This is a genomic window from Stenotrophomonas sp. STEN018, from assembly GCF_056760235.1.
This window is the reverse complement of sequence record NZ_JBRREK010000006.1, coordinates 1-115,343: the sequence shown is the minus strand read 5'-3', so window position 1 is coordinate 115,343 and position 115,343 is coordinate 1. Positions and strand designations below refer to the sequence as shown.

97 protein-coding genes and 4 tRNA genes (1 of these 101 running past the window's edge) are annotated in these 115,343 nt (G+C 62.6%); 41 read left to right on the top strand and 60 right to left on the bottom strand.

The features are described from left to right. The 4 genes from ACVOMB_RS04200 to ACVOMB_RS04185 all read right to left on the bottom strand — a co-directional run. On the bottom strand, window positions 1–2,997 hold the 5' portion of the coding sequence (locus ACVOMB_RS04200; protein ID WP_481530017.1) for an efflux RND transporter permease subunit. It extends 129 nt beyond the left edge of the window; the window shows 2,997 of its 3,126 coding nt (coding positions 1–2,997); its start codon is at window positions 2,995–2,997; its stop codon lies beyond the left edge, outside the window. Next, on the bottom strand, window positions 2,997–4,214 hold the full coding sequence (locus ACVOMB_RS04195; RefSeq protein WP_481530016.1) for an efflux RND transporter periplasmic adaptor subunit: 1,218 nt from the start codon (window positions 4,212–4,214) through the stop codon (window positions 2,997–2,999). The genes ACVOMB_RS04200 and ACVOMB_RS04195 overlap by 1 nt, the downstream gene beginning before the upstream one ends. A 153-nt stretch (window positions 4,215–4,367) precedes the next feature. After that, window positions 4,368–4,832, bottom strand: a complete 465-nt coding sequence (locus ACVOMB_RS04190; RefSeq protein ID WP_481530015.1) for an RcnB family protein — start codon at window positions 4,830–4,832, stop codon at window positions 4,368–4,370. A 760-nt stretch (window positions 4,833–5,592) separates the two neighbouring features. Continuing rightward, entirely contained in the window at window positions 5,593–7,452 is a 1,860-nt protein-coding gene (locus ACVOMB_RS04185; RefSeq protein WP_481530014.1) for a glycoside hydrolase family 9 protein, read from the bottom strand. Window positions 7,453–7,584: 132 nt separating this feature from the next. Here ACVOMB_RS04185 and ACVOMB_RS04180 point away from each other — a divergent pair, with 132 nt between their 5' ends. From ACVOMB_RS04180 to ACVOMB_RS04165, 4 genes are all read left to right on the top strand, one after another. After that, a complete protein-coding gene (locus ACVOMB_RS04180) occupies window positions 7,585–8,835 on the top strand; it encodes an ROK family transcriptional regulator (RefSeq protein ID WP_481530013.1) in 1,251 nt (416 codons plus the stop codon). A 60-nt stretch (window positions 8,836–8,895) separates the two neighbouring features. Then, window positions 8,896–9,843 (top strand): carbohydrate kinase family protein, encoded by a 948-nt coding sequence (locus ACVOMB_RS04175; RefSeq protein WP_481530012.1) that lies wholly within the window; start codon window positions 8,896–8,898, stop codon window positions 9,841–9,843. Window positions 9,844–9,859: 16 nt separating this feature from the next. Then, the gene (locus ACVOMB_RS04170; RefSeq protein WP_481530011.1) at window positions 9,860–11,077 is read left to right on the top strand and encodes an MFS transporter; all 1,218 of its coding nucleotides are present in this window, start codon (window positions 9,860–9,862) and stop codon (window positions 11,075–11,077) included. A gap of 67 nt (window positions 11,078–11,144) precedes the next feature. Continuing rightward, a complete protein-coding gene (locus tag ACVOMB_RS04165) occupies window positions 11,145–13,814 on the top strand; it encodes a TonB-dependent receptor (protein WP_481530010.1) in 2,670 nt (889 codons plus the stop codon). A gap of 212 nt (window positions 13,815–14,026) precedes the next feature. On the opposite strand, the gene ACVOMB_RS04160 is transcribed toward ACVOMB_RS04165, so the two are convergent. From ACVOMB_RS04160 to ACVOMB_RS04135, 6 genes are all read right to left on the bottom strand, one after another. Then, the gene (locus ACVOMB_RS04160; RefSeq protein WP_481530009.1) at window positions 14,027–15,538 is read right to left on the bottom strand and encodes a beta-N-acetylhexosaminidase; all 1,512 of its coding nucleotides are present in this window, start codon (window positions 15,536–15,538) and stop codon (window positions 14,027–14,029) included. Between the two features lie 301 nt (window positions 15,539–15,839). Further along, a complete protein-coding gene (locus tag ACVOMB_RS04155; protein WP_481530008.1) occupies window positions 15,840–17,282 on the bottom strand; it encodes an amidohydrolase in 1,443 nt (480 codons plus the stop codon). 17 nt (window positions 17,283–17,299) lie between these two features. After that, window positions 17,300–19,129: an amidohydrolase family protein gene (locus ACVOMB_RS04150; RefSeq protein WP_481530007.1), complete on the bottom strand. Its 1,830-nt coding sequence runs from the start codon at window positions 19,127–19,129 to the stop codon at window positions 17,300–17,302. Beyond that, window positions 19,126–20,130 carry a FecR family protein gene (locus ACVOMB_RS04145; protein WP_481530006.1) on the bottom strand — a complete coding sequence of 335 codons (1,005 nt, stop codon included), beginning with the start codon at window positions 20,128–20,130 and terminating at the stop codon, window positions 19,126–19,128. The genes ACVOMB_RS04150 and ACVOMB_RS04145 overlap by 4 nt, the downstream gene beginning before the upstream one ends. After that, window positions 20,114–20,701 (bottom strand): RNA polymerase sigma factor, encoded by a 588-nt coding sequence (locus tag ACVOMB_RS04140; protein WP_481530005.1) that lies wholly within the window; start codon window positions 20,699–20,701, stop codon window positions 20,114–20,116. The genes ACVOMB_RS04145 and ACVOMB_RS04140 overlap by 17 nt, the downstream gene beginning before the upstream one ends. Before the next feature lie 52 nt (window positions 20,702–20,753). After that, window positions 20,754–24,107, bottom strand: coding sequence for a TonB-dependent receptor (locus ACVOMB_RS04135; protein WP_481530004.1), 3,354 nt, complete (start codon window positions 24,105–24,107; stop codon window positions 20,754–20,756). 184 nt (window positions 24,108–24,291) lie between these two features. Here ACVOMB_RS04135 and ACVOMB_RS04130 point away from each other — a divergent pair, with 184 nt between their 5' ends. The 4 genes from ACVOMB_RS04130 to dxs all read left to right on the top strand — a co-directional run bounded on the left by ACVOMB_RS04130 (window position 24,292) and on the right by dxs (window position 29,591). After that, window positions 24,292–24,768, top strand: coding sequence for an LEA/WHy family protein (locus ACVOMB_RS04130; RefSeq protein WP_481530003.1), 477 nt, complete (start codon window positions 24,292–24,294; stop codon window positions 24,766–24,768). A gap of 37 nt (window positions 24,769–24,805) precedes the next feature. Beyond that, window positions 24,806–26,596: an acyl-CoA dehydrogenase C-terminal domain-containing protein gene (locus ACVOMB_RS04125; protein WP_481530002.1), complete on the top strand. Its 1,791-nt coding sequence runs from the start codon at window positions 24,806–24,808 to the stop codon at window positions 26,594–26,596. 252 nt (window positions 26,597–26,848) lie between these two features. Next, on the top strand, window positions 26,849–27,514 hold the full coding sequence (locus ACVOMB_RS04120; RefSeq protein WP_481530001.1) for an HNH endonuclease: 666 nt from the start codon (window positions 26,849–26,851) through the stop codon (window positions 27,512–27,514). A 166-nt stretch (window positions 27,515–27,680) separates the two neighbouring features. After that, window positions 27,681–29,591 carry a 1-deoxy-D-xylulose-5-phosphate synthase gene (gene dxs / locus ACVOMB_RS04115; protein ID WP_481530000.1) on the top strand — a complete coding sequence of 637 codons (1,911 nt, stop codon included), beginning with the start codon at window positions 27,681–27,683 and terminating at the stop codon, window positions 29,589–29,591. Window positions 29,592–29,817: 226 nt separating this feature from the next. Here the strand turns inward: dxs and ACVOMB_RS04110 are convergent, their stop codons facing one another. Together ACVOMB_RS04110 and ACVOMB_RS04105 are read right to left on the bottom strand one after the other, a co-directional pair. Then, entirely contained in the window at window positions 29,818–30,837 is a 1,020-nt protein-coding gene (locus ACVOMB_RS04110) for a TraB/GumN family protein (protein WP_481529999.1), read from the bottom strand. A gap of 190 nt (window positions 30,838–31,027) precedes the next feature. Continuing rightward, entirely contained in the window at window positions 31,028–31,879 is an 852-nt protein-coding gene (locus ACVOMB_RS04105; RefSeq protein WP_481529998.1) for an MBL fold metallo-hydrolase, read from the bottom strand. 12 nt (window positions 31,880–31,891) lie between these two features. On the opposite strand from ACVOMB_RS04105, the gene ACVOMB_RS04100 reads away from it, so the two are divergent. After that, window positions 31,892–32,860, top strand: a complete 969-nt coding sequence (locus tag ACVOMB_RS04100) for a GlxA family transcriptional regulator (protein WP_481529997.1) — start codon at window positions 31,892–31,894, stop codon at window positions 32,858–32,860. Window positions 32,861–32,989: 129 nt separating this feature from the next. On the opposite strand, the gene ACVOMB_RS04095 is transcribed toward ACVOMB_RS04100, so the two are convergent. Next, window positions 32,990–33,259, bottom strand: a complete 270-nt coding sequence (locus tag ACVOMB_RS04095; protein WP_481529996.1) for a putative hemolysin — start codon at window positions 33,257–33,259, stop codon at window positions 32,990–32,992. A gap of 295 nt (window positions 33,260–33,554) precedes the next feature. Here ACVOMB_RS04095 and ACVOMB_RS04090 point away from each other — a divergent pair, with 295 nt between their 5' ends. Then, entirely contained in the window at window positions 33,555–33,863 is a 309-nt protein-coding gene (locus tag ACVOMB_RS04090; RefSeq protein ID WP_481529995.1) for a hypothetical protein, read from the top strand. 242 nt (window positions 33,864–34,105) lie between these two features. Continuing rightward, complete coding sequence (locus ACVOMB_RS04085; protein ID WP_481529994.1) at window positions 34,106–34,336, top strand: DUF1653 domain-containing protein; 231 nt, start codon at window positions 34,106–34,108, stop codon at window positions 34,334–34,336. A 462-nt stretch (window positions 34,337–34,798) separates the two neighbouring features. On the opposite strand, the gene ACVOMB_RS04080 is transcribed toward ACVOMB_RS04085, so the two are convergent. The 16 genes from ACVOMB_RS04080 to uvrB form a co-directional block, all read right to left on the bottom strand. Beyond that, window positions 34,799–35,308, bottom strand: a complete 510-nt coding sequence (locus ACVOMB_RS04080) for a hypothetical protein (RefSeq protein WP_481529993.1) — start codon at window positions 35,306–35,308, stop codon at window positions 34,799–34,801. 207 nt (window positions 35,309–35,515) lie between these two features. Beyond that, window positions 35,516–36,064 (bottom strand): DUF805 domain-containing protein, encoded by a 549-nt coding sequence (locus ACVOMB_RS04075; protein ID WP_481529992.1) that lies wholly within the window; start codon window positions 36,062–36,064, stop codon window positions 35,516–35,518. Window positions 36,065–36,462: 398 nt separating this feature from the next. Next, window positions 36,463–36,539, bottom strand: a tRNA-Pro gene (locus ACVOMB_RS04070). Between the two features lie 61 nt (window positions 36,540–36,600). Then, window positions 36,601–36,957 carry a MerR family transcriptional regulator gene (locus tag ACVOMB_RS04065; RefSeq protein WP_303746832.1) on the bottom strand — a complete coding sequence of 119 codons (357 nt, stop codon included), beginning with the start codon at window positions 36,955–36,957 and terminating at the stop codon, window positions 36,601–36,603. After that, a complete protein-coding gene (locus ACVOMB_RS04060) occupies window positions 36,938–37,237 on the bottom strand; it encodes an integration host factor subunit alpha (protein ID WP_054657702.1) in 300 nt (99 codons plus the stop codon). The genes ACVOMB_RS04065 and ACVOMB_RS04060 overlap by 20 nt, the downstream gene beginning before the upstream one ends. A gap of 21 nt (window positions 37,238–37,258) precedes the next feature. Then, entirely contained in the window at window positions 37,259–39,640 is a 2,382-nt protein-coding gene (pheT, locus tag ACVOMB_RS04055; protein ID WP_481529991.1) for a phenylalanine--tRNA ligase subunit beta, read from the bottom strand. 123 nt (window positions 39,641–39,763) lie between these two features. After that, window positions 39,764–40,759, bottom strand: coding sequence for a phenylalanine--tRNA ligase subunit alpha (gene pheS, locus ACVOMB_RS04050; protein ID WP_481529990.1), 996 nt, complete (start codon window positions 40,757–40,759; stop codon window positions 39,764–39,766). A 200-nt stretch (window positions 40,760–40,959) separates the two neighbouring features. Further along, a complete protein-coding gene (rplT, locus tag ACVOMB_RS04045; protein ID WP_054657697.1) occupies window positions 40,960–41,319 on the bottom strand; it encodes a 50S ribosomal protein L20 in 360 nt (119 codons plus the stop codon). 10 nt (window positions 41,320–41,329) lie between these two features. Further along, window positions 41,330–41,527 (bottom strand): 50S ribosomal protein L35, encoded by a 198-nt coding sequence (gene rpmI, locus ACVOMB_RS04040; RefSeq protein ID WP_002811096.1) that lies wholly within the window; start codon window positions 41,525–41,527, stop codon window positions 41,330–41,332. Window positions 41,528–41,814: 287 nt separating this feature from the next. Continuing rightward, window positions 41,815–42,339: a translation initiation factor IF-3 gene (infC, locus tag ACVOMB_RS04035; protein ID WP_313319538.1), complete on the bottom strand. Its 525-nt coding sequence runs from the start codon at window positions 42,337–42,339 to the stop codon at window positions 41,815–41,817. Window positions 42,340–42,407: 68 nt separating this feature from the next. Continuing rightward, window positions 42,408–44,312 (bottom strand): threonine--tRNA ligase, encoded by a 1,905-nt coding sequence (gene thrS / locus ACVOMB_RS04030; protein ID WP_481529989.1) that lies wholly within the window; start codon window positions 44,310–44,312, stop codon window positions 42,408–42,410. 504 nt (window positions 44,313–44,816) lie between these two features. Further along, window positions 44,817–45,968: an agmatine deiminase family protein gene (locus tag ACVOMB_RS04025; RefSeq protein WP_481529988.1), complete on the bottom strand. Its 1,152-nt coding sequence runs from the start codon at window positions 45,966–45,968 to the stop codon at window positions 44,817–44,819. A gap of 9 nt (window positions 45,969–45,977) precedes the next feature. Next, window positions 45,978–46,289 (bottom strand): hypothetical protein, encoded by a 312-nt coding sequence (locus tag ACVOMB_RS04020; protein ID WP_481529987.1) that lies wholly within the window; start codon window positions 46,287–46,289, stop codon window positions 45,978–45,980. Between the two features lie 35 nt (window positions 46,290–46,324). After that, window positions 46,325–46,399: transfer RNA gene (locus ACVOMB_RS04015), tRNA-Val, on the bottom strand. Between the two features lie 115 nt (window positions 46,400–46,514). Further along, window positions 46,515–46,589 (bottom strand) — tRNA-Val (locus tag ACVOMB_RS04010). A 97-nt stretch (window positions 46,590–46,686) separates the two neighbouring features. Continuing rightward, window positions 46,687–48,702, bottom strand: coding sequence for an excinuclease ABC subunit UvrB (uvrB, locus tag ACVOMB_RS04005; protein WP_481529986.1), 2,016 nt, complete (start codon window positions 48,700–48,702; stop codon window positions 46,687–46,689). Between the two features lie 142 nt (window positions 48,703–48,844). Here uvrB and ACVOMB_RS04000 point away from each other — a divergent pair, with 142 nt between their 5' ends. After that, window positions 48,845–49,429 carry a GspH/FimT family pseudopilin gene (locus ACVOMB_RS04000; protein WP_481529985.1) on the top strand — a complete coding sequence of 195 codons (585 nt, stop codon included), beginning with the start codon at window positions 48,845–48,847 and terminating at the stop codon, window positions 49,427–49,429. Window positions 49,430–49,490: 61 nt separating this feature from the next. Then, a tRNA-Asn gene (locus tag ACVOMB_RS03995) sits at window positions 49,491–49,567 on the top strand. 81 nt (window positions 49,568–49,648) lie between these two features. Here ACVOMB_RS03995 and ACVOMB_RS03990 read toward each other — a convergent pair. From ACVOMB_RS03990 to ACVOMB_RS03965, 6 genes are read right to left on the bottom strand one after another with little or no spacing between them, the layout of a single operon-like run. Next, a complete protein-coding gene (locus ACVOMB_RS03990; protein ID WP_481529984.1) occupies window positions 49,649–50,065 on the bottom strand; it encodes a type IV pilin protein in 417 nt (138 codons plus the stop codon). Window positions 50,066–50,078: 13 nt separating this feature from the next. Beyond that, window positions 50,079–53,519 (bottom strand): pilus assembly protein, encoded by a 3,441-nt coding sequence (locus tag ACVOMB_RS03985; protein ID WP_481529983.1) that lies wholly within the window; start codon window positions 53,517–53,519, stop codon window positions 50,079–50,081. A gap of 8 nt (window positions 53,520–53,527) precedes the next feature. Continuing rightward, window positions 53,528–54,064, bottom strand: a complete 537-nt coding sequence (locus ACVOMB_RS03980) for a pilus assembly PilX family protein (RefSeq protein WP_481529982.1) — start codon at window positions 54,062–54,064, stop codon at window positions 53,528–53,530. Beyond that, window positions 54,061–55,050, bottom strand: a complete 990-nt coding sequence (locus ACVOMB_RS03975) for a PilW family protein (RefSeq protein ID WP_481529981.1) — start codon at window positions 55,048–55,050, stop codon at window positions 54,061–54,063. The genes ACVOMB_RS03980 and ACVOMB_RS03975 overlap by 4 nt, the downstream gene beginning before the upstream one ends. Next, on the bottom strand, window positions 55,047–55,550 hold the full coding sequence (gene pilV / locus ACVOMB_RS03970) for a type IV pilus modification protein PilV (protein WP_481529980.1): 504 nt from the start codon (window positions 55,548–55,550) through the stop codon (window positions 55,047–55,049). The genes ACVOMB_RS03975 and pilV overlap by 4 nt, the downstream gene beginning before the upstream one ends. Continuing rightward, the gene (locus tag ACVOMB_RS03965) at window positions 55,547–56,098 is read right to left on the bottom strand and encodes a GspH/FimT family pseudopilin (protein ID WP_481529979.1); all 552 of its coding nucleotides are present in this window, start codon (window positions 56,096–56,098) and stop codon (window positions 55,547–55,549) included. The genes pilV and ACVOMB_RS03965 overlap by 4 nt, the downstream gene beginning before the upstream one ends. 188 nt (window positions 56,099–56,286) lie before the next feature. Between ACVOMB_RS03965 and ACVOMB_RS03960 the strand changes: the two genes are divergently transcribed. Then, complete coding sequence (locus ACVOMB_RS03960) at window positions 56,287–57,237, top strand: sensor histidine kinase (protein WP_481529978.1); 951 nt, start codon at window positions 56,287–56,289, stop codon at window positions 57,235–57,237. On the opposite strand, the gene ppnN is transcribed toward ACVOMB_RS03960, so the two are convergent. The 5 genes from ppnN to grxD form a co-directional block, all read right to left on the bottom strand. Then, window positions 57,238–58,626: a nucleotide 5'-monophosphate nucleosidase PpnN gene (gene ppnN, locus ACVOMB_RS03955; RefSeq protein ID WP_481529977.1), complete on the bottom strand. Its 1,389-nt coding sequence runs from the start codon at window positions 58,624–58,626 to the stop codon at window positions 57,238–57,240. Window positions 58,627–58,738: 112 nt separating this feature from the next. Next, a complete protein-coding gene (locus ACVOMB_RS03950) occupies window positions 58,739–61,969 on the bottom strand; it encodes a TonB-dependent receptor (protein WP_481530033.1) in 3,231 nt (1,076 codons plus the stop codon). 240 nt (window positions 61,970–62,209) lie between these two features. Then, a complete protein-coding gene (locus ACVOMB_RS03945) occupies window positions 62,210–62,803 on the bottom strand; it encodes a YhgN family NAAT transporter (RefSeq protein ID WP_481512480.1) in 594 nt (197 codons plus the stop codon). Then, window positions 62,800–63,543 carry an SDR family NAD(P)-dependent oxidoreductase gene (locus tag ACVOMB_RS03940; protein WP_481529976.1) on the bottom strand — a complete coding sequence of 248 codons (744 nt, stop codon included), beginning with the start codon at window positions 63,541–63,543 and terminating at the stop codon, window positions 62,800–62,802. The genes ACVOMB_RS03945 and ACVOMB_RS03940 overlap by 4 nt, the downstream gene beginning before the upstream one ends. Next, complete coding sequence (gene grxD, locus ACVOMB_RS03935; RefSeq protein WP_481529975.1) at window positions 63,540–63,860, bottom strand: Grx4 family monothiol glutaredoxin; 321 nt, start codon at window positions 63,858–63,860, stop codon at window positions 63,540–63,542. The genes ACVOMB_RS03940 and grxD overlap by 4 nt, the downstream gene beginning before the upstream one ends. Window positions 63,861–63,977: 117 nt before the next feature. Between grxD and ACVOMB_RS03930 the strand changes: the two genes are divergently transcribed. After that, entirely contained in the window at window positions 63,978–64,556 is a 579-nt protein-coding gene (locus tag ACVOMB_RS03930; RefSeq protein WP_481529974.1) for a superoxide dismutase, read from the top strand. A gap of 192 nt (window positions 64,557–64,748) precedes the next feature. Here the strand turns inward: ACVOMB_RS03930 and ACVOMB_RS03925 are convergent, their stop codons facing one another. From ACVOMB_RS03925 to purE, 3 genes are read right to left on the bottom strand one after another with little or no spacing between them, the layout of a single operon-like run. Next, window positions 64,749–65,084, bottom strand: coding sequence for a carboxymuconolactone decarboxylase family protein (locus tag ACVOMB_RS03925; protein ID WP_282267792.1), 336 nt, complete (start codon window positions 65,082–65,084; stop codon window positions 64,749–64,751). A gap of 45 nt (window positions 65,085–65,129) precedes the next feature. Further along, window positions 65,130–66,290 carry a 5-(carboxyamino)imidazole ribonucleotide synthase gene (locus ACVOMB_RS03920; protein ID WP_481529973.1) on the bottom strand — a complete coding sequence of 387 codons (1,161 nt, stop codon included), beginning with the start codon at window positions 66,288–66,290 and terminating at the stop codon, window positions 65,130–65,132. Continuing rightward, window positions 66,287–66,790 (bottom strand): 5-(carboxyamino)imidazole ribonucleotide mutase, encoded by a 504-nt coding sequence (purE, locus tag ACVOMB_RS03915; protein ID WP_057629361.1) that lies wholly within the window; start codon window positions 66,788–66,790, stop codon window positions 66,287–66,289. The genes ACVOMB_RS03920 and purE overlap by 4 nt, the downstream gene beginning before the upstream one ends. 59 nt (window positions 66,791–66,849) lie before the next feature. On the opposite strand from purE, the gene ACVOMB_RS03910 reads away from it, so the two are divergent. The 4 genes from ACVOMB_RS03910 to ACVOMB_RS03895 all read left to right on the top strand — a co-directional run bounded on the left by ACVOMB_RS03910 (window position 66,850) and on the right by ACVOMB_RS03895 (window position 69,437). After that, window positions 66,850–67,119, top strand: a complete 270-nt coding sequence (locus tag ACVOMB_RS03910) for a Trm112 family protein (protein ID WP_481529972.1) — start codon at window positions 66,850–66,852, stop codon at window positions 67,117–67,119. Then, window positions 67,119–67,976, top strand: coding sequence for a carboxylating nicotinate-nucleotide diphosphorylase (gene nadC, locus ACVOMB_RS03905; protein ID WP_481529971.1), 858 nt, complete (start codon window positions 67,119–67,121; stop codon window positions 67,974–67,976). The genes ACVOMB_RS03910 and nadC overlap by 1 nt, the downstream gene beginning before the upstream one ends. A 118-nt stretch (window positions 67,977–68,094) precedes the next feature. Then, window positions 68,095–69,012 carry a DUF2272 domain-containing protein gene (locus ACVOMB_RS03900; protein WP_481530032.1) on the top strand — a complete coding sequence of 306 codons (918 nt, stop codon included), beginning with the start codon at window positions 68,095–68,097 and terminating at the stop codon, window positions 69,010–69,012. A gap of 74 nt (window positions 69,013–69,086) precedes the next feature. Next, a complete protein-coding gene (locus ACVOMB_RS03895) occupies window positions 69,087–69,437 on the top strand; it encodes a DUF3301 domain-containing protein (protein WP_481529970.1) in 351 nt (116 codons plus the stop codon). Window positions 69,438–69,700: 263 nt separating this feature from the next. On the opposite strand, the gene ACVOMB_RS03890 is transcribed toward ACVOMB_RS03895, so the two are convergent. The 6 genes from ACVOMB_RS03890 to ACVOMB_RS03865 form a co-directional block, all read right to left on the bottom strand. Further along, window positions 69,701–70,135, bottom strand: coding sequence for a ClpXP protease specificity-enhancing factor (locus ACVOMB_RS03890; RefSeq protein WP_481529969.1), 435 nt, complete (start codon window positions 70,133–70,135; stop codon window positions 69,701–69,703). A gap of 80 nt (window positions 70,136–70,215) precedes the next feature. Then, window positions 70,216–70,851: a glutathione S-transferase N-terminal domain-containing protein gene (locus ACVOMB_RS03885; RefSeq protein WP_296253894.1), complete on the bottom strand. Its 636-nt coding sequence runs from the start codon at window positions 70,849–70,851 to the stop codon at window positions 70,216–70,218. 143 nt (window positions 70,852–70,994) lie between these two features. After that, window positions 70,995–71,738 carry a cytochrome c1 gene (locus ACVOMB_RS03880; RefSeq protein ID WP_481529968.1) on the bottom strand — a complete coding sequence of 248 codons (744 nt, stop codon included), beginning with the start codon at window positions 71,736–71,738 and terminating at the stop codon, window positions 70,995–70,997. Beyond that, on the bottom strand, window positions 71,731–72,993 hold the full coding sequence (locus ACVOMB_RS03875; protein WP_481529967.1) for a cytochrome b: 1,263 nt from the start codon (window positions 72,991–72,993) through the stop codon (window positions 71,731–71,733). Before ACVOMB_RS03875 ends, ACVOMB_RS03880 begins: the two co-directional genes overlap by 8 nt. Window positions 72,994–72,995: 2 nt before the next feature. Continuing rightward, the gene (petA, locus tag ACVOMB_RS03870) at window positions 72,996–73,616 is read right to left on the bottom strand and encodes a ubiquinol-cytochrome c reductase iron-sulfur subunit (protein WP_481529966.1); all 621 of its coding nucleotides are present in this window, start codon (window positions 73,614–73,616) and stop codon (window positions 72,996–72,998) included. A gap of 178 nt (window positions 73,617–73,794) precedes the next feature. Then, window positions 73,795–74,727, bottom strand: a complete 933-nt coding sequence (locus tag ACVOMB_RS03865) for a lytic transglycosylase domain-containing protein (RefSeq protein ID WP_481529965.1) — start codon at window positions 74,725–74,727, stop codon at window positions 73,795–73,797. A gap of 145 nt (window positions 74,728–74,872) precedes the next feature. Between ACVOMB_RS03865 and miaB the strand changes: the two genes are divergently transcribed. From miaB to ACVOMB_RS03820, 9 genes are all read left to right on the top strand, one after another. Next, the gene (gene miaB, locus ACVOMB_RS03860; protein WP_481529964.1) at window positions 74,873–76,354 is read left to right on the top strand and encodes a tRNA (N6-isopentenyl adenosine(37)-C2)-methylthiotransferase MiaB; all 1,482 of its coding nucleotides are present in this window, start codon (window positions 74,873–74,875) and stop codon (window positions 76,352–76,354) included. Window positions 76,355–76,972: 618 nt separating this feature from the next. Next, entirely contained in the window at window positions 76,973–77,959 is a 987-nt protein-coding gene (locus ACVOMB_RS03855; protein WP_481529963.1) for a PhoH family protein, read from the top strand. Further along, entirely contained in the window at window positions 77,956–78,441 is a 486-nt protein-coding gene (gene ybeY, locus ACVOMB_RS03850; protein ID WP_481529962.1) for an rRNA maturation RNase YbeY, read from the top strand. The genes ACVOMB_RS03855 and ybeY overlap by 4 nt, the downstream gene beginning before the upstream one ends. A 90-nt stretch (window positions 78,442–78,531) precedes the next feature. After that, window positions 78,532–79,224: a hypothetical protein gene (locus ACVOMB_RS03845; RefSeq protein ID WP_481529961.1), complete on the top strand. Its 693-nt coding sequence runs from the start codon at window positions 78,532–78,534 to the stop codon at window positions 79,222–79,224. 55 nt (window positions 79,225–79,279) lie between these two features. Further along, complete coding sequence (locus ACVOMB_RS03840) at window positions 79,280–79,879, top strand: hypothetical protein (protein ID WP_481530031.1); 600 nt, start codon at window positions 79,280–79,282, stop codon at window positions 79,877–79,879. 71 nt (window positions 79,880–79,950) lie between these two features. Beyond that, window positions 79,951–80,829, top strand: a complete 879-nt coding sequence (locus ACVOMB_RS03835) for an HlyC/CorC family transporter (RefSeq protein WP_282272562.1) — start codon at window positions 79,951–79,953, stop codon at window positions 80,827–80,829. Between the two features lie 5 nt (window positions 80,830–80,834). Continuing rightward, window positions 80,835–82,064: a lipoprotein N-acyltransferase Lnb domain-containing protein gene (locus tag ACVOMB_RS03830; protein WP_481530030.1), complete on the top strand. Its 1,230-nt coding sequence runs from the start codon at window positions 80,835–80,837 to the stop codon at window positions 82,062–82,064. 14 nt (window positions 82,065–82,078) lie between these two features. Continuing rightward, entirely contained in the window at window positions 82,079–83,092 is a 1,014-nt protein-coding gene (locus ACVOMB_RS03825; protein ID WP_481529960.1) for a magnesium and cobalt transport protein CorA, read from the top strand. Window positions 83,093–83,122: 30 nt separating this feature from the next. Next, entirely contained in the window at window positions 83,123–84,415 is a 1,293-nt protein-coding gene (locus ACVOMB_RS03820; RefSeq protein WP_481529959.1) for a M24 family metallopeptidase, read from the top strand. 175 nt (window positions 84,416–84,590) lie between these two features. Here ACVOMB_RS03820 and ACVOMB_RS03815 read toward each other — a convergent pair whose 3' ends face one another. From ACVOMB_RS03815 to ACVOMB_RS03785, 7 genes are all read right to left on the bottom strand, one after another. Further along, window positions 84,591–85,958 carry an NAD-dependent succinate-semialdehyde dehydrogenase gene (locus ACVOMB_RS03815; RefSeq protein ID WP_481529958.1) on the bottom strand — a complete coding sequence of 456 codons (1,368 nt, stop codon included), beginning with the start codon at window positions 85,956–85,958 and terminating at the stop codon, window positions 84,591–84,593. 332 nt (window positions 85,959–86,290) lie between these two features. Continuing rightward, a complete protein-coding gene (locus ACVOMB_RS03810; RefSeq protein ID WP_296253173.1) occupies window positions 86,291–87,136 on the bottom strand; it encodes an ABC transporter permease subunit in 846 nt (281 codons plus the stop codon). Next, window positions 87,133–88,059, bottom strand: coding sequence for an ABC transporter permease subunit (locus ACVOMB_RS03805; protein WP_481529957.1), 927 nt, complete (start codon window positions 88,057–88,059; stop codon window positions 87,133–87,135). Before ACVOMB_RS03805 ends, ACVOMB_RS03810 begins: the two co-directional genes overlap by 4 nt. Further along, entirely contained in the window at window positions 88,056–89,186 is a 1,131-nt protein-coding gene (locus tag ACVOMB_RS03800; RefSeq protein ID WP_481529956.1) for an ABC transporter ATP-binding protein, read from the bottom strand. Before ACVOMB_RS03800 ends, ACVOMB_RS03805 begins: the two co-directional genes overlap by 4 nt. 554 nt (window positions 89,187–89,740) lie before the next feature. Beyond that, window positions 89,741–90,865, bottom strand: a complete 1,125-nt coding sequence (locus tag ACVOMB_RS03795; RefSeq protein WP_481529955.1) for a polyamine ABC transporter substrate-binding protein — start codon at window positions 90,863–90,865, stop codon at window positions 89,741–89,743. Window positions 90,866–91,086: 221 nt separating this feature from the next. Further along, complete coding sequence (locus tag ACVOMB_RS03790; RefSeq protein ID WP_481529954.1) at window positions 91,087–92,481, bottom strand: glutamine synthetase family protein; 1,395 nt, start codon at window positions 92,479–92,481, stop codon at window positions 91,087–91,089. Beyond that, window positions 92,478–93,242: a gamma-glutamyl-gamma-aminobutyrate hydrolase family protein gene (locus ACVOMB_RS03785; RefSeq protein ID WP_481529953.1), complete on the bottom strand. Its 765-nt coding sequence runs from the start codon at window positions 93,240–93,242 to the stop codon at window positions 92,478–92,480. Before ACVOMB_RS03785 ends, ACVOMB_RS03790 begins: the two co-directional genes overlap by 4 nt. 168 nt (window positions 93,243–93,410) lie before the next feature. On the opposite strand from ACVOMB_RS03785, the gene ACVOMB_RS03780 reads away from it, so the two are divergent. The 3 genes from ACVOMB_RS03780 to ACVOMB_RS03770 all read left to right on the top strand — a co-directional run bounded on the left by ACVOMB_RS03780 (window position 93,411) and on the right by ACVOMB_RS03770 (window position 96,734). After that, window positions 93,411–94,703, top strand: coding sequence for an NAD(P)/FAD-dependent oxidoreductase (locus ACVOMB_RS03780; RefSeq protein ID WP_481529952.1), 1,293 nt, complete (start codon window positions 93,411–93,413; stop codon window positions 94,701–94,703). Window positions 94,704–94,822: 119 nt separating this feature from the next. Beyond that, window positions 94,823–96,151: a GGDEF domain-containing response regulator gene (locus tag ACVOMB_RS03775; RefSeq protein WP_481529951.1), complete on the top strand. Its 1,329-nt coding sequence runs from the start codon at window positions 94,823–94,825 to the stop codon at window positions 96,149–96,151. A gap of 121 nt (window positions 96,152–96,272) precedes the next feature. Continuing rightward, complete coding sequence (locus ACVOMB_RS03770; RefSeq protein WP_481529950.1) at window positions 96,273–96,734, top strand: bacteriohemerythrin; 462 nt, start codon at window positions 96,273–96,275, stop codon at window positions 96,732–96,734. A 138-nt stretch (window positions 96,735–96,872) separates the two neighbouring features. Here ACVOMB_RS03770 and ACVOMB_RS03765 read toward each other — a convergent pair whose 3' ends face one another. Continuing rightward, on the bottom strand, window positions 96,873–98,168 hold the full coding sequence (locus ACVOMB_RS03765; protein ID WP_481529949.1) for an MFS transporter: 1,296 nt from the start codon (window positions 98,166–98,168) through the stop codon (window positions 96,873–96,875). A 484-nt stretch (window positions 98,169–98,652) separates the two neighbouring features. Here ACVOMB_RS03765 and ACVOMB_RS03760 point away from each other — a divergent pair, with 484 nt between their 5' ends. Next, the gene (locus ACVOMB_RS03760) at window positions 98,653–98,976 is read left to right on the top strand and encodes a hypothetical protein (RefSeq protein WP_481529948.1); all 324 of its coding nucleotides are present in this window, start codon (window positions 98,653–98,655) and stop codon (window positions 98,974–98,976) included. A gap of 133 nt (window positions 98,977–99,109) precedes the next feature. Further along, window positions 99,110–101,077 carry an oleate hydratase gene (locus tag ACVOMB_RS03755; RefSeq protein ID WP_481529947.1) on the top strand — a complete coding sequence of 656 codons (1,968 nt, stop codon included), beginning with the start codon at window positions 99,110–99,112 and terminating at the stop codon, window positions 101,075–101,077. Window positions 101,078–101,247: 170 nt separating this feature from the next. Here ACVOMB_RS03755 and ACVOMB_RS03750 read toward each other — a convergent pair whose 3' ends face one another. Beyond that, entirely contained in the window at window positions 101,248–102,750 is a 1,503-nt protein-coding gene (locus tag ACVOMB_RS03750; protein ID WP_481529946.1) for an aldehyde dehydrogenase, read from the bottom strand. 155 nt (window positions 102,751–102,905) lie between these two features. Here ACVOMB_RS03750 and ACVOMB_RS03745 point away from each other — a divergent pair, with 155 nt between their 5' ends. Genes ACVOMB_RS03745 through ACVOMB_RS03730 form a run of 4 tightly spaced genes read left to right on the top strand, consistent with a single transcriptional unit; the run spans window position 102,906 to window position 106,198 of the window. Then, on the top strand, window positions 102,906–103,787 hold the full coding sequence (locus ACVOMB_RS03745; protein WP_481529945.1) for a ParB N-terminal domain-containing protein: 882 nt from the start codon (window positions 102,906–102,908) through the stop codon (window positions 103,785–103,787). Window positions 103,788–103,838: 51 nt separating this feature from the next. After that, window positions 103,839–104,483 (top strand): DUF5671 domain-containing protein, encoded by a 645-nt coding sequence (locus tag ACVOMB_RS03740; RefSeq protein WP_481529944.1) that lies wholly within the window; start codon window positions 103,839–103,841, stop codon window positions 104,481–104,483. Then, window positions 104,480–104,908: a hypothetical protein gene (locus ACVOMB_RS03735; RefSeq protein ID WP_481529943.1), complete on the top strand. Its 429-nt coding sequence runs from the start codon at window positions 104,480–104,482 to the stop codon at window positions 104,906–104,908. The genes ACVOMB_RS03740 and ACVOMB_RS03735 overlap by 4 nt, the downstream gene beginning before the upstream one ends. 3 nt (window positions 104,909–104,911) lie before the next feature. Then, on the top strand, window positions 104,912–106,198 hold the full coding sequence (locus ACVOMB_RS03730; protein WP_481529942.1) for a DUF445 domain-containing protein: 1,287 nt from the start codon (window positions 104,912–104,914) through the stop codon (window positions 106,196–106,198). A 149-nt stretch (window positions 106,199–106,347) separates the two neighbouring features. On the opposite strand, the gene ACVOMB_RS03725 is transcribed toward ACVOMB_RS03730, so the two are convergent. Next, entirely contained in the window at window positions 106,348–107,649 is a 1,302-nt protein-coding gene (locus ACVOMB_RS03725; RefSeq protein ID WP_481529941.1) for an aminotransferase class V-fold PLP-dependent enzyme, read from the bottom strand. Between the two features lie 2 nt (window positions 107,650–107,651). Then, window positions 107,652–110,039, bottom strand: coding sequence for a TonB-dependent receptor plug domain-containing protein (locus ACVOMB_RS03720; RefSeq protein ID WP_481529940.1), 2,388 nt, complete (start codon window positions 110,037–110,039; stop codon window positions 107,652–107,654). 525 nt (window positions 110,040–110,564) lie between these two features. Here ACVOMB_RS03720 and ACVOMB_RS03715 point away from each other — a divergent pair. From ACVOMB_RS03715 to ACVOMB_RS03700, 4 genes are all read left to right on the top strand, one after another. Continuing rightward, window positions 110,565–112,790, top strand: coding sequence for a TonB-dependent siderophore receptor (locus tag ACVOMB_RS03715; protein ID WP_481529939.1), 2,226 nt, complete (start codon window positions 110,565–110,567; stop codon window positions 112,788–112,790). A gap of 109 nt (window positions 112,791–112,899) precedes the next feature. Continuing rightward, window positions 112,900–113,226, top strand: a complete 327-nt coding sequence (locus tag ACVOMB_RS03710) for a DUF3649 domain-containing protein (protein WP_481529938.1) — start codon at window positions 112,900–112,902, stop codon at window positions 113,224–113,226. Next, window positions 113,223–114,845, top strand: coding sequence for a PepSY-associated TM helix domain-containing protein (locus ACVOMB_RS03705; protein ID WP_481529937.1), 1,623 nt, complete (start codon window positions 113,223–113,225; stop codon window positions 114,843–114,845). The genes ACVOMB_RS03710 and ACVOMB_RS03705 overlap by 4 nt, the downstream gene beginning before the upstream one ends. Then, a complete protein-coding gene (locus ACVOMB_RS03700) occupies window positions 114,842–115,171 on the top strand; it encodes a DUF3325 domain-containing protein (protein WP_481529936.1) in 330 nt (109 codons plus the stop codon). The genes ACVOMB_RS03705 and ACVOMB_RS03700 overlap by 4 nt, the downstream gene beginning before the upstream one ends. The last annotated feature ends 172 nt before the right edge of the window (window positions 115,172–115,343 follow it).

The window sequence follows — 115,343 nt, the reverse complement described above, 5'->3', positions numbered from 1 at the left end:
AATCCCCAGCGGCTGGCGCAGTTCATGACCGATGCCGGCGCCGAAGATCAGCGGCAGCGCGGCAAACAACGCGGCGAAGGTGGTCATCATGATCGGCCGGAAGCGACGCAGGGCCGCCTGGCGGATCGCCGCCTCGGCGTCCAGCCCCTGCCCGCGCATCGCAGAGAGCGCGTAGTCGATCATCATGATCGCGTTCTTCTTGACGATGCCGATCAGCAACACGATGCCGATGATGCCGATCACCCCCAATCCCCAACCACTCAGCCCCAGTGCCAGCAGCGCGCCGACGCCAGCCGAGGGCAGCGTAGACAGGATCGTAAGCGGGTGCACGAAACTCTCGTAGAGCACGCCCAGCACGATGTAGACCACCACCACTGCCGCCAGGATCAACCACAGCTCGCTGCCCAGCGAATCCTGGAACGCTCCGGCGGCGCCGGAGAAGCGGGTACTCAGCGTGTCAGGCAACCCGACCCCACGCTGGGCGACTGCAATCGCATCCATCGCCTGCTCCAGCGATGCTCCCGGCGCCAGATTGAAGCCGATGCTGGCCGCCGGGAACTGCGCTTCATGGGCGATCACCAGCGGCGCGCTGCCGTTGCGGATCGTGGCCATCGCCGACAGCGGCGCGATGGTGTTGCCCGCCGGCACGTACAGCGCCTGCAAACCCTGCGGCCCGCTGAGCAGCGCTGGGCTGGCCTCCAGGATCACCCTGTTCTGGCTGGAGGCGGTGTAGATGGTGGATACGATGCGCTGCCCAAACGCGTCATAGAGCGCATTGTCGACCGCCAGCGCATTGACCCCGAGGCGCGCGGCAGCATCGCGATCGACATCGACGATCACCGCGCTGCCATTGCCCAGACTGCTGGGGGTGACATCCCGCAGTTCGCTGCGTTCGGCCAGTGCCTGCGACAGCCGCTGGCCCCATTGCGCGACCTGATCCTGCTCGGCCCCCTGCAATACCAGTTGGTAGCTGGTGATGCCCGGCTCGGTGTCGATGACCAGATCCTGCACCGGTTGCAGGAACAGGCGCACCCCGGCGATGCCATCGGTGCGCTGCTGCAGCCGCGCCACCACCTCGGCCAGCCCGGAGCGCTGCCCGATCGGCTGCAGATTGATCGATAGACGCCCCTGTTTGAGCGCCGGATTCTGCCCATCCACCCCGATGCTGGAAGACACGCTGGCCACTGCAGGGTCGGCCAGCACCGCATCGACCACCTGCTGCTGCAGCGTACTCATCGCCGCGAAACTGAGATCCTGGGTGGCCAGTGTGGCAGCGGCGATCTGCCCGGTATCCTGCTCCGGAAACAGGTTGCGTGGCACCACGGCGAACAACAGTGCGGTCGCCGCCAGCGTGCCCGCGAACACCAACAATGTGATGCGCACATGCGCCAGCACCCAGTCCAGCCCGCGGGCGTACAACCGGGACAGCTGCTCGAAGCGCTCCACTGTCCAGCGGCTGATCCGCCATGAGCGTTCCTGCGCGGGCGGCACCAGCCAACGCGCGGCGAGCATCGGCACCAGGGTCAAGGCGACCACCGCCGAGAGAAGGATGGTCGCCGCCAGCGATACCGCGAACTCGCGGAACAAGCGACCGACGATATCGCCCATGAACAACAGCGGGATCAACACCGCGATCAGGCTCAGTGTCAGCGAGACGATGGTGAAGCCAATCTCCCCGGCCCCTTTCAATGCCGCCTCGAACGGCGGCACGCCCTCCTCCACGTGCCGGGAAATATTCTCCAGCACCACGATCGCATCATCGACCACAAAGCCGGCCGCAATGGTCAGCGCCATCAGCGTCAGGTTGTTGATCGAAAACCCCATCGCCCAGATCGGTGCAAAAGCCCCCATCAGCGACAGCGGCACTGCAATGGAGGCGACCAAGGTCGCACGCAGCGAGCCCAGGAACATGAAGATCGCCAACGTCACCAGCAGCACCGCCACGATCAGTTCGAAACGCACATCCGCCACTGATGCGCGGATGCCCTCGGTGCGGTCACTGAGCACGGTGACGTGCACATCGGCCGGCAGCTGCGCTTGCAGGCCGGGCAAGGTCTGGCGGATCGCATCGACCGTGGCGATCACGTTGGCGCCGGGTTGACGCTGCACGTCGACGATGATGGCCGGCTCGCGGTTCATCCACGACGCCAGGCGCGTGTTCTCGGTGGCGCTGATCACATTGGCCACATCCCCCAGCCGGACCACCGCACCGTTCTGGTAAGCGATGACCAGCGCGCGGTATTGCTCGGCGCTGTCAAGCTGGTCATTTGCATCGATGGTCCAACTCTTGGTCGGCCCATCGAAACTGCCCTTGGCAGCGTTGACGTTGGCATTGCCGATCGCGGTGCGGATGCTCTCCAGCGTCAACCCGCGCGCGGCCAACGCTGCCAGATTGGCCTGCACCCTGACCGCAGGCCGCTGACCGCTGGACAGCGATACCAGCCCGACCCCGGACACCTGCCCGATGCGGTTGGCGAACTGGCGCTCGATGATCGCCTGCACTTCGCCCAGCGGACGGATCGGTGAGGTCACCGCCAACGACAGCACCGGCGCGTCAGCCGGATTGACCTTGGCGTAGATCGGCGGTGCTGGTAGATCACTGGGCAGCAGCGTGGTCGCTGCATTGATCGCAGCCTGCACCTCCTGCTCGGCCACATCCAGGGCCAGATCAAGGTCGAACTGCAGGGTCACCACCGAAGATCCGGAAGAACTGCTTGAGGTCATCCGGGCCAGGCCCGGCATCTGCCCGAACTGCCGTTCCAATGGCGCCGTCACCGTCAGCGCCATCACCTCCGGGCTTCCGCCTGGATACAGCGTGGTGACCTGGATGGTGGGGTAATCGACCTCGGGCAGTGCCGACAGCGGCAGGTTGAAACAGGCCAGCAGCCCGGCCAGAAACATCGCCAACATCAACAACGTGGTTGCCACCGGACGCAGGATGAAGGGCCGAGATGGCCCCCCCGGCAACCCCGACGGCGGTGTCGGGGAGACCGACATCAGCGGCGCGTCCCGGCGTGCACGGGTGCTGGCTTGGCAGCATGATGGTCGGCCGGGTGGCCGGTGGCGCCAGCCACGCGTACCACCGAGCCGTCCTGCAAGCCATCCGCACCGGCCGAAACGACTGATTCACTGCCCTTCAGACCCGACAGAATGGCAATGTTCTGCCCCAGCGTCGGGCCACTCTCCACCACCTGCAGGCGCACCTTCCCGCCCGTCTGCAGCACGAATACAAAATCACCCGGCACGCCATGGCGCACGGCACTGACCGGCACCACCAGCGCCTGCGACAAGGTGCGCACGACCAGCACCACGTTGACGAACTGGTTGGGCAACAACGCACCGTTGCCGTTGGCAAAGCGCGCCTTGGCCTTGATCGTGCCGGTGCTGGTGTCGATGACATTGTCGATGGCCAGCAATTGACCATCGGCAAGGTGCCGCCCATCCTCCTGCGCCAGCACCTGCACCTGCAATGCGCTGCCCTGTACGTCACCCCGCGCCGCCAGCGAGCTCAACTGCCCTTGCGGGATGGAGAATGCCACATCGACTGGATCATCCTGGGTTACCACGGCGATGCCGGTGGTGTCCTGTGCGGTGACGTAGTTACCGATATCGCTCTGGCGCAAACCGACCTGCCCACTCACCGGGCTGCGGATCGAGGTATACGCCAGGTTGAGTTGCGCGGTATCGATTGCAGCCTGGTCAGCCAACACCGTGCCCTGCAATTGCTTGACCAATGCAGCCTGGGTATCCACCTGCTGGCTGGCGATCGAATCCTCGGCCAGCAGACCGCGATAGCGCTGCAGATCCACCCGCGCCGCGCCGAGCTGGGCGCGATCCCGCGCCAGATCCGCACGCGCTTGGGCCAGCGCCAGCTCGAACGGACGCGGATCGACCTCCGCCAATACCTGCCCTTCGCTAACCCGCTGACCCTCTCGGAAAAATATCCGGCGCAGCACACCGGACTGCTGCGAACGCACCGTCGCGCTGGTCAGCGGCGTGACCGTGCCGATCGCGGTGATGGTCACCGGAACATCCATGCGTGCCACCGGCTGCACACTCACCGAGGCCGTCGGCCGGCCACCCGCACCGCCCGGTCGCTGTGCCATGTAGCGGGCCAGCAATCCGATCAATGCCAGCACCACCACCAGCAGTACCCACTTCCCGACCCGCCGCCAGCGGCCCGAATCGGCCGGCGGCATCACTTCTGCCTGCATCGCGTCCTCCGCATGCCCGCACCCCATCGCAGCGAGCGCCGGCTTGAGTGCCAAGCCGGCGATTCATTTGCCTGATGCTGATCGTGCAACCCGCTGATCGCGGGCCACACGCGGCGCAACTATCCGCCCCCACGGGCGGGCTGGCAGGGCGTGTCAGATGAACCGGTCGTAGACCGTCTGCACGATTTCGCCGTTTGCAGTGCTGATCAAAATCGCATCCGGCCCATAGCGGACCCACTCATAACCGAACGGTGGGGCGTCCAGACCGAACAGCCAGAAGTCGCCCAGTATGTAATCGTCTTCCCAGAACGGGCCCGGCAGGATTTCGCCGTAATGCCAGCGGCGATACTCGTAGCCCTTCGGTGGGTGGTAAGGGCCAATACGTAGCGGCCCCTCGGCGCGGAAATTGTGGCGGTAATCGTCACCGATCTTTGCTGGTCGATCCTCGATGCCGCGTGGCCGCTCCATGCGGGTGTATCCCAACGGCGCACGCATCTGCTCGATACGAGGACCACCTGCGTCCGGCCGGCTCTCGGCGCTGGCGACGGCCCCCAGCAAGGGCGTCGCCAGCAAGGCGGTCCACAGGATGCAACGGGACCACCGGGGTGAATTTTTCATAACTCGTCCTTTCTACGGGAGTGGATGAAGAACCTTTCCCTGGCAAGCGTTGCAAGCAGCGTCAATCAATACGAACCGGCAGACCTGCTTGGGCGCGCCACACATCACCATCGCTCGATACCGCACCCCGCGGCTCCCGCCAGGAGGGAGCCTGCACATGCATTTACGCCTCCCCCCGTTTAGCCTTTGTCAACGTGCGCACCGGGGGTATTGGCCATGCAATCCACGCCCGGAGCGTCAGCGGAGCCCTTGCGAGACAGTCGGGCACGATCACTGACGAATGATCCGCGGCGCGGCAGGGCTGCTCTGTCGCAATGGCCCATGCCTGGAAAATCAGAATGCTGCCCCCTTAGGCGGAACAGAGCCGCCCGGGTGCGAGCCAAGAAGCGCCGCCCGCTCGGTTTCTTTTTGCGGGAGCGGCGTAAGCCGCGAAGCTGACCTTGCAAAAACCGGTGGCACCCGTGCCCTCTGCTGGTCAGCGTGCTTCGCGGCTTACGCCGCTCCCACCACAAAAAAATCCGATGCCAGAGGTCTGGCATCGGATTCTGGATGACTCGAATGCTCAAGTGAACAGCATCACGCTGATGAGCAGGCGTTGGTCCAACAATTTATCGGTAAGGCTATTCCGCTCTTACCGGCACGCTGTGACGGGCAAAGCGCTGGAGCAGCCGATGCTTTGGCAGGGACCCGCATGCCCAAGTCATCAATACGCTCAGTACCCGGAGCCAATACATAACCACTCCCACTGAAAGTTGCCAACTCAGCCTTCGCTAGTCGCCATCACCGCGAACAGCATCCAGGTCGTATGCGGAATCCACTGCTCCACCCAGCGCCACTGCTCCGAGTCCGGGCCAGGTGCAAAGCTGATGCCAGCACCGCGATCACTGCCCGGCGCACCGGTAATGCCGTTGGAGATGCCGCCGACGAACATCTCACCAGCACTCTCCATCACGATCGGCGGGTTCTTCTGGCCGAAGCCGTAGAGCATGGAGATGCCGTAGGGGTTGCGGCCCAGCGTCCAGTCGAGCTGGTCCTGCGCGTAGCGGGCGCGATCGGCAGACACGCCATAACCGGCAACGCCGTGCGCCGCCAGCTTGCGGCTACCGATGACCATCGCCGCACTGAGCGAGGCCAGGCGCGCGCTTTCACCCTGCCACCAATAGCCGGTTTCATTCCGATGCGGGATGAAGAACCCCTCCATTACCTCGCCTGCGGCCTTGCCATCCTGGGTCAGCTGGAAGCGCTGGCGCGCATAACCGTAGGGGTTGGCAACCGACTGGGTGATGGCCAACTCATGCTTCAGCGCCGAGCCGATCGCCTGCAGCGCGCGCTCACGTCGCGCCTGTTCCGGCTCGATGTCGACATAGGCGGACAGGCTGATCACCGGCAAACCTGCCTCGGCGGCGTGATAGTACGGCCGGCTAGCGCCGTCGCTGATGAAGCCACCATCGGCCTGCTGCCGCCCGATCAAGCTGGCGGCACGCATACGTGCATCATCCAGATAGCGCTGCGCACCGGTAGCGTTGTGCAACTCCACCAACGCCATCAGCGCGGTGTAGTCGTCGATGATATTTTCCCTGCCATCGGCACCGTACTGCGGATTGAACTTGCGCAGGTGCGCATACGCGCGCTCCGCGTCGGCAAGATACTGCGCACCATCAAACTCGCCGTGCCGGCCGGACTGCTTGGCCAGCATGGACGCCCGCGCCAGCGCAGCAATGGCCATGCCGCCGCCGGCACGGAATGCAGAGCGGTACAGCGTGGTGTAGGTCCCGGCGATGCCCTCGTAGCCGGTGACCATGCGCTCGGCACCTGGCGTCCCCCACTGGTCGAACACCGTGGTGTAGAAGTAGCCCTCGGCATCGAGGATGCGGTGCAGATAGTCCGCGCCCCAGAACGCCTCGTCCTCGACCTGCGTCTGCAGCCCTTGCGCGGCGAAAAGCCCCTTGCGCGCATGTGCGCCATAGGCCAATACCCAGGCCGCCATCGAGGCCTGCTGCGGATTGAAATAATTTGCATAGCCCAGGTGCGACAGGTACTTACCCTTGTCGCCGCCCGCATCCTGCCAGCCGCCCCAGACATTGACCTTGCGCGAAGTCTGGAAAATACGGATGTTGCGGTCGGCGTCATCGGTGTGGCGGCTGCGCTTGAAATAGCCCAGCAACTGCGCCCCGCTGGTGGCAAAAACGGCGTTGTCACGCACCGGTACCGTTGCCGACTGCGCATACTGCTTACCGATGCGCACATCCACCTGATACTGACCTGCCTGCTCGGCATCGGAGAAGTCGGCACTGAAGTAACGCTTGCCGGGGCTCCATTCGGTGAACGACGGCAAGGCCTGCAACTTGCCACTGCGGACCTGCTTGCCATCGCGCAGCACGGTATAGCTGCCCTCGTCCGCGTCGCCTGCATATTCGACGATGGCGAGCTTCGGCCCGCGCCGCTCCAGCGCCACCTGGTTGACCTGCACCAGCAGCGGTTCGGTTGGCAGACTCACCGATACGGTGGTCTTCGGTTCCGCCGCAAAGGCCGTAGGCGACTGCATCAGGCCAGACAGGGCCAGCGCCAAGGCGGCCACCACGAGAACTCCGGTCTTGCGGGAATGCGGCAAAGCGGTCATCGGCACGGTTCCGGATAGACTAGGCATCGCAAGTTAGCCATGCAGCCACCTGTCGTCAATAAATACTTCACATGGATGTATGAATAATACAGGTATCTCCCCTCCCCTTATGCTCAAGCGGTTTCAACGCCTATGAATATTGGCCGCGGCGCCACCCAGCAATCCAGCGCCCCCTATAACCGCCGCCTCGTGCTGGATTTCATCCGCCAGCAGGGCGCAGCTTCGCGCAAAGACATCCAGGAAAAGGTCTCACTCAGTCCGCAGACGGTGGCCAACATCACCAATGAGCTGGAGTCGATCGGGCTGATCGTCTCGCGCCGGCAGAAGGACCTCAAAACCCGCGGCCAGCCGCCCATCGCCTTCGAGATCAACCCCGACGCCGGCCAGTCGATCGGCATCAGCCTCGAGCCAGGCCGCGCCTCCGGCGCCCTGGTCAACCTGGTGGGCCAGATCGACGCACGCTGCGAGGTGCAGCTGCAGGGGTGCGATCGTACCCAGCTGCTCGCCGGCCTGATGGAGCTGGTGGCCAACCTGCGCAAACAAGCCAGCGCCCGCCTCTGGGGCATCGGCGTCGCCCTGCCCGGCCCACTCGGCGACACCGAACTGAGCTTCGTCGGCCCCACTGCGCTGGAAGGCTGGAAGGACCTGTCCATCCTTGACCAGCTACAGGAAGCCACCGGCCTGCCACTGTTCCACAGCGTCGACAGCGTTGCCGGCGCGCTGGGCGAGACCCTGTACGGGGTTGCCAAGCACCTGGACAACTTCTTCTACCTGCACCTGAGCATGGGCCTGGGCGGCTCACTGATCGTCGGCCGCAACACCTACCGCGGCGCCGACGGCAACGCCACCGAGATCGGCCACGTGCCGGTCGTCCCCGGCGGCACGCCCTGCTATTGCGGCAACCAGGGCTGCCTGGAACGCTACTTGTCACTGCATTCGCTTGCCGAAGCACTGGGCATGGACGACGGCCAGATCCGCACCCCGAACCTGCTCGACCGCTTGGACGACCCCAACGATCTTCCCTTGCAGCACTGGTGCCAGCAGGCTGCCCAGCGCCTGCGCGATGCCATCTGCATGATCGAGAACATGCTCGACCCGCAGACCATCGTCATCGGCGGCTCCGCCCCGCAGAAGCTGGTGCAGCGCCTGGTCAACCTGGCCCAGCCACTGCACCGCTCGGTACGCGGCCGGCCCGCGCCGGAATTGCCGCGGGTAATGATCTCCAAGCACGAAGAAGACTGCTCATTGCTGGGCGCGGCGGTCCTGCCCATCCATGGACTGCTTTCGCCGCGACTTGAAGGCGTGCAGAAGGACGATCAAGTCGAAGTACAGGCAGCCGAACTCCTCGGCCATCGCCTGGCCAATGGAGGGCGTCGGATTTAATTAAACTTCCACTGGATATTTTTATTGACAGTGCCGATTCGGGGTGCCTATAGTCGCCCCATGACGCAAAATCAGCCCCAGTTCAGCATCATTGGCGATGTCAGCGTGGACCTGGTCCTGGGCACGTTGAATCATTGGCCCCGGATCGGCACCGAACAGCTGCTGCCGCGCAGTGAACTGCGCGCCGGTGGCTCGGCAGCCAACTCCGCCTTGGCCGCGCGCCACCTCGGCCTCAGCCCTCGCCTGATCGGCGCCATCGGCGACGATGACCTCGCCCAATGGCTGCTGCTGCAACTGGCTGGCATCCGCGTCGAACTGCAGACCTGCGCCAGCGACACCACCATGTCGGTCGGCTTGCTGCATGCCGATGGCGAACGCACCTTCTTCACCAGTTGCGGGCATCTGCAGCATCTGGGCCCGGCGTTCGTGACGGAACACCTGCCGCCGGCTGCACCCGGCAGCATCGCCCTGTTTACCGCCCCGTTCCTCCTGCCCGGCCTGCGTGACCACTACGCCCTGCTGCTGGCCCAGGCATCTGCCAAGGGCTACCAGGTTGCGATGGATACCGGTTGGCCGCCGGAGGGCTGGACACCGCAGGTGCTGCAGGAAGTCGAAAGCTGGCTGGCCCATTGCGACCACCTGCTGCTCAACGAGCTGGAGCTGATGAGCATCGCCGGCAACCACGATCTGCAGCACGCCGTGCAGCACGTCGCCCGCATGCTCAAGCCCGGTGCCCAGCTGATCGTAAAGCTGGGCGCTGCCGGAGCACTGGGCCATGCCGATGGCCAAACCACCCGTTACGCCGCCGAGCTGACCCCGGACATCTTCGACACCGTGGGGGCGGGCGACAGCTTCAATACCGGCTACCTCGCCGCCTGTTTGAACCGCGCCAACCTGCACGACGCGCTGGCGGCTGGCTGCCGCACTGCTGCTGCAATCCTGCCGCGTTTTCCCCGCAAGAGTATCGCCGCCGGCGAGCTCTCCCATTGCCTGCAGTCGTATCCCTGACCCCGGAGCCACGACCATGAAGCACCGGCCAGTGATCATCAGTTACATCCTCCTGATCTGGTTCGCGATTTCCTTCATTACCAATTTGATCGGGCCGCTGATGCCGATCGCCATCCAGGACTTCAAGCTGAGCCTGACGATGGCCGGCTTCATGCCGTTCTCTTTCTTCCTCGCCTACGGCTTGATCTCGATCCCCGGCGGCATGCTGATCGAAGTGCGCGGCACCCGCTTCACCCTGTTCGCCGCTTTCGCCCTGAACTTCATCGGTGCCCTGGCCATCGCACTGATGCCGGGCTATGTCTCGGTGGTCGCCGGCCTGTTCGTGATCGGCCTTGGCATGGCGTTGTTGCAGGTGGTGATCAACCCGCTGATGCGCACCGCCGCAGGTGAACAACATTTCGCTTTCTTCTCGGTGATGGCGCAGCTGGTATTCGGCCTGGCCTCGTTCCTTAGCCCGCTGGCGTTCCGCCTGTACATGCAGCAACCGGGTGTTGAAGGCCAACCACTGGCCTGGCTGAACTTCTATTGGTACTTCAGTGCCGCCTTCGTGCTGCTGGCCATGCTCAACTACAGGCTGCCGTTACCGGCAGTGGAACTGCAGGACGACGAGCGCGCCGGCAGCCGCGAGGCCTATCGCAGCCTGCTGCGACGCCGCGATGTGCGTCTGTTCTTCCTCGCCATCGTTGCCTATGTCGGCACCGAACAGTCCATCGCCAACTGGATGTCGCAGTTCCTGCACAGCTACCATGGCATGTCGGCCACCGAACAGGGAGCCATCGCGGTCAGCCGCTTCTGGGGCTTGATGTCGTTGGGCTGCCTGACTGGCCTGGGCTTGTTGAAACTGCTGGATTCAAAAGTGGTGCTGGCGATCTTCTCGACGCTGGCCATCGCCTGCTTTGCGCTCGCCCTTTTCGGCCCTGCAGCCATCTCTCTGTTGGCCTTTCCGGCTGCGGGCTTTTTCTTGTCGGTGATGTTCTCGGTGATCTTCTCGCTGGGATTGAACTCGGTCATCCAACACCACGGCGCATTCTCCGGAATTCTGTGCAGCGGCATTCTCGGTGGCGCCATCGTGCCGCTGTTGATTGGCATCGTTGCCGACCACGTTGGCCTGCGCGCGGGCATGTGCCTGGTCTTCATTCCCCTGTTTTACATCCTCAGCGTCAGTGCTTGGGCCAGGCCGTTGGTACGCAACCAAACCCTGTACTCGCAGAAGAAATCCCCCGCCTCGTCCTGAGCAGGGAACCGCACCAGCCATCGCGCGGGCCTGCCGGCCCAAGTCGCCGTACAACCAGGAGCCAACGATGAAGAAGCATCCCAGCGCTGTTCGACCGACCGGCATCGCTGCCGCGGTGGCAGCCGTATTGATCAGCTGTGCAACTGCGCCGGTACTGGCCCAGTCCAGCACCGCCGATGAAGAAAACAAAGCCAAAACCAGCGACGCCCAGACCACACTGCAGACCGTGCGGGTCTCGGCCACACGCGTCGAATCGGACCTGCTGAAAACGCCGGTGACCGTTACCGCCGTCACCCAGGAAGCACTGACCCGCGAAGGCATCCGCGACGTACGCGGCCTGTCCGGCAGCATGCCCAACCTGCAGATCGCCAATGGTCCGGATTCCGGCGTGCAGGTGAGCATCCGCGGCATCGGCGCCAACAACTTCACCGAGATCGGCGACCCCGCCGTGGGCCTGCATGTGGCCGGCCTGTACTCGCCACGCCCGCAGGGTGCGCTGGCGCTGATGTTCGACGTGGACCAGGTCGAAGTGCTGCGTGGCCCACAAGGCACCTTGTTCGGCCGCAACTCCACCGGCGGCAGCATCAACATCATTCCGGCCAAGCCGCGCTTCGATTCCACCTTCGGCAGCACCGAGCTGGAACTGGGCAGCTACAACCTGCGCCAATTCAACCTGATCCAGAACTTCGCGGTCAGCGAGCGCTTCGCCCTGCGCGTGGCTGCAACCAAAGTCCAGCGCGATGGCTGGATCGACCAGCAGCAGGATTTCACCGATGTGAACATTCCCGAGCGCGGTTTCATCGCCGATGGCATCCCCGATGTGGACCAGCGTCGCAACCGTAAGGTCGATCGCAAAGACTATTACTACAACCGCGACGAATGGGCTGCGCGCATCGCTGCACGCTTCGCCATCACCGACGATGTGGAGTGGCTGCTGTCTTACGAGAAGTTCCAGAACTCTGGTGCCGGCCAGGTGGGCATGAAGGACTGCGATGCCGCCGCCGGTACCCGTTTCGCCTGCCAGGGCGGCAAATGGGACGTGAAAATCAACGTGCCGGGCAAAACCGACATGTCGATCGACACCGTGCGCTCCAATCTCAATTGGTTCCTCAGCGATAGCAACAGCATCGAGTACAGTGTGGCCTTCGCCAGCCAGAAGCGCTCGCAGATTTCCGATGACGACGGCGGCTACCACGAGATTCCGTCGCAGGTCACCGCCACCTTGCCAGTGACCGCGGACGGCGACTGGGGTGTGTGGCCAGTACGCGACAATACCTCCATCACCTTGGATTCCAAGTACAAGTCGTTCGTGCACGAACTGCAGTTCAAGCATCAGGGTGAACGCTTGAACCTGGTCTCCGGCCTGTTCTGGATGCGCGAGAAGAACGCCATCAACTACGCACAGGAAATGCTGGTCAACGCGCCCTTCGGTTTCCCGATCAGTCAGTTCTATCACCAGCCCAACCGCCAGATCGACGCCAAGGCAATCTTCTCGCAGGCCGATTGGCACTTCGCCCCCACCTGGACCGCGACGCTGGGCGCACGTTACAGCCGTGACTCCAAGACCGACCGTGGTGGCCAGGTGTACGGCGGCTGGGATGCCACATCAACCGCCTACTACAACGGCAAGTACGATCCGGGCACACCGGGCACGCCCGGCTTCCGTCCTCACAACGGCCGCGATCTGACCGAGCAGATGGGGCCATACGGCGGCATCGATGCGTACAAGCTGTGGGGTCCGCCTGCACAGAACGACCACTCCGACTCCTGGAACAAGTTCACCTACCGCCTCGGTCTGACCAAGGACCTCTCCGACGACGAGATCCTGTTCACCTCGCTGTCCACTGGCTACAAGGCCGGCGGCTTCGGCGACAAGGACGATATCTGCGGCGGCAAGGACTGCCTCGAAGGCCCTGCCGGTCCGCAGTATTCCTTCTTCCCGTACAAGCCGGAGACCATCACCAACCTGGAGATCGGCTACAAGGGGCTGCTGTTGGACAAGCGCCTGAGCCTGTCGGTCACCGCCTTCTACAGCCGCTACAAGGACATGCAGGTCACCGGTGACTTCTACGCTGCCAAGGTCCACGTCAACGAACCCTGCCCCGATTGGGACCCGACCTGCGACGTGATCAAGAAGTGGCAGACGGTGAACGTCGGCACGGTCGACATCCCCGGCCTGGAAGTGGAAGTGGACTACCTGCCCACTCCCAACACCCGCATCGGCGGCTTCTTCTCGTACATCAACAGCAAGATCAAGGACTACCCGACCTTCAGCGACGAGTGGAACTGCGGCGTGCGCGAGGAGTTTGGCGCGGTGCCCTGCCCGGAACCCTACACCGGCCCGGACCCGACCTTGGCCGGCCGCCAGATCTACGACATCACTGGCAACCACCTGCCGATGACGCCGAAGTTCACCGCTGGCGTCAACGTCTCCCATACCTTCAAGTTCGGCAATGGCTATGAGCTGGTGCCATGGTTCAACCTCAAGTGGCAGGACAAGATGTACTTCACCTTGCGCAACATCGACAACCCGCACATCTCCGACGGCCAGAAGGCGTACGCAACTGTTGATGCGAGCTTGAGCCTGCAGTCGCCCTCGTTCTGGCGTGCCGAGCTGTACATACTCAACGCCACCGACAAGATGACCAAGAACTGGGCAGACGATGCCGGCGGTTTCATCCGCGCCTACTGGAACGACCCGCGTACCGTGGGCCTGCGCGTTCGCTTCGATTACTGAGGCCTGCGCGACTCCCTGCCAATCCTCTCTTCAAGCCAGGGGATTGGGAAAGCGCTCGGATTTGGTTGGGCGGGAACATGCACATCCAAACGCCTGCCAATCCAGTGCCGCAAACCACCCGCAAGGGTGGTTTTGCTTTTTCACCCGCCGGCAAGCGGAACCAGATGATCGCATAGGTCAAGCGCAGCTCGCGTAAGCGCTGCGCGGACTCCTCACTCGCGCTTCGCCCACCCAAGATCCGGCTCCGGATGGTAGTGCACGCCCATCGCATCGAGCTGCGGACGCAGCGCGCCCATGCGTTGCACGAAGCCCGCATAGCTACGTTGTCCCGCCGGACTCCAGGCAAGCTCAGCCACTGCCGCCAAACGCGGCCACAGGCGAGCATCCGCCGCCGCATCCGTATGCACGAATTCCGTCCACAACGCTGCCTCGATACCGACCGCCGTCTTGAACGGCGCCGGGTCGAAACTATAGGTGCGCTTCAGCGGCACACCCTCCGCGCGGCACCAATCTGCACCGGGCTGGCCGGCGTAGTTGCCATGGTCGATGTAGACATACGAGCAAGGCGAAAGAATCAGTGGGTGCCCCTTGGCGACCGCAGCATCGATGGCATAGCCGTCATTCCACAGCTGTAGCAAGGCAGTGGGCTTCATCTCTGCAACCGAGCCTTCTTCCCAGATAACAGGAGTGCGCCCCATCTCATCCACCATCGCAGCAGTACGCCCGACAAAATCGGCGTAGAGCGGATGCTTTATCTCGTCACCACCGATGTGGATTTCCTTGGAAGGAAAGATCGCCACCACCTCTTCCAACACATTGCGGACGAAGGGATAGACAACCTCAGGCTTCTCCAGGCAGAACACGCTGAAACCCACCTCCACGCCCGCGTACGTGGACAGGTTTTTGGTATCGGCGCAGGCCAGCTCGTTGTACGAAGCCAGTGCAGCCTGCACATGCCCAGGCATATCAATCTCCGGCACGATGGTGACGCCGCGCGCCTGCGCATAAGCCACCAGGTGCTTCAGCTGCTCCTGCGTGTAGTAACCGGCGCGTCCACCTTCCACCGCGCTGCCGCCGCCGATCTCCACCAGCTTCGGGTAGCGCTTGATCTCGATACGCCAGCCCTGATCGTCAGTCAGGTGCAGGTGCAAGCGGTTCAATTTGAACAGCGCCATGCGGTCGATGTGCTTTTCCAGGTACTCAACCGGCAGGAAGCTCCTGGCCACATCCAATGAGATACCGCGCCAGCGATAGGTCGGCACATCGTTGATCACCACATGCGACAGCCGATAGTCCGCCTGGGCGACCGCCGGCAACAACTGGCGCAGGGTCTGCACCCCGTACAGCAGACCGGTATCGGTCCGTGCACTCAGGCGGATGGCGTCGTCCACTACCAGCCGGTAGCCCTCATCGCCCAATGCAGGGTCATCGACCAGTTGCAGACGGATGGAGGCTGCCGCCGCATCATCGATACCGATGCCTAACGTTGCCAGCAGCTCCTGCACCGCACGGCCCGCATTGGCTGCAGCCGCGTCGTCCTTCAGCGACACCGCGCCGGAAATCCTCAGCTCGCCGGAACCAACTTCCATGGATTGCGGAATGGGCACGACATGCGTCAACGGCGCCTTCGTTTCAACCACCGCAGCAGGACGCTGATCGCATCCGGTACCGACAACGGCAACCAGGCAGAGCAACAGGAATTCAAGCTTGAAGGGTAGCTTCATAGCGACAGGCAATCGGCAGGGACATCCCTGCATCATGCACAGTTCTAGCCGCTGCGGCCATTGGCAGCAACCAGCAGCTGCCAGGCGGATCAACGCCCCGATCAAGGCAGACCCACGCCCAGCATCCTCAACCTCAGAACCACGGTTCGTGCTGGGAACACGAGCGGCGACCCGATGGAGGGGATCGGGCCGCCGCCCGAGGAGCGATGGGCTACCCAGCAACATCACTCCGAACTCAACAGTGCCTATCCGGCGGTGAAGCCCACGTCGAGCTCGCATTTCAGTCCGGCGACAGCGCGCCTCAGTCCTTCGACTTGCGCCGGTAGTCCAACGGCGGTGCATCCCGCTGCAGCAGCGGCACATAGCGGAAGCCTGCGCCGCGGCGCTCGTCGAACTCCTGCTTGGCCTTGGCTACAAATTCCGGCGACTGCAGCAGCTGTACGCCGGCCAAGGCCAGTACCTTGGCTGCGTTCAACGCGCCTTTGGCGCCGATCGACATGCCCGAAGCCGCTACTGCCTGCCAGCTGTGCGCCGGGGTTCCGGGCACCCAGGTGGCTGTGCTGATGCCAACCGTGGGGACGTTCCAGCTGACGTCACCAACGTCGGAGGATGCGCTGCCCGCCAGATCCGCGCGGTACGGTTGCAGCTGCGTAGCCTCCTGCAGGTCCGGACGCTTTTCCAGACTCTCCTGCAGCTTCTTCGCAAACGTCTGCTCGGCCGCGTCGTACTGCACGCCGCCAACCTGCTGCAACGCAGCCTGCATCACCTGCCCCAGCGTGTCGTTAGGCAACAGCGAGTACACACCACCGGTAGGCTCGAATTCGACCTTGGTGCCGGTGCCCATGGCCGCGCCCTCGGCCGCCTTCTGCAGGCGCTCGATAACATCGCGCACCACCGCGGGGTCGGTGTGACGCACGTAGTAGTAGGCTTCGGCTGCATCAGGCACCACGTTGGGTGCGGCGCCACCGTTGCTGATCACGTAGTGGATGCGGGTCCCGTCGGGCACGTGCTCGCGCATCAGGTTGGCCATGTAATTGAAGGCTTCCACACCATCGAGCGCGGAACGGCCGCGCTCGGGGGCGATGGCCGCATGCGCCGCGCGACCGTGGAAACGAAACTTGCCGCTGATGTTGGCCAGGCTGGTGCCTTGTGCAGCGGAGTTCTCGTCGGACGGATGCCAATGCAGCACCACGTCTACGTCGTCGAACAGACCGGCCTTTGCCATGTAAACCTTCCCGGAGCCGCCCTCTTCCGCGGGTGTTCCGTACAGGCGCACCTCGCCCGCCGTGCCGGTCTGCTGCATCCATTGCGCCAGGGCGCGGGCTGCACCCACCGATGCCGCACCAAACAGATTGTGTCCGCAGGCCTGACCGGCATCCTGACCGGCGATGAGGCTGCGCACCGGCTCGGCTGCGTAAGCCATGCCGGGCAGCGCATCCATTTCCGCCAGCAGCGCAATCACTGGACCTTTGTTACCACTACGGAAGCTTGCGACGAAGGCGGTCGGCATGCCAGCGACATTGGCCTGGATGCGGAAGCCCGCTTGCTGCAGCTCCTGCTGCAGCAAGGCCGACGATGCGTGCTCCAGATAACCCAGCTCGGGTTGCTGCCACAGTTGCTTGCCGACCTCGGCCTGGCGCTGCGCATAGGAATCCACGCTACTGATCACATCTGCGGCAAGCGTGGCTCCTGCCAGCGGCAACAGTGCGGCCAACAAAGTGGCGCGCAAATAACGATTCTTCATCCGGCCGCTCTCGTACATCAATAGAAACTGACGTTGTCGATCTCAAACCACAGCTTGCTACCCGGTTCACCGCTGCCGGAGAACACCAGTTGCTGCAGGTCATCGCCCTTCCACACCGCCGCTGGCGCCTTGGCGCGGTACGGCGGCTGGCCTTGCAATGCAGTGAACGGGATCTCCACCGTCTGCCATTGCGCCCCGGCCTGCAACGGTGCAATGAAGCGGCGATTGCCCAGCGCTCGCACCTCCAGTCGCAGTTCTGGTGCGCTGCCGCGCAGCTCCAGCCGAATACCGTGATAGGCGCGCACATCCACCGGCGCTACCGAACCGCGGCTCAACGGCAGGATCGCTGCGGCGAACGCAGAGTCCTTGCTGGACAGCTTGGCTTGGGTCGCAAGTGCGTTGCCGCCGGTCTCGCGCGCGACCACTTCGGTGACCTGCGCGGTACGGTCGTTGCCGCCGTCGGCTTCGTCAACGCGTAGCGTGTCCAGAGCGGTACGGCCATCGGCGCGTTCGAAGTCATCGACCAACGCCTGTACCGGTTGCGCAGGCAAGGCCAGCGCCTTGTTGCCTGCAGGCAGCACCGCCCCCTTGCCCTGCACCTGCCGGCCAGCAACATAGACCTGCTGGGTGTTGCGGACGTCGCCAATGCTCTCCCACGGGCGACCGCGCACCAGCAATAGATCCGCGCGCTTGCCAATCTCGATGCTGCCGCGATCAGTCACGCCCAGCGCTTTGGCGCTGGCCGAAGTTCCTGCCAGCAATGCCTCGCTCGGCGTCAAGCCGGCCTGCACCAGCAGCTCAAGCTCGCGCAGGGTTGAGGTGCCATGCGGCGTACCGGTCATGCCAGCATCGGTACCGACCACCACCGGAATGCCGGCATCGTGCAGCGTTTTGACGTTGCGCAACGCGTTGGCGAAGTTCTGCTCGCGCTGGGCCAACACATCGGGCTTGCCATTGTTGCGGCCACTGCCATCCACACGCTCGGGCAGATACACCGCCAGCGATGGTGCGTAGGCGGTGCCGTGCTCGCGCATCAACGCGATCAACTCGGCATCAACCGCACCGTCCTGCACGCTGTGCGCGATGACGTCCACGCCGGCCCGCGCCGCGGCCTTGCCGCGCTTGACCATCACCGTATGGGTGAAGACCTTGAGGCCGTTCTTGTGGGCTTCGTCGACCAGCGCGGTGAGGGTTTCCTCGTCCATGCTGCTGTTGTCGGCTGCATTGGAATAGCGCCAGCCGTCCGTGAAGGCCTTGATGAAGTCCGGTTTGTAGGCGGCTACCGCGCGCACGCCAGCACGCGCGGCCTCGGGAGAGTTCACCCAGCGCGTGGTGTTCTCGTCACCCCAGTCCGCGCCGTGACCCAGCGGCGTACTCATGCGCGCGGCGAACTTGACGTCGGGTGCGGCAATCGAGGCCAGCCATGCGCGGCGTGGCGCGTAGGCCTCCGGCGGCTCGTGGAAATCGCTGACCGTGGTGACGCCGGCCGCCATGTAGAGGTTCGCTACCTGCGGCAATTCCGAAGGCGTGGCGTTCGGCGTCCAGTGCGTGTGCAGATCGAACAGACCCGGCAGCAACGCCTGGCCACGCGCATTGACCAGGCGTACGCCCTTGGGGGCCGCCAGCTCGGCACCGATGGCGGCGATATGGCCGTCCTCGACCAGCACACTGGCTGCATAAGGTGCGCGACCGGTGCCATCGAACACCATGGCGTCACGGATCAACAAGGCCTTGTCGCCGGCAGTAGCGGCAACGCTGGCCTGCCCAGCCCCCAGTAATGCAGCGGTGAGCGCTGCCAAGGCGAAACCACGCTTGCTGTTGTAGTGCATGTCTTTATCCGGATTCATTGCATGGACCGCGCCGTATGCGGCGCAGCATCTGGGGAGCTCAGCCGCACCCCGTCTCCGCGCTGCTGCACCACCAGGCCCAGGCTCAGCGCAACGCTGTTGGCAAAGCCGCGCGGGTCACTGGCCGAATACAAGCCAACGATGCGACGACTGCCAACCAGCGGGTCGTCGATGACGATGCGGGTATCGCTGTAACGCAGGAACTGCGCCGCTGCAACCGACAAGGTATCGCCGTTGAACGACAACATGCCCTCGCGCCAAGCCAGTTGTTGATTCACATCATCCGTCGGCACTGCCTCGATGCGAATGCCATGGCTGCGATTGGCCAGCGCGCGGTAGTTGGCAACCAGCCGTGTTGGCGCGACTGCGCCCTTGGTATCGGTCACATCGACGATACCTTCGCGCACCAGCACTTCCACCCCGCCACTGCGACGTTCGGTAAGGCTGACCGCAAAGCTGGTGCCGACCGCCGTCACATCGGTCTCTTCGGCGCGCACCACGAACGGGCGCTGCGGGTTCTTGGCCACATCAAACAAGGCCTCGCCCTGCAACAACTGGATATCGCGGCGGGTAGCGCTGAACTGCACGCGCACCTGCGAATCGGAGTCCAGCGTAATCGCCGAGCCGTCCTGCAGCGGCACGCGCAGGATCTCACCCTTGCGGGTGGCGAAGTACTCGCCTCCATCGTCCTGGCGTTGCACGCCGATGGCGAGCACGCCAACCACGGCGGCCAGGCCAACTGCCCAGCGCAGTACGCGCCGCGCCCGTTGTGGCGCGCGGGCGGTAAAGGCGCGATCCATTTCGCCAGCCGACAACGCCTGGGCGCGGTCGGTGCGTGCCAGCACCGCGTGGGCGCGGGCATAAGCGCCGAAGTGGCGCGTATCGGCTTCCAGCCAAGCATCACGTTGCGCACGTTCCTCCACCGTTAATTGCGCGCGGTCCTCGCGCGCCACCCAACTGGCGGCTACATCATCAATACTCGCATCAGCGCCGACGCGCATGCCTTGCTCCTTCCGCGGCGAACCGCTCACTACTCTTCTGCAATACGTCGTCATCACGCTTCATCGAATCCATCAATACCCGGATTCCCTTGCAGATGTGTTTCTCCACGGTGTTCTCGCTGATCTGCATGCGCTCGGCTATCTCGCGCTGCGAGTAGCCTTCCACACGCCGCAGCACGAACGCCTGCCGACACTTGTCCGGCAGGCTCTCGATCAAGGCGCCTATGCGCGCCAGTTCCTGTCTTGATGAGGCCATCCTTTCCGGGCTTACTTCGTCGCCAACGATGGCCACGCGGTCGATTTCGGCCACCGCCTCGATCGACACCACCTGCGCACGCCGCAACTGCTGCAGCACCACCGAGTGAGCGACCGAGTAGACATAGGCCTTGGGCTGCAGGATGTGCGATACGTCCGCCATCCCGGCGAGGATCGCGTAAGTCTCCTGGATCACGTCATCCACGTCCTGGCGCAGCGACAGGCGTCGCCGCAGCCAGTCCCGCAATGCGGGCTCGCAAGGCAATATGTGCTCGGCCAACCAGCCGGCACGCTCCCGCGCAAGCGCCGCGTTCATCGCAGCACCTGCCCGGCTCCCGCCGCGTGGCGGAATGGAACGTTTCTATGCATTAGAACGCCTTGCTTACGTTGACGTACCAGTAACGCGGATTGGCCTGGTAGACACCCGACGGGTAACCGAACACGTCGTCGGAGATCGGCGGGCGCTTGTTGGCGATGTTGTTGGCACCGAATTTGACTGCCACGTTGTTGAGCCAACCTTCGCGCGCAAAATCGTATTTGACGAAGGCATTGGCCAGCGTCTGCGACTTCACCGTCCACGGCGTGCCATCGGCCAAGGTCAAGCCGTTCTCAACGTAGGAACTGGCGTAACGCGCGCTCGCACCGACCGACAGCTGCTGGTAACGCCAGGTCAGCGTGCCGGACCATTTCCATTCCGGGTTGCCGCCATTGCCAATCAGATCGCCGCCGCCGGTGATACGGATCGACGGATCAACCAGCCCAGCGGATTTGGCGTCTTCCAATGCCTGCAATGCCGGCGAGCGCTGGCGGTAGAACTCGATCAAATGGGTACCGGTAACCGAGACGTCAAAGCGGCCGATCGCGGTTTCCGGCGAGTTCCAGCTGAAATTGTAATCCACGCCGCGCAGTGTCTGCGGTTCCAGGTTGACGTATTGATCGGTGACGTAAAGCACCTTGCCCGCCGCGTCCAGGCCAGTACCGGCAAAGCGCGCGATATCGTCGGCCGTGGCATCTGCACGGACCACGGCGGCGTTGCTGCCACCCTGCTGGCGCAGCATGTAATCCAGGATCAAAGCATTGCCTTCGCCGAACAGGCCGATGATGCCTTCCTGCTCGTACTTGTAGTAATCGACGGCGAAGGTGAAGCGGCCGTAGTTCTCCGGGATGAAGCGCGGCTGGAACACCAGGCCGGCGCTGGTATTGGTCGAGGTTTCCGGCTTCAGGTCCGGGTTGCCCGAGCGGCGTGCGGTGGTGGAATAGCTATAGCCGCCGCAGTTGGCGAACGCCGGCTGGGTACCGCTGCGCTTGTCCGCTTCGCACTGGATGTAATCAGTGCGGGTATTTGAACGGCTCACTACCGTGGCGTTGATCTGTTCCAGGTTGGGCGCACGGAAGCCCTTGGCCCAGGACGAACGCAGGGTGAGCCCGTCAAATATCTGCCAACCCAATGCAAGCTTGGGCTTGGCGACGTTGCCGAAGTCGTTGTAGCGCTCTGCGCGGCCGGCCAGCTGCAGGTCCAGCGAACGCACCAGCGGGATGTCCATTTCCGGCGACACCAGCGGCACCGAGAACTCGGCGAACAAGCCAGCCACGGTACGCGAACCGTAGGTATCCGGGGTTGGGCTGACGCCGTACATGTCGCTGGGGTATGCAACGCCGGTGATCGCATCGGTGAAGGTCACCGAGCCATCAACACGGGCATCGCGGTCATCGCGCTGGGTTTCGTGGCGCACTTCGACACCGGCGGCCATGCCGACATCGCCGGCCCAGGTCTTGAACAGGTCTGCACGCGAGGCCTTGAAGTCCCACAGGAACAGCTCGGTCTTGCTCTGGCGCTGCGCCTTGTAGAAGAACTGGTCCAGCTTGTCCCAGTCATTGCAGCCGCCACAGAACGGGTTGTAAGCCGATGCGGTGGGATTGGCCAAGGCCTGCTGGAACAGCGACATGCTCACTGCATCCTGGGTGTCCTTGACCTTGGCCGCCGAGTACAGCGCCGCGCTTTCCCAGTCGAAACCGTAGTGGAAGCCACGCAGGCCTGCCAAGGCGCGCACCTGGGTGTTGTTGACCTCGATGCGGGTCGGCCGCTCGAATCGATAGCTGGTAATGGTCACCGGCACGCCGTTGGCGCCGATGTTCAATCCCTGCAGACGATTCGGATTGAGCGTGCCGTCGGGCAGATACATCGCACCAAACGGGTTCCAGTAGTTACTGGCAGCTACCGTCATCGGCAAGGCGGTAATGGTGTTGACGCCGTTCTGCAGGCTATAGGCACGCGAGTTGTAGACGCCTGCCTCGCTGAAGAACGACAGGCCGTTGTCGAAATCATGCTTGCCGGTGACGAACAGGTTTAGACGACGCACGTCCGGGCTTATCGACAATGGGTACTGCCCCTGCTGGTTGTCGCGCAGATTGGCATCGGCACCGGAGGTTGCCTTGCTGCCGGACTGCACGCACAGGCCATCGGCAATGGTCGCCGCACAGCCGCTGTTGCTGGTCGGCTGCACATGGAAGGCACCGGCAGTGGTGGTCAACCAGGTGCCGTTCTTCGACACCCGCGGGCCAACCACGGTGAAGTTGCCCCACGGGCTGTTGGTGTTGCGGTTGTCGGTGCCGGCCAGGCCTTCAAACGGCGTGCCGAGGAAGTCGGCCGCACGGTTGCCGTTCTTGGTCCAGTCCTGGTCCAGCGAGTTCAAACCGGTAGTGTTGTAGTAGTTGAACGCAATGGTGATGTTGGAGCGCAGGTCTTCGGAGTTCTTGCCCCACATGCCGTTCACACCGATATCGCGCAGATCGGTGCCTTCACCGAAACCCCGCTGCACGCTGATGGTGCCGCCGTCCATATCGTCACGCAGCACGTTGTTGACCACGCCGGCCACCGCGTCGGTGCCGTAGATGGCGGCCGCGCCATCCAGCAGCACTTCCACCCGGCGCAGGTTGGCTACCGGCACGGCATTGGCGTTGTAGGTCAACACCGGCACCAGATTGCCGTCGGCCTGGCTGGTGGGATGCACCACGGTGCGACGGCCGTTGATCAGCAGCAAGGTGTTGCCCACACCAAGACCGCGCAGGTTGACCGAGGCGATATCGCCACGGGCGTAATTGGAGCTGTTGCCGCCATTGGTGCCGCTGAACGAGACATCGCCCATCTGCGGAATGGAACGGTACAACTCGTCGCCGGAAACAGCGCCGGTGGCTTCGATCTGCTCGGCCTGCAAGGTTGCTACCGGCAGGATCGCAGCGGTCTTGGCGCCCTTGATCTGGCTGCCGACCACGGTGATCTGGTCCAGCGTACTGACGCTCGGACTGGCTGCCGGCGGCGCTGGTTGAGCGACCTCCGGCTGCACTGCCTGCCCTGCTGCCAGCCCGCCCAGGCCAGACAGCGAGGCCAGCATTGGTGCCGCCGCACGCAGCGTAATGGTGCGGCCGTCATCCGAGGCCACGCTCAGACCAGTACCAGCGAGCAAACGGGCCAGCGCCTGGCGCGGCTCCATCTGCCCCTTCAATTCGGACACTTCAATCCGCTGGGCCCCGCCTGAATGCGCCGGGGCGATGATCTGCACGCCTGCTTGGCGGGCAAATTCGGGCAATACGTCCTCGATGCTGCCTGCTTGCAGATCGAACTGCGGTGGCGCGGCCAGCGCCGGAACGGAAGCGCACAGCGCCACAACTGCCAGACCGCCGCGGATAGCGCTTGCAAGCGGCAACAACTTGAATGAACGCATTGATAAATCCCCAGAAAATGACGCGAATGACGGCAACCTCTGCCCCCTGCATGACTCGATGCATGACCGCGCCGGTTCCGCCATCCCATCGTCATAGTCGCTGATCTGGCCGACCTGTACCCAGCAGGCCGCCATACGCCGTAGTATTCTTGGGAGATAGCTCAGGACCCGAGGACCACGCCCCATGCGTTTTCGCCCCCAGTACGCCTTGATGGCCGTACTAGCACTTGTACTTACCGCCTGCGGCAATGGCCCGGTCAAGCGTGTTTCCGAACCGGCGGCCAGCATCCAGCAATTGAGCGTCGGCAATGACGGCAACTGGGAAGTTGAATTGCGCCTGCGCAATTACAGCTCCATGCCGATGCGCTTTGACAGCGTTGCATTGGCGGTAAAGGTCGGCGACGAAGCCGCCGGTACGCTCAGCGCCAGCCCGGCCCTGTCGATCGGCCCGGAATCGGCCGACGTCATCAAGGTACGTCTGCAGCCCTCGTCCTCGGCACGCATCGTCGTGGCCGATGCACTGGCTGGCGGTCGCTCGCTGTTCTACGAACTGGAAGGCAGTGTCAGCGCCACTCCGGAAGAAAAGAAGCAACGCAGTTTCGACATCAAATCGCGCAACAGCCTCAACCAGGCCCCCGGCCTGCCCGGCGTGCTGCGCTGATCCCCTACCCGTTCCCGCATCGTTCGAGAGCCGTCTGATGAGCAACTACAAAGCCCCTGTTACCGATCTTCGCTTCGCCCTGCACGACGTATTGAAGGCCGAGTCCCTGTTTGCATCGATGGGTTTCGAAGATGCCAGCGCCGACGTCATCGACGCGGTTCTGGAAGAAGCCGGCCGTTTCAGCACCAGCGTGCTGGCCCCGCTCAATGCGATCGGCGACCAGACCGGCTGCAAGCTCGACAAGGCCACCAATGAAGTAACCACCGCACCGGGCTTCAAGGAAGCCTATGCGCAGTTCGTCGAAGGCGGCTGGACCGGCCTGACCGCATCGCCGGACTTCGGTGGCCAGGGCATGCCGGAGACCATGGGCATGGCATTGAGCGAAATGGTGTCCTCGGCCAACCTGGCCTGGAGCCTGTTCCCGATGCTGTCGCACGGTGCGGTTGAAGCGCTCAAGCATTACGGCGAAGACTGGCAGAAGGAAGCCTTCCTCAAGCCGCTGGTGGCCGGCAACTGGACCGGCACCATGTGCCTGACCGAACCGCACGCCGGCACCGACCTAGGCCTGCTCAAGACCCGCGCCGAACCGAACGCCGACGGCAGCTATTCGATCACCGGCACCAAAATCTTCATCACCGCTGGCGAGCACGACCTCAGCGACAACATTGTGCACCTGGTGCTGGCCAAGCTGCCTGACGCGCCGGCCGGCCCGAAGGGCATCTCGCTGTTCGTCACCCCGAAGTACAAGGTCGACCGCGACGGCAAGCAGGGCGAGCGCAACGAACTGCATTGCGGCGCGCTGGAGCACAAGATGGGCATCCACGGCTCGTCCACCTGCGTGATGAACTTCGACGGTGCCCTGGGCTACCTCGTCGGCCAGCCGCACAAGGGCCTGCAGGCGATGTTCGTGATGATGAACTCCGCGCGCCTCGGCGTTGGCGTGCAGGGTCTGGCGCAGTCCGAACGTGCCTATCAGGGCGCATTGGCTTATGCCCGCGAGCGCCTGCAGTCGCGCGCACCCAAGGGTGCCGTGCAGCCGGACAAGCCGGCCGACCCGATCATCGCCCAGCCCGACGTGCGCCGCATGCTGCTGACCACCAAGGCACTGACCGAAGGTGGCCGTCTGCTCGCCGCACACGCTTACACCCAGCTCGATGCCGCCCACAGCAGCAGCGATGCGCAGGCGCGTGCCGACGCCGACACCCTGGTCAGCTTCCTCACCCCGATCGTCAAGGCCTGCCTGACCGAGTGGAGCATCGAGGCGACCTATAACGGCCAGCAGGTGTTCGGCGGCCACGGCTACATCGCCGAGCACGGCATGGAGCAGTACGCCCGCGATGCCCGCATCACCACGCTGTATGAAGGCACCACCGGCATCCAGGCACTGGACCTGATCGGCCGCAAGACCGCCGCCTCGCAGGGCGCCGGCCTGAAGCTGTTCCTGGCCGAGATCGAGCAGTTCATCGCTGCCAACGCCAGCAACCCGGCCGTGGCCGAGTTCCTGCCGGTGCTGGGCGGCAAGGCGCAGGAATGGGGCAAACTGACCATCGACGTGCTGCAGCGTGCTGCCGCCAACCCGGAAGAGCTGGGCGCAGCCAGCTGGGATTACCTGTTCTACAGCGGCTACATCGCAGTGGCTTATTGGTGGGCACGTTCGGTGGTCGCCGCACAGGCATCCAGCCACACCGAAGCCTTCAAGCAGGCCAAGCTGGAAACCGCGCGTTTTTACTATGCCCGCATCCTGCCGCGCACCCTGAGCCACGCCGCCGGCATCGCCGCCGGTGCCGACTCGCTGATGGCCATGGATTCGGCGCGCTTCGGCGACTAAGCCAACAGCGCAAGCAGAACTAAAGCCCCTCTCCCATTTACGGGAGAGGGGTTGGGGTGAGGGCAGCTCTTGCTTATAGCCCCCTCCCTTGCGCCGAAGGCGGAGGGGAGGGCTGGGGAGGGGTGAGCTTTCAGGCGACTGAAACACACCCAGCTTCGCGGCTCACGCCACTCCTACAAAACCATCGGCAAAACCACCGGCCCACCCGCCTTTACACAAACTGTCACGCATCGTGTATAAGCTGTTAACCCGATGGAGACAGACACTACACCGCGTAGTCTGATCGATACCGGAGCCGGGAATTCCGCTCCGATAGACGGGTTTTCACTTCCACCCTCCCTGCACCGCCTCGGCTCCGTGCGACTGTTGTCGCTGGATGCGCATGGCCGCGTGCTGGACTGGATCAACTGGCAGGACGCTGCCTGCCTGTACGCGCGAGGCGCCGTCGCCTGGACCATGGGTGATCCCTGCCTGCACGTACACGGTGCGATATCACGGCTGACCGGCCTGCGCAGCGGCATGGACCTGCACCCGATCATCGCCTCGCGCGGCCACGCCCGCTCGCGCGCCATCGATCCCACGCCCAATCTCACCAATCCCGCGCTGTTTGCCCGCGACGCCCAGCTCTGCCTGTACTGCGGCCAGCACTTCAACCGCCCGCAGCTGACCCGCGACCACGTCCTGCCGGTCTCCAAGGGAGGCAAGGACACCTGGGAGAACGTGGTCAGCGCCTGCTTCCACTGCAACTCGCGCAAAAGCAACCGCACCCCGGCGCAGGCCAACATGCCGCTGCTGGCTGTGCCGTACCGGCCAAGCTGGATCGAGCACCTGATCCTGTCCAACCGCAACATCCTGGCCGACCAGATGGCCTTCCTGAAGTCGCAGCTGCCGCGCAAAGCCTTGCAGCGCGGGCTCTGAGCCCGGCACCGCAGCCCCGCGTATTCATGCGCAACTGCCAGCCAGACTGAACACGGCCTTCAGCTTGGCGCCAAACCACCTCATCCGGCACTCATTGATGATGTGCTTTGCTTGCCCCACCCTCTCAGGACGGGGAAAATACCGTTTCGAGTGAAACGCGAAGACCATGATCGACTCTGCCAGCTATCCGCGCCTGTCGCGCATCAAGACCCCCGACGACCTGCGTCTGTTCGACGAGAGCGAACTGGGGGCCATCGCCGGCGAGTTGCGCGCCTACCTGATCGAATCAGTGGGTAAGAGCGGCGGTCACTTCGCGGCTGGTCTGGGCGTTATCGAGCTTACCGTCGCCCTGCACTATCTGTATGACACCCCGGTCGACCAGCTGGTATGGGACGTGGGCCACCAGACCTATCCGCACAAGATCCTCACCGGTCGTCGCGACAGCATCCACACCGTCAAGCAGAAGGACGGCGTCGCGCCGTTCCCCAAGCGCGAGGAAAGCGAGTTCGATACCTTCGGCGTCGGCCATTCCTCGACCTCGATCTCCGCTGCACTGGGCATGGCCATCGCGCGCCAGCGCCAGGGCGATGAGCGCAAGGTGATCGCGGTAATCGGCGATGGTGCGATGACGGCCGGCATGGCCTTCGAAGCGCTTGCCCACGCCGGCGGCATGGACGACGAGCCGAACGTGCTGGTCATCCTCAACGACAACAACATGTCCATCTCCGAAGCCGTCGGTGGACTGACCAAAATGCTGGGCCGGGCAACCGCCAGCCGCACCCTCAACGCGCTGCGCGAGAGCGGCAAGAAAATCCTTGGTGACAAGCGCAGCAGCCCGCCCGCGCGCTTCGTGAAGCGCTGGGAAGAACAGTGGAAGGGCATGTTCGTACCGTCCACCGCCTTCGAGCAGATGGGTTTCCATTACACCGGCCCGATCGACGGCCATGATCTGCCGCTGCTGGTGTCGACCCTCAAGCACCTGAAGGATGCCAAGGGCCCGCACCTGCTGCACATCATGACCACCAAGGGCAAAGGCTATGAGCCGGCCGAGGACGACCAGATCGGCTACCACGCCGTCGGCCCGTTCGACCCCAGCAAGGGCCTGCCGGAAAAAGGCGCGCCCAAGAAGCCGACCTATACCGACATCTTCGGCGACTGGCTGTGCGATGCCGCTGCAGCCGACCCAAAGCTGCTGGCGATCACACCGGCCATGCGCGAAGGCTCCGGCCTGGTGCGTTTCAGCAAGGAATACCCGCAGCGTTACTTCGACGTCGCCATCGCCGAGCAGCACGCGGTGACGCTGGCTGCCGGCATGGCCACGCAGGGCTCCAAGCCCGTAGTCGCCATCTATTCAACTTTTCTGCAGCGCGCCTACGACCAGCTGGTACATGACGTCGCCACCCAGGATCTGGACGTGCTGTTCGCCATCGACCGCGCCGGCGTTGTCGGCCCGGACGGCGCCACCCACGCCGGTAACCTCGACCTGAGCTACCTGCGCTGCGTGCCGAACATGGTGGTCATGGCCCCCGGCGACGAAGCCGAATGCCGGCAGATGCTCAGCACCGGCCTGCAGTACAAGGGCCCGGCCGCAGTGCGCTACCCGCGCGGCACCGGCCCCGGCGCTGCAGTCGCCACCGACCTGTCCACGCTGGAAATCGGCAAAGCGCAGCTGCGCGTGCAAGGCAGCCGCATCGCCATCCTCGCCTTCGGCGCGGCCCTGCCGGCGGCAGAACAGGTTGGCCGCGAGCTGGGCCTGAGCGTGGTCAACATGCGTTTCATCAAGCCACTGGACAAGGCGATGCTGCTGGAACTGGCACGCACGCATGACGGCTTCGTCACCGTTGAAGACAACGTGGTTGCCGGCGGTGCCGGCTCGGGCGTTTCCGAACTGCTCAATGCCGAAGCCGTGCTGATGCCGATGCTGCATCTCGGCCTGCCTGACAGCTACCAGCACCACGCCAGCCGCGAAGACCTGCTGGCTGAGGCCGGGATTGATGCGGCAGGCATTCGCGCTGCAATCCTGAAGCGCTGGCCGAAGTTGCAGGACAGCGCCACACCGTTGAGTGCGGCGAGCTGAGCTGAACTCGAACTTGTGAGCCCCCGAAGTCCGATGCCAGACCTCCGGCATCGGATTTTTCTTTGTGGGAGCGGCGTAAGCCGCGAAGCAAAAGCACTATCCGGTATTAGGAAAACTGGTTGCTCGAGCTACATCAGCTTCGCGGCTTACGCCGCTCCCACAAATCAACAACAGCGTAGCCCGCCGCCCCTGCAAGAGCTCTGTGCTCTCACCACAGAACTGCTCCTCAGGGCGACTCAATTTCATACCCGCGCGCCTGCAACGCCGCGAGATAACCATCCGCTTCCAGCAAACGATCCACCGGCAACATCGCAAACGTTTCTTCATTGCGCTGCAGCGCGCCCTCTGCAATCGACAACCAATGCTGCCGCACCCGTGCCTTCAGATCACCGAAGCCGCGATTGCGTACAAAGCCGGACTCGGTCACCGCCTGCATGCAGGCATTGCCTGCATCCTCATAGGGCGAGCGCCGCAATGCCTCGATATCGCCCACCGCCCAGGCATTCGCCCGCTCTACCAAGGTCGGCAGATCATGCTCGATCAAGGCAACGGTCCGCTCCAGACACAGCGCATCATTCATGCCGCCTTCCCGGAACTCACGGACGGCAGCCTTCGGGTCTTCAATCTTGATCTTCAACGCCGTCGGTGTGGGGGTGATGCCTGCTGCTTTTGCTGCAGCCTCAACCACAGGCCAGACAACCGGCTTCTGCCCCAAGCCAATCGCCTTGGTAGCCGCCGACTGCAACTCAACGGCGGCAAACATCGGGCGCTTGCGCTCGATGCCGCCATCGCGCGGCAGATAACGTTGTTTCACCACACGCCAGCGCGCATAGACCGCGGGCTCGAGTACATCACTCAACTCAGCACCATCCTCATTGCGCATGCCCTTCCAGACCGAGGGCGCCAAGGCCAGCTTGCCGAAGAAGCCGAGGTCCGCGTCGAAGGTCAGCGCAGGCGGCAACAAGACCTGCCCTGAGCGCGCAATCACCGCACGCACCTCGTCGGCCCGCCATTCGATCTTATTGGGCAAGGGCGACACCGTGCCCAGTATCCAAAGCACATGCCCGTCCTTGCTGACCCGCCACAAGCCAGGACCGGGTTGCACACCATGGACGAGGACCGCCTCCATGTCACGAATCGGCGCTGCGTCGGCATCCGCGGCTTCAACCAACTCCTGCGCTGATGCCCCTCCAGCAAACAAGCACATCAACAGACAGCAACCACGCAAGCTGTGTACCACCGACATACCTGTCTTCCTTGAGACGACCTGGCTGGCGACATTAGCCATTTCGCTGCACCGATGCGTTAGAACATCGTTCTGCCGGGAGAATGCATGACGGGAAACTTGCGGGCCGACCACCGGCAGTGTCGAGCCATGCTCGGCAGAGGCTTTACCGGGAACGTCCCAGCCGAGCATGGCTCGGCACTACCTGAGCTCAGAACTCGAGCACCTCACCATCAGCTGGAACCCGCAAGCGATCCGAAAGCCCTGCTTCGCGCGCAGCCAGCGTCAACGCCTGCCGACTCACCGGACAATGGCTCAACGCCTCCAGATGGTTGGCAACAACAACGCCTTCGGCAAGGCGCGCAAACGCCAGCGCCTCATCCAGGCCCATGATGATCTCTCCACCAAGATCAAACCGCGCGCCGCCGGCAGGAATCACACAGACATCCGGCTGATGCCTGCGCACGAAATCTTCGACCGCGGGCGAAAGCACGGTATCACCAGACAGATACAGACTAGGCTCGCCGGGAATCTCAATCAGATAGCCCACACCGTGCTCCATGAAGCGCCCGATCACACCACGGCCATGGGTGCATCGCGCAGTACGAATGCTTCCTCCCAGAAACGGACTTCCGAGTTCATGCGCCTCGGGCAATGGCTGCATGTTCAAGCCGCGCGTCACCAGATGCACAGCATCATGCGGCGTGCAAATCACCGGAATGCGCCGCTCGCGCAACCATCGTTTGCCGGCACGGTCCAGATGATCGAAGTGACCTTTCTGACAGTGGGTGATCAGGCAATGGGTGACCGACTGCAGCGCCGGCTCGACTGCCGCTGGCAGATCCACCAGCGGGTTACGCTGCAGACCTGTAAACAGGCGCAGCGGCGGCAACACCGCCCTGCCTGCCAACATCGGGTCGACCAAGATGCGATGAGAGCCGATTTCAACAATGATCGTGGCATTGCGCAGTTGCTGGATTTTCATGGATTGGCCGATGGAAAGAGGCCCCCATGGTGAGCCGGTGCGACCTGCCCGATAATGGCAAGAAACGCCAAATTTCATTCAATACCGGCCATGCCAAGAACCTGCCAGATCGGCCTCCTGCTCTATCCCGGCTGCATGCCCGCAGGCCTGCTTGGCTTCGCCGATCTGCTGCATGCGGCCAATCGCCGCACCGCCAAGCCGCTGTTCCAAACCCGCTTCGTCGGTTTGAAAGCCGGGCCGATCAGCTGCAGCCAAGGTCTGGAAATACACGCTCACAACAGCATCGATGATCAATCTTTCGATGCCGTGCTCGTACCCGGATTCTGGGCTGAATCCGCTGTCGAGGTGGAAGCCACGCTGCAGAACAACGCTGCACTCATACGGGCGCTGTCGCAGCTTCCAAAACGCTCCCGACTATGGAGCTACTGCGTAGGCGTCAGCCTCGCTGCAGCCAGTGGGCGCCTGGACGGGCAAGCAGCCACCGCGACCTGGTGGCTGCTCGACAACCTGCGCAAGCGCCATCCGAAGATACGCTGGCAAGCAGAGAACACCTGCATCTATGCAGCACGACATGCCACCGCAAGCGGCGTCAGCGGCTACCTGCCGATTGCGCAGAATCTGATCGAACAAGCAGTCAGTCCCGCCATCCTGCAGGACCTGGTCAAGCTGATGGTGCTGCCAAGGCCGGCGCAAACACACGATGCCTTCCAGGCGCTGAGCCTCATCCAGCAACCCAACGGCTTGCTGCGCAAGCTACACGCAGCGGTTGAAGCATTGCCCGCGGATCAAATGACCGTGGATAGGCTCGCGGAACGGCTGGGCATGTCCAGCCGCACGCTTGCGCGCAGGGTGAAGGATGAAACTGGTTACGCCGCCGCAACGTACTCGCGCCGCATCAAGCTCGCCCAGGTCGCCGAGCGCCTGACGCTGACCTCGGCACCGCTTTCAGCAATCAGCAACGAACTGGGCTTCAGCAGCGACTCCAACCTGCAACGCATGTTCAAGGAGCTGACGCGGCTCACGCCCATGCAGTATCGACAGCGATTTTCGCGTCAGTGATGCACACGAGCCGAGTGTGGCTCGGCATTACACCACATCACACGGACTAGGCTCTGATCATCCTGCTCGTCGTTGAAACAGGATAGCCAAGGACATTTGCAGGCCATCCCAACTAAACACCCCGCCCCCTTACTTGGTGCCGGCCGCGTTGTCGCGGCGGAACAGCTCCCACTCTTCGATCTGGGTGCCATCAGCCAGGTGGCAGATGCCGTACTCCCCACCTTCGCTGTTCTTCTTGATCTCAACCTTGCCGCCCTTTTTTACGCAATACTCGGACGCGGGATTGGCCATGCCTACGCGCTGCTGGCCGGGATCGGTCTTTGCGTCATTTTTCGGTGCGCAGGCTGCAACCGAGCCAAACAACGACAGGGCAGCTAAATAAAGTACGAGGGATTTCATCGGTGCTCTCCAAGGCCGTCGCCCTATTCTCGACCGCAGACCAGCAAAAAATTGTGATGACCTTGCGGCCTACCAGCCAAGTCATTGGACTGCCGCATTCGAAGCATCGGACGGAAGCATTGCACACGCGCTCACCCACCTTTGAAAGGCTGCCAAGGACCTGGGCCGCCAAACTTGCCTCGGCGCCGACAGCCCAGTGCCTCTACGGCGCTAGCGGTAGCGATGCGCTGCACCGATAGGTTTGAATGCCCATCCGACAGCCAGTAAAATCCTCCCTTTGTAGAAGGAGAGGAACGTGGCCAAAGACGAACTGCTTCACGACATGTTGGCCACCTTGGACAGGCTCATCACCGTCTTTTCTTCAGCCACCCCGGATGAAAAAGCCTGGCGCGAGGCGATCATCGAGATGCGCGAGATCCGCGGTTCATTGCCTGCATCTCCAATATTGGAGAGATTCGTGGGCAAGCGCATCAGACAGTCTCTCGATATTCGCGGCTTGAGCCTCACCAACGGCCCAGCCACGCGAGCGCTGCTCGGCCCCAGCATCGTGGCCAACCTGACGCTGGCCAGGCAAGTCCTGGAAGGCTACCTGGGCAAGCCCTGAGGGTAGAAACCAGTTACCTGTCACTCTTGGCGGCCCCTGACCTGAGCAGAAATCAGCGACGGGTTTACGTCAATGCGTTGAGGCGACACTTCCACTGTTGTTCGGGATTTGACCGGCACAAGCATGCTTGAGCCAATATGCACCTCTCGCCACGGATCAGCATCGGCCTCATTTTCAGTGCGCGGACAGCCCTTTCTTCCGGCTACTACGATCCGCAGCCCTACCCGATAGAGAAATCGTCAATGTCCGACCTACCGCATCTTCCCAGTCTGACGCTTGGACGCTATCGCCATTTCAAAGGCGGCGAATACGAAGTCATCGGCCTCGCCCGGAGCAGCGAAACATTGGAAGCGCTGGTGCTCTACAAGCCCTTGTATGGCGACCTGGGCGTGTGGGCCCGGCCGTATGCGATGTTCGTGGAACAGGTAACCGTAGAAGGCGTGTCCCAGCCAAGGTTTGCCTACCAGAGCTGATACCTCCGTACAGGCGTGACCACTTCACACCCAGCGCCATGCAAGGGCCGAAACGAATCACAACGAGACGGACCTGCGAAGTGACAAGTTCGGAGGCAGCTGACGCTACCGGCGCCCCCACTTCTGGAACGCAATCACTGCCGTCTCAGCTCGCAATCTGCGCTCATTCCGCCGCGCCCATTCCTCGCATCCCGCCTTGCCAGTCTCGTAGCTCCGGCAGCTGCGCGGCGGATGCAGCACCGCTCCGCCAGGTGGAGGCAGGTGGTACGCGAGGTTCACGAACCACGATCCGTCCAGCCGCTCGACCAATCGGGATACGGCAATTTCGTTGACGTAAATCGCCGTCAGCTGGCTCTCGAAGTCCGCGACCTTCGCCCATTTGAAGTTTTCTGGAAGCATAGCCCAGCATGGCGCCGTGGCGTCTCAGGAGCTGGGACGGGAGGCGGATTGACGACATCCAAGTCAGCCGAGCGGCAGCGACTTGAATGATCTTTTAGGCAGTTCTTCTACGTAGTGGCCTATGGCCGATCTGCGTACTTTTAGGAAAATGATGGAACCCTTGCGATATCGAGCGTCCGCGCACAGCCTGACAATACCTGCGTTTTTTATCTGAACGGTCGTTCTTATGCATCCTTTCGCCGATCGTGATGAAACGACAGTGCCGCGATCGATGGTGCTGCTACCCAGGATCGAGGTAGTCAACATGCCCAAGGCGAAGCAGAGAACGATGAAGAGTCCGCCTGTAGCGCTTACGGCCTGGAAAGCCACATGAGAAGCATTGAGTTTGAGCGCCTGAGTGAGTTCAGCGCGATCTTTCCAATGACTCAGGATGTAGCGATAAATCGCCCTCAAAGATGCCAGCGAAATGCCCAGGCAGAACAATAGATAGAACTTGTTTGGTGAAAATTGGAACACATACGGTATGAAAAAATAGAGGCCGATGAGAAGTGCAACAACAATAAATATGCGCATGTTTTCTTCCCTGACTAACCATCTGACAACCAGCCCCCTTGGGCTCGTTGTACATATTGTCCATTGCGCGCTGCACGATGGCCCGCCCCCTCTTCGATGCAGCTCGATCTCAGGGTTACAACGTCCGGCCAACAAGATAGCGGATAACCGATAGGTGCACAGCGCGCCCGTACACAGGCAAATCCCCCGACTATCGGCGGACGTCGCTCAACCCGTAGCTACCTCAGCCGGCTCCTTCGCCTTGGTGGGATAGGTAAGCAGGTAGAGCAGCACCAGGATGCCACCTACCGGCGCCAGACTGATCAGCTGCCACCACGGGTTCAAACCAGCGTCGCGCAGGCGCCTGGTACAGGCCGCGATCCAGGGCAGCAACACCAGCAGAGATGTGATTTCCAGCGCCCATTGACCAATGGCCTCAGCGAAAAGCTGGGCGAAGGCAAGCACCATCGCAACAGCAAGTGCGAACCACCAGAAATCTGCCCGCGGGGTTGTACCGGTGAACTCCAGGCCGCGCAGCACACCTTCGCGCATTGCCTCCAGCGCTGACTGACTGGGCGACGGATTACCGGTCAGCAGGCTTTCGGCAGGCACCTCGAAGACGGCAGCCAATGCCCGCAAGGACTCCGTCGAGATCTTCGCGCCTGATTCCAGGCGCTGAATGGTCCTCAGGTTCAAACCACTCAGATTGGCCAACTGCTCCTGCGACCATTGCCGGCCAGTGCGGAGCTCGCGAAGTCGGGCGCTGTTGATGTGCATGAAAGACCCCTTGAATCAGTTGTTTGGCTCGCCGACATCATCTCGCCGCTCCCAACCTTGGGTGACGACATCAGCCCGACACGGGCAGGACACGAGCCCGACCTCGCACTGACGGCTCCCGCCCCGGCCCGAGCATACCGCCCAGCGCGCCTGTGATTCATGCGATTGGGGCTCACCCTGGGGGCAGCCTGCTGAGGATGGCTTGGTGGCCAGCAGCCAAGCGCTGTTCCACTGCATCCAGTCAGCGCGCCATGGCCGAGCACCATCTCGGCGGACCCGAAGCACAATGGCAAGCAGTCAGCACCAGCGTCTCGTTGCCAAAGCAGCGAACACCTGACAACCAAAACGAAAAAAGGCTCACGACGTAAGCCGTAAGCCCTTGTTCTTAAGTCAGTAATTGGTCGGGACGGCCGGATTTGAACCGACGACCCTCTGCCCCCCAGGCAGATGCGCTACCAGGCTGCGCTACGCCCCGATCGTTACTGCTATCGCCTTGCGACGAGCCGGTGATTATACCGGTTTTCACACAAAAAAGTTCAGCGACGGAGCAGTTGCAGTACTTCTTCCAGCTCCATGCGCACTTGCTTGATGATCTGGTTGCTCAGTGCCGATTCTTCGCGGGCGCCCTCGCCTTCCAGTCGCAGGCGGGCACCACCGATGGTGTAGCCCTGTTCGTACAGCAGGCCGCGGATCTGCCGGACCATCAGCACATCGTGGCGCTGATAGTAGCGACGGTTGCCGCGGCGCTTGCCTGGCTCAAGGCTGGGGAACTCGGTTTCCCAGTAGCGCAGCACGTGCGGCTTGACGTCGCACAGCTCGCTTACTTCACCAATAGTGAAGTAACGCTTGGCCGGAATCGGCGGAAGTTCGCGGTTACTGCCCGGATCCAGCATATGCCTCCACCCGCTCCTTGAGCTTCTGGCCCGGACGGAAGGTGACTACCGTACGGGCGGAAATCGGAATTTCCTCGCCGGTCTTTGGGTTGCGACCCGGGCGCTGGTTCTTGCGCCGCAGATCGAAATTACCGAAGCCCGACAGCTTCACTTGACGTCCCTGTTCCAATGCATCGCGCAACACATCGAAAAACGCGTCGACAAATTCCTTGGCCTCACGCTTGTTCAGACCGACTTCGTCGAACAACCGATCCGCCATCTCCGCCTTGGTCAATGCCATGCCTGCTCCCTGTATCCCGCCTCAGCCACGGATCTTTGCGCCGTGCCCATGATCAATCGCCGCCACCACATCGGTGACTACGGCTTCCACGTCACGGTCCGTCAATGTGCGCGACTTGTCCTGCAAAATCAAGCCCATAGCCAAACTCTTGAAGCCCGGCTCGACGCCTTGGCCGACATAACGGTCAAACAGCGCCACTTCACGCAGCAGTTCGCCAGCAGAAGCCCGGATGGTTGTCGACAAGTCAGCCCAGCTGACCGATTCAGCCACGACCACAGCCAGATCTCGGCGCACCGCCGGGAAACGTGACAGCTCGCTGGAGCGCGGCAGCGAGCGCGCGGCCAGCGGGGCCAGATCCAGCTCGAATGCGTAGACATCGGCATCCACTTCCATGGCCTTAGTCAGGCGCGGATGCAGCTGGCCGATCCAACCGATGCATTCGCCGTCGCGCCAGATGTCCGCCGAGCGGGCCGGGTGCGCATACGGGCGCTGCGAGGCGCGGAACTCCAGGGCTGCGCCGGAGGCAGCAGCCAGCGATTCCAGATCACCCTTGAGGTCATGGAAATCGACCTTGCGCGCCTTTTCGCCCCACTGCAGGGTGGCAGCATCACCGCATACGGCAGCAGCAACGCGAACGGTTTCCTTCGGTGCGGGCTTGCCCTCGCCGGCCTGCGCTGCGAACACGCGGCCGATTTCGAACAGGCGCACGCGGCCAGCCTGGCGGGCTACGTTGCGACCCAAGGTTGCGACCAGACCCGGCAAGAGCAACGGACGCATCACCGCCAGCTCGGCCGACAGCGGGTTGGCCAGCGCAACCAGACCTTCGCCCTGCTGCCACTGCTTCAGCAGCTCGGCATCAACGAAGGCGAAGTTGATGGTTTCCAGCATTTCGCGGGCCACCAACTGGCGACGCACGCTGAGGTCATCCAGGCGGGTTTCGCTCGGCATGGCGATGCGCGCAGCGCCGCCCGGCAAGGTGGTCGGGATGGATTCGTAGCCGTGGATACGGGCCAACTCTTCGATCAGGTCTTCTTCGATGGCGATGTCGAAGCGACGGCTCGGACCGGTAACGGTCCAGCCATCAGCAGCAACTTCAACCTGCATGCCAAGCGCACGCAGGATACGCTCGACTTCCGCGTCTTCAATCTGGATGCCAAGCACGCGCACGATACGGGCACGACGCAGCAGGATCCTGGCGGCGACCGGCAGGTCGGCTTCGCGCACGACTTCGGTGACCGGCGCCGGCGTGCCGCCAGCCAGGTCGAGCACCAGCTTGGTGGCGTATTCGATGGCGGTGCGCGGCAGCTGCGGGTCCACGCCACGCTCAAAGCGGTGACCGGCATCGGTGTGCAGGCCGAGCTTGCGGCCGCGGCCCATGATCGCCGCCGGGGCGAAATGCGCCGCCTCCAGGAACACCTTGCTGGTCGCATCGGTGACGCGAGTATCGAAGCCACCCATCAGGCCAGCCAGGCCGACCGGACGATCGGCATCGGTCACCACCAGGAAGCTGTCATCCAGCGCGGCGTCGCGGCCGTCGAGCAGCTTGAGGCTTTCACCGGCGCGCGAGCGGCGCACGGCGATCGGCCCCTTCAGCGTATCCAGGTCGTAGGCATGCATCGGCTGACCGAGTTCCAGCATCACGTACTGGGTGATATCAACCAGCAGCGACACCGGGCGCACACCACTGCGGCGCAGGCGCTCGGCCATCCACAACGGCGTGGTCGCGGCGGCATTGACGCCTTCGATCACTCGGCCGAGGTAACGCGGCGCTTCGGCGCCTGCGTCGAGCTGGATACTCAGTTCGCGCGCGCCCTGTGCCTGCACGGCATCGGCGGCGAACGGCTTCACTTCGCTGCGGGTAGCGGCAGCAACGTCGAAGGCGATGCCACGCACACTGAAGCAATCCGCGCGGTTCGGGGTGAGTTTGATCTCGATGCTGGAATCCGGCAGGCCGAGATATTCGACCAGCGCGGTGCCGACCGGCGCGTCGTCGGGCAGTTCCAGCAGGCCGGATGCATCGTTGTCCAAGCCCAGTTCCTTGGCCGAGCACAGCATGCCGTTGGATTCGATGCCGCGCAGCTTGGCCGGCTTGATCTTCAGCTCACCGATCTGCGCGCCAACCATTGCCAGCGGTGCCACCAGACCCGGACGCGCATTCGGCGCGCCGCAGACGATCTGCAACAGTTCGGCCTGGCCGGCGTCAACGCTGCAGATCTGCAGACGGTCAGCTTCCGGATGGCGGGTAGCTTCGACGATGCGCGCCACCACCACGTTGTCCAGGCCTGCGCCCAGTGCGGTGACTTCTTCGACTTCCAGACCGATGGCAGTCAGCACGGCGCTGAGTTCGTCGCGCGAGGCGGTGGTCGGTACGTGGCTGCGCAGCCAGCTTTCAGAGAATTTCATGTGTTTACCTTGATGGGAGGCGGGCCTCCCGTTGCGGTTTTTTGTTGATACCCGGCGCTTTGCGCCTGGGGTTGGTCAACGTTTAAAAGCTGCCGAGCATGGCTCGGCACTACACAGTTCGCCTTAGGCGAACTGCTTGAGGAAGCGGACGTCGTTTTCGAAGAAGGCGCGCAGGTCGTTGACGCCGTAACGCAGCATCGCGAAACGCTCCACGCCCAGGCCGAAGGCGAAGCCGGTGTAGCGCTCCGGATCGATACCGACAGACTTCAGCACGTTCGGGTGGACCATGCCGCAGCCCAGCACTTCCAGCCAGCGGGTGCTGCCATCGGGCTGCTGCCAGGCAATGTCCACTTCCGCACCCGGTTCCACGAACGGGAAGTAGCTCGGGCGGAAACGCATTTCGAAATCGCGCTCGAAGAAGGCGCGCACGAACTCGGACAAGGTGCCCTTGAGGTCGGCGAAGTTGGAGTGTTCGTCCACCAGCAGACCTTCGACCTGATGGAACATCGGCGAGTGGGTCTGGTCGCTGTCGCTGCGGTACACCTTGCCGGCCGCAATCATGCGCAGCGGCGGCTTGTGCTCGCCCATGTAGCGCACCTGCACACCGGAGGTATGCGTGCGCAGCAGGCGGCCATCGCCGAAGTAGAAGGTGTCGTGCATGGCGCGCGCCGGGTGGTGCGGCGGGAAATTCAGCGCCTCGAAGTTGTGCCAGTCGTCTTCAATTTCCGGGCCTTCGGACAGTTCGTAACCGAGGCGGGCGAAGATTTCGGTGATGCGCTCCAGGGTGCGCGTGACCGGATGCAGGCCGCCGCGCTCGCCATGACGGCCCGGCAGGGTGACGTCAATGCTTTCAGAGGCCAGACGTGCATCCAGCGCGGCGTTTTCCAGCAGCGCCTTGCGCTCACCCAGAGCCGAGGACACCGCGTCACGTGCGATGTTGATCGCCTCGCCTGCTGCCTTGCGCTCGTCGGCCGGCAATGCGCCGAGCTGCTTGAGCTGGGCAGTGATGCTGCCACTCTTGCCCAACAGCGAAACACGCAGGTTTTCCAGCGTTTCCGGGCTCTGCGCCGCGGCCACATCGGCCAGCGCCTGTGCGGTCAAGGATTGGATGTCACTCATGGGATCGACGAAACCTCTGGCCGGCTTGCCTACGCGGTGCGCGCCGGGCCGACCCCCGTCGCCACCAGTGGCTGACCGCCGCGCAACCATCGGCAGCGGCAACCAGCACAAAAAAGAATGGGGAAGGACTTGCGCCCTTCCCCATGCATTGTCTCACCACAGCCGCTGCGCGTGAACGCTACAACTGCTGCAGGAAGAACTTATGCCGCCAGTGCGCCCTTGGCCTTTTCTGCCAGAGCGGCAAAACCGGCTGCGTCGTGCACTGCGATATCAGCCAGAACCTTACGGTCCAGGGTGATACCGGCCTTCAGCAGGCCGTTCATGAAACGGCTGTAGCTCAGGCCGTTGATGCGGGCAGCCGCATTGATGCGGGTGATCCACAGCGAACGGAAATTGCGCTTCTTCTGCTTACGGCCAATGTAGGCGTACTGCTGTGCCTTGATGACTGCCTGCTTGGCAACGCGGAAGACCTTGCGACGGGCGTTGTAATAGCCCTTTGCCAGATCCAATACTTTCTTGTGGCGGCGGCGCGCCTGCACACCACGCTTTACTCGTGCCATGGTTCAGTCCTCAGAGGTAGGGAAGCATACGGTCCAGACGGCCTGCGTCTTCTGCGCGGACGTGATTCGTCTGACGCAGGTTACGCTTCCGCTTGGTCGCTTTCTTCGTGAGGATGTGGCTACGGTTGGCGTGACCGCACTTGTACTTGCCGGAGGCGGTCTTGCGGAAACGCTTGGCCGCCGCCCGGTTGGTCTTGATCTTGGGCATTGCTATGTCCTTGATGGTCTCTTTTCACTGACTGGGCGGTGGTTTTACCCACACTTTCCGTCCCTGCCCTTGTCTGTTTAAAGCCCACACTCCCACTGGAGGCAGGCAGGTCCTGGGTGCAGCAAACAACAAACCCGGCGAACCGGGCCGCCCATTATGCCTTGCGCACCAGCCACTTGCAAATCGCAAGCTGGTTGGCACTCAAATTGGCTGAACAGGCATGCAAACAGGGAGGCAGCCGAAGCCCCTCCCTGTTCAGCAAAGCAGCAGGCCCGAGGGCCGACGGCTTACTTCTTCTTCGGCGCGATCATCATGACCATCTGCCGGCCTTCCAGGCGCGGACGGGACTCGATCACGATGTCCTCACCCAGATCAGCCTCGATCCGGTTGGCCATTTCGCGACCCAGTTCCTGATGGCTCATTTCGCGGCCACGGAAGCGGATGTTGACCTTGATCTTGTCGCCCTCTTCGAGGAAACCGCGCATCTTGCGCAGCTTGATCTGGTAGTCGCCCTCGTCCGTGACCGGACGGAACTTCACTTCCTTGATCTCGACCTGCTTGGTCTTCTTCTTGGCCTCGTTGGCCTTCTTCTGCGCTTCGAACTTGAACTTGCCGAAATCCATGATCTTGCAGACCGGCGGATCGGCCTGCGGCTGGATTTCAACCAGGTCCAGGCCTTCGTCTTCGGCCATGGACAGCGCTTCGTCGCGCGACAACACGCCAATCATTTCACCGTCACTGCCGATCACGCGTACGCGCGGCACCCGGATTTCCTGATTACGGCGGTTCTGTTTGTTGTCAGGGATACTGATATTGCAATCTCCAAGTGGATTAGTACCGGCCCTGCGGAGTGTCCGCCGGGGCCGGGGCCCTACTTACTTCAATGTTTCAATTCTGCCTGCAGCCGTTCGACGAAGGCCTGAACCGACATCGAACCAAGGTCTTCACCGGACCGCGTGCGTACCGCCACGGCCCCGTTTTCCTTCTCGCGGTCACCAATGACCAGCAGGTACGGTACGCGCTGCAGCGTATGCTCGCGAATCTTATAGCCGATCTTCTCGTTGCGCAAATCGGCGTCAACCCGGAAGCCTTGATTTGCAAGGCTTTTGCGAACTTCCTCGACGTAATCGGCCTGGGCGTCGGTGATATTGGCCACCATCACCTGCACTGGCGCCAGCCAGGTCGGGAACGACCCGGCGTGCTGCTCGATCAGAATGCCGAGGAAACGCTCCATCGAGCCAACAATGGCCCGGTGCAGCATCACCGGATGGCGCTTCTGGCTGTTCTCATCGACGTATTCAGCGCCGAGGCGGCCCGGCATCATGAAGTCGACCTGCATGGTACCCAGCTGCCAGGTACGGCCGATGGCGTCCTTCAGGTGGTACTCGATCTTCGGGCCATAGAACGCGCCCTCGCCCGGCAGTTCCTGCCATTCGACACCGCAGCTGGACAGCGCGGTGCGCAATGCACCCTCAGCCTTGTCCCAGGTCTCGTCGTCGCCAAGACGCGATTCCGGACGCAGCGCGATCTTGATCTGGATTTCCTCGAAACCAAACGCCTTGTACACCGCCAGTGCCTGCTGATGGAAAGCCGTCACTTCCGCTTCAACCTGGCTCTCGGTGCAGAAGATGTGGCCATCGTCCTGGGTGAAACCACGCACGCGCAGGATGCCGTGCAGCGCGCCGGACGGCTCGTTGCGATGACAGGCACCGAACTCGCCGTAGCGGATCGGCAGGTCGCGGTAGCTGTGCAGCCCCTGGTTGAACAGCTGCACGTGGCCCGGGCAGTTCATCGGCTTCAGCGCATAGGTGCGCTTCTCCGATTCGGTGAAGAACATGTTGTCCTGGTAGTTGTCCCAGTGACCGGACTTCTTCCACAGGCTGACGTCGAGGATCTGCGGGCAACGCACTTCGCCGTAACCACTCTCGCGGTAGACGTTGCGCATGTACTGCTCGACAACCTGCCAGATCGACCAGCCCTTCGGATGCCAGAACACCAGGCCCGGCGCCTCTTCCTGCAGATGGAACAAATCCTGCTGCTTGCCGATGCGGCGATGGTCGCGCATTTCGGCTTCTTCGATGCGCTTGATGTAGGCCTCAAGCTGCTTCTTGTCAGCCCAGGCAGTGCCGTAGATGCGCTGCAGCTGTTCGTTCTTGGCATCACCACGCCAGTAAGCGCCGGAGATGCGCGTCAGCTTGAAGGACTTCAGGAAGCGCGTGTTCGGCACGTGAGGACCGCGGCACATGTCCACGTATTCCTGGTGGTAGTACATGCCCATCGCGGTGATGTCATCGGACATGTCTTCGATCAGGCGCAGCTTGTAGTCCTCGCCGCGCGCCTTGAAAATTTCGACCACTTCCGTACGAGGCGTGACCTTCTTGATCACGTCGTAATCCTGGGCGATCAGCTCGCCCATGCGCTTCTCGATCGCCGCCATGTCTTCCGGCGTGAACGGGCGCTCGTTGTAGATGTCGTAGTAGAAGCCTTCGGCGATGACCGGGCCGATCACCATCTTGGCTTCCGGGTACAGCTGCTTCACGGCATGGCCGACCAGGTGAGCGCAGGAGTGGCGGATGATCTCCACACCCTCCTCGTCCTTGGCGGTGATGATGCGCAGCGAAGCATCGTGATCGATCACGTCGCTGGCATCGACCTGCACGCCATCAACGGCGCCGGCAATGGTGGCCTTGGCCAGACCGGCACCAATGGACTGGGCAACATCCATGACGCTGACCGGATTTTCGAACTGACGGACGCTGCCGTCTGGGAGAGTGATGTTGATCATGGGGTTCACCAAAGGTCACGACCCGCTGGGCGGGCTGAAAGCAGCGCCAAATAGCGAGGCTTTACGGGAATTCATGGAACTGCTTGGAATTCTGGGCAATAAAAAAGCGCCACGACGGCGCCTGCATCAGGGCGGTGGCGGAGATCAGCAGTGGGCGATGGTAGTGCTCATGTCACACGCTCGGCCGGCGCTTGGCGCGGGCCACCTCGATTGCCGAAGGGGTTGTTAGGGAGATATTAAACCAATCAGGGCAAACCTGCTTCGGGGCCTTTCCACGCCCTGGCTCACACCCAGCCCCAGAAGACTGAACATTGACCTCCGCGACGGAGCCTCACCAGAATCAATGCACTCGATCCGCGCTCACCAGGCAACCAGGAACCACCCAAGAATTCGGATAAAGCCAATAAAATCAGCACCTAAGGGAAGACACCCGATAGTCCGCGCCCTTCAGCGATTGGCGCTCCACCCGCCCTGCTCCACACACGACCCAAACAGACGCGCGGATCATCCGCGTCCAGCCACATCTGCCTGGCGCTGAACCCCTCCGAAAACCGGAAGATTCTTGCTCACGCAGTGAATGCCGCCGCCACCAGCGGCGATCGGGTCGATATTGATCTGGACGATCTCCCGCCCCGGATAGAGCGACTTCAGCAGATCCCTGCAGCGAGCATCGGCCTCGGCATCACCGAACTCGGGAGCGATGACCGCACCATTGATCGGCAGGAAATTGATGTAGCCAGCCGCATAGTCGGCCTCCCGCGTATAGACGTTGTCACGGGGCTCCTGCGGCGGCGACAGCGTATGCACCTGCAGGCGTCGGCCGGCAGCATCGGTAGCTATCTTGAGAATATCCAGATGACGGCGCGTGACCGCGAAATCATAGGAGTCAGGATCATTGTCGAGATTGACGATGACCACACCCGGCTCCGCGAAGCGCGCATAGAAATCAACATGGGCATCGGTGATGTCCTGCCCCTTGATGCCCGGCAACCAGATGATCTTGCGCAGACCAAGTAGTGACTTCAGCTCCGCCTCAATCTGCGCCTTGCTCATGCCCGGATTGCGGCTGTCGTTGATCCAGCAACTTTCCGTAATGATCGCCGTGCCGTCACCGTCCACTTCGATACCACCACCCTCACCCGTCAGCCGGCTGCGCAGGTAGTGCGCGTGAAGGTCAGCACTCAGTGTTTTCGCCACCGCGGTATCACCCGCGAAAGCCTGCTTGCGCCCCCAGCCATTGAAGTTGAAATCAACCAGCCCGAGCTGCGCGTCGCGCCCGAGCACGAAACAGCCGCCGTAATCGCGCACCCATATGTCATCGAGCGGCATCGGCATATAGCGGATATTGGTGGTGCCACAGGCGCGCATGGCCTCCGCCTTCTGCGCCTCACGGCACAGAACAGTGACGGGTTGATAGCGGGAAATCGTGCGAGCCAGAAGAGCGACAGTCCTGTTCACCGGGGCCGCCCAATCACGCCAGACAGTCTTTGATGCGGCATAGGCGAGAAACACGCGCTCCTGCGGCACCTCCTCCGCCGGCAAATGCCAATTTTGTCCCGTCGCCGCAGCGAGCGGTGCACATAAACCGGTCTTGATGGATGCCGCCGCACCAACACCGACAGAGAGCTGCGCAAGAAACTGCCTACGATTCAACATCACACCACCTCATGGATAGACGGCGATTTCAGCACGCAGCCGACAGGCGCGCATGAACCGGCCACCACCGGCATCGAACGCACCAGCAGAAGCCCCATTCCACATAAGAGGCAGATATTCCCGCCAAACCGATGAAGATGCTGTCGTGAGTGATGCCAGGAGGAACACCCCAAGGACACCGGTCACGGACGAAATTTGATGCAACACCGTTCCGGGCAGAGTGCCGGCCAGAACCTTCAGCGAATGAACAAAGAAGGCCACGGAAGCATCCGGGCAGACAGGGACGAAATGCGAAGCCCAGCGGCCTGATTCGCTCTTCAAGTGATTCCACCGAAACCGCTGTACCGGGTTTCAAGTGGTGGGCGGTACAGGGTTCGAACCTGTGACCCCTACCATGTCAAGGTAGTGCTCTACCGCTGAGCTAACCGCCCGTTTTGAAGCCAATCTCCGCTGCGAGGGCACATACCCCCTACCGCAACGTGCAACATCACCTGTAAACAAAAAACCCGGCCAGCGCCGGGCTTTTGTGGCCACTCCCCTAGGAAGTGGTGGGCGGTACAGGGTTCGAACCTGTGACCCCTACCATGTCAAGGTAGTGCTCTACCGCTGAGCTAACCGCCCGTCTCAGCAACAATTTCTTCGCTGCGAGGGCGCGTATCTTAACCCCGCTCTTCACGAAGAACAACCGTTTTCGCGAAAAATTTCACGCTAGACCGCTTCAGCCCAGATTCGCCTCCTTCAGGCGATGGATCTGATCTCGGATACGCGCGGCATCCTCGAACTCCAGGTCACGGGCGTGCTGGTACATCGTCTGCTCCAGCTCCTTGAGGCGCGCGGCCAGCTTGGCCGGCTCCAGCGGCAGATAGTCGCTCTCGGGCTCGGCCACGCGACGCCCCTTGCCCTTGGCGCTGGACTTGGGCGAGCTTTCGTCGTGTGCACCTTCGAGGATATCCACGATGGGCCGCACCACCGATTGCGGCACGATGCCGTGCTCTTCGTTGTATTCCACCTGCTTTTGCCGGCGACGATCGGTCTCATCGATGGCCGCCTGCATTGAGCGGGTCATCTTGTCGGCGTACAGAATAGCCTTGCCGCGCACATTGCGCGCCGCCCGGCCGATGGTCTGGATCAGCGAGCCGGTTGAGCGCAGGAAGCCTTCCTTGTCAGCATCGAGAATCGCGACAAGCGACACCTCGGGCATATCCAGGCCTTCGCGCAGCAGGTTGATGCCGACCAGCACATCGAACTTGCCCAGGCGTAGATCACGGATGATCTCCACGCGCTCGACAGTATCCACATCCGAGTGCAGGTAGCGCACGCGGATGCCGTGTTCGCTCAGGTACTCGGTGAGGTTCTCGGCCATGCGTTTGGTCAGCGTCGTAACCAGCACGCGGTCACCCATCTTGATGCGCTCGTTTGCCTGCGACATCAGATCATCGACCTGCGTCCCTACCGGACGGATCTCCACCTGCGGATCGATCAGGCCGGTCGGGCGCACCACCAGCTCGGTGATGTCATTACCCGATTCGCGCAGCTCGTACGGACCCGGCGTTGCCGACACATAGATGGCGCGCGGCGAGCGCGCCTCCCACTCCTCGAAGCGCAGCGGACGGTTGTCCAGCGCCGAAGGCAGGCGGAAGCCGAATTCGACCAGGGTTTCCTTGCGCGAACGGTCGCCCTTGTACATGGCGCCGATCTGCGGAATGGTCACGTGCGATTCGTCGATGACCAGCAGCGCATCGGCCGGCAGGTAATCGAACAAGGTCGGCGGCGGATCGCCAGCAGCCTTGCCAGTAAGGTGCCGAGAGTAGTTCTCGATGCCGTTGCAGTAACCAACCTCGGCCATCATTTCCAGATCGTATTGGGTGCGCTGCGCCAAACGCTGCGCTTCGACCAGCTTGTTCTGCGCGTACAACTGCTCCAACCGCTCTTTCAGCTCGACCTTGATGGTCTCGACAGCCGCCAAAACCCGCTCACGCGTGGTGGCGTAATGGGTCTTCGGGTAGATGGTGTAGCGCTGCATCTTGCGCAGGCTTTCCCCGGTGAGCGGATCGAACATGCTCAGCTGCTCGATATCGCCATCGAACAGCTCGATCCGAAGCGCCTCGCTGTCCAGCTCGGCAGGAAACACATCGATCACCTCACCGCGTACGCGGAAGGTGCCGCGTTGCAGCTCGTACTCGTTGCGGGTGTACTGCAGCTGGGTCAGATGCTTGATCAGATCACGCTGATCGATGCGTTCACCCTTGGACAGGATCAAGCGCAGCGAAAGATAGTCCTCCGGCGCACCGAGGCCGTAGATGGCCGACACCGTCGCCACCACGATCGCATCCGGCCGCGACAGGAGGGTCTTGGTCGCCGCCAGGCGCATCTGCTCGATGTGCTCGTTGATCGAACTGTCCTTCTCGATGAAGGTGTCCGACGACGGCACATAAGCCTCGGGCTGGTAGTAGTCGTAATAACTGACGAAGTACTCGACCGCATTGTTCGGGAAGAACGCCTTGAACTCGCCGTACAACTGCGCAGCCAGGGTCTTGTTCGGCGCCATCACCAGGGTCGGGCGCTGCACCTGCTGAATCACATTGGCAATGGTGTAGGTCTTGCCCGAGCCGGTCACACCCAGCAGCGTCTGCTTGGCAATGCCCGCTTCGAAGTTGGCCACCAGCTTTTCGATGGCAGCCGGCTGGTCGCCAGCGGGCGAATACGGCGATACGAGCTGGAAGCTGTCGGACATGGCAGGCGCTGACCGGGGTGGACTTTGAAGTATAGCCAGCTGCGGCATGACTCCTCACCCAGCAATACCCCCACGTTCAGCCGCGATGCCCGGCGATGCCGCACCACCCCACCCACCGGCAACCATCACCATCCCACTGGACATGGCCGCCAACATGCACTGCAGCATCGCCTCCCTTGACAAGGCCCGCCGGGGCGCACGAATTGGCAGCCCAAAAGGCATGTCATTGATCGAACTGATGATCTGCACAGGGATGCTCATATTGCTGGGGATCCTGGGCGCCCCATCCATACGCATGTTGGCGCTAAGGCATCGCGCCATCGCCGCTGAGCATGCACTGATTGGCAACCTTCAGCTTGCCCGATCAGCCGCCATTAGCTACAGGAAAGATGCTGTCCTATGCCCCTCACTGGACGCAGAGCGATGCAGCGGCAGCAGCGACTGGAGCACGGGCCTACTCCTGTTCTTGGACGCAGATGGCGACCGGGAGCCGAACACCACCTCTGACATTGTCCGGACCGACAGCTTCCCCGCAGGCAGCCTGCGCGTCACCAGTTCACGCGGTCGCCACCTTATTCGATACCTGCCTGACGGACGGAGCGCAGGCACCAACCTTACAATCTCGGTATGCGGAAAGAGCGGTGCAACGCTGAAGCAAGTAATCGTCAACAACGCCGGGCGAGTCCGCAGCCAGCGCCCCAAAGAACCCCGCAATTGCCCGGACTGAGCATTGACGAGACAATCGACTATTGCGCACTTCACGCAAGGCGTTTAGAATGCGCCTCCCCGCCCGAATAGCTCAGCCGGTTAGAGCACTTGACTGTTAATCAGGGGGTCGTTGGTTCGAGTCCAACTTCGGGCGCCAGATAAAAAAAACCTGCCAACGGCAGGTTTTTTTTTGCCTGTTAAATGAAGACCCGGAGATGCAGACTCCGGGATCCATCAATCAGAAACACTTCGAAGGAGCCCCGCTATCGGTGCCGCTCACGGCCTTGACCCCTTGAGAAGTGATGCTCAGCGTAGCGCAACTCGTATCTTTGGTTGCCTGCACCCCCTTCGGCACCGCCTGCAACGTATAGGTACGCCCTGCTGGCGTACCCACGAAACCGATGGTGTAGTACTGGCTGATTCCGTTTCCACATTGACTCGCGGTTGCCCCGGTATAAGTCAAATTGGTGGTGAAATAGCGCTCTGCAAGCTGCGCCGACTCCAGCAAACAGCCTGCCGCTGCAGCGCGACGGGTTTTGACAATGTGGTTGACGTAGCTCGGGTAGGCGATCGACGCCAATATGGAGATGATCACTACCACCACCATAAGCTCGATCAGGGTGAACCCTCGCATCCGCCGTGCTGTTCTTTTCATTCTAGTGCGCCCGTCAGTTATTCAGAATTTCACGCCAGGATACCCGACCCACCGTACGTGCTTCACGGATCGGCACACCCCCCAACTTGCCTGCTGAACCGCCTACCGCGGCCAGACCTCGCAGAACCTCAGCCAGCGTCGGCATACCCACACCAAGATCAACGGAACCAATGGGCAGCTTCTTGCCATTTGAATCCAGCGTCTCATCGCTGAAACTGCCGTTGCCATTGAGATCAAACAATGAGGAGCTGGAGCTGGTTCCGGTGAATGCATCCAATGCGTTCAAATAACCACGCCCGTCGGATGCGCAGGCTGTCGCGGTCGGAATGACGCTGGAAACAATCAGAACGTCTCCAAATATCTGGGCGTCCGTTACTACCTTCTCGCCATCCGCAGTGCCCGGTGCGGGCGGCGTCAACAGATCCACGTACCAGCCCTTCGAACTTGCAGGTAGCGCGGAAGCCTCCTCGAACGAGCGCACCGGAAAGCCGCCCGACGAACCAGAAACCACGATCCGCCGCTGGGTCAGGTTGGCGCCCGCCCCACGACGCTGGACAGCGGAACCATCATCAACAAAACCATATAGGCTCTGCACCGTCTTACTGGTCATGTCCCCCTGCGTGATCAGCCTGCCGGTACCGAAAAACACCCAGGGCAGGAAGGTCTTGGGATTCATGACAACCGTCAAGCCGCCAGTAATAGGCTGAGCCAGCCCATCGGCATCCACTGCCTGGAACAGCGAGCCACCGCCAGACACCCCCCAGGACGCCGTCGCTGAAGTCGAAAGATCAAACTTCCAGACATTGCCCCGCATGTCGCCACCATAGACATAGTCCACCGTGCCGTTGCCGTCGCCATCCCAGCCAACGACGTTCATCAGCCCGTTGGAATCGGTACCATCGGCAACCAAGGGGCCCACGCCGGTATCCACTTCCTTGATCAGATTCCCCGTCTGCAGGTCATAGATCATCAGTACTGCGTGACCGTTGGTGCTGTTCAAACCGTTGGCGACAATCACGGCAAGAGCACCGTTGTTCATCCGCGCAATAATCGGCTTGTACTGCACGAACCCCATATTGGCACTACTACTTCCCACTTCCCACTTGAAGCTGCGCTCTGTGAACGTGGGAGGGCTGGACACATCAAGTGCGAATAGCCCCTTACCACCCTTCCCCAGCGCGCCCACCAAGACATTCTGCGCCGGCGTCTGCGCCCGCGAGGAAACAACCACCGGTCCGTCCACAAAGAAGCGATGGACGTAATCTGGCGCGCTGTAACCCGCAAGAGCCGACCAATCTATTCCATTCGGGATAAACGAAAACAGCTCCGTTCCGTTGGCGGCATTGATCGCATGCAGCATGCCATCGTTGGCACCGACATAAAGCGTGTTGGTATCTGCCACATATGCCGGTGAAGAACCTACCACATCACCCAGCACCGTCGCCCGGTTGCGCAGCGTGCCACCGTTCTGCACCTCCTGCGTCCGGGTACCGCCGATATAGGCGGCGTTTGTAGCAGCACTCACGGGATAGTTACTCGTCCCCGGCCGCTCCAATGCACTCAGCCGCGAGGACGAAAGCCCTGACGGGAACACCGCGCCGGTCCGGCCATCACTGGTGAAAACCTTGCGCCCGCTCGTTGGAATACCCTGGCTCGCACTCCACTCCGCAGTGGCAGACACAACATTGTTCGCAACGGAATAGGCAGACACCTCGCCCGACCAGACACCCGACTGGTAGCGCCCCTGGAACAAACGTGTTCCGGTGCTGACCGAAGTGGAGTTCGCCGCGACATTGGAGAACGAGCCGGTACGCTCGGTAACAGCAGCCAGTGCATCGCGCAAGCCGCGGGTGAATTCGTCCGGATCGGCGGCGGCGAGGAACTTGCCACGGCCGTTGACCGAGGCATGCCACAGATCATCGATAGCGGTCAGCGTATCGGCTACCGGCGCAGGCCAGGACGTCGTGCCGTCCTGCAGCCCCGGCAAGTCAGTCTTCGGATCCAGCCTTCCCTTGAGACCAATGGAGATACCGAAAGTCACCATATGCTGCCAGAAAGCCGGATCGGCATTGCTGGTCGGAACAATGTTGATCAAATCGGTACGCAGATCGTTCTTCCAATAGCGCATGGCAACGTCGGCCAAGGTGTTGGATCGATCATCTTTGTAGGGCGCCCCAGCCCTATATGTATAGGTCGAACCATCCGGACGGCTGATTGGATCGCCATCGTTACCATCCTGATTCCCTCCCGAGCTGAAACCACTGTCACCATTCCAGTAGCCATCGGTGGTCAAGATGGTGAAATTCTGCCTGCATTGGAGTTGATCCTTAACAATCTCTGGCCCATAGGGACCCGCGGCATCCGGCTGCTGGAAATATTTACCCGCATTATCAAGCGCACTGCGCAGCGGCGTGCCACCCGATGCAGTGGCGCCATACAGGCGACCGAACCAACGTGCGCGGTTGTTGTTAGCACCATTGACACCTTTGGGATCGTCAAACAACCCCTGGTTGGAGCTCACTGGAATGGGGATAGCATGTGTCGGGCTATTTGTCGCCGCTACATTTCCAGCACGACCCGCAATGGTACGAAAACCGACCCGGACATCCTTGCCAAGATCGGAAAACGCGCGACCCGCACCGGACTTTGCAGCCTTTGTACGCGTGCGGTTATAGGAGTACCAGGTTGCGAAATTCTCCATCTCCTTATCAGCGGTACGCCCCGTTGGAGTAGCTTCCTCACAAGTGCGCCAGCCCCAACCGCTTCTCGATGTGTCGCAACCCACATTCGACACGCCCTCACTTGCCGCCGGCGCCTGCTGGCGCTGACTGCGAATGACCTTGCCATTTCTGAGTATCTGGTAGCGGTAATACTGCGTGGCATCGGAAGGTGTAGCACCGGCGACCTTGGGGACATAGAAGGTCTTTACTGAATCTGTGAGGTTCACCGTGCGACTGCTCGTGCCCGCCAAGGTAAAGGGAACCGAGATGGCATCACTATAGGCGAGCGAATACGAGGTCCCGCCCGTCAGCGGCGTCCCCGTCGAATCCACCCACGCCGTGTACGTCACCGCTGGATTGTAGTACACCGTGTTTGTGACATAGGTCTGGTCATACATCGCATTCAACGCAGTCGAACTCGCGTCGTAGCTATTATCCTTACTGGTATTGTCACCCGTGGCCGAACTGCTGATTCCGCCACCAGAGATGGTGGCGATGTCAGGGTTGTACATGTAACGCCAAGCCATCGAGCCGGAATCGTCGAGAATGAACAAGACGTTCGCCGGCACTCGGGCGCCGGTAGTCAAAGGCTCCGTCGGCAGCTCAATCGCTGCGTTCACCGGCAGGGCAAACAGGGTCGCCACGAATGCGGCCATGAAGGGCATGAAAGGAGGCAGAGCGCTGGATCGCAAACCACGCACTCCTTCAGCTGAAGATCGAATGGACTCGTTCATGGCCGACCTCATTGAACCAGAAAGTTGGATTGGACGATCACGGTAGCGCGATCGTTCGCCGTCGCACGCGCAGTCACGCGATAGCTGGGCATCATGCACAGGGGGGGCACAGGAACCTGACGATCACAACCAGTCCAGGAGGGCGCCTCGCCCATGTACTCAACAAAATAAGTAGCTGGCGGCGGAGCAGGAGAGGCGCCAGTGATGGGCGCCGCGGTGATCCAGCCAGCAAAGGCTGCATCCAGCCATCGATCCTTCTGCGTCGAATCAGGCTTTGCACAGACACCAGCAGAGTTGCAACCCGACGAAGGCGGGGTTGGCGCAACTGCGGCCACCTGCTCCCCTTGGCGAAGCGCGGACTCCGCAGCCTGAAAACTCAAGCTGCGCTCATACATATTGGCCGTCATTCGCTCTTCCATCATAGTACCGCGCAAAATCGCCAGCCCGAGCAACGTCATGATCAACAGAAGAATCAATACAACCAACAGCGAGATGCCGCGCTGCTGGTGCGGATGGTGAAACGATTTGTGAGTATGGAGGCTCATGGATTACGGTTCCGAATGCTGATCACTTGGGTCATCGAACGACTGATCGCACCACCATCAGTCCCGGTTTTCGGCTCACCAATGAAGGTCAAGGTTGCCCGCACCGCCGTCACTTTCGACCAGTCCCCGACCGAATCCGCACTTACATAACTGCTGGCACCATCCACAAGATAGAGGAGTGCGAGACTGCTCACTCCCTCCGCCACCTCTTGAGCCTGGGGGCCCGTGCTCGTCAATCTCGCCTGGTACAGGGAAGGACGCCCATTGGGGTTATTCGCAATGAACCAACGCGATGCGTTGAAACGCGCCACAACGGAACTTGGCGGGGAATACTGGAATGTCGCCCCTGCGGCACAGGCTGGCATGCCGAGTGTCGCCGAGCAGTTGCCCGGAGTACCACCAGCGGCATGGCCTATCGTTCGACCATTGACACTGCTGATCTGAAACAATGTGGCTTGCCGCGGATTGCATACCAACGCCAGATCACCGGCGGAGAACCCATGGCTGGCGGTATTAAGCAGCATTGTCGCCGCCCCGGCATCATGGGTTTCTATCGTTGACACATTGGTATCGGTAGATCGCAACTCGATTGCTTCGGTACCCGAAATCCGCTGCCCGCTGCCCGTACCGAACGCGGAATCAGCGAACGCCGATGTAGCGCCATAACCCCGCAACGCCCCCCCCCAGTTACCCAACTGGGTCCACCAACGACTATCAGCCCCACTGATGACATTGGCCACAGGCGCCGATTTGGAGCAAGCGTTCCCAGCTGCTTCGCGCACATCGCGCGACATGAGCTCGAATGCCGTCCGCACATTTTCCTGGATGCGTCCCAGGCTGTCAGTGGTCTTATATGTCTGACGATTGGCCAGGAAGATACCGAAAGCAGCACCTATCACAAGCGTACCAAGCAGCAATGCAATCATCAGCTCGATCAAACTGAAACCGGCGTGCGCGCGTGCCGAACCACCACGAATCATTTTCATAACCGCACCCTCGTCTCGACCGAATACTGGTTCGATCCTTGCTGGGCTCCGCTACTTCCACCCGCCCGGCTATCGTCCCAACGAACCCCTACCACGCAGATCCCTGTCGCTGCCGTGCAGGTGACCTGCCCGCATACCGCTGCATCGTCAGCTGCGGTACCCAAGGCGGTACGCAAGGACTTGAGCCATTCCGCGTTGTCAGTAGCACTGAGCGTGCTTCCGGTAGGCGCAGCGCACAACCACCCGCCGGTGTTGTACGCACCTGCCAGTGCATTGGCCCGGTTCGCGCGCATGGCATCAATAATGGTGTAAGTCTGGATTACCGCCTGGCTCCGCTCTACAGAACCTTGGCTGTTGCGCAGCGCGGTAGCTTGCATTGCAGCGACCCCGAGCATTCCGATACCCATGATCAGAACCGAAATAAGCACCTCCAGAAGGCTGACGCCGACCATTTTTTTGGGTGAGCGCGCCATCCGCCGCAAATCGCGCACAGGATTCATGGACATGCTCCGGAGTTGTCAACCTGGGCGATGGAGGTGCGCGAACCAGAGGCAATACTGATCCTGCGCAGATTCTGCTTTGGCGAGGTTACCGGCAAGCAGACCCCGATATTCCCCGCAAACAACAATCCGGCAGCGGTACGTGCGAGCCCATCCGGCTGGAAAGTAATGCGCGGCGTGGCCGAACTCACGAGTGCGGGGGCACGGATCTGCCCGGCCTGGATGATCGAGGCATCCGAATCCACTACGACCAACCACTGCCCCCATGCAGCAGAATCCTGCAGACAGGTAGCGCCGTCGCTGGAACCACAGAACGAGACCTTGGCATTGCGTTTTATCGCCTCTGCCCGTGCAAGCTGCACCGCGCCTATCAGTTCGTTGGCCTGCCCGGTGAGACGATTGGCGTTCATCAAGCCACTGAAGGCCGGCATGCCAATGCTCACGATAATTGCGAGCACCACAAGCGCGACCATCAGTTCAAGCAGGGTAAACCCCGCAGAATGGACTCTCCGCCCCCTCTCTCCCCAGACCACCTTTGCAGTAAGCATCGACAGCAACCCCACCTCATTACCCAAGGTTAAGATAGCCGCGCGACCTTCGGTTGCACCACTTGAACCAGACGAGCGGCAAATCAATGCCACCAAACGGCCAACGCACGCCCCAGCCCCCCACACCGAGCCCACCCCCTCGCCCGCTCGAGATGCTCTGGCACCCGCATACGCTGGCCTGGATCATCATGATCGGCGAATCGCTTGCCATGGCCATGAGCCTCTCACCCGGCATCAGCGGGGACCGCCTTATCCTGTTTGGCCTCAACTCCCTGACAATCCAATGGACCACATTGCTTTGCCTCGGACTTATCTATCTGGCGAGGAAGCAGCTACAGAAGCTAACCGCCATGACCGTCGCCGCCTGGGTGCTTGCTGCGCTGCTGTTGAGCACGTGCACCACCTACCTGTTGCTGTGGCTCTCCCTCAAAGGCGTTATCACCCCTCCTGCCGACGGGTGGGAGCAGCTCCTGTTCCATATGATCGCACTGTCCTTGATCTATGGATTGCTGGGCGTTATCGCTTTCAAGGTCCACTGGCGCAACCGACTTCTCGCCCTTCAGGCCAAGCAGGCCGAGCTGGACGCCTTGCGCGCACGCGTGCACCCCCACTTCCTGTTCAATTCCCTGAACTCAGCCGTTGCTCTGGTTCGCCAGAACCCCAACGCCAGTGAGCGACTGCTGGTTGACCTGAGCGATCTCTTTCGAGCCGCCCTATCCCGCGCCGAAACGGTGAGCCTGGAACGGGAACTGGAGCTGTCCCGCCAATACCTGGATATCGAAGCACTCCGCTTTGGCGATCGCCTCAAACTCCACTGGAACGTGCCCCAGGTCGTTCCTGCCATCGAGATTCCCAGCCTATCCCTGCAACCCTTGATGGAAAATGCGATCCGTCATGGAATAGAAACCAGCGTCGAAGGGGGCACCCTATCGGTCAGCGTAAAAACCACTCCTGATCAGATAGCCATCGAGATAAGTAACCCCGTCCCAACTGCTCCCAGCCGTGGCACCAGCGGGCACCAGCTGGGCCTCTCGGCGACGCGCGGCCGGCTTGAAGCCCACTTCAACGGTAGAGCGGTGGTGGAAACCACCACCGCCAACGACCGCTACCTGACTACAGTCAGGCTCCCATTGGACTGATCAGGCAACCACCTGATAACAAGGCCGGTACTCGCCCGAGATCTTCATGCGGCGCTGCTCGACAAACGCACGCAGCAACTCGTCCAGGGCCTGCATCATCTCGGTATCGCCATGGATCTTGAACGGGCCGAATTCCTCGATCCGGGCCATGCTCTCTTCCTTGACGTTACCGGCGACGATGCCAGAGAACGCACGCCGCAGATCGGCAGCCAGGTCCGGGGCCGGGCGACCCTTGTGCAGGTCCAGGCCGGCCATGGCTTCATGCGTCGGCACGAACGGCTGCTGGTAGGCCAGCGGGATCTCCACCTGCCAGTTGTAGAAGAAAGAGTCACGCTGTGCCAAGCGGAACTCACGCACGCGCTTGATGCCCTGCGACATCCTGCGGGCAACACCGACCGGGTCGCCGACGATGATTTCGTAGCGCTCGGCGGCCTTGTCACCCAGGGTCAAACGGATGAAACGGTCGATCTGCTGGAAGTACGGCGCAGCGATGGCCGGACCACTGAGTATCAGCGGGAACGGCAGGTCCTTGTTCTCTTCGCTCAGCAAGATGCCGAGCAGGTACAGGATCTCTTCGGCAGTACCAACGCCGCCTGGGAACACAATGATGCCGTGGCCGAGCCGGACAAACGCCTCCAGGCGCTTCTCGATGTCCGGCATGATCACCAGATGGTTGACGATCGGGTTCGGCGACTCGGCGGCGATGATGCCCGGCTCGGTGATGCCGATGTAACGGGTATTGGTCTTGCGCTGCTTGGCATGGGCAATGGTGGCGCCCTTCATCGGCCCCTTCATCGCACCCGGGCCGCAGCCGGTGCAGATGTCCAGGCCACGCAGGCCCAGTTCATAGCCCACCTGCTTGGTGTACAGGTATTCGTCGCGCGAGATTGAATGACCGCCCCAGCACACCACCAGATTCGGGTCGCTGGGCGCCAGAATGCGCGCATTGCGCAGCACGCCGAACACCGCATTGGTGATGCCGTCCGAAGTCTCCAGATCCGAGGCGTACTCCGGCCCCAACTCGATCGCCATATAGGCCAGGTCACGCACCACCGAGAACAGCAGCTCGGCGATACCGCGGATGATTTCACCATCGACGAAGGCCACCGCCGGCGCGTTGCTCAGGTCGATGCGAACGCCACGGTCCTGCTGGGTCACCTGCACGTCGAAATCCGGATACAGATCGCGTGCAGCACGCGGATCATCCGAAGCGCTGCCACTGGTCAGCACCGCCAGCGCACAGCGGCGCAGCAACTCGTGCATGCCGCCCCCGGAAGCGTCGCGCAACCGCGCCACTTCTGCCCGCGACAACACATCCAGCCCACCGCGCGGATAAATACGTGCGTCCTGCACCGGCAGCGCCCTCGCTGCCCCGTCATTCTTGGTCATTTCCACAACTGCTCCTTCCTCATTGGCGATCGACTTTAGCGCTCCCCCCATTAAAAAGAAAACGGCCGGGTTGCCCCGGCCGTTTTCGGTTTACATCCGATCAATCAGACGATCAGAACTGGTAGCGGAAGCCCAACTGCAGCGACCACTGCGAGACACCCTGGTTGAAACCATCGGCGTCCGCGTTGGCTGCGGTCGGCTTATCGTTGTACAGCTTGTCGTACACGTACTTGCCATCCACCATGCCGGCCAGGTTGGCACCGCGGGCATTTGCATAGAAGCCGTAGTCGTAGATCTGACCCCACTTCTTGTTCAGCATGTTGCCCACGTTCTGCACGTCAAGCCAGATTTCCGACTTGTGGCCCTTCATGAAGCCCGGCAGTTCCTGCGACACGCGGATGTCGAAGGTGTTGATCCAGCCGGTACGGAAACCGTTGGCCGGCGCATAGCTGCCAGCGTACTTGGCCAGCTGCGGGTTCTCTGCCAACCAGGCGAAGAACTGCTGCTCCAGCTTCGGGTCGGCCTTGAACACGCCGGTCTTGGTGTCGAAGGCACCGAACAGCACGTCACCCGGACCCTTCGGCACGTAGAACAGGTCGTTGGAGGTACGGCCGTCACCATTGGCATCGCCATTGAAGATGTAGCTGTACGGACGACCGCTGCGGCCTTCATACACCAGGCCAACGCGGGTCTGGTAATCACCGAAGAACTTGTGCTTCCAGTCCAACGAACCGGACACACGGTCCTTGATCTCGTAGCGCGAGGTGGTCTCGGTATTCGAGTTGACGTTGAAGGAATACTGGTTACCCCAACCCGAGCTGGCGGTGGAACTGGTCAGCGAACCAACTTCGGTGGCGTCGGTGTAGGTGTAACCCAGGCTCCAGGACCAATCGCTGCCTTCGGTGAACGGCTTGCTCAACGACACGGTGAACTGGCTGGTGCGGCCCTTGTCGGTGTTGTCGATCAGGAAGACGTCGTTGTACGCCTTATTACGACCAGCGCGGTTGTCGTCCGTGGTCCAGGAGCCGTTGACGCTCTTGGCCGCGTTCCAGTACATGTCACGGCCATCCGGACCGATGAAGGACGGCACCAGTTCGCCATCCACCACCTTACCGATGTTCAACGACTGGTAGTACAGGCCATCCTTGGTCTTGGTGACCAGCACCTCGGCCGACGCCACGATGCCATACCACGGCAGTTCGTGGTCGAACGCCAGGTTGGCCTTGTACAGCGACGGCAATTTGAAGTCCTTGCCGACGAAGCTCACGCCCTGGGCCGCAGGAGTCGCACCCGGGATCGGCTGATTGCTGCCATCCGGGCTGAAGTTGAACGGTGGCGTAGTAAGGTTGTTGTTGTTGATGTTGTACGAATCGTAGTTGTAGCCGGTGTTGGAATAGCTGTTGCTGATCCACACCTGCGGTGCATCACCCTGGAACAGGCCAACACCACCACGCAGCTGGGTCGGGCGGTCCGAATCGAAGGTGTAGTTGAAACCAGCGCGCGGCTGGATCAGGAAGCCGCTACCGAACACCTTGCTGTTGTTATAGCCAAAGTAGGCTTCCGCCGGTGCGTTGTACTGCGGCGACGGGCTGACTTCCGGGCGATCACCACGCAGACCCAGGGTCAGGGTCAGGTTGTTGTTGACGTACCAGGTGTCCTGCACGAACAGACCAAGGTTGCTGTTCTTGTAGCTGGCCGCGATCGAACCCGGAGTACGCTCCTTGTTGTATTGGTAATTCGCCCAGTTGCCCTTGGCGAAGTTGTCCAGACCGAGGAACGTGTAAACGCCCCAGCTGGCGCGACCAAACAGGTTGTAGATGTCGTTGTCGCTGTAATCGACGCCGAACTTCAGGGTATGGTCGCCGAGAATGTAGCTACCCGAACCGGAGTAGTTCCAAGTCTTGGTCTGCAGGATGTTGCCCTGCGAGTTGGTTTCGGTGCCCATGAACAGCACGTCGCCGGTCGGGCGCGACTGGGTGCCGTCGAAGTAGATGGCGATGCTCGGTGCATTGGTCGGCACTACGCGCTCGGAAGCGAAATCGCGGTACGAGACCTTGAACTCGGTGGAGAAATTGTCGCTCCAGTCGCTGAACAACTGGCCGACATAGCTCTCGACCGTCTTGTTCTGCTGGTACCAATACGAGCTCAGCGAAGCCTGGCTGCTGCTGCCCATGCCGTTGATACGCAGCTTGCTCTGGTCAAGCTTGCTGTAGCGGACGCTGGCGCGGTGATCGTCGTTGATGTTCCAGTCGATCTTCAGCGCGTACTCTTCCAGCTCGGTATCACCGTTGCTGGACAGACCGCCGGCATCGATGCCGTAGGTGTCCTTGGCGATCTGCTGCGCCTTGGCGACTTCAGCCATGCCGTACTTGGCACTGGCCTTGCCCAGCACGCTGCTACCGATGTCGGCACCCGGAGCGGCCTGCTTGAACTTCTCGTAGTTGGCGAAGAAGAACAGGCGATCCTTGAGGATCGGGCCACCGAAGGTGGCGCCGTAGGTCTTTTCTTCAGTGAAACCGTTGAACTTCTTGCCGTCCGGGTTGTTACCGAACCAATCGCCATCACGGTAGGTGCCGTACACCGAGCCGTGGAATTCGTTGGTACCGGACTTGGTCACGGCGTTGACGGTTGCACCAGCAGCGCTGGCGATGGACACGTCGTAGTTGGACAGGTTGATGTCCAGCGCTTCGATGGCTTCCATCGACACCGGCTGACGCCGGGTGGTCATGTTGTTGCCTTCAAGACCAAAGGTATCGCTGGCCGACACGCCGTCGATGTTGATCGAGTTGTAACGCGGGTTCAGGCCGCCGGCCGAGATCGCACCCGAGGCACGGTCAACGAAGGCAACGCGCGGGTCAAGGCGCATGTAATCCTGAATGTTGCCGCCGATCGACGGCAGCGCTTCCATCTGCGCCTGGCTCAGGTTGGTGCCCGAACCCATCTTGGTGGAGCTGAAAACTTCCGAGCCGCCACCGACGGCCATGACCTGGATCGCTTCCAGGTTGGTAGCTGCCAGGTCACCAGTCAGCTGGGCATTGATGGTGCCGGTCTGGTTCACGCCCAGATAGACACCGTCTTCGGTCTTGGTGCCTTCACCGGGCTTGGTGATGGTGATGGTGTACGGACCACCCACGCGCAGACCGCGGGCATTGTAACGACCAGCCGCATCGGTGGTCGCACGGCTGACCGTGCCCGACTCGACGTGAGTGATGGTGACTTCAGCACCAGCAACCGGCTGGCCGCCGTTGTTCATGACCTGACCGCCGACGCCGGCAGAGGTGCTTTGTGCGAAAGCCGGTGCAGCCGCAAGTGCGACGACAAGACCAAGTGCAAGCTTGGACATCTTGATACGCGGGTGATTCATGGGTGGGTAGCCTCGAAACGAGTTGGCGATTGAGAAAAAGCGCGATCCATCAGCCCCGGGGTCAACCGAGCGCCTGATCGTCTTGAATCTTGGGGGTCCCTTCCGAGGCGGTTTCAGCCGCAACGGTTAAGATAAGGTTAACACGGTAATGACAATTTATGACTGCAAGAAGACAGCGATATTGCGCTGCAGCAGTTTTCCCTACGACAGATCAAGCGGTTAGCGGATTGACGCCAGATAGGTCCCCAGACCATCCAGCAACATCTGCACCGAGATTGCGACCAATAGCATGCCCATCAGGCGCTCCAGCGCGGTCAGCGCGCGGGCACCCAGCAACTTGTACAGCAACGTTGCCGACATCAGGATTGCCGCGGTTCCACCCCAGGCCAGCAGCAAGGCCAGGCTCCAATCGCCCAGCCGCTCCGGCTCATTGCTGCCCATCAGCATCACCGCCGCCATGCCAGAGGGCCCGGCTACCAGCGGGATCGCCATCGGCACGATGAAGGGCTCGCCGTCCGGCACCGCCCCCATCAGTCCTTCCGGGCGCGGGAAGATCATGCGGATGCCGATCAGGAACAGCACGATGCCGCCGGCAATGGCCACCGACTCCTGGCGCAGGTGCATCAGCTCCAGCGCGTACTTGCCGCCCCATAGAAAGGCCATCAGCACCGCCAACGCGATCAGCAGCTCACGCACCAGTACCACCCGCTGACGCCTGGGCGTCAACGGTTTGAGCAGACTGAGGAATACCGGGATATTGCCCAGCGGATCCAGGATCAGAAACAGCAGCAAAGCCGCTGAAAGGATCGTCACGGAGCCAGGTCCAACACCTTTCCACGCCACTGCGCGCCGCTGGCGGCAAGCAGCTGCACGCTGGCCGCGGCGTAATTGGCCGGATCCACCGGTGCCGCATCTTCCTCATGGGTAAATGCACGCGCCCGCAACCCGGTGCGCATCGGCCCCGGCTGCATGCCACAGACCCGAACCGGGCCGTTGCGCAGCTCGTGGTGCAGGCTCTCGATCAACCCGCGCAGCCCGTACTGGGCCACCCCGTAGCCGCCCCAATAGGCTTGCCCGACCCGCTGCGGATCGTCCAGCGCGAACACCACCGCCGCGTCCTCACGCTGCCGCAGCAGGGGCAGGCAGGCCTGGGTCAACCAGGCGCGGGCGGTCAGATTGACGTGAATGGCGCGGGCAAAGGCTGCTGGGTCGCCTGACGCAAACGGGGTAAGCCCGGCGAAATCGGCCGCGCAATGCAGCACGCCGTCCAGCCGCCCAAGCTCGGATTCCAGCCGTTCGGCCAAGGCCGCATAGTCATCGGGGCTGGCGCCTTCCAGATCCAGCGGATACAGCATCGGCTCGGGACCGAGCTGCGCCGCACTGTCATAGACGCGATTGAGCTTGGCGACCTTGCGGCCCAGCATCACCACCGTCGCGCCTGCCTCCGTGCAGGCGCGGGTCGCAGCAGCGCCCAAACCGCCCGCTGCACCCGCTACCAGAATTACCCGACCGGCCAGATCGGCGCCCTCGCCCACCCGAGGCTGGGCACTCACGCTTGCCCGGCCTCAGCAACGATGCGCTTGAGCTCGCCGGACTCCAACAGCTCCAGAATGATGTCGCAACCGCCAATCAACTCGCCGTGCATGAAGAACTGCGGGAAGGTTGCCAGGTTCGAGTAGCGCGGCAGATTGGCCCGCACCTCCGGGAACTCCAGCAGGTTGACCGTGCGCAGGTTGATCGCACCGGCTGCCGTCAACGCCTGCACCGCGCGGCTGGAAAAGCCACACATCGGGTACTGCGGCGTACCTTTCATGAACAGAACGAGGGGGTATTGCTCCACCTCGGCCTGGATTTGTTCCATCACCGGCATTCGAATTCTCCCTACTGCGAAAGAACGGCCCGTCCTGGTCGGATAGACTTTCCCGTGGTTGACCATTGTAAGCCGAGCCGGCCAACTCCCGCCGCCCTGCCCCGAAAAGAATCTCCAATGCCCGTCCAGCTGCCTGAACTGCCCTACGCCCGTACCGCGCTGCAACCGCACATTTCCGCAGAAACCCTGGACCTGCATTACGGCAGGCACCATCGTGGCTATGTGGATACGGTCAATGCGCGCATCGCCGGCACCGAGCTGGACGAGCTGCCACTGGAGGAGATCGTGCGCAACAGCCAAGGCAGCCTGTTCCTGGCGGCGGCGCAGGCTTGGAACCACGACTTCTTCTGGCAATGCCTGCACCCGCGTGCCGGCGGCGACCCGCACGGAGTGCTGGCCGAGCACATCAATCGCCAGTTCGGCGACGTGCAGAGGCTGCGCGAGGAGTTCAATCGGGCGGCCTTGGCTGTATTTGGCTCTGGCTGGACCTGGCTGGTGCAGCATCCGGACGGCAAGCTGGCCATCGTCAGCACCCGCAATGCGAACACACCACTGACCGGCAACAGCACGCCCTTGCTGGTCTGCGACGTGTGGGAACACGCGTATTACAGCGACTACCAGAATGATCGCGCGCGCTTTCTGCAGGCGTTCTGGAAGCTGGTGAACTGGGATTTCGTGGAGGCGCAGCTGCGCTGAGAGCCACCGGCGGCAGGAACGCGCTCGGCCGCAACGGAAGGCATGCAGAGCTTGGACTTTGGCTCCAAGTCGTCATTCCCGCCTACGCGGTAATGACGGCCTGAAAATTCTCAGGTCCCTCCCACCGTGATTCGCATCTGCGCGGGGATGACGACTAGAAGTTCTCCGAGTGAGCCAGAAGCACCGCTCACCTCACTCATGCGCAGCCACCGCATCCAGCACACGTGCCGAATACACCAGCGCCGCGCCCGCATTGAGCGCCACTGCCACACCCAGCGCCTCGGCGATTTCTTCGCGGCTGGCCCCCTGCTTCAAGGCAGCGTCCACATGGGTGGTGATGCAGCCATCGCAACGCGTGGTCACCGCCACCGCCAGCGCGATCAACTCGCGGGTCTTGCCGTCCAGATGGTTGGTCTGCGCGCCCGCGCCGCTCAAGGTGATATAGCCCTTGAGCGTATCCGGTGAGAGCTTGCCGAGCTCGCCGATGCGGCCCTTCAACTCACGGCGGTAATCATTCCAGTCGAGCATGGGAGGTTCTCCAGTTGGGACTGGAGAACCTTACTCCGGCAATGATTAGCTCGCCGTCATGCCACCGCGACGCAGCACTTCCACCACCGGCGCAACCTGCTCCTGCCGACCCAAGGCCTCGCCAACGCGCTGCAGGGCGTCAGCCAGAGCGGCCGGAGCGTCATCGCGCAAGTTGGCATGGCCGACCTTGCGACCTTCGCGGGCCTGCTTGCCGTAGTCGTGCCAATGGCCGGAAGCTTCAGCCAGTACAGGCTTGGCGTCGGGCATCTGCCCCAGCCAGTTCAGCATGCAGGCGTGGCCGAGCATGCGGGTATCGCCCAACGGCAGGCCAAGCACGGCGCGGAGGTGGTTCTCGAACTGCGAGGTTTCAGCACCGTCGCTGGTCCAATGACCCGAATTGTGCACGCGCGGCGCCATTTCGTTGGCCAGCAGCGCATCGCCGCGGCAGAACAGCTCCAGCGCGAACACGCCAACATAGTCCAAGCGCTCGGCAACGCGGCGCGCATAGGCAACCGCAGTAGCCTGCTGCTCGGCAGACAACACCGCCGGAGCCAGACTGGCCGACAGCACACCGTCCACATGCCAATTGGCAGTCAGCGGCCAAGCGCGGAACTCACCATCGCGACCACGTACGGCCACCACACTGACTTCCCGCTCAAACGCCACAAAGCCTTCGAGGATCAGCCCGGTCTTGTCGACCTGTGCGCCCAGGGTCTGCCAAGCCGCATCGATATCTGCCGCTTCGCGGATGCGGAACTGGCCCTTGCCGTCATAGCCCAGCCGCCGCGTCTTGAGAATGCACGGCAGGCCGAACTCGGCGACTTTGGCGGCCAGCTCGTCGCGGCTGCGGATATCGGAAAACGCCGGCAACGCAATGCCCAGTTCCTGGAACAAGGTTTTTTCGCTGAGCCGATCCTGCGCCACCGCCAGCGCGGCCGGATTCGGAAACACCGGCTTGCGCTCGGCCAGCCAATGCGCACTGGCGGCCGGCACGTTTTCGAAATCGAAGGTGATCACATCGACCTTGGCAGCGAACTCCGCCAAGGCATCGGTGTCATCGAAGTTGCCCACCTGCAACGGCGCCACCTGCCCAGCACAAGCATCAGCAGCCGGATCGAACACCACGAAACGCAGGCCCAGCGGAGCACCCGCCAGCGCCATCATGCGGGCCAGCTGCCCGCCGCCCAGAATGCCCACCGTGATCATTGGCGCGGATCATCCGCAGCCATCACATCTTCGGTCTGGCGTGCGCGGAAGGCTTCCAGCGCAGCACCGATCTGCGGCTGCTCGGCGGCCAGCATGGCCGCGGCGAACAGGGCTGCATTGGAAGCGCCTGCATTGCCGATGGCAAAGGTCGCCACCGGGATGCCAGCCGGCATCTGCACGATCGACAGCAGCGAATCCATGCCATTGAGCGCCTTGGATTGCACCGGCACGCCCAGCACCGGCACCGCGGTCTTGGCAGCCAGCATGCCCGGCAGGTGCGCCGCGCCACCGGCGCCGCCGATGATTGCGCGCAGGCCACGCGGGCCCGCCTGCTCGGCATAGCTGAACAGCACATCCGGGGTCCGGTGCGCTGAAACTACCTTTACTTCATACGGAACGCCCAAAGCATCAAGCTTTTGAGCGGCGTGCTGCATGGTTTCCCAGTCTGAGCGGGAACCCATCACGATGCCGACTAGCGGCGCGGGGTGGTTGGGGGTCATTGGCCGTCACCTGCTGCAAAGACGTATTCTAGCCGTCTTCCCCGCAAGACCACGACCTGATGGACCGCAAACTGCTCGACCTGCTCGTCTCCCCCGACACCCGCCAGCCGCTGTTCCTGCTGGAAAGCGCCGGCCTGGAAGCCCTCAACCGCGCCATCAGCGCCGGCAGCGTGACCCGCGCCGACGGCAGCCCGCAGACCCAGCCGCTGCGCGAAGCCCTGATCAGCGGCGACCGCAAGCAGGTATTTCGCGTCGATGACGGCATTCCGGTGCTGCTGGCCGATGAAGCCATCGCCACCGCCCAGATCACCGACTTCCCGGCCAAATAATGCTGCCACACCCGCCGCTGGCCCCGCCGCAGGAACAGATTGACGCCGATGTCGCCCGCGCCCTGGCTGAGGACATCGGCACTGGCGACGTCACCGCCGCGCTGCTGCCCGATGCCGCCGACGTCGCCTACCTGCTGTGCAAGCAGGACGCGGTGATCGCCGGCCGCCCCTGGTTCGACGCCACCCATCGTGCGTTGGACCCGCAGGTACAGATCGATTGGCGGGTACTGGAAGGCGACCACGTCAGCGCCGGTACGGTGCTGGCAACCCTGCGCGGGCGCAGCCGCAGCCTGGTCAGCGCCGAGCGCACCTCGCTCAACTTCCTGCAGACCCTGTCCGGCACCGCCACCATCACCGCGCGCTACGTCGCGGCGGTGGCAGGCACCAAGGCACGCATCCTCGACACCCGCAAAACCCTGCCCGGCCTGCGCCTTGCGCAGAAGTACGCGGTTCGCTGTGGCGGCGGCGACAACCACCGCATCGGCCTGTTCGATACGGTGATGCTGAAAGAGAACCACATCCGCGCCGCCGGCTCGTTGACTGCTGCCGTGCACGCCGCACGCGCGCAGCAACCCACGCTGCCCCTGGTAGTCGAAGTGGAGGACCTGCAGCAATTGCAGGAGGCCTTGGCTGCTGGCTGCGAGCGCATCCTGATCGACGACTTCAGTGCAGCGATGCGCCGCGATGCCGTGCGCATCACCGCAGGGCGGATTCCACTGGAAGTCTCCGGCAGCGTCGACATGACCACGCTGCGTGCCATCGCCGAAGACGGCGTGGATTGCATCTCCATCGGCGGCCTGACCAAGCACGTGCAGGCCATCGATCTGTCGCTGAAACTGGGCCCGCCGCCGCGCTGACTCACGGCACGCACACGACCCCGGCTGCGACACTCCCCCAATATCCCTCGCGGAGCCTGCTGTGGCATATCGATTTCTGTTGTGCGGCCTGACCCTGCTGCTACCGGCGCTGCCCGCGATGGCAGCCGAAGCCTGCGACGTACCGCCGCGCTTTGGCCTGAGTGAAACCGCCAAGGCTGTGGTCGCAGCCGCCTGCGGCGAGCACCGCCTGTGGTATCGCCCCTTCATCGACCGCGATGGCCGCATCGCCAGCCTCGGCGTTACCGAGGCCGAGAACGAGCATCTGGCCGATAACGGCCTGATTGCCTGGCAGCGAGTGGTCAGCTATTGGCGCGACAGCGGCACGCTGAGCCCGATGGGCGCCATTGCTGGCGCCAGCAGCTGCGCGCAACCGGCCGGCAACCGCTACACAGATAGCGACTGCCGCGCGTTCCTGATCGACAACCCGTGGTCGGCCGCCTTCATCTCCTGGGTGATGACACGCGCATCGGTGCCGGGCTTCGTCCGCTCGCCGCGCCATATCGACTACATCCGCGCCGCCTATCAAGGCGGCAGCAACGGCATGCCGTACCGCCTGGCCGACCCAGCCAACGAGAAGCCCGCTCCCGGCGACATGCTGTGTTTCCTGCGCGACCGCAGCAGCACCTTGAACTACGCCGGGCTGGTCCAGGCGCTGGGCAGCGGCCGTGCCGGCAACTGGAAGTCGCATTGCGAAATCGTGGTCAGCGCCAATATGGGCGGCGACCGCACGCTCTACCTAATCGGCGGCAACGTCGCCAACTCGGTGGTGATGCGCAAGCTCATGCTCGACCGCACCGGCCTGCTCGAACTGCCAAAAACCGGCGCTGCGCAGACACCGAGCTCACCGATTGAGCAGAGTTGCTCGCCGGGCCACGAAGAAGAGTGCAACCTCAATCGACAGGACTGGGCTGCACTGTTGAAGCTGACCGCAACCAACCCCGCACCGGCATTCAATTCGACCGCGCCCTTGCCGCCACCTCCGGACGAGCCGATTCCAGCACCTATCACCCGCTGAGGCTTGCAGGCGCACAGGCGACTGCTGCGAACAGAGGGCTGCGCATGGATGAGCAGATCGCCTAAAGTGCTCGCATGCCTAGCCTCCTTATTTTGATGATTGTCGGCGCGATTGGTTTTGCGTTCTGGGACCGCTCCCGCGCCGCTGCCGACCGCGCCACCGAACTTGGCCGTAACGCCTGTCGCGCTGCCGACGTGCAATGGCTGGACCAGAGCGTGCACAGCACCGGCCTGCGCCTGTGCCGCCTGCCCAACGGCTGGCTGGGCTTCGAGCGCAGCTTCCGTTTCGACTATTCCTACGACGGCCAGGACCGCCACACAGGCCGCATGGTGCTGCGCGGCCGCGAACTGATCTCGTTCAGCGGCCCGGCCGCCGCCCAGATCGGCCGCCTGCGCAAAAGCACCGAAGAAGCAGAAGACATCTGATTCACCGTAGTGCCGAGCCATGCTCGGCAGAAGCCTTACCGACAAACCCATAACGCTGCATGCATTTTGTGGGAGCGGCGTTAGCCGCGAAGCCGATGCACTGGAAGTTGAGCACATGCCAGCGACCTGACAGAACCCCGGCTTCGCGGCTTACGCCGCTCCCACAAGCACCTGCCGGCGGCGCGTGGAAAGCCCCAGCCGAGCATCGCTCGGCGCTACACAAAGCCCGCAAACAAAACCGCCGCCTTGCGGCGGCGGTGGGATTATTTGACTACCCGCAGGAACGGACGCTTTGCCGCAGGCTGCGGACGCTCTGGCGGATCGGTCGGCGGCGTATCGTCGTCATCCGGCGTGGTCTCGGTGCCCGGAATGTCATCCGGCAAGGCCATGCCCTGCCCGGTCTCGCGCGCGTAGACAGCCAAGATGGCCGAGATCGGCACGTAAACGGGGAAACTGGTTCCGGAAAAGCGCGCAGTGAAGCTCACCGCGTCATTGTCGATATGCAGGCCAACAACCGCGCGCTCGGCAATATTGAGCACTACCCGCTCTTCCTTGACGGCACTGCTCGGCACCTGCACGCCGGGAACCCCGGCATCAACCATCACGTGCGGCGTCATGCCGTTGTCGTTGATCCACTCGACCAGCGCCCGCAACAGATACGGGCGATGGCTGCTCATCCGGAAAGTTTCTTCAGTCATTGCATAAGTGTACGCGGCATTGAAGCGCGATCACCGCCTGGCGGCGGTGATCGATAAGTTCGGATACAGCCGGCAGTTGCTCAGCCCGGCAGTTCGCGCAGCTTCTTTTCCTGATCGGTCAGGCTACGAACGAAGGCCGGATGGCGGAAAAAGCGATTGCCATAATCCTCGATCGCCTTGCCATCCTTGGGCAGCGCAACGCCCAGCGATTCCAGCCGCCAGATGATCGGCGCAATGGCGCAGTCAGCCAGACTCATTTCCGGGTTGAGGAAGAACTTGGAGGCCTTGAACAAGGGCACCGACTGCGCGACCAGCTCCTTCAAGCGCTTGCGGCCAGCCTCAGCCTGGGTCTTGTTGCCCATCTGAATGGCCTGCACCTGCGGGACCCAGTCATGTTCGATGCGCAGCATCGCCAGACGCAACCGTGCGCGCGACAAGGGGTCAACCGGCATCAACGGCGGGTGCGGATAGCGCTCGTCCAGATACTCACTCACCACCGAAGCGGCATACAGCACCAACTCGCGCTCAACCAGGGTCGGCACGGAGTGGTACGGATTCAGATCGATCAGATCTTCCGGCGGGTTCTGCGCATCGACCGGCACCAGATCGTAAGTCACGCCCTTGGCCGCCAGCACCAACCGCACCCGGTGACACAGGGCATCGTCGTTTGCAGAGAACAAGGTCAGGGTATTACGCATACGCACACTCGCCGCCATCAAAGGCTCTCCATCGGTCGGATTCCGCCAACCTTACGGCCCCGCCAGCACATTGCCGACGGTGACCACGGTTACCCGAGTGTGCCAAGCCACAGGCGCAGTTGCCAAGGCCCCCTGCGCACAGCCCCCGGCTTGCACCCAGCTCAATGCACGTCTTTCCAGTACTCGGTCTTGACCAGATAGGCCAGGAAGGTGAGCAGGGCCAGGAACAACACCACCCAGACGCCAAGGCTTTGCCGCTTCAGCGCGGCTGGCTCGCCGGCATATTCCAGGAAATTGGTGATGTCACGCACGGTCTGATCGTAGCTACGCGGGTCAACCTTGCCCGGCTGGGCCAACGTGAGCCCTGTTACCGGCGGCTCCAGCCCTTCCTGCTCTGGCTTGCCGTGGATCGCGTGCTGCATGCCCTGCAGCTCCCACAATGGGTTGGGCATCGAGGCATTCGGGAACACGCTGTTGTTCCAGCCCAGCGGCCGCGACTCGTCCACATAGAACGATTTGAGATAGCTGTAGACCCAATCGCTACCACGCACCCGCGAAATCAGGCTCAGGTCCGGCGGCATCTTGCCGAACCACTTGGTCGCCTCATCGTGCGGCATCGCCACCTGGATCTGCTCGCCGTAGGCGGCACCGGTGAAGTTCAGGTTATCCATCACCTGTTGCTCGGTCAGGCCGAGGTCTTCGCCCATGCGCGAGTAACGCAGGTACTTCAGCGAATGACAGCCCGAGCAGTAGCTCATGTAAGCCTGAGCACCACGCTGCAACGATGCGCGATCGCCCAGGTCATTGCCCGCCTGCATCAGCTTGCCGCCACCGGAAGCAAACGCCGGGACACAGAACAGCATCGCGGCAGCCATCGCCAACCGCACAATCCACTTGTCAGTCATGCGTCGTCACCCGGTCCGGTACCTGCTTGGTGCTGTCGATCTTCGTCCACAGCGGCATGGTGATGAAGAAACCAAAGTACAGGAAGGTCAGCACGCGACCCACCCAGGTCTCCCAGATCGCCGTGCCCGGGCCGGAACCAATCACACCCAACCAAACGAAGCACACCACCAGGATGCCCAGCATCACCTTGGAGATCGGGCCACGGTAGCGGACTGACTTGACCTTGGCCTTGTCCAGCCACGGCACCAGGAACAGGATGGCGATGGCCGAGAACATCACCATCACACCACCGAGCTTGTTCGGGATCACCCGCAACATCGCGTAGTACGGCGTGTAGTACCAGACCGGTTTGATGTGCTCCGGGGTCACCAGCCGGTTGGCCTCGGTGAAGTTGTCATGCTCGAGGAACAGACCACCAAATACCGGTGCGAAGAAGATGATGAAAGCTGCCAAGGTAAGCAGGAAGCAGACACCAAACAGATCCTTGACCGTGTAGTACGGGTGGAACGGAATGCCATCGGTCGGCGCGGTCGGCGACCAGCGGTTGCCCTTGGGCCCCTTCTTGATCTCGACGCCGTCTGGATTATTGGAACCTACTTCGTGCAGCGCACCCAGATGCAGCACCACCAGCAACAGCAGCACCAGCGGCATCGCGATCACGTGCAAGGCGAAGAAGCGGTTGAGCGTGGCATCGCCGGGCAGGTAGTCACCCATGATCCATTCGGTAAGGCCATTGCCGATCACCGGGATGGCACCGAACAGCGAGATGATGACCTTGGCACCCCAGAACGACATCTGACCCCAGGGCAGCACGTAACCCATGAAAGCTTCGGCCATCAGCACCAGGTAGATCAGCATGCCGAGGATCCACACCAGCTCGCGCGGCTTCTTGTAGCTGCCGTACATCAGCCCGCGGAACATGTGCAGGTAGACCACGATGAAGAACAGCGAGGCACCGGTACTGTGCATGTAGCGGATCAGCCAACCCCACTCCACGTCACGCATGATGTACTCGACCGAGGCAAACGCCTCGGCCGCACTGGGCTTGAAGTGCATCGTCAGGAAGATGCCGGTGACGATCTGGTTGACCAGAATCACCATTGCCAGCGAGCCGAAGTAGTACCAGAAGTTGAAGTTCTTCGGCGCGTAATACTCGCTCACATGCTTGCGGTATACCGGCACCAGGCCGGGCGCGCGCTCATTGACCCAGTCGGCCACGCCGCTGACGGTGCGGGTAAGAATGTTGTCGGCCATGATCAGGCTGCTCCCTGCGGATCAACGCCAATGACAAGGGTGTTGTCATCCATATAGTGGTGCGGCGGCACCAGCAGGTTGATCGGCGCCGGCACGTCCTGGAACACGCGCCCGGACATGTCGAAACGCGACTTGTGGCAGGGGCAGAAATAGCCGCCCTTCCACTGCGCGTCGTAGGGCTCGGGGCGGATCTCGGCAACCATCTCCGGCGAGCAGCCAAGATGGGTACACAGGCCTACCAGCACGGATACATCCGGCTTGATCGAGCGGAATTCGGGGTTGCCCTTGAGCACGTAGTCCGGCTGCTGGTCCTTGTTGCCGGACTCCGGATCCTTGAGCCGTGCATCCAGGGTAGGCAATGCCTGCAGGATGGCCTTGGAACGTTTGACGATCCAGATTGGCTGGCCGCGCCATTCCAGGATCAGCCGCTGGCCTTCCTGCAAAGCGCTGATATCGGCAGTCACCGGGGCACCGGCCAACTTGGCACGGGCGCTGGGATTCCACGACTTGATGAAAGGAACTGCTGCGAAACCAACACCGACTGCCCCGACCACAGCGGTGGTCGCTGTCAAAAACCGCCGACGTCCGGTGTTGACTGGATCATTTACCCCATCGTTTGCCATCCGGCACTCCGATAATGATTAGGTAGCTAGAGGCTGCCAGCGGCCTGGTGGGGGCCAGTCCGCTATGAATCGAATCGTTCCGGAGTGTAGCGGAACGCTTAACGCTGACACAACGCGATCAAACACCAGTCCGCGAAATTTGTCACGGCCTGCTGCAACAGAATCATTCGGGGACAGTCTACTGGCGCGTGGCCAGTTCGCCACGGTAGCGGTCGGCCAACTGTGCGACGCGCTGCACGTAGTACTGGGTTTCCTTGTACGGGGGCACACCGCCATGGCGGTCCACCGCACCTTCGCCTGCGTTGTAGCCCGCTGCGGCCAAGGTCAGGTTGCCATTGAAACGACGCAGCAACCACGACAGGTATTGCACGCCACCGCGGATGTTCTGGCTGGCGTCATAGGAATCGGACACCCCGAAGCGGCGTGCGGTAGGCGGCATCAACTGCATCAGCCCTTGGGCTCCGGCACGACTGAGCGCGGTCGGGTTGAACGCCGACTCGGCATGGATGATGGCGCGCACCACCGCTTCCTCGACACCGAACTCGCGCGCGGCCGAGGCAATCTCGGTGCTGTAGGCCTGGGTGTTCAGCCGCACCGAGCCGAAGTTGACCTTTGAGTTCACGCCGCAGGCAAAGCAGCGCTCGATATAACTGTATTGAATGGTGCGCACCGCGCCGATATTGGCCACCTGGGTCGGCCGGCTGCTGGTGTAGTGGCGCACTCCATCTTTCATATAAGAGTAGACCTGCCCGCTGATCACCCGCTGCGCCCGGCCTGCAGCTGCTGGCGCTGGCGTGGGCGGCACTGCGGTGGGGGCGGCCTGCGCGGCTACTGCCGTCGAGCCACCACTGTCACCGGTTGCGGGAGTCGCCGCCTGCACCGCCACAGCGGCCGGGGAGGCGACGGGCGCTGGGACCGGCGGCACATAGCGCGGTACGTCGCGGGTCGGCCGATAACTGCTGACCACACTGCAGCTCGCGCCACTGACGCGCTTGCTGACGTAATTGGGCACTCCATCGCTGCCAACACACTTATATAGCGTGCCTGCACTGGCCGGCAAAGCGACCAACGCTGCTGCGAGAATGCCGGTGATCCCCAAAATCCCCTTCATGGGCGGGAGTCTCCCAGCTTCGCCGGGGCTTGCCAAGTATTTGACGCAGCCGTTTTCGTGCAGGAGCCGGCAGACCGATACAATAGGCAGCTACGAATGCAGCCCCAGCGGCTGCGTGCCCGCCCACCCGTCTGGAATAAGCGCCATGCCCGGGACGCCAGCTACCCCCTTGCCGATCACGGCCGGCTCTGCCGCGCCTACTGTTGAAATGACCACACCTGAATTGATTCCCCTGCCCGGCCAGCGGCCGACGGTTGCCGGCGGCGCGCGCGGCAAGCCCAGCGATGGCTCGCCATCGCGCGGAAAGCTCTATATCAAGACCCACGGTTGCCAGATGAACGAGTACGACTCGACCAAGATGGCCGACGTTCTCGCCGCCGCCGAGGGCCTGGAGCTGACCGACAACCCCGAAGAAGCCGACGTGGTACTGGTCAACACCTGCTCCATCCGCGAAAAGGCGCAGGAGAAGGTGTTCAGCCAGCTCGGCCGCTGGAAGGCGCTCAAGGCCAATGGCCGCGACGTCATCATCGGTGTCGGCGGCTGCGTGGCCTCGCAGGAAGGCGAAGCCATCGTCAAGCGCGCGCCCTATGTGGACCTGGTGTTCGGCCCGCAGACCCTGCACCGCCTGCCGGAGCTGATCCGCGCCCGCCGCGAGCAGAACAAGCCGCAGGTGGACATCAGCTTCCCCGAGATCGAGAAGTTCGACCGCATGCCCGAGCCGCGTGCCGAGGGCCCATCGGCCTTCGTCTCGATCATGGAAGGCTGCTCCAAGTACTGCTCGTTCTGCGTGGTGCCGTACACCCGTGGCACCGAGGTCAGCCGTCCGTTCGAGGACGTGCTGGTCGAATGCGCCCAGCTCGCTGAGCAAGGCGTACGCGAGATCAATCTGCTCGGCCAGAACGTCAACGCCTACCGCGGCCCGTATGGCGATGGTGAGATTGCCGACCTTGGCCTGCTGATCCGCACCCTTGCCGAAATCGACGGCATCGGCCGCATCCGCTTCACCACCTCGCACCCGCTGGAATTCAGCGATTCGTTGGTGGACGCTTACCGCGACGTGCCGAAACTGGCCAACTACCTGCACCTGCCGGTACAGGCCGGCAGCGACCGCGTGCTCAGTGCGATGAAGCGCGGCTACACCGCCCTGGAATTCAAGTCCAAGATCCGCAAGTTGCGTGCAGTACGGCCCGACATCTCGATCAGCTCGGACTTCATCGTTGGTTTCCCAGGTGAAACCGATGCCGATTTCGAGAAGACCATGAAGCTGATCGAGGACGTGGGCTTCGACCAGAGCTTCTCCTTCATCTATTCGCGCCGCCCCGGCACCCCCGCCGCCGACCTGGAAGACACCACCAGCGATGCCGACAAGCACGCCCGGCTGTCGCGGTTGCAGGCGCAGATCAATGAGCATGCCGCTGGCATCTCCGCGAACATGGTCGGCACGGTGCAGACGGTGCTGGTCGAAGGCCCATCGCGCAAGGACCCGAACGAGCTGACCGGCAAGACCGAGAACATGCGTTCGGTGAACTTCCCGGCCAGTTCGCGACTGATCGGCCAGTTTGTGGATGTGCTGATCACTGAGGCCTTCAGCAATTCGTTGCGTGGGCGGGTGGCTACGCAGGATTGAGGTCGGGGCCGCGACTGCTGTTGCTGTGCTTTCTTACGGAAGGTGGGCTGCGCGGGTTAGAGGCGGGGTCCCCCCTAGTCCGAAGCAGGAGCGCCCTCACCCCCTGCCCCCGCTCCGCGCCCCGGCCCTTGCGCTGGCGCAAGGTCGTTCGATGGGCAGCGAACCAGTGGTTCGCAAGCTGCCCCTCTCACCCTGCTGGCGGGAGAGGGGAACAGCCGTCGTTGCTCGTTTCTGCTTTGAAAAACCGGCGCTGCTCGTTTTCGCTTCTTACCGCTCGCCTTTGCCCCAGCACTGCGGTCATTTATTCGCCACACCGACTCAGAGCCCGCCGTTGCTGGGCTGCGCGCGGTTATCCACACGTTCATCCCGAATCGATCCACACAAATTGTGGACAACTCGTTAGCCGCAAACCATCAAATGTGGCTGTTTTTTGACCAATCCGCCAAGAGGCTTATGCCGCAAGGTCTGGACAGGGATATCCACAGCTTGGCCCACGCCACATCCACATCCGCTGTGGAGAAGCCTGACAACAGCTCCCGCGCTGGTGGTCCGCCAGCCACGGGGGTACCCTTCCATGGTCCAAGGCACGGCTTCGCCGGCCAGTAACTGTCAGTGAAAATGACTACCACTACGCATCGCGACTTCACTCTCGACCCGGTTGATAACGAGCGGCTGGCCAATCTGGCTGGGCCGTTCGACGAGCATCTGCGCCAGGTAGAACTCAAACTCGGCGTGGAAATCGCCAACCGCGGCCATATTTTCCGCGTCAGCGGCCCGGGTAAAACCGCGCTGGAAGCGGAGAAGCTGCTTAAAGCCCTCTACATGGAAGCGGCTGACGCAATCTTCGACAGCCACGCCATCCACCTGCGCTTGAACCGCGCCAACGTCGATCACGTGACCGAGCAGGCCTATGAAGCGCAGGAAGTAGCGATCAAGGTCAAGCGTGGCACCGTGCGTGGCCGCGGCCTCAATCAGGCCAGCTACCTGCACCAGATCGCCACCCACGACATCAGCTTCGGCATCGGCCCGGCCGGTACCGGCAAGACCTTCCTGGCGGTGGCGATGGCCGTGGACGCGCTGAACGAATCACGGGTGCAACGCCTGATCCTGGTACGCCCGGCAGTGGAAGCCGGCGAGAAGCTGGGCTTCCTGCCAGGTGACCTGACCCAGAAGGTCGACCCTTACCTGCGCCCGCTGTACGACGCCCTGTACGAAATGCTCGGCGTGGAAAAGGTCGCCAAGCTGCTGGAGCGCAATGTCATCGAGATCGCACCGCTGGCCTATATGCGCGGCCGCACCCTCAATGACGCCTTCGTGATCCTCGACGAGGCGCAGAACACCACCATCGAACAGATGAAGATGTTCCTGACCCGCCTGGGCTTCGGCTCGACCGCGGTGGTCACCGGCGACCTGACCCAGACCGACCTGCCCAAACACATCAAATCCGGCCTGCGCGACGGCATAGAAGTGCTGCGTGGCGTGGACGGGGTCAGCTTCACCTTCTTTGAATCGCGCGACGTGGTGCGCCACCCGCTGGTGGCCCGCATCGTCAGCGCCTATGACCGCCGCGATCTGCAGCAGGTCAAACCCGGAGCAAGCGAATGACCAAGGGTCCCGTGCGTCTTGATGTCGCGGTCAGCTACGCCCTGCCCCGCGCCGGCCTGCCAGCAGCGGTGAGCTTCCGTCGCTGGGTGGCTGCTGCCTTGAAAGGCCGCATCCGCGAGGCCGACCTGGCCATCCGCGTGGTCGACGCCAAGGAAGGTCAGTCACTGAACCGCCATTACCGGGGTAAGGACTACGCCACCAACGTACTCAGCTTTCCGGCCGAGCTGCCCGAAGGCCTACCCAAGGGAGTGAAGTTCCCCTTGCTCGGCGATCTGGTGATCTGCGCTCCGGTAGTCGCCCGCGAGGCCGAGGAGCAGGACAAAGCGCTCAATGCCCACTACGCCCACCTCACCGTGCACGGCGTGCTGCATCTGCTGGGCTGGGACCACGAGGACAACAAGGAAGCCGAAGCCATGGAGCAATTGGAACGCGAGATCCTGGCTGATCTGGGCATCGCAGATCCCTACGCAGGGGAACGTTGAGATAGTGGCTCTAAACCTCCTTGGTTGAAGCTTGAAGCCGGCAGCGATTCATCGTTCAATGCTTCCAGCACATGTCTCGGAGTTCCAAGAATGAAGGACCGTTCGCTACTCCCCCACCTTTCGATACTGTTGATGCTCGTCGTGGTTATCGCGGGCGCCTTTAAATATGCTGAGAGGCTCTACTTGAGAGATGTTCCGCTCAAGCAGATCTCTCTGATTCTCCTGGCCGCACTGGCGATGCTGGCACTGCTGCCGCTGTTGCTGCGCGGCCTGCAAGCCATCGCCAGCACCCGTCTCGGACGTTTTCTGCGAGCGGCGATCGCGCTGACCTTCTGTCTCTCCTTGGCAACGACCATCCTGACGGGGCCATTAGCTCCCTTGTTATCTTCGGCCACCGGCACCAGTGCCATCCCGGTAGCCAACGTGCCGATATTGATGATCAGCGCCATGATCGCCTTGCTGACGGCGCCGATCGGTTGGCGGGCCATTGCCGGCTTTGTGAGCGGTCGTTCCACCGATTCAATGCCTTTTTTCAGAGCTTCGCCAATGGCACTGGGCATCACGTTCGCCCTTGCCATGGCCTTTCTCGCGCTGGCCCCTGTATTTATTGACGCACTGAGCGCGGCGGAAATGCAGATCGAATGGTCCATCACAGCTGGGTTATTGGTACTGGCTCCGGCCGTATTCCTGTTCTGTGTGGTGACTGCTGTCCCGTTGATCTTCCTGCTGCGCTTGTTGCAGCTCGGTGGCGACTGGATGCGTCAACGCCACACGACCCACTGAAACACTCTCCACCTTCGCCATAATTGCCGCCGTGCCTTTGCTCCGTTCTCTTCCAATCTGCTTGTTGGGCAGCATCTCATCTCTGGCTGTCGCCGCCCCCGGCGCAGCCATCGACCTGCCTGCCCTGATCGAATGCCGGCAGAGCGTCAGCGAGTTCGCTGCACTGGCACCTATCGCCAATGACCCGCTGAAGGCGGTAACCCTTGGCTGGCGTCCCTTGCCGCAGGGCAACCTGTTCATGGCCGAGTACATGTTGAACACCCCGATCACGGTGTTCGGCCACAGCGCCGACCATATCGCCATGGCCGGCGGCACCGTCATCGCCATCCTCGACATGCCCGATCCGCGCCCGCTGGCCAAACAGCTGGAGCTGGAAACCGGCTACGACGCCCCTGACAAGTTCATGGCCGGCCGCGAGCTGGTCAGCCGCGACGTCAACGACGCCAAGACCGGCGAGGCCTTGATTGAATCGGTGATCCTGGGCGTGTCCACGGTCAAATCCCACCCGGGTAAAACCCTGGCCGGCTGCACCTACAGCCTGGACCTGCCTGCCGAGGGAGAGGCCCCGCCGGCCCCGGCCAAGCCAGACCAGACCCCGGCCGATGCGCCGCCGGTAACCCCCAGCGTGCAGACCCCTGCCTCGCCGGCGGCTTGAACAGGCCGCGGCAAACATCCTGCTAGACTTGTCGGCACCGCCCGGCGTGCCGGGTGCAGTCAAACCAAGAGATGTCTGAAGACGACAGTAGTACCTCGCCCGAAAACGGCGAGAAGAAGCGTAGCTGGCTGGAGCGCCTGGGTTCGGCGTTCTCCAGCGAACCCCACACCCGCGACGAGCTGGTTGGCATCCTGCAGACGGCACAGCAGGACGGCCTGATCGCCGCAGACACCCTGCGGATGATGGAAGGCGCCATTTCGGTGGCCGAGCTGACCGTCGGCGACGTGATGATCCCGCGCTCGCACATGGTGTCGCTGCCGGTGGACCGGCCTTTCATCGAGCTGATGAAGCAGGTGGTCGATTCCGGCCATTCGCGCTTCCCGGTGCACGGTGAGAACAAGGACGACATCCTCGGCATCCTGCTGGCCAAGGACCTGTTGCGCGGCGTGGTCGCCGACAACAGCCATGCCAGCGTGCGCGAGCTGCTGCGCCCGGCGGTGCTGATCCCGGAGTCCAAGAAGCTCAATGTGCTGCTCAAGGAGTTCCGGCTCTCGCGCAACCACATGGCGATCGTGGTGGACGAGTACGGCGGTGTCGCCGGCCTGGTCACCATCGAGGACGTGCTGGAGCAGATCGTCGGCCAGATCGACGACGAGCACGACGAGACCGAAGACCACACCTCGCAGATCGCCATCCTCGCCGATGGCCGCTACGTGGTGGACGCACTGACCACCATCGGTGATTTCAATGAGCGCTTCGGCGCTGAGTTCTCCGATGATGATTACGACACCATCGGCGGACTGGTCACCGAGGCCGTCGGCCATCTGCCGGAAATCGGCGATGAGCTGACCCTGGAGCGCTTCGTTTTCCGGGTGGCCAAGGCCGATGCACGCCGCGTGCAGGCCTTCCACGTCACCATCCTGCCACCTGAAGACCAGGACGAAGCTTGATCACCCTGCGCCTGCCGCGGCTGCTGTCCGCGTTTGCGTCGTTGTTCCTGCTGCTGGCCGCGATGGCCAGCAGCGCACAACCGGCCGCCAACCAACCCAGCGAAACCAATGCACACCCGGCACCGCGCATCGGCGTGGTGACCATGCTGCCGGGCGAAGTGTTCTTCGAACGCTTCGGCCATGACGCACTGGTGGTACTGGACCCGGCTAGCGGGCAGGCAACTTCGTACAACTTTGGCTTCTTCGACCCGTCCGAGCCGGATTTCATCGGCAACTTCGTGCGCGGCAAGATGATGTACTACCTGGTCGCCCTGCCGCTGGAGCAGGACCTGGCGCAGTACGAGAGCGTCGGCCGTGGCGCAAACATCCAATGGCTGGACCTGCCGCCTGCGCAGGCACAGGCGCTGGCCGATGCACTGGCCGAACGCGCCAAGCCCGAAAATGCGCGCTACCGCTACGACTACTTCACCGCCAACTGCGCCACCATGGTGCGCGACAGCCTGGACCAGGCCATGGGCGGTGCCCTGCAATCGCAGCTGGCCGGCCGTTCGCGTGGCAACAGCTACCGCAGCGAATCGGTGCGACTGGCCTCGCCTTCGCCGTGGATGTGGCTGGGCTTTGACATCGGCCTGGGCCCGAATGCCGACCAGCCGCTATCGCGTTGGCAGGAAGCCTTCGTTCCCATGCGTCTGGCTGACAGTCTGCGCGAAGTACGCAACAGTGAAGGCCGGCCACTGGTACAGGCAGAGCAGGAACTGCTGCCGCAACGTCTGCCGCCCGAGCCAAAAGAAAAACAGCGCTCCTGGTGGCCGTGGCTGCTGGTCGGCCTTGCCGTCGTCGCTGCGCTATATGCCGCACGCCGCAAGCCGCGTCTGATTGGCGGTCTTGCCCTGCCGTTCTGGCTGTTCTGCGGCATTGCTGGTGGCCTGCTGACCTTCCTGTGGGGCTTCAGCGAGCACCAGGCCGCCTGGGCCAACCGCAACCTGCTGCTGCTCAGCCCGCTGGCACTGTTGTTGATCCCCGGCGCATGGAGTCTGTTGCGCGGGCGTCAACCGCGCGCCTGGTTCCGGGTCGTCCTGTGGCTGATGACCGGCATTGCGCTGCTTGCGCTACCGCTGCATTGGCTGTCGCTGCAAGCGCAGTTCAACATGCAATGGATCGTGCTGCTGCTGCCCATACACCTCGCACTGGCGCTGATCCTTGGGCGCCGCAGCTTGGCGTTACCGGCCAGCTGAGGCACGATGCCGGGATGACTACCGGCATCACTCCAACTCCCGCCCAGGCCAACCCGGCCTGCGTGATCAATTGCACTTGGTACGGTGCCGACGGCACCCAGCGCCCACTGGACCTGGACAGCATCAGCGACGTACTCGCCGATGATGCCAAGGGCTTCGTCTGGGTCGGCCTGTACGAGCCCAGCGACGCGATCCTGGACAAGGTGCAGGAAGAATTCGACCTGCATCCACTGGCGATCGAAGACACCCGCAAAGCCCATCAGCGGCCCAAGATCGAAACCTACGGCAATTCACTGTTCGTCGTGGTGCACACCGCCCAGGTTGTGGACGAACGTATCCGCTACGGTGAAACGCATGCCTTCCTCGGCCCACGCTTCCTGGTGACGGTGCGCCACGGTGCCTCGCTGTCGTATGCACCGGTGCGCGCGCGGCTGGAACAGGAGCCCGAACTGCTGGCGATGGGCCCCTCGTTCTGCCTGTACTCGGTGCTGGATGCGGTGGTCGATCACTACCTGCCAATCACCGACAGCTTCCGCGACACCCTGGACCTGTTGGAGAAAAACATCTTCGCCGACACCTATGAGCGACGCACGGTGATCCGTCTGTACGAGCTCAAGCGTGAGCTCAACAAGATGCGGCTGGCAGTTGCACCACTGCAGGATGCCTTGGCTCAGCTGCAGCGCAACCAGGCGCAGTTGATCAACGAAGAAGTGCGGCTCTATCTGCGCGATGTGCAGGACCATGCCGCCCGGGTCAACGAAGCCATCGACACCTTGCGCGAAATGCTGGGCACCGCGCTGAGCGTGAACCTGTCACTGGTGACGCTGGCACAGGGTGAAACGGTCAAGCAACTCGGTGCTTGGGCAGCGCTGTTGGCGGCGCCGACCCTGGTCACCAGCTGGTATGGCATGAACTTCGCAAATATGCCGGAGCTGGCCGGGCGCTATGCCTACCCGCTGCTGATGGCAGGCGTCGGCGTGATCTGCGTGGTGCTGTACCGCCTGTTCAAACGTTCCGGCTGGCTTTGATCAGCCACTTAGTCTTTCGAGAGAGCAACCATGCAGCACGACCACTCCAATCCTGCACGCCGCAACTTCCTGCGCAATACGCTGATTGCCAGCGCCGCCGCGCTGCCGTTGTCGCAACTGGCATCGGCGCAGACCGCCAGCAGCAACGAAAACGTATTACCGGAATCGATGCGCGCCCTGAAATCGGTCGCTGCGCAGGTTGTACCAATCAGCAACGATGAGCGCATTGCACGCGTGGCCAAGGCCCAACGACTGATGGCCGAGCACGGCATCGATGCGGTGTTCATCGGCGCTGGCAGCTCGCTGACCTATTTCACCGGCATGCACTGGTGGGACAGCGAACGCCTCACCGGGGTGATCCTGCCGAGCAAGGGTGAGCCGGTGTACGTGACACCGGAGTTCGAACGCGTGCGCACGCTGGAGCAGATCAAACTCGGCAACGACGTCCGTGGCTGGCAGGAAGATGAGGACCCCTACGCCCTGGTCGCCAAGGTGCTGCGCGACATGGGCCATGCCACCGGCACCCTGGGCATGGAAGAAGCCGTGCCTTATTTCCGCGCCAAAGGCATTGCCGATGCCCTGCCGCAGGCCAGGGTAGTACCGGCATGGCCGGTGGTATCCGGCTGCCGCCGGGTCAAGAGTGGCGCCGAGCTGGCATTGATGAAGCTCGCCAACGAAGCCACGTTGGCCGTATACGAAGCAGTGTGGAGGGCCTTGAAGCCGGGCATGACCGAGCAGGACATCGCCGGCCTGCTGGCCATTGCTTACGCGCGTACCGGTTTGAAAGGCGATGCCAGCGTCAACATCGGCAAGTACACAGCTTCACCGCACGGCTCGGACAAGCCGCAGCACCTGGTCGAAGGCACCCCGATCATCTTCGACGGCGGCTGCCGCGCCGGTGGCTATACCAGCGACATCACCCGCACCGTGGTGCTGGGCCAGCCCGATGACGAGATCCGCAAGGTGTTCGACATCGTATTGAAGGCGCAGACCGCTGCATTGAATGCCGCACGTCCGGGCGTGCCGATGGGCGACGTGGATGCAGCTGCGCGCAAGGTGATCAGCGATTCCGGCTACGGCCCGGATTACCGCTATTTCAGCCATCGTCTGGGCCATGGCATCGGCCTGGACATGCACGAATGGGATTACCTGGTGCGCGGCAACACCCACCTGCTGGAACCGGGCATGACCTTCAGCGACGAACCCGGCATCTACATCCCTGACCGCTTCGGCGTACGCCTGGAGGACATCCTCTACGTCACCCAAGATGGCGCCGCGTTGATGACCCCGCAGAGCAAGTCCATCGACCAGCCGTTTGGGTGAGCCGGCTCTTTGTAGGAGCGGCGTACGCGGCGAAGCCACTGATGGTAAACCGCTCCGACAACCCGCAATCTGGCGCACTGCAGTTGCGGGCTGTCGCAGGTGCGCAAGGTCTACCAGCTTCGCGGCTTACGCCGCTCCTACAACCTCACCTCCTACAACCACACCCGCGCGTTCGTCAGGCGACGTAAACGGTCTTGATGTTCATGAACTCATGAATACCCGGCCCCGCCAACTCACGTCCAAACCCGGAACGCTTGGTACCACCAAACGGCAACCGCGCATCGCTCTTCACTACTGAATTTACGAAGGCCGCGCCGCATTGCAGCTGTACGGCAACGTTTTCGCCACGCAGCACGTCGCGTGTCCATACGCTGCCACCCAAACCGAAGCTGGTGTCATTGGCCACGCGCACGGCCTCAGCCTCATCCCTGACCCGGATGATCGCTGCCACTGGCCCGAACAACTCCTCGTCATACGCCGGCATGCCAGGCCCGACGTTGTCGAGGATCGTAGCCTGATAGCCTGCGTTGCTGCCGGCAACCGGTTCGCCACCCAGCAGCACCTTCGCACCCTTGTCGATGCTGACGCGCACCTGCTTGTGCAGCTCATCACGGAGGTCAGCGCGCGCCATCGGCGCAAGGCTGCCTCCCTCTTTCTGCGGATCGCCGTACACGCGCGCCTGCGCGCCTTCGATGTAGCGCTGCACGAAGGCATCCGCAATAGAGTCGACCAGGATGAAGCGCTTGGCCGCGATGCAGGTCTGGCCTGCATTGTCGAACCTTGACCGCACCGCGGCCGCCGCGGCCAGATCCAGATCGGCGTCATCCAGCACCACGAAGGCGTCACTGCCGCCCAGTTCCATCACACACTTCTTCAGCTGGTCACCAGCATTCGCCGCGATCGACCGCCCTGCACGCTCGCTGCCAGTCAGTGTGACCGCCTTGATCCGACGATCACGCAGCACTTCGGCGGCCTGATCGTTATCGATATGCAGCACGTCGAACACGCCCTCCGGAATGCCGGCAGCGGCAACCACCTCGCGCAGCAGATCCGCACAGCCCGGCACATTGCTGGCGTGCTTGAGCAGGGCGACATTGCCCGCCATCAAACCCGGGGCGAGGAAACGGATCACCTGCCAGATCGGGAAATTCCACGGCATCACCGCCATCACGCAGCCGATAGGCTGGTAGATGACGTAGCTGCGCTGTGCTTCGGTCGGGATCGGCTGCGGCTTCAGGTAATCGGCAGCGTGGTCCGCGTAGTACTCGCAGCCAGCTGCGCTTTTTTCGATTTCGGCCAAGGCCTCGCGACGCAGCTTGCCCATCTCGACGGTCATCGTGCGCTGGATCTCGTCGCGGCGCTCACGCAGGCCTGCGGCTACCTTGCGCAGATAGTCACCACGCTGCTCCAGCGACAAGGCCGACCATTGCGGGAACGCCGATTCAGCTGCGGCCAGACGTTGTTCGATAGCCACGCTTGTCAGCAGCTCGACCGTACGCACGATCTCGCCGTTGAAGGGATTGATAGTCTGATACGACGCCATGGACTCACCTGCATTCAACGAATGCAGGAATGGTAGCGCCGCGAATGTTGCGCGCAGGTAAATCCCAAGCAGCCCGGTAGTGGGGGGGGGGGGGGGGGGGGGGGGGGGGGGGGGGGGCGGGGGGGGGGGGGGGGGGGGGGGGGGGGGGGGGGGGGGGGGGGGGGGGGGGGGCGGGCCCCCCCAGTCGCTTTTTAATAACAATCTGCTCCTCTTGTTTTTTAATCTCTGCCCCGTGCCCGGGCCCCCCCCCCCGCCCCTACAGCGGGGGGCGCCTAGGTGTTGGATCGCTGGTAAAACCTCTGCCGAGCATGGCTCGGCACTACATTTGAGCCTCAGCCGTTTTCCTGCAGCGCCAGCTGCATGTCGCGCTGGCGTCGCTTGTCGGCGCGTGCCGAAATCCACCAACCCAGCACCGCTACTGTCGAAACCGCCAGCACCATCAGCGTGGCCAAGGCGTTGATCTTCGGGCTCACGCCCATGCGCACCGAGGCAAAGATCTTCATCGGCAAGGTGGTCGAGCTGGGGCCGGCGACGAAGCTGGCAATCACCACGTCGTCCAACGACAAGGTGAACGCCAGCAACCAACCAGAAAGCAACGCCGGGGCGATGATCGGCAAGGTGATCAGGAAGAACACTTTCAATCGGTTCGCCCCCAGGTCCATCGCCGCTTCTTCCAACGAACGGTCCAGCTCCTGCAGGCGCGAGGACACCACCACGGTCACGAAGGAAATGGTGAAGGTGACATGCGCGATCCAGATCGCCACAACACCCTTGGATGGCAGCCCGAACAGGCCGCCCATCGACACCAGCATCAGCAGGATCGACAGGCCTATGATCACTTCCGGCATCACCAGCGGCGCGGTCACCAAGGCGCCGAATATGGTCTTGCTGGGGAAGCGTTTGAAGCGCGTCATCGCCATCGCCGCCATGGTGCCGATCACCATTGATGCGCTCGCGGTCCAGAACGCGATCTTGATACTGATCCACGCTGCCTGCAGCAACTGACGGTCGCGGAACAACTCGCCGTACCACTGCGTCGAGAAGCCCGCCCATACCGTCGCCAGCCGCGAGGAATTGAACGAGTACACCATCAACAACAGGATCGGCAGGTACAGGAAGGCAAAGCCGAGCAGCAGGATGCTCCAACCCAACCAGGAACTACGCCGGGTCATGCTCATGCCAGCTTCCCTTCCAGCTCACGCTGCTGCGAACGGTTGAAGATGATGATGGGGATCAGCAGCAACAACAGCATCACGATCGCCACCGCCGAGGCCAGCGGCCAATCGCGGTTGTTGAAGAACTCGCCCCACAGCACGCGACCGATCATCAAGGTATCCGGGCCGCCGAGCATTTCCGGAATGACGAACTCGCCCACTGCCGGGATCATCACCAGCATGCAGCCGGCGATGATGCCGCTGCGCGACAGCGGCAAAGTGATGCGCAGGAAGGCCTGCCACGGCTTGGCACCGAGGTCGTAGGCCGCTTCCAGCAAACGGTTGTCGAGCTTGACCAGGTTGGCGTACAGCGGCAGCACCATGAACGGCAGATAGCAGTAGACGATGCCAACGTAGGCCGCAAACGGGGTGTAGAGCATGCGTATCGGCTCGTCGATCACTCCGATGCTCATCAAGGTCCGGTTGATCAGGCCATTGCTGTCGAGGATGCCGATCCAGGCATAGACGCGGATCAGGAACGAGGTCCACGACGGCAGCACCACCAACATCATCGCGATGTTGCGCGCCGATGGTGACATGCGTGAGATCACGTAGGCCATCGGGTAGCCGATCAGCAAGGTCAGCAGCGTGGAGATCACCGCGATCTTGATCGAGCTCAGGTAGGCCACCACGTACTGGCTGTCGGTGAACAGCGCGGTGTAGTTGCCCAGATTGAGATTGACCGTGAACGCGCTGTCCACGTATTCCACGATGGAGGTATACGGCGGCATCGCCACCGCCATCTTGGCGAAGGAGATTTTCAGCACGATCAGGAACGGGATCGCGAAGAACAGCAACAGCCACAGGTAGGGCACGCCGATCACACCCGCGCGCGCACCCGGCAGCCACCGCCGCCAACCGCTGGTGAGTGGGCTGGTCGCGCTCATGAGGTCAGCACCACGCCGTCGTTGTCGTCCCAGGACACCCATACTTCATCGTTCCAGGTGATGCCGTCGCTGTCCCAGCGCTTCATGTTGGCGAAATTGGACAGAATCTTGGCACCGCTGGGCAGGCGCACGTGGTAGACCGAGTGACTGCCGAAGTAAGCAATATCCTCGACCACGCCGAACGCCTTGTTGGTGTCGCCCTCGGGTTCTTCCTTGGCGATATGAACCTTTTCCGGACGCAGCGCGAAGGCCACCGGCTGGCCTTCGTAACCGGTGATGCCGTGGCCGACGTAGATCGGCGCCGGGAAGTCAGCGGTGCGCACGGTGACGTATTCGGGCAGATCCTCGTCGATCACGCCTTCGAAGGAATTCACCGAGCCGATGAAGCCTGCGACGAAACGGTTAGCCGGCTGCTCGTAGATATCATCCGGCTTGCCGATCTGCTGGATCCAACCCTGGTCCATCACCGCGATGCGGGTGGCCATGGTCATGGCTTCTTCCTGGTCATGGGTGACCATCACGCAGGTCACGCCGAGCTGCTCGATGATGTTGACCAGTTCCAGCTGCATCTTCGAGCGCAGCTTCTTGTCCAGCGCGCCCATCGGCTCGTCCAGCAACAGCAGCTTCGGGCTCTTGGCCAGCGAGCGGGCCAGTGCCACACGCTGCTGCTGGCCGCCGGAAAGCTGGTGCGGCTTGCGCTTGCCCAGCTTCTGCAGCTGCACCAGCTCCAGCATCTCACCGACACGGCGGGTGATGGCGTCCTTGGCCATGCCGTCCTGCTTCAGGCCGAAGGCGATGTTCTGCTCCACCGTCATATGCGGGAACAGCGCATAGGACTGGAACATCATGTTGATCGGCCGCTCGTAGGGCGGCAGCGTGGTGATCGGCTGGCCGTCGAGCAGGATCGTGCCCTTGGTCGGGGTTTCAAAGCCAGCCAGGCAACGCAACAAGGTGGACTTGCCGCTGCCCGAACCACCCAGCAGGGCAAATATCTCGCCCTTGCGCACGTCCAGGTTGACGTCATCGACGGCGACGAAACCATCGAATTCCTTGCGCAGATCGCGGATGGACAAATAGCCGGGCTCGCTGTTCAAAGCGATGGCCTCTGGCTTGGCGTCAACGGGCATGTAGGGCTCCGGAAGCGGACAGATGAACAAACGCGCGTAGTGTAGCCCCCCGTTTTTGCCGGCGACACCGCCAGCTGTGGCGGTTGGAGCTCACTTGAAGCTCTGCGCCTTGTGGGAGCGGCGTCAGCCGCGAAGCTGGCAATGTCCGAAGGGCCACGGAGCTTACCCCTCCCCAACCCGCCCGGCCCGAAGGCATAGCCTTCGGTCGTTCATCAGGCCGCGCACCAATGGCGCGCAAGCAGGCCTTCTTCACCCCCTTGGCTGCGCCAAAGGGAGGGAGCCAAGCCCCGAAGCCTGCAAACACCAATGTAGTGCCGAGCCATGCTCGGCAGGGCCGCTGTAGGAACGGCGTAAGCCGCGAAGCTGGCAATGCCCGAAGGCCCCAAAAGCTTACCCCTCCCCGGCCCTCCCCTTGGCTGCGCCAAAGGGAGGGAGACAAGCCCGGGCCTCGCCGTCTCCGCTGGCAAGCGACACCCCGCCAAACGCCATAAACAACAACGCCTCCCTGCAAGAGAGAGGCGTTGTGAAGCTTCAGACGCTAAACCAGCCTGAAATCAACGACCGGTCTTAACTTCGGTCCACAGACGGGTGTACAGCTTGTCCGTCTCCGGGGTGTTGATCGCATAGGTGAACATCTTGGCGGCCACATCTTCAGCCGGGTAGATGGTCTTATCGTCGCGGATGGCCGGGTCAACCAGCGAGGTCGCCGACTTCACCGGGTTGGCGTAGTGGGTAACGTTGGTGTTCTTGGCCGCTACCTCCGGCTCCAGCAGGTAGTTGATGAAGGCGTAAGCATTGCCCGGGTGCTTGGCATCCTTGGGGATGGCCAGCATGTCGAACCACTGCGGCGCACCTTCCTTCGGGATGGAGTACGCAACTTCCACGCCGTTCTTGGCCTCTTCGGCACGGTCACGGGCCTGGATGATGTCGCCCGACCACCCCACTACCAGACAGGTGCTGCCATTGGCCAGCGAACCCACGTACTGCGAGGAGTGGAAGTTCTGCACGTATGGGCGGATCGACTTGAGCAGGTCAGCGGCCTTCTGCAGCACGGCCGGATCGGCGCTGTGCGGGTCTTCGCCCAGGTAATGCAGGGCCACCGGGATCATGTCGGCCGGGGTATCCAGCAGGGTCACGCCGCAGTCCTTCATCTTGGCGATGTTTTCCGGCTTGAACACCAGGTCCCAGCTGTTGGCGACGTCGGCGCTGCCGCCAAAACGTTCTTTCAGCTTGGCCACGTTGTAGCCGATGCCGGTGCTGCCCATCATGTACGGCACGCCGTACTGGTTGCCCGGGTCCTGGCCGGCGATGCGCTGCATCACCGCCGGGTCGAGGTTGGCAAGGTTCGGGATCTTGCTCTTGTCCAGCGGCAGGAACACGCCGGCCTGGATCTGGCGGCCGAAGAAGTTCAGTGTCGGCACCACGATGTCGTAGCCGCTGTCACCGGTCAGCAACTTGGTCTCGACCATTTCATCGCTGTCGAACACATCGTAGGTGACCTTGATGCCGGTCGACTTCTCGAAGTTCGGGATGGTGTCTTCGGCGATGTAGTCCGAATAGTTATAGACATTGAGGACCTTGGCCTCGCCGCCTTCAGCGGGCTTGGCGCCGGGTTCCTTGCCGCCGCAGGCAGCAAGCAGGGAAATGGCGACACCAACGGTCAGAATGCGCAGATTCATGGGTTCTCCAGTGTGATCCGGGAGCGGTATGGGGGACCGGCCAAGCCGGGAGGTGGGCATATTGTCCCATCTGCAGCGGTTTTTTGTGTAGAAGGCCGGTGTAGGTCTTGTGGGAGCAGCGTAAGCCGCGAAGCTGGCAATGCTCGAAAGGCCACAGCAGGGCTCCCCCCTCCCCAACCCTCCCCTTTGCTGCGCAAAAGGGAGGGAGGCAAGCCTTGCCATCAGACATTCAGCAGCAGGAACTCGCGCTCCCAGGAACTGATCACGCGGAAGAAGGTTTCGTACTCTTTGCGCTTGACCGAGATGTAGGCGCGGCAGAAACGGCGCCCCAGCAGCTCCTGCAGGGCATCGCAGCCCTCCAGCGCATCCAGCGACTCGCCCAGCGAACGCGGCAACTCGTAGCCCAGCTCCTTGGCGTTGCCGGTGATTGGCGGCGTCGGCGTCAGCTGCTCGCGGATGCCAAGCAGGCCGCAGGCCAAGGTCGCCGCCATCGCCAGATACGGGTTGGCGTCGGAGCCGGCAAAGCGGCTTTCCACGCGGTTGTTCTCCAAGGTGTCCATCGGCACGCGCAGGCCGCAGGTGCGGTTGTCGAAACCCCATTCCACGTTGCTCGGCGACACCTCACCAAACATCAGCCTGCGATAGGAGTTCACGTTAGGCGCGAAGAAGGCCATCGCCGCCGGCACGTACTTCTGCAGGCCGGCCAGATACTTATCGAAGGTTTCGCTGTACTCACCCTCGGCGTGGCCGGCAAACACATTACGACCATCAGTAATGCGCACAAGGCTCTGGTGGATATGCATGGCGCTGCCGGGCTCGGTCTCCATCGGCTTGGCCAGGAAGGTGGCATAGATGCCGTGACGCAACGCCGCCTCACGCATGGTGCGCTTGAACAGGAATACCTGGTCAGCCAGCGACATCGCGTCGTCGTGGGTGAAATTGACCTCCAGCTGCGCGGCGCCGGATTCGTGGATCAAGGTATCCACGTCCAGCTTCATCGTGTCGCAATAGTCGTACATCAAATCGAGGATGGGATCGAATTCATTGACCGCATCGATCGAGTACGACTGGCGGGCAGTCTCCGGGCGACCGGAGCGGCCAGCTGGCGGCAGCAGCGGGAAGTCCGGGTCGGTGTTTTTCTGCACCAGGAAGAATTCCACTTCCGGTGCCACCACAGGCTTCAAACCCAGCTCCTCGTAGGCAGCCAGGACCCGCCGCAGCACGTTGCGCGGCGCCAGCTCATGCGGTTGGCCGCCCTTGGTGTAGCAATCGTGGATGATCTGCGCGGTCGGATCGGTGGCCCACGGCACCATGCGCACGGTGTCCGGGTCCGGGCGCAGGATCATGTCCGCGTCGGCCGGCGAGGTCAGTTCGTAGTAATCGTCAGGGTACTCACCGGTCACCGTGGTGGCAAAGATGCCCTCGGGCAGGCGCGTACCGTAGTCGTGCGAAAACTTGTCGGCCGGGATGATCTTGCCGCGCGCGTTGCCGGTGATGTCCGGCACCAGGCATTCGACCTCGGTGATGTGCCGCTCCTTGAGCCAGCGCAGCAGCAGGCTTTCTTCCTGGACGGCGGTGGCGGTTTTACGACTGCGGGTGCGGGGGCGCGAAGTCATGGGGAACCAACTTGTTTGTGTAACCGATAGCGGCGACAGGCCTCGCCGAAGGCTTGGAAAATGCCCAGATAGAACGGATTTTCGGTAACCCGCCACTCCGGGTGGAACTGCAGGCCGAGCAGGAACGACGGTCCGCTGCCACGAAATGCTTCGATCAGCCCATCAGGCGCACGTGCCTCAACCTGCAAGCCTTCGCCCAGCCGGGCAACACCTTGTCCGTGCACCGAGTTGACCATCACCTCGCCGCTGCCGGCAATGCCAGCCAGCACGCCATCCGGGCTCAAGTGCAACGCATGCGCCGGCCCATATTGCACCTGCAAGGATGACGCTGGGTTTTCACGGTGGTCAGCCAGCCCGGGCACTTCATGTACTTTCGGATGCAGGCTGCCGCCAAAGGCGACATTGACCTCCTGGAAACCACGGCAGATCGCCAGTATCGGCATGCCCAGCGCCAGTGCCTGCGGGATCATCCCCAGTACGTTGGCATCACGCGCCGGATCGTGCGGATTGCCTGGCCAACTGTCACCGCCATCGTAGTGGTGCGGCTCGATATTGCTGGTTGCACCGGTCAGCAGCAGACCATCCAGCGTCGCCAACCAAGCCGCGGCCGGCAGCGGCGGTTGCAGCATTGGCAGTAGCAGCGGCGTGGCCTGCGCGCCATCGACAACGGCCCGCACGTACTTTTCGCCAACAACAAGAAACGGATGAGACCCGATCGGTTTGCTGTCGGTAGGCAAGCCGACCAGCGGCAGGCTGGCCATGGGTAAAGCTCATGAGACGTGCCAGCACGCTACCCCTGCCCCGCTGTTTAGGCAACCAAGCGCCATCCAGCATTCAAGTAAACCAAGGCAAACTACACGGGTTCTTCACCGGCCTGCGCACGCCGCATACGCCGGTGTCGTTACACTTCCCGCCCCTGATTCGGCCTGATGTCCGTGGACGCCGCTGCATCCGTATATCCCCCGAGCTGGTACGCCGCCAGCCAGCCCGAACTTCCGCTACGTGCGTCCCTGCGTGGGCATGCGCGCGCCGACGTGGCCGTGCTCGGCGCCGGCTATACCGGCCTGACCGCCGCGCTGGCCTTGGCCGAGAAGGGCTACAAGGTCACCGTATTGGAGGCCGAGCGCGTCGGCTGGGGTGCCTCCGGCCGCAACGGCGGCCAGGCCATCGTCGGCTACGGCTGCGAGCAGGACACGCTGGAAGCGCTGGTTGGTGATGCCGATGCACGACTGCTGTTCGATTTCTCGCGCGATGGCATGCATATGCTCAAGCAGCGCATCGCCAGGCACGGCATCGACTGCGACTGGCGTGACGGCCATGCCAGCGTGCCGATCCAGCCGCGCCAGGAGCGCGCACTGCGTAGCGACATCGAACGCATGGCGCAGCGCTACGACTACCCGCTGGAATGGTGGGATCGCCCGCGCCTGCAGCAGGAACTGGCCAGCGAACGCTATCTGGGCGCGGTTTATGACCCCGCCAGCGGTCACCTGCATCCGCTGGCCTACGCGCAGGGCCTGGCCCACGCTGCAGAGGCCGCCGGGGTAACCATCCACGAGCAATCAGCGGTCACCCAGCTCGAACGTGGTCCGCAACCGGCGCTGATCACCACCGATGGCCGGGTCGATGCTGACTTCGTCGTACTGGCCGGTAATGCGTGGCTGCAGGACATCGCGCCCGAGCTGGAAACCCGGATGATGCCGGTCGGGACCTATATTGGTGCCACCCAGCCGCTGGGCGCCGAGCGCGCCAAGGCGCTGATCCGCAACGACATGGCGGTGGCCGACGTGAACTGGGCGCTGGACTACTTCCGGCTAAGCCGCGACCACCGCCTGCTGTTCGGCGGCCAGGCCAATTACTCGGCACTGCCGCCGCCTGGCCTGCGCGCCAGCATGACCCGGCGCATGCGGCGGGTATTCCCGCAGCTGGCTGACGTGGAGATGGAGTATGTGTGGGGCGGCTATATCGACATCACCCGCAACCGCGCCCCGCATTGGGGCCGGGTCACCCCCAACGTGTACTTCGCGCAGGGTTTTTCCGGCCACGGTGTCGCCAGCACCGGTCTGGCCGGTGAAGTCATCGCCGCCGCGATTGCCGGCCAGGCACAGCGGCTGGACGTGTTCGAGCGCATTCCGCACAGCGTATTCCCCGGCGGCAAGGCCTTGCGCATGCCGATGCTGGTGGCGGCGATGTCCTGGTACAAGCTGCGCGATCTGCTGTGGTGAGTTGAGCCGGGAGTGGTGAATCAGGAGCTGGGATTGGAAGCACACGGTTTCGCTCAGTCGCGCCCAGTCACTGCCGGTTTCCGCTCAAGTTCTTACGTCCGCCGCCGCTACTGGTTCCGATGCTCCCAACTCTCGCCACCGTAGCCAGTACGCCACAGGCCGCATTTGACAGTCCGTCGATCGCGCCGTTGCCGCAACGCATCCTGCTGGTGGAGAACTCGCGCACCTTCACCACGATGCTGCGCGAGGCCATCGAGCAACGGCTGGAGCTGCCTGTCAGTGTCGCCTCCAGCTTGGCCGAGGCCGGTGAGCTGCTGGATCGCGAGGATGGCTGGTTCCTGGTCCTGACCGGGCTGGTACTGGCCGACGGTGACCGCGACCAGGTGGTGCAGTACTTCGTCAATCGCGGGCTGCCAACCATCGTGGTCAGCAGCGTCTATGACGAGGACCTGCGCAAGCGCGTGCTGCAGCAGCAGATCATCGATTACGTGTTGAAGAACACGCCAGGCAGCATCGACTATCTGGTCTGGCTGGTGCAGCGCATGGAGCGCAACCGCCGCATCGCTGCCCTGGTGGTGGACGACTCGCCATCGGCCCGCGCCTATGCCTCCGCCCTGCTGACCATGTACGGCTACCACGTCATCGAAGCCGACGACGGTCTCTCGGCGCTACGCGCGATCGAGGCCGACCCGGCGATCCGGCTGGTCATCGTCGATGAGGAAATGCCTGGCATGCAGGGTGTGGAATTGACCCGGCGGCTGCGTGCGCTGCGTGCACGCGACAAGGTGGCGGTGATCGGCATTTCCGGCAATTCGGACCCGTCGCTGATTCCGCGCTTCCTCAAGAACGGCGCCAATGATTTCCTGCGCAAACCTTTCTCGCGCGAGGAGTTCTTCTGCCGCGTCTCGCAGAACGTGGACCAGCTGGAACTGATCGGCACCTTGCAGGATCTGGCCACGCGTGACTTCCTGACCGGCCTGCCCAATCGCCGTAGTTTCCTTGAGCAGAGCCAGCGCCAACTCAGTGCGGTCAACAACGGCGGCATGGTCGCCGTGGCCATGGTCGACATCGACCACTTCAAGCACATCAACGACAGCCTTGGCCACGAAGCCGGCGACCAGGCCATCCGTGCCGTCGCCTCGGTGCTGCAGGCCAATACCCGCAGCCAGGACATCAGCTCGCGCTTTGGCGGTGAGGAGTTCTGCCTGATGGTCAGCGGCATGGACACTGCCGCCAGTGCCGCCCACTTCGAGAAGGTACGGCAAGCGGTGGCCGCACTGCGGCTGCCGTTCGGCGACAACACCCTGAGCATGACGATCAGCATCGGCGTCTGCCGCATGCCGCTGCGCAGCGGCAACCTGCATCAGCTGATCACCGAAGCCGACCGTCAGCTGTATCTGGCCAAGGCTGGCGGACGCAACCGCGTCTGCAGCGCAGATACACACTGAAGCCCATCACTCTGATATCTGAATGAAATCGACGCCTCGCTGCAGGCATTGATCCAGATCAACGCGCCCGTCCGACCCGCTCCCTACAGTGCAGCTCAAAGCACACGAGGGAGAAGTGGCGGTGGCACTACTGATTTGGCAGGACGATCTCAATACGGGTGTGGAGGTCATCGACCATCAGCACATGCGCATCGTGGAGATGCTCAACCACCTTCACGTCGCCCAGAAAAGCCTGGAGCAGGTAGCCGTGGCAGAAGTCATCGACGAACTGGTGGACTACACCATGTCGCACTTCGCCTTCGAAGAAGAGCTGATGGAAGAGGCCGGCTACCCCTTCTGCGCCGCGCACAAGCGTGTGCATGAAGTGTTTGGCAAGCGCGTCTCCGAGTACCGCATGCGCTTCCAGTCCGGCGAAGACGTCACCGATGAATTGCGCAACATGCTGTCACGCTGGCTGTTCAACCACATCCGTGGTGACGACAAGGCCTATGCCGAACACGTCAAGCGCCACCTCAACCGCTTTGCCAAGGAGCATCAGGAAGGCAGCTGGCTCGGACGTACGCTGAAGCGCCTGTTTCGCTGATTCGTTTTGCAGGAACGGCGTGGCTGCAGACATCCCCCCAGATATCCCCTCCCCGCCGTTCCTGCGCTTTTATCGCTGCAGGAACGCCGCAAGGCGCACACGTCGCCGGTCTTGTGTGGGACCGGCAATAGTCGCGACTTACGGCGTCCCTGCGGCACCCTTCCGTTGCCAACGGCTGATGGCCAGCAAGGCCAAGGCCGTCAACACGGCGGTGATGCACAGGTAGCCGCCAACGGCAGCAATGCCGAATTTCCCGGCCAACCAGGTTGCCGCATAAGGTGCGGGCGCAGCCCCCAGAATGCCGGCCAGATTGAACGACAGCGAGGCGCCGGTATAGCGCACCTGCACCGGATACAGGCTGGCCAGCATGGTGCCGCAGGGACCGTAGGTCAGACCCATCAAAAACAGGCCCAAGGACAGGAACAACAGCACCTGCAACGGATGCCCGGCCTGGAACAAGGGCTGGAACAGCAGGCCGAACACGAAGATACCCAGCGTCGCCCACAACATCGCCTTGACCGTGCCATGCCGATCGCCATACAGCGCAGCCAGCGGAATGCCGGCAGCGAAGAACAGGATGCCGACCATCTGCAGCAGCAGGAAGTCCTCGCGCGCATAGCCCAGCACGGAAGTGCCATGACCCAGAGTGAACACCGTCATCAGGTAGAACAGCACGAAGGTGGCGAACGCCGCCAAGGTGCCCGCGACCACCGCAAAACCGTGGGTAACCAGCACCTCACGCATTGGCAGGCGCACGCGCTGGCCTTGATCCAGCGCCTTCTGGAAATCCGGCGTCTCACGGATGTTCAAACGCACCCACAGGCCTACGATCACCAGCAGCGCACTGGCAATGAACGGCACACGCCAGCCCCAAGCCAGGAAACTGGCGTCATCCAGAATCCGCCCCAGCAGCAGGAAGGTGCCGGCCGACAGCAGGAAGCCCAGCGGCGCACCCAGCTGCGGGAACATGCCGTACCAGGCGCGCTTGCCCGGCGGTGCATTCTCGGTCGCCAGCAACACCGCCCCGCCCCATTCGCCGCCCAGCCCCAGCCCCTGCCCGAACCGACACAAGGCCAGCAGCAGCGGCGCGATCACACCAATATCGTGATAGGTCGGCAGCAGCCCGATCGCCACCGTCGACAAGCCCATCGTCAGCAGCGCGGCGACCAAGGTGGCCTTGCGCCCGATGCGGTCACCATAGTGTCCGAACACTGCCGAGCCCACCGGCCGCGCGATGAAGGCCACCGCGAAGGTCGCCAGCGACTGCAGCAGCGCAGCGTCATTGCTGCTCTCCGGGAAGAACAGCTTGGGAAACACCAGCACCGCCGCGGTGGCGTAGATGTAGAAATCAAAAAACTCGATGGTGGTGCCGATCAGGCTGGCAGCCAGTACTCGGCGCGGGGAATTCAGAGGGGCGGAGGCGGCGGTCGACATGGTCGTAACAGAGGAAATAGTGGCCGCAGTCTGCCATGCAGCGCCGCAACGGCCGCCATTTGGTTGCAGCCGACACCGTTGCTTGACGAGGCTGCCGATTTCACCATGAAAGCAGGAAACTATTGGCACAGCTGGCGGTCACAGCATCGCCCCCCGCATGGATGCATTGCCGATGGCGAACACTTCCGGACGTTTCCGACACCCGCTCGCCCACCTGAGCGCCGCCATTACCGTCGTCGCGGTCCACGCAGCCCTTGCGTTATGGTTGTTGCAGCCACGCCAGCCGAGCTCGCCCGACGCCGGGCCACGCACCAGCCTGCGCTGGTTGCCGCGCCCTCCGAGCACAGCACCCGCCCTGCAAACCCCGCGCGCAGCTGCGCAAACCACCAGAACGAGGGGTTCAGCAAGATCCGGTTCCCGGCCAGCGACCGATCAGCTGCCGCTCGCGACTTCGTCGCAGCCAGCAGCTCCAGCCCCGGCACCGTTGAACCTGACCCTTGCCGAAGGCGCTACTGGTGGCAACCCACTGAGCGCCGACAGCTTCGCCCAGCAACCGTTTCGGCGCCTCAACCAAGACCCTGCATTTCGACATGCGCCACGCTACTTCCGCTTGAAGCCGCAGATGAGCCCGAGGCAGATGATCCAGGGCGTGGCGAACTACCTTGGTTTCTGGCCGCCCGGCTACGAAGTCGACCCCTGCAAACTGAGCCGGCGCGACGTCAACTATTTCCAGAACGCAGTGAGCGAGCGCGACCGCGACGCATTGCGCACGGCACTGCTGCAGGAAAGTGCGCGTTGCCGACACTGATCCCTCAATCGTGCCTCACGCACGATCACACCCTGCAGTTCCCCCAATTCACGGATATGTAACCCGTCCAGCCCAATCGCTGTTTAGGCTGGGACGCTTCGTTGTGCCCCCCCCCCACAGACCGGAGAACCTCATGACTGAATCCAACCCACGTTTCGAGCACGAAGCCGACGCCACCGCCCGCTACTGGCACAACACACCCCTCAACACGCTGCCGCCACCGGACATGGTCGGCAACTACCAGCGTTTCAAACCACTGCCGACCGAGGGCATCCAGACGCGCAAGGCGTGGATCGTCGGCGGCGGCATCGCCGGCATGGCAGCGGCGTTCTACCTGATCCGCGACGGCCATATGCCGGGCGAGAACATCACCATCATCGAAGGCGCTGGCATTGAGGGCGGCTCGCTGGATGGTGCTGGTAATCCAGAGGACGGCTACATCGTGCGCGGCGGCCGCGAGATGAACTGGAACTACGACAATCTCTGGGACATGTTCCAGGACGTGCCTGCGCTGGAGCTGCCGGAAGGCTTCAGCGTGCTGGACGAATACCGGCTCGCCAACGATGCCGACCCAAACTGGTCGAAGTCGCGGCTGATGCACAAACAGGGCCAGGTATTGCCCGACTTCACCCGCTTTGGGCTGAGCCGCAAGCAGCAATGGGAAGTGGTGAGCCTGCTGCTCAAGCGCAAGGACCAGCTCGATGACCTGACCATCGAAGATCATTTCAGCGAAGGCTTCCTTGCCAGCAATTTCTGGTTCCTGTTCCGCTCGATGTTCGCCTTCGAGAACTGGCACAGCCTGCTGGAGATGAAGCTCTACATGCATCGTTTCCTCGATGCCATCGACGGCTTTGGCGACATGTCGACCTTGGTTTTCCCCAAGTTCAACCAATACGACACCTTCGTCACCCCGCTGATCAAGCTGCTGCGCGAGAAGGGTGTGCAGGTAAAGCTCGGCACGCAGGTGCTGGACATGGACTTCGATGTGCAGGGTGAGCAGCGCACCGTCACCGCCCTGCACACACGCGGCAACCACGGCGACGGCCGCCTCACCGTCGCCCCGCGTGATCTGGTGATCACGCTGACCGGCTCGATGACCGAGGACACCGCGTACGGTGATCTGGACACGGTGCCGGTACTGAAGAAGCGCCACGGCGGTCCGGCCGAAGGCAGCAGTTGGGGGCTGTGGCGCAACCTTGCCAAGCACGCACCGGTATTCGGCAAGCCCGACAAGTTCTGCGGCGACATCGATCGCTCGATGTGGGAGTCCGCTACCCTCACCTGCAAGCCATCGCCGCTGGTCGACAAGCTGCGGGAGCTCTCGGTCAACGACCCGACCTCGGGGCGCACTGCCACCGGCGGCATCATCACCTTCACCGACTCCAACTGGGTGCTGAGCGTCACCATCAACCGTCAGCCACATTTCCCCGGCCAGCCCAAGGACACGGTGGTGATGTGGGTGTACGCGCTGTTGATGGACCAGCCCGGAAACTTCGTCAAGAAGACCATGCCTGAGTGCACGGGACGCGAGATCGTAACCGAACTGTGCCATCACCTGGGCATCGCCGATCAGCTCGACGCCATCATTCCGCATACCAAGGTGCGGCTGGCGCTGATGCCCTACATCACCGCCCAGTTCATGCCACGCGCGGCCGGCGACCGCCCGCACGTCGTGCCGGCCGGCTCCACCAACCTGGCGCTGGTTGGCCAGTTCGTGGAAACCGCCAACGACGTGGTGTTCACCATGGAAAGTTCGGTACGCACCGCCCGCATAGCGGTCTACAGCCTGCTCGATCTGCCCAAGCAGGTGCCCGACCTCAGCCCCACCCAGTACGACATCCGCAACCTGCTCAAGGGTGCGCGCGCACTCAACAACGGCGAGCCCTTCATCGGCGAGCGCTTGCTGCACAAGTTCCTGGGCGACACCTATTTCGCCCACATCCTGCCACCGCTGCCCAGCAACGAGGGCGAATCCACCCGCCGCGAGCGCCTGGAAGCCGAGCTGGCCGGGCTCAAGGACAAGGGCGGCGCGGTACTGCAGGGCTTTGCGCAGTGGCTGGACCGCTTTGCCGGCCAGCTGCGCAAGCGCGGTGATGACTGATACACCGTGAAGTGCTGCACGCATCGCCCCTCCCCTTTGGCGCAGCCAAGGGGGAGGTTGGGAGGGGGTCGCTTCTGCTGTTGCTTGTAGGGCTTCAAACGCCGGAGCCGAAACTCGACAGCAACCCCTCCCCAGCCCTCCCCTTGGCTGCGCCAAAGGGAGGGAGCAACTCAGCCTTCGAGATTTATCCAGGTCGCCTTCATCTCGGTGTACTTGTCGAAGGCGTGCAATGACTTGTCGCGCCCGTTGCCCGATTGCTTGTAACCACCAAACGGCGCCGTCATATCGCCACCATCCCAGTAGTTGACCCACACACTGCCCGCACGCAGGCCACGCGCAACACGATGCGCGCGCGAAACATCGCGCGTCCACACGCCTGCCGCCAAGCCGTACTCGGTGTCATTGGCCAGTTGCAAGGCGTGTTGCTCGCCATCAAATGCAATCACCGACAACACCGGTCCAAATATCTCCTCGCGGGCGATGCTCTGCAGCGGGCTGACTTCATCAAATACGGTTGGCTCGATGTAACACCCGCCGGCAACGACCTCCGCACGCTTGCCGCCCAGCAACAGCCGCGCGCCTTCGGCGCTGCCTTTCTCCACATAGCCAAGCACACGCTTGGTCTGCGCCTCATCCACCATTGCGCCCATTGCCGCTTTCGGCTCAAAAGGATGCGCAGGCTGCATATGCCGGCCGTGCTCGATCACCTTGGCGACAAACGCATCCTTGATCGAGCGTTCCACCAACAGACGCGAACCGGCCGTACATACCTCGCCCTGGTTGTAGAAAATGGCGTTGGCCGCTGCCTCTGCTGCCTTGTCCAGATCATGCGCGTCGGCAAACACGATGTTCGGGCTCTTGCCACCGCATTCCATGTAGGCGCGCTTCATGTTTGATAGGCCTGCACATTGCAGCAGTCGCTTGCCAACCGCAGTGGAACCGGTGAACACCAAACCGTCCACATCCATATGCAGCGCCAGCGGCTCACCTGCGCCCTTGCCACTGCCAGGCACCACGTTGAACACGCCATCCGGAACACCGGCTTCGCTGACCAGCTCGGCAAAACGCAGAGCGCTCAATGGTGACTTCTCCGAAGGCTTGAGCACCACGGAATTGCCTGCGGCCAGCGCCGGGGCGATCTTCCATGCCGCCATCAGCAGCGGGAAATTCCACGGCACGATAGCGCCGATCACGCCCAGCGGCTCGCGGGTGATCAAGCCCAGCTCGTTGGCGCCGGTCGGGGCGACTTCGCCATAGAGCTTGTCCACTGCTTCGGCCGTCCACTGGATGCAGCGGATCACCCCGCCGATATCCACCTGCCGTGCCTGCGCCACCGGCTTGCCCATGTCCAGGGTTTCCAGCAGGGCGAGCTCATCGGCATGCGCTTCTACCAAGGCCGCCAGCTTCAGCAATACCTGCTTGCGCTTGACCGGCTTCAAGCCTGCCCAATGACCGGCGTTGAAGCTGCGCCGCGCCGCCGCTACCGCATGATCGATGTCGAGCTGACCGCCGTCGGCGATACGCCCAAGCACGCGCCCGTCAATCGGGCTGATGCAGTCGAAGGTAGCGCCCGATACGGCATCCACATACTGGCCGTTTATGAACGCGCGGATACGCAGCGACAGGCCGTCGGCCAACACCTGCCATTGTTCGCGGATATGGGGACTGTTCATGGATGGTTTCCTGTGAGCAAGGCCTTGTAACAGGTGTTCATGGTACGCCGGCCACCGTAGCGCACCGGCACGGACCTGTTATTTTCCGCAAATACAAGGGTTGGCCGTGGCCCCTGCTGGCTTCACAATGCCGCTCCACGTTTCCGGCAGCGCTCATGGACATCATCGTCAACGAAGAACTCAAGGCCTATATCGATCCGCTCACGCAGGACGAGCACGATGCGCTGGAGCGCAGTCTGCTGGCCGAGGGCTGCCGCGACGCACTGGTGCTGTGGGGCGATGTACTGATCGACGGCCACAACCGCTACGGCATCTGTTCCAAGCACGGCATCGCCTTCAATACCGTGCAGAACACCCGCTTCAAGTCGATGGACGACGTTCATCTTTGGATGATCGAGCAGCACCTGGGGCGCCGCAGCGTGTCCGATTACCAGCGCGGCGTGCTTGCCCTGCGCAAGCGCGACATCCTGGAAACCCGCCGCCGCAGCGAGCAGGAACAACTGCGCCGCGAGAGCGAAGGTGAGGCTGCGCCCAGCGCTGCCGCCGACAGCGACAGCCCGCCGTGGGACCCGGCACCCAAGCTGTCCAAGGCTGATCTGGCCCGCGAAGCCAAGCTCAGCCCCAGCCAGGTGACGATGATCGAAAAGATCCACGACCACGCCACCGCCGAAGTGATCGAAGCGATGCGGGTGGGCGCGATCTCGCTCAGCGCGGCAGCCACTGTGGCCAGCCTGCCTGAAGACGAGCAGCGCGCGGCGGCGCGTGGCGGCAAGGACGAGCTGAAGCAGGCGGCAAAGCGCGTGCGTGATGCCAAGCGCAAGCCCAAGGCGACGCGTGACGATGCCGATGACGAATCGCAGCCGCTGAGCATGGCCGAAGCCGATGGCCTCGACGGCAGCAGCGACAGCGCCGAAGTGCAGGCCCTGCGCCAGCGCGTGACCTCGCTCACCGCCGAGAACCAGGCCCTGCGCATGGAACTGGACGCACTGCGTGCGCGCATGCTGGCCGCACAGGTCGAAGAACCCATCGACGCTTGATTGCGCTGAGCCGGCACCCTAGGCTGCGGTCATCCCTGCAAGGAGCATGTGATGGCCTCGGCCTCTCCCGAACTTGAAACCTTTGTCCGCGACGCCTTGATGCGCGGACACAGTCGCCAGCAGGTCAGCGGCGCATTGCTGGCCGCCGGCTGGAGCGAACAGCAGATCAGCGGCGTACTCGATGGCTGGGCCGAAGTGGATTTCCCGCTACCGGTGCCACGCCCACGCGCCTCACTGTCGGCGCGCGAAGCCTTCGCCTATCTGGTGCTGTTCAGCACGCTGTATTTCTTTGCTTGGAACCTGGGCAGCCTGCTGTTCCAGCTGATCCAGTACGCCCTGCCCGACCCGGCGGATCCGGATTGGCAGCTGATGCGGTTGAGCGGAGGCATCCGCTGGGCGATCTCGGCATTGGTGATCGCCTTCCCGGTGTTCGTTTTCGCCGCCCATCGCGTCAGCCGCGACGTGGACAAACATCCAATCAAGCGCTTGTCGCCAGTACGCCGTTGGTTGACCTATCTGACCCTGTTCGTGGCGGCAACCGTGTTGATTGGCGACCTCACCGCACTGGTATTCAACCTGTTGAGCGGCGACCTCAGCCTGCGCTTTGTGCTCAAGGTGCTGGTGGTCGGCGTGATTGCCGGCACCGTGTTCGGTTATTACCTATGGGACCTGCGCCAAGAGGAGGTCGAGTCATGAGCCGCACCGCTTGGGGCACCCGCGTACTTTGGGCGACCGGCATCGTCACTGCAGCAGCCATCGCAGCCGGCGTCTGGGTCATCGATTCGCCATCCCAGCAACGGCTCAAGCGGCTGGATGATGCACGCGTATCGCATCTGCGGACGCTGGAGACAGCGGCCGGCAACTACTGGCGCGAGAACGACGCGTTACCGCCCAACATCCTCGCCCTCGCCGCGCAACCCGGCATGATCCTGACCTACAAGGACCCTGCTGGCGGGCCCGATTACAGTTATCGGCCCCTGGATGCCACCCACTACGAGCTGTGCGCGCAGTTCGACACCAGCACTGCGGACGGCCCCCAACGCGGCAATGCCGGCGAGTGGGCGCATCCAGCCGGCAATCATTGCTTCCGCCGCACCGCGAGCAAGAAGGACGGCGAGTAAACCGTGAGCCCCCAGGCCGATCCGCGCCGCGCGCAACTGCGACGGCTCAAGCTGTACGCCGTGGCGATGCTGCTGGCGATGCTCGCCGGCTTCATCGTCAGCCACGTCAACGGCGAGCGCGGCGTGTGGGCCTGGGTTGGCGCCTTCTGTGAGGCGGCTACTGTTGGCGCTCTCGCCGACTGGTTCGCGGTGGTCGCCCTGTTCCGACGGCCACTGAACCTGCCGATTCCGCATACCGCCATCATTCCGCGCAACAAGGAGCGCATCGCCGACAGCTTGGCGGTGTTCGTCCGCGACCACTTCCTTGAACCAGAAGCGCTGCTGGCCAAGCTGAAGGTATTCGACCCGGCCACCCGTCTGGGCGAATGGCTGGCACAGCCCGCGCAGGCAAAGATGCTGGCAGGCATGGCGCGTGGCTGGGCGGTGCAGGCATTGGACCTGCTCGATGAAGCGGCCGTGCGCCGTTCCATTCAAGGCTTCGTCGTTGCCCAGTTGCGGCAGTGGAACGCAGCAGGAACCGCGGGCGAACTACTGGGCCTGCTTACCGCCGACAACCGCCACCAACGCGTGCTCGATGAAGGCCTCACCCGCGTCGCGCACTGGCTGGACAACGACAAGGTACGGCAGCAGGCATCCGCCCTGATCGTGCGCTACATCCGCAAGGAATGGCCGAAGCTGGCCAGCACCGTGGACTGGGTCAAACCGATCGATGAGATCGGCGACTCACTGGCCGACAGGCTCGCGCGTGCAGGGCTGGAAGAACTGCAGGCGATCCTGTCGCAGCCCGAGCATCCGCTGCGCCAGGATTACGCGGCATGGATCGCCGACTACATCCGCCGCCTGCGCGAAGACCCGGCCTTGGCTGCCAAGGTCGATGCGCTCAAACAGCAAGTCATAGACCATCCGGCGGTACAGGAATATGTGCAAGGGCTTTGGCAGCGTGTGCACGACTACCTGCGCGCGGACCTTTCGCGCGAAGACTCCGCTCTGGCCGCACATCTGGAACGCAGCCTGGGCAAGCTCGGCACCACCATCGGCAACGACCCTGCCCTGCGCGACGCCTTGAACCAGCACATGTTGGCCGGTGCCGAGAAGCTCACCAATCGCCTGCGCAGCGGCGTCACCAGCCATATCGCCCAGACCGTGAAAGCCTGGGATGAAAAGAAACTGGTCGAACAGTTGGAACTCAGCGTCGGCCGCGACCTGCAATACATCCGCTACAACGGCACCCTGGTAGGCGGCCTTATCGGCCTGCTGCTACACGCCCTGACCGGCTGGCTGAAGTTCTAACAGCACCGTTGTAGGAGCGGCGTCAGCCGCGAAACTAGCATCCCTTCAACCCGGCGATATTTCTGCAATCCACAAAAGCCAGCCGCATCTTTCGATTGCGGTTGATCAGTGAAATTGAATACGCGTCAGCTTCGCGGCTGACGCCGCTCCTACAAGCTTCCTGCTACCGCCCGCACTGCATCCACCAGCCGATCAATCTGTGCGGTCGAGGTAAATATCCCCGGCGTCACCCGCACGCAGGCGCCCTGCGCCAGACCGTCACGATGCACGGTGAACACACCGTGCTGTTCCAGCAACTGCCGAGCAATCGCCACGTTCTGCTCAATCGATGTGCGCCCGTGCAGCCGGAACGATGAAATCGCGCTACTCAATGCCACCTCGTCGCTACCCAGCAACTGCACGCCAGGCACTTCGCGCACCCCATCGCGCCAGCGGTTACGTAGCAGCAACAGGCGCTCGCGCTTGGCCTGCACACCGATAGCGGCATGAAAATCCAAGGCTGCAGGCAGCGCAAGGAAGGCCGCAAAATTGGCCGTACCAGTATGGATGCGACTGGCGATACCGCGATCCGGATCGCCCATATACGGGTCGATATCCGCCACCCGCCCGCGCCGCACATACATCGCGCCTACACCGACTGGAGCGCCTATCCACTTGTGCAGATTGATCCCGACAAAGTCAGCCCCCAATTCGCCAACCTGCATGTCCACCTGACCCACCGCATGCGCGGCATCGACGATCACATCCACACCGCGCGCCTTGGCCAACGCTGCAATCTCGGCGACCGGCAACAGCATGCCGTTGCGGTGATTCACCTGGGTCAGCAGCATCAATTTCAGGCGCGGATACTTGGCCAGCGCATCGGCATAGACCTGCACTACCGTCGCCGCATCGCAAGGTTCCGGCAGCACAATCGCCACCGGCTCAGCTCCGCGCCGCTGCCGCAGCCAGCGCATCGCGGTGATGGTGCTGTCGTAGTCGATATCGGCATACAGCACCTGGTCACCCGGCTGCAGGCGGTTGTAACCGCCGATCATTGCCTGCAAGGCTTCTGTCGCGCCGCGGGTAAGTACCAGTTCGTCTTCGCCCACGCCGAGGAAGGCTGCCAAGCGCTGTTGCACCGACCGCGCCCGCTTCGGGAACTCGACGCGGCCAAACCAGGCATTGCCTTGATTCACTTCGGCAGTGGCCTGTTGATAGGCCTGCAATACCGGCCGCGCCATTGCTCCCCAATAGCCGTTATCAAGCATCACCACCTCATCGGTGAGCTCGTACTGGGCGGCTACTGCCGCCCAGTACGTCTCATCCGTGGCCAACTGCGCGGCAGACCTGCCTGCCGGTGCGCTTGGCAGTGACGCTGTTGGCGTGGCCGAAGCCAGCGCCCCGGCAGCAGTGCCCATTAGCGGCAATATGGCCGCCGAGCGCAGGAGACGACGTCGATTGGTATCCATGCTTAGAACTTCAACCGGTATTCGGCGTAAACATTGCGGCCATCGGTGTCGTAAGGCGCGTTTCGCGAATAGATCAGGCCGCGGCTGGCCTGAAAGGTCGCTTCATCTGGATAGCGGTTGAATACATTGTCAGCACCCACCCGCAGCCAGTGCATCGCATTGATGCGGTAAGTCACTGCCAGATCGAAGAACTGCATGGCGCCAAAGCGCTGGAAGATGTCGCCGCTGGCATTGCCCGAGGAGTCGGTCCACGCGCCATAGTGGCGCAGCTTGCCAAGTACGCTCCAACTACCGATGTCGTAGTTGGCACTGAACGTGCCCTTCTGCCGTGGCAGGCGCTCTTCGAACACCACACGCTGACTGGCATTGGTCGCCACGCCGGTATCGCCCTTGTCGACCTCGGTCTTGTTGTAGTTCCAGCCCACGGTCAGGTTCAAGCGGCCCGCCCCCAGATCGGTGGCGTAGCTGCCAACCAGATCGATACCACGCGTGGTGGTGTCGAAATCATTGGTGAAGTAGCTCACCGAGGTATAACCCATCGGGTTGGCGACGCCGGCCGGAATCTGGAACGAAGCCGACTGGCTGAAGCGATCGGTGACCTTGATGTCGTACAGGTCCACAGAGCCCGAGAAGCCAGCATCGTTGCGCCAGGTCAGGCCCAGCGATGCGGTGCGCGACTGCTCCGGCTTCAGATCCTTTGCGCCCAACATGCGTGCCAGCGGATCGCTGGGCGACAGGCGTCCGGAGGTGAACACCTGCAGCGTCACCGTATCCAGACCCTGCTGGGTATTGGTGGTGTAAAGCTGGCCAGGCGTCGGCGCGCGGAAGCCAGTGGACACCGAGCCGCGCAGGGCGAAATCCGGGGTGAACTCGAAGCGAGAGGACAGCTTGCCATCCACGGTCTGGCCAAAACTTGAGAAGTGCTCGTAGCGCGTTGCAGCGCCCACGCTCCAGCGCGCGGTCATCGGCACTTCCACGTCGACATAGGCGGCGTAGCTGCGCTGATCCCAGCTGCCGGCATTGGCAGGACTGAAGCCAGGCGCACCGTTGGAGTTGCCCGCCAGGCCCGCGACCGCACCAGGGCCGATTGCATACGACGCCGGATCACCTGCATCCACGCCATAGGTCTCCTCACGGAACTCGGCACCGAACGCGACATTCACCGGCGACGCCAGCGCGGCCAATGGCAGGCTGTAAACGAAGTCGGCGTTGAGGTTGCGCTCTTCCTGGCTCAGCCGACCGAGGTAAAACGAGGTAGGGCTGTCCGGCCCCAGCGAGGCATTGATCGAATTCCCCAGCGTGTACTCGATGCGGTTGCGCCCGTAGCTGCCACTTACATCCCAGTCCAGATTCTCGCCAATACGACCGCGCACACCGAACAGCAGCTGCAGATCGTCATAGTCGGTGCCGTACTTCGGGCTGAAGCCAGTCGGGTATAGCGTGCGCACATCCCAGCCCGGGAACACCGCCGTGGTGTTGTAGACCGAGGCGGTGCCATCAGGGTTGCGCCAGTTGAAATCACTCAGGCCTTCGCCCCTGCCATACAGGCCGTAGCCGTAGATCTCGGTGGTTTCGCCCAGGTAGTGCTTGAGGTTGAAGCCTACGCGTTTGTTCTCAAGCTCCGGCTGGCCCCAGCGCTGTACCGGGTTTGGCACTTTCAATTCAGGGTGTTTGTTCTGGAAAGCGATTGCATCTGCGCGCTGACGGGTGCGCGAGGTCGCATCGGAATTGTCGTAGTCAGCGAACAAGGACAGGCTGCCGGCATCACCCAACGCGATACCGGTACGTGCACCGACGTTGCGCGAGGTGCCATCGCCTTCACTGTATTGCGACAGGCCCATGCTCACTTCGGTGCCAACGCTGTCATCGAGAATGATGTTGATCACGCCGGCAATCGCATCGGAACCGTACTGCGCCGAGGCACCGTCGCGCAGCACTTCGATACGCTGGATCGCGCTCTTCGGGATCTGTGCCAGATCCGGCCCCTGCGCGCCACGGGCACCCAGCAGTGCCGAGCGATGAAAACGACGACCGTTGACCAGCACCAGGGTCTGATCCGGCGACAGACCACGCAGCGTGGCCGGCCGTACGAACACCTGACCATCATTCATCGGCATGCGTTGCACCACGAACGAGGGCACCAGCTGCGCCAGCACGTCGGCAAGATCAGACGACTCGATGCCCTGGATTTCCTCCTGCGAGAACACATCGACCGGTGCCAGCGTATCGAACTGGGTGCGGTTGGAACCACGCGTACCAGTGACGATCATCGCGTCGAGGTTGGTCGCCTTTGCTGCTGGCGTCGCCCCTACCTGTTGCGCATGTGCCTCGCTTGCCACGCCACCAAATACCACCAATCCAACTGCAATCGACAACGCACAACGCTTCACTGGCTGCTCCGGAATTCGAAAGACTGCTTCAGGCAAGTGCCTGCAGGGAGCTTCGCATTCTCGTAACAACCTGTTGCCCAGCGATGACACATACAACACAACGCGCTGTTGAATGAAGCAAGCAGACATTCGCTCCTACTGCTCGTAATCGTCATCAATGGGCACGCACCAGCGCTCCCAACAACACCCCGCGAGAGATATCGCGCACGCGTCAGCGGCATGACGATGCGAGCGCAACCAGCACAGAAGCAATGACACATCCGCTTGCTTAATTAAATGCGAACAATTATCGTTACCACCTAGGCAGTACGCCCAGCCTCGTGCGACATGGATGTTTCACTCCATCCCGCCACGCCCCGTGTACCCCCGATATCCGAACTGATGCCACGCGCGCCGTAGCCGGCTGCGCCGTGCATGCAGGCCAGCTGACGGGAGCGGCACTACCCGGGGCATCCGCGCATGGCGTGGACTGCGCCGTGGGCGATTCCTGTGGTTGGCAATCCTTTTGCCCAACAGGAATCCATCATGCTCTCCCGCCCAACCCTGCCCCGGCCCGCGTTACTGGCCACCGCACTTTCTGTCGCCCTCTGCAGCGCAGCCGCCTCCGCGTGGGCGGAAGAAGCGGCGCCTGCCGCCACCAATCTGGATACGGTGAAAGTCGTCGCAGACGCCGACATCCCCACCTCGTACACGGTCAAGCAGGCACGTACCGCCACCAAACTGGACTTATCGCTGCGCCACACTCCGCAGTCGGTCACCGTACTTACCCGCCAGCGCTTGGATGACATGGGCCTGTACGCGATGTCCGACGTGATGGGCCAGGTAACCGGTGTGCATGTGGCGGTCACCGACAGCGAGCGCATCAACTTCGTCTCGCGTGGCTACACCATCAACAACTTCCAGGTTGACGGCATGCTCAATACCTTCGGCGGCTACATCAAGACCAACAACGACAGCGTCATCTATGACCGCATCGAAGTGGTACGCGGCGCCACCGGATTGACGACGGGCGCAGGTGACCCGTCGGGCACCGTCAACTACGTGCGCAAGCGCCCTACCGACGAGTTCGCGATGAGTGCCAACCTGATGCTCGGCCGCTGGGGCAACCAACGCCTGGAAGCAGATATCGGTGGCCCGGTCGCACTGGATGGCCGCGTACGTGCGCGCATCGTCGCCGCCAAGCAGCAGAGCGACTCGTTCCGCGACGTCTATCAGATGGACAAGAATGTGTTCTACGGCATTGTCCAGGCTGACCTGAGCGACAGCACCCTGCTCGAAGTCGGCTACGAATACCAGTCGCCGGAAACTTCCGGCGTTACCTGGGGCGTGGTGCCTTACTGGGGCGTCGACGGCAAGCCGGCCAACCTGCCGCGTTCGACCAACCTGTCGGCACGCTGGAGCCGCTGGCCAATCGTCGAGAAGACCGCATTCGCACGACTGGAACAGAGCCTGGGCCATGACTGGGCGATCAAGGCCAGCTATACCCGCTCCAAGCGCGAGACCGAGGGCAATGTCTGGTACGGCGCGGCAGGCTACCCGCGTCCGGACGGCACCGGCGTGGTCGCTTACATCGGCGCCTTCGGCGAACGCGGTGACATGCAGGTATTCGACCTCAACGCCGGCGGCCCGTTCAAGCTGTTCGGACGCGAGCACGAGCTGGTGGTCGGCCTCGGCCAGTCGGTGCGCAAGGGGGAAGTCCCGGGCTCGGATTTCGACTATGCCGACGGCTATGACAAGGTACCGGATTGGCGTCACTGGACCGGCGACGTGGCGCCGCTGCAGGTCAATCGTTACAACTGGCTGTCCTCGCAGGATGAGCTCAAGCAGCGCGCCGCCTATGTTGCTGCACGCCTGCAGCTTGCCGATCCGCTGATGGCGGTGCTCGGTGCACGCTACGGCAGCTGGGAAACCCGCAGTTGGGAGTACGAACGCGACACGTCCGGGAAACTACTGGGCACCACCCGTGGCGGTTACAAGCCGGATGACTCGCTCACTCCGTATGCAGGCCTGATCTATGACTTCAGCAAGTCATTCAGTGCCTACGCCAGCTACACCGACATCTTCCAGCCGCAGAACTACCGCGACAAGAACAACAACTACCTGGAACCGGTGGTTGGCGATATGTGGGAAGCCGGCGTCAAGGCCGAGCTGTTCGACGGTCGCATGAACGCATCGGCAGCCGTGTTCAAGGGCGTCAAGGACAACGTTGCCGAAGTCGATGACTCGGTACCGGAGGCTTCCCTGCCCGACGGCTCCACCGCCTACCGCTCAACCGGCAAGGGCAACAAGGTCAAGGGTTGGGAAGTGGAAGCCCAGGGCAGCATCAGCGAACACTGGAACCTTTCGGCCGGCTATGCACACACCGTCATCCGCAACAAGGACGGCGTGCGCCAGAACACCACCACGCCGGTCAACACCTTCCGCCTCAATACCGGCTGGCGTCCAGGCGGTGCCTGGAGCCGCTTGTCGCTGGGTGGCGGCGTCACCTGGCAGAGCGAAATCTGGCGCATGAGCAACCGCCCGGCGGATGACTACATCACCAGCGGAAAACGCTACAAATATCCCATCACCCAGGACGCGGTGGTACTGGTCAACGCGTTTGCCGGCTACCAGTTCAACGACAACTTCTCCGCGCAGTTGAACATCAACAACCTGCTCGACAAGAAGTACTACAGCAACGTCGGCTTCTATGACGGCGTCAACTGGGGCGAGCCGCGCAACGTGCGTTTGAGCCTGCGCTGGAAGCTGTAATCCCTCCAGGGAAACCACTGCTTCGCGGTGGCGGCCAGGGACGGCCGACTTATTCCACGCCACCGGCTTTGCCGGTGGCGTCCGTATTGATCCGACTTTGCAGGTTCCCGTGGACAGCACGCCTCTCGCCAGCCCTTGGTACACCCGTCTTGGCAGTTTCTTCGCACGCCCCTGGTTGGGCGTGTTGTCACGCTCGCTTGCCGCCATCGTCGGCGGCTACGCACTGGCTGCCACATGCTCGATGTTCTTCGCCGTGGCCTTGCCGATCCCCCGCAGCCAGGCGGTGTTGACCGGCATGCTGGTCGCCATCGTGCTGTGCGCCTGCGCCGCACTGTGGGCGTTCGCCACCCGCAGCGCGCTGCGTGCCTGGGCTGGCATCCTGATCCCGATCGCGCTGTTGTGGTTGGGCACACAGTGGTTTGGAGCTGCAGCATGAAGAACGGATTCCGCCAATCGATGGCGTGGCTGCATACCTGGACTGGCTTGCTGGTTGGTTGGTTGCTGCTGCTGATCTTCATGGCCGGCACGGCCAGTTATTATCGCGAGGAAATCAGCCGTTGGATGCGCCCTGAGCTGCCACGCAGCACCGTCAGTGCCGACGATGCCGCCGCCCGCGCGCTAAGTTTCCTGCAGCGCAAGGCACCGCAGGCCGAGAGCTGGAGCGTCACCCTCCCCGACGCCCGTAATCCAGCGCTGCGTATGTTCTGGCGCAATCCCGAATCGATGGTCAAGCCGCCAGTCGAGGGCGAAAAACGCCGCCGCCGTGGCGGTGGCCGCTTCGGTGACGCCACCGTTGACCCCAACACCGGCAATGAAGTCGCCGCTCGCGAAACCCGTGGCGGCGATTTCTTCTACCGCCTGCACTTCGACCTGCATTACATCCCGGTGGTGTGGGCACGCTACATCGTTGGCTTCTGCGCGATGTTCATGCTGGTGGCGATCATCACTGGCGTAATCACCCACAAGAAGATCTTCAAGGACTTCTTCACCTTCCGCCCGCAGAAAGGCCTGCGTTCGTGGCTGGACTTCCATAACGTCAGCGCGGTGATGGCACTGCCGTACCACGCGATGATCACCTACACCGGCATCGTCACCTTGATGTTCATGTACCTGCCATGGGGCGTGAGCACGGCCTATCCAAAGGATGAAGATGCGTTCTTCAGTGAAGCCTTCGCACGCATGGCCGACATCGAATCACCGGGGCAAGGCCAAGCGGTGCCAGTGCCGATCCAGCAGTTGATGGACAGCGCGCGCAAGCACTGGAACGGTGCCGAGATCGGCGGCTTCACCGTGTACCGGCCCGGCGCGGCCAACGCGGTGATCGATATCCAGCAGCGCGATGGCAAGCGCCTGTCGGTGGATACTCCGTCGCTGCGCTATGACGCAGTCAGTGGCGAGCTGCTGGAAGCCAGCCCCAACGCCGGTGGCGCAACGCAGACCCGCGGCGTGATGTATGGGCTGCACCTGGCACGCTTCGCCGATTGGGGCCTGCGTGCTCTGTTCTTCGTGTCCGGGTTGATCGGCTGCCTGATGGTGGCCAGCGGCGTGGTGCTGTGGGCGGTGAAGGAGCGGCCCAAGCATGCCAAGTCCGGCAAGACCGGTTTCGGCCTGCGTCTGGTCGATGCCTTGAACATCGGCGCCGTCGCCGGCCTGCCGATTGCCTTTGCCGCTTATTTCTGGGGAAATCGATTGTTGCCGGTGCAGCTGGCCGAGCGCAGCGACGCCGAGGTCAGCGTGTTCTTCTATGCATGGGGTGCGTCGCTGTTGGCAGCCTTCATCTGGCCGAAGCGGATGATGTGGGCATGGCAGCTGTATCTGGGTGCGGCGTTGTTTGCCTTGATCCCGTTGCTCAATGCCTTGACCACACCGATGAACCTTGGCGCGACCATCGCTGCCGGTGATTGGGTTTTGGCCAGCTTCGACCTGACCATGATCGCCTTTGGCGCGATGCTGGCGTACTGCGGCTGGCGCATGCAGCACTGGCAGCCGCCACTGAGCGCCGCCGAGAAGAAACGCCGGCAACAGGCCGCTGTTGTCGCGGAGGCCGGCGCATGATGCTGCTTGCACTTGGTTTGTCGTTCGCTGCGTTTGCGGCCTTGTCGCTGGCGATGGAGAAGCATCAGCTGGAGCTGCATGGCAAAGCCGGTGCCAGTGCCACGCGCATGCGGCTATGGCGTTGGCTGGGCTGGGGTCTGCTGACTGCCGCGTTCGCGCTGTGCGTATGGCGCAACGGCTGGGCGCTTGGGCCGGTGTGGTGGTTGGGCGCAATGACCATCGCCGGCCTGCTGCTGGCGTTCGGCCTGTACCCGTACCGGCCGCGTTGGATCGCGCCGTTGGCGTGGGCCTTGCCGGTCGCGGGGATGGCGGCGGCAAGCCTGTAGAGCCGAGCCATGCTCGGCTGGAAGCGTTACCTGTAGTGCCGAGCCGTGCTCGGCTGGAAGCGTTACCTGTAGAGCCGAGCCATGCCCGGCTGGAAGCGTTACCTGTAGTGCCGAGCCATGCTCGGCATGGGCTTCACAGGTAAGGCCTCTGCCGAGCATAGCTCGGCACTAC

Coding starts and splice junctions, on each gene's coding strand:
- ACVOMB_RS04195 (WP_481530016.1), bottom strand. CDS start 4,214: ATGCAGGCAGAAGTGATGCCGCCGGCCGATTCGGGCCGCTGGCGGCGG.
- ACVOMB_RS04190 (WP_481530015.1), bottom strand. CDS start 4,832: ATGAAAAATTCACCCCGGTGGTCCCGTTGCATCCTGTGGACCGCCTTG.
- ACVOMB_RS04185 (WP_481530014.1), bottom strand. CDS start 7,452: ATGACCGCTTTGCCGCATTCCCGCAAGACCGGAGTTCTCGTGGTGGCC.
- ACVOMB_RS04180 (WP_481530013.1), top strand. CDS start 7,585: ATGAATATTGGCCGCGGCGCCACCCAGCAATCCAGCGCCCCCTATAAC.
- ACVOMB_RS04175 (WP_481530012.1), top strand. CDS start 8,896: ATGACGCAAAATCAGCCCCAGTTCAGCATCATTGGCGATGTCAGCGTG.
- ACVOMB_RS04170 (WP_481530011.1), top strand. CDS start 9,860: ATGAAGCACCGGCCAGTGATCATCAGTTACATCCTCCTGATCTGGTTC.
- ACVOMB_RS04165 (WP_481530010.1), top strand. CDS start 11,145: ATGAAGAAGCATCCCAGCGCTGTTCGACCGACCGGCATCGCTGCCGCG.
- ACVOMB_RS04160 (WP_481530009.1), bottom strand. CDS start 15,538: ATGAAGCTACCCTTCAAGCTTGAATTCCTGTTGCTCTGCCTGGTTGCC.
- ACVOMB_RS04155 (WP_481530008.1), bottom strand. CDS start 17,282: ATGAAGAATCGTTATTTGCGCGCCACTTTGTTGGCCGCACTGTTGCCG.
- ACVOMB_RS04150 (WP_481530007.1), bottom strand. CDS start 19,129: ATGAATCCGGATAAAGACATGCACTACAACAGCAAGCGTGGTTTCGCC.
- ACVOMB_RS04145 (WP_481530006.1), bottom strand. CDS start 20,130: ATGCGCGTCGGCGCTGATGCGAGTATTGATGATGTAGCCGCCAGTTGG.
- ACVOMB_RS04140 (WP_481530005.1), bottom strand. CDS start 20,701: ATGAACGCGGCGCTTGCGCGGGAGCGTGCCGGCTGGTTGGCCGAGCAC.
- ACVOMB_RS04135 (WP_481530004.1), bottom strand. CDS start 24,107: ATGCGTTCATTCAAGTTGTTGCCGCTTGCAAGCGCTATCCGCGGCGGT.
- ACVOMB_RS04130 (WP_481530003.1), top strand. CDS start 24,292: ATGCGTTTTCGCCCCCAGTACGCCTTGATGGCCGTACTAGCACTTGTA.
- ACVOMB_RS04125 (WP_481530002.1), top strand. CDS start 24,806: ATGAGCAACTACAAAGCCCCTGTTACCGATCTTCGCTTCGCCCTGCAC.
- ACVOMB_RS04120 (WP_481530001.1), top strand. CDS start 26,849: ATGGAGACAGACACTACACCGCGTAGTCTGATCGATACCGGAGCCGGG.
- dxs (WP_481530000.1), top strand. CDS start 27,681: ATGATCGACTCTGCCAGCTATCCGCGCCTGTCGCGCATCAAGACCCCC.
- ACVOMB_RS04110 (WP_481529999.1), bottom strand. CDS start 30,837: ATGTCGGTGGTACACAGCTTGCGTGGTTGCTGTCTGTTGATGTGCTTG.
- ACVOMB_RS04105 (WP_481529998.1), bottom strand. CDS start 31,879: ATGAAATTTGGCGTTTCTTGCCATTATCGGGCAGGTCGCACCGGCTCA.
- ACVOMB_RS04100 (WP_481529997.1), top strand. CDS start 31,892: ATGCCAAGAACCTGCCAGATCGGCCTCCTGCTCTATCCCGGCTGCATG.
- ACVOMB_RS04095 (WP_481529996.1), bottom strand. CDS start 33,259: ATGAAATCCCTCGTACTTTATTTAGCTGCCCTGTCGTTGTTTGGCTCG.
- ACVOMB_RS04085 (WP_481529994.1), top strand. CDS start 34,106: ATGTCCGACCTACCGCATCTTCCCAGTCTGACGCTTGGACGCTATCGC.
- ACVOMB_RS04080 (WP_481529993.1), bottom strand. CDS start 35,308: ATGCGCATATTTATTGTTGTTGCACTTCTCATCGGCCTCTATTTTTTC.
- ACVOMB_RS04075 (WP_481529992.1), bottom strand. CDS start 36,064: ATGCACATCAACAGCGCCCGACTTCGCGAGCTCCGCACTGGCCGGCAA.
- ACVOMB_RS04065 (WP_303746832.1), bottom strand. CDS start 36,957: ATGCTGGATCCGGGCAGTAACCGCGAACTTCCGCCGATTCCGGCCAAG.
- ACVOMB_RS04060 (WP_054657702.1), bottom strand. CDS start 37,237: ATGGCATTGACCAAGGCGGAGATGGCGGATCGGTTGTTCGACGAAGTC.
- pheT (WP_481529991.1), bottom strand. CDS start 39,640: ATGAAATTCTCTGAAAGCTGGCTGCGCAGCCACGTACCGACCACCGCC.
- pheS (WP_481529990.1), bottom strand. CDS start 40,759: ATGAGTGACATCCAATCCTTGACCGCACAGGCGCTGGCCGATGTGGCC.
- rplT (WP_054657697.1), bottom strand. CDS start 41,319: ATGGCACGAGTAAAGCGTGGTGTGCAGGCGCGCCGCCGCCACAAGAAA.
- rpmI (WP_002811096.1), bottom strand. CDS start 41,527: ATGCCCAAGATCAAGACCAACCGGGCGGCGGCCAAGCGTTTCCGCAAG.
- thrS (WP_481529989.1), bottom strand. CDS start 44,312: ATGATCAACATCACTCTCCCAGACGGCAGCGTCCGTCAGTTCGAAAAT.
- ACVOMB_RS04025 (WP_481529988.1), bottom strand. CDS start 45,968: ATGTTGAATCGTAGGCAGTTTCTTGCGCAGCTCTCTGTCGGTGTTGGT.
- uvrB (WP_481529986.1), bottom strand. CDS start 48,702: ATGTCCGACAGCTTCCAGCTCGTATCGCCGTATTCGCCCGCTGGCGAC.
- ACVOMB_RS04000 (WP_481529985.1), top strand. CDS start 48,845: ATGGCCGCCAACATGCACTGCAGCATCGCCTCCCTTGACAAGGCCCGC.
- ACVOMB_RS03990 (WP_481529984.1), bottom strand. CDS start 50,065: ATGAAAAGAACAGCACGGCGGATGCGAGGGTTCACCCTGATCGAGCTT.
- ACVOMB_RS03985 (WP_481529983.1), bottom strand. CDS start 53,519: ATGAACGAGTCCATTCGATCTTCAGCTGAAGGAGTGCGTGGTTTGCGA.
- ACVOMB_RS03980 (WP_481529982.1), bottom strand. CDS start 54,064: ATGAGCCTCCATACTCACAAATCGTTTCACCATCCGCACCAGCAGCGC.
- ACVOMB_RS03975 (WP_481529981.1), bottom strand. CDS start 55,050: ATGAAAATGATTCGTGGTGGTTCGGCACGCGCGCACGCCGGTTTCAGT.
- pilV (WP_481529980.1), bottom strand. CDS start 55,550: ATGAATCCTGTGCGCGATTTGCGGCGGATGGCGCGCTCACCCAAAAAA.
- ACVOMB_RS03965 (WP_481529979.1), bottom strand. CDS start 56,098: ATGCTTACTGCAAAGGTGGTCTGGGGAGAGAGGGGGCGGAGAGTCCAT.
- ACVOMB_RS03960 (WP_481529978.1), top strand. CDS start 56,287: ATGATCGGCGAATCGCTTGCCATGGCCATGAGCCTCTCACCCGGCATC.
- ppnN (WP_481529977.1), bottom strand. CDS start 58,626: ATGACCAAGAATGACGGGGCAGCGAGGGCGCTGCCGGTGCAGGACGCA.
- ACVOMB_RS03950 (WP_481530033.1), bottom strand. CDS start 61,969: ATGTCCAAGCTTGCACTTGGTCTTGTCGTCGCACTTGCGGCTGCACCG.
- grxD (WP_481529975.1), bottom strand. CDS start 63,860: ATGCCGGTGATGGAACAAATCCAGGCCGAGGTGGAGCAATACCCCCTC.
- ACVOMB_RS03930 (WP_481529974.1), top strand. CDS start 63,978: ATGCCCGTCCAGCTGCCTGAACTGCCCTACGCCCGTACCGCGCTGCAA.
- ACVOMB_RS03925 (WP_282267792.1), bottom strand. CDS start 65,084: ATGCTCGACTGGAATGATTACCGCCGTGAGTTGAAGGGCCGCATCGGC.
- ACVOMB_RS03920 (WP_481529973.1), bottom strand. CDS start 66,290: ATGATCACGGTGGGCATTCTGGGCGGCGGGCAGCTGGCCCGCATGATG.
- purE (WP_057629361.1), bottom strand. CDS start 66,790: ATGACCCCCAACCACCCCGCGCCGCTAGTCGGCATCGTGATGGGTTCC.
- ACVOMB_RS03910 (WP_481529972.1), top strand. CDS start 66,850: ATGGACCGCAAACTGCTCGACCTGCTCGTCTCCCCCGACACCCGCCAG.
- nadC (WP_481529971.1), top strand. CDS start 67,119: ATGCTGCCACACCCGCCGCTGGCCCCGCCGCAGGAACAGATTGACGCC.
- ACVOMB_RS03900 (WP_481530032.1), top strand. CDS start 68,095: ATGGCAGCCGAAGCCTGCGACGTACCGCCGCGCTTTGGCCTGAGTGAA.
- ACVOMB_RS03895 (WP_481529970.1), top strand. CDS start 69,087: ATGCCTAGCCTCCTTATTTTGATGATTGTCGGCGCGATTGGTTTTGCG.
- ACVOMB_RS03890 (WP_481529969.1), bottom strand. CDS start 70,135: ATGACTGAAGAAACTTTCCGGATGAGCAGCCATCGCCCGTATCTGTTG.
- ACVOMB_RS03885 (WP_296253894.1), bottom strand. CDS start 70,851: ATGGCGGCGAGTGTGCGTATGCGTAATACCCTGACCTTGTTCTCTGCA.
- ACVOMB_RS03880 (WP_481529968.1), bottom strand. CDS start 71,738: ATGACTGACAAGTGGATTGTGCGGTTGGCGATGGCTGCCGCGATGCTG.
- ACVOMB_RS03875 (WP_481529967.1), bottom strand. CDS start 72,993: ATGGCCGACAACATTCTTACCCGCACCGTCAGCGGCGTGGCCGACTGG.
- petA (WP_481529966.1), bottom strand. CDS start 73,616: ATGGCAAACGATGGGGTAAATGATCCAGTCAACACCGGACGTCGGCGG.
- ACVOMB_RS03865 (WP_481529965.1), bottom strand. CDS start 74,727: ATGAAGGGGATTTTGGGGATCACCGGCATTCTCGCAGCAGCGTTGGTC.
- miaB (WP_481529964.1), top strand. CDS start 74,873: ATGCCCGGGACGCCAGCTACCCCCTTGCCGATCACGGCCGGCTCTGCC.
- ACVOMB_RS03855 (WP_481529963.1), top strand. CDS start 76,973: ATGACTACCACTACGCATCGCGACTTCACTCTCGACCCGGTTGATAAC.
- ybeY (WP_481529962.1), top strand. CDS start 77,956: ATGACCAAGGGTCCCGTGCGTCTTGATGTCGCGGTCAGCTACGCCCTG.
- ACVOMB_RS03845 (WP_481529961.1), top strand. CDS start 78,532: ATGAAGGACCGTTCGCTACTCCCCCACCTTTCGATACTGTTGATGCTC.
- ACVOMB_RS03835 (WP_282272562.1), top strand. CDS start 79,951: ATGTCTGAAGACGACAGTAGTACCTCGCCCGAAAACGGCGAGAAGAAG.
- ACVOMB_RS03825 (WP_481529960.1), top strand. CDS start 82,079: ATGACTACCGGCATCACTCCAACTCCCGCCCAGGCCAACCCGGCCTGC.
- ACVOMB_RS03820 (WP_481529959.1), top strand. CDS start 83,123: ATGCAGCACGACCACTCCAATCCTGCACGCCGCAACTTCCTGCGCAAT.
- ACVOMB_RS03815 (WP_481529958.1), bottom strand. CDS start 85,958: ATGGCGTCGTATCAGACTATCAATCCCTTCAACGGCGAGATCGTGCGT.
- ACVOMB_RS03810 (WP_296253173.1), bottom strand. CDS start 87,136: ATGAGCATGACCCGGCGTAGTTCCTGGTTGGGTTGGAGCATCCTGCTG.
- ACVOMB_RS03805 (WP_481529957.1), bottom strand. CDS start 88,059: ATGAGCGCGACCAGCCCACTCACCAGCGGTTGGCGGCGGTGGCTGCCG.
- ACVOMB_RS03800 (WP_481529956.1), bottom strand. CDS start 89,186: ATGCCCGTTGACGCCAAGCCAGAGGCCATCGCTTTGAACAGCGAGCCC.
- ACVOMB_RS03795 (WP_481529955.1), bottom strand. CDS start 90,865: ATGAATCTGCGCATTCTGACCGTTGGTGTCGCCATTTCCCTGCTTGCT.
- ACVOMB_RS03790 (WP_481529954.1), bottom strand. CDS start 92,481: ATGACTTCGCGCCCCCGCACCCGCAGTCGTAAAACCGCCACCGCCGTC.
- ACVOMB_RS03785 (WP_481529953.1), bottom strand. CDS start 93,242: ATGGCCAGCCTGCCGCTGGTCGGCTTGCCTACCGACAGCAAACCGATC.
- ACVOMB_RS03780 (WP_481529952.1), top strand. CDS start 93,411: ATGTCCGTGGACGCCGCTGCATCCGTATATCCCCCGAGCTGGTACGCC.
- ACVOMB_RS03775 (WP_481529951.1), top strand. CDS start 94,823: ATGCTCCCAACTCTCGCCACCGTAGCCAGTACGCCACAGGCCGCATTT.
- ACVOMB_RS03765 (WP_481529949.1), bottom strand. CDS start 98,168: ATGTCGACCGCCGCCTCCGCCCCTCTGAATTCCCCGCGCCGAGTACTG.
- ACVOMB_RS03755 (WP_481529947.1), top strand. CDS start 99,110: ATGACTGAATCCAACCCACGTTTCGAGCACGAAGCCGACGCCACCGCC.
- ACVOMB_RS03750 (WP_481529946.1), bottom strand. CDS start 102,750: ATGAACAGTCCCCATATCCGCGAACAATGGCAGGTGTTGGCCGACGGC.
- ACVOMB_RS03745 (WP_481529945.1), top strand. CDS start 102,906: ATGGACATCATCGTCAACGAAGAACTCAAGGCCTATATCGATCCGCTC.
- ACVOMB_RS03740 (WP_481529944.1), top strand. CDS start 103,839: ATGGCCTCGGCCTCTCCCGAACTTGAAACCTTTGTCCGCGACGCCTTG.
- ACVOMB_RS03735 (WP_481529943.1), top strand. CDS start 104,480: ATGAGCCGCACCGCTTGGGGCACCCGCGTACTTTGGGCGACCGGCATC.
- ACVOMB_RS03725 (WP_481529941.1), bottom strand. CDS start 107,649: ATGGATACCAATCGACGTCGTCTCCTGCGCTCGGCGGCCATATTGCCG.
- ACVOMB_RS03715 (WP_481529939.1), top strand. CDS start 110,565: ATGCTCTCCCGCCCAACCCTGCCCCGGCCCGCGTTACTGGCCACCGCA.
- ACVOMB_RS03705 (WP_481529937.1), top strand. CDS start 113,223: ATGAAGAACGGATTCCGCCAATCGATGGCGTGGCTGCATACCTGGACT.
- ACVOMB_RS03700 (WP_481529936.1), top strand. CDS start 114,842: ATGATGCTGCTTGCACTTGGTTTGTCGTTCGCTGCGTTTGCGGCCTTG.